General features: G+C 35.7%; 108 protein-coding genes (2 of these 108 cut by a window edge). 36 read left to right on the top strand and 72 right to left on the bottom strand.

Going from position 1 to position 115,343, the window contains the following annotated elements; all coding sequences use genetic code 11:
• Positions 1–975, bottom strand: partial view of a HAMP domain-containing sensor histidine kinase gene (locus PZ898_RS16370; protein WP_123278598.1) — the 5' portion only. Its footprint begins 570 nt before the window's first position; only the first 975 of its 1,545 coding nucleotides appear in the window; the start codon lies at positions 973–975; the stop codon falls past the left edge of the window.
• 201 nt (positions 976–1,176) lie between these two features.
• Here PZ898_RS16370 and PZ898_RS16375 point away from each other — a divergent pair, with 201 nt between their 5' ends.
• Positions 1,177–1,668 carry an SRPBCC domain-containing protein gene (locus tag PZ898_RS16375; RefSeq protein ID WP_062673266.1) on the top strand — a complete coding sequence of 164 codons (492 nt, stop codon included), beginning with the start codon at positions 1,177–1,179 and terminating at the stop codon, positions 1,666–1,668.
• Positions 1,669–1,808: 140 nt separating this feature from the next.
• Here the strand turns inward: PZ898_RS16375 and PZ898_RS16380 are convergent, their stop codons facing one another.
• From PZ898_RS16380 to PZ898_RS16400, 5 genes are all read right to left on the bottom strand, one after another.
• Positions 1,809–2,147 carry a hypothetical protein gene (locus PZ898_RS16380; RefSeq protein ID WP_120232485.1) on the bottom strand — a complete coding sequence of 113 codons (339 nt, stop codon included), beginning with the start codon at positions 2,145–2,147 and terminating at the stop codon, positions 1,809–1,811.
• A 41-nt stretch (positions 2,148–2,188) separates the two neighbouring features.
• Positions 2,189–2,386 (bottom strand): four helix bundle protein, encoded by a 198-nt coding sequence (locus tag PZ898_RS16385; RefSeq protein ID WP_277693779.1) that lies wholly within the window; start codon positions 2,384–2,386, stop codon positions 2,189–2,191.
• Between the two features lie 181 nt (positions 2,387–2,567).
• Positions 2,568–4,613 carry a S9 family peptidase gene (locus PZ898_RS16390; protein WP_277693780.1) on the bottom strand — a complete coding sequence of 682 codons (2,046 nt, stop codon included), beginning with the start codon at positions 4,611–4,613 and terminating at the stop codon, positions 2,568–2,570.
• A gap of 171 nt (positions 4,614–4,784) precedes the next feature.
• Positions 4,785–5,525, bottom strand: a complete 741-nt coding sequence (locus tag PZ898_RS16395) for a uroporphyrinogen-III synthase (RefSeq protein ID WP_034691594.1) — start codon at positions 5,523–5,525, stop codon at positions 4,785–4,787.
• A 12-nt stretch (positions 5,526–5,537) separates the two neighbouring features.
• A complete protein-coding gene (locus PZ898_RS16400) occupies positions 5,538–6,206 on the bottom strand; it encodes a DUF4271 domain-containing protein (RefSeq protein ID WP_051934165.1) in 669 nt (222 codons plus the stop codon).
• A gap of 242 nt (positions 6,207–6,448) precedes the next feature.
• On the opposite strand from PZ898_RS16400, the gene PZ898_RS16405 reads away from it, so the two are divergent.
• The 4 genes from PZ898_RS16405 to PZ898_RS16420 all read left to right on the top strand — a co-directional run bounded on the left by PZ898_RS16405 (position 6,449) and on the right by PZ898_RS16420 (position 9,855).
• Positions 6,449–7,165, top strand: a complete 717-nt coding sequence (locus PZ898_RS16405; RefSeq protein WP_277693781.1) for a polyprenol monophosphomannose synthase — start codon at positions 6,449–6,451, stop codon at positions 7,163–7,165.
• 5 nt (positions 7,166–7,170) lie between these two features.
• A complete protein-coding gene (locus PZ898_RS16410) occupies positions 7,171–7,539 on the top strand; it encodes a DUF4296 domain-containing protein (protein WP_277693782.1) in 369 nt (122 codons plus the stop codon).
• Between the two features lie 66 nt (positions 7,540–7,605).
• A complete protein-coding gene (gene tgt, locus PZ898_RS16415; RefSeq protein WP_277693783.1) occupies positions 7,606–8,736 on the top strand; it encodes a tRNA guanosine(34) transglycosylase Tgt in 1,131 nt (376 codons plus the stop codon).
• A gap of 6 nt (positions 8,737–8,742) precedes the next feature.
• Entirely contained in the window at positions 8,743–9,855 is a 1,113-nt protein-coding gene (locus PZ898_RS16420; RefSeq protein ID WP_034691587.1) for an LptF/LptG family permease, read from the top strand.
• On the opposite strand, the gene PZ898_RS16425 is transcribed toward PZ898_RS16420, so the two are convergent.
• The gene (locus PZ898_RS16425) at positions 9,849–10,562 is read right to left on the bottom strand and encodes a biotin--[acetyl-CoA-carboxylase] ligase (protein WP_062673279.1); all 714 of its coding nucleotides are present in this window, start codon (positions 10,560–10,562) and stop codon (positions 9,849–9,851) included. The two genes, PZ898_RS16420 and PZ898_RS16425, sit on opposite strands and share 7 nt — an antisense overlap.
• Positions 10,563–10,649: 87 nt before the next feature.
• Between PZ898_RS16425 and rsfS the strand changes: the two genes are divergently transcribed.
• The 9 genes from rsfS (at position 10,650) to PZ898_RS16470 (ending at position 19,643) form a co-directional block, all read left to right on the top strand.
• Positions 10,650–11,015 carry a ribosome silencing factor gene (gene rsfS / locus PZ898_RS16430; protein ID WP_047097448.1) on the top strand — a complete coding sequence of 122 codons (366 nt, stop codon included), beginning with the start codon at positions 10,650–10,652 and terminating at the stop codon, positions 11,013–11,015.
• Between the two features lie 21 nt (positions 11,016–11,036).
• Entirely contained in the window at positions 11,037–13,058 is a 2,022-nt protein-coding gene (gene ftsH, locus PZ898_RS16435; RefSeq protein ID WP_062673282.1) for an ATP-dependent zinc metalloprotease FtsH, read from the top strand.
• Between the two features lie 135 nt (positions 13,059–13,193).
• Complete coding sequence (locus PZ898_RS16440; protein WP_034691583.1) at positions 13,194–13,775, top strand: LUD domain-containing protein; 582 nt, start codon at positions 13,194–13,196, stop codon at positions 13,773–13,775.
• 24 nt (positions 13,776–13,799) lie between these two features.
• Positions 13,800–14,672: a phosphatidate cytidylyltransferase gene (locus PZ898_RS16445; RefSeq protein WP_062673285.1), complete on the top strand. Its 873-nt coding sequence runs from the start codon at positions 13,800–13,802 to the stop codon at positions 14,670–14,672.
• 4 nt (positions 14,673–14,676) lie between these two features.
• Positions 14,677–15,333 carry a phosphatidylserine decarboxylase family protein gene (locus PZ898_RS16450; protein WP_062673286.1) on the top strand — a complete coding sequence of 219 codons (657 nt, stop codon included), beginning with the start codon at positions 14,677–14,679 and terminating at the stop codon, positions 15,331–15,333.
• Between the two features lie 388 nt (positions 15,334–15,721).
• Positions 15,722–16,714 (top strand): hypothetical protein, encoded by a 993-nt coding sequence (locus PZ898_RS16455; protein ID WP_062673288.1) that lies wholly within the window; start codon positions 15,722–15,724, stop codon positions 16,712–16,714.
• 97 nt (positions 16,715–16,811) lie between these two features.
• Complete coding sequence (locus tag PZ898_RS16460; protein ID WP_120232491.1) at positions 16,812–17,225, top strand: transposase; 414 nt, start codon at positions 16,812–16,814, stop codon at positions 17,223–17,225.
• Position 17,226: 1 nt separating this feature from the next.
• Positions 17,227–17,547 carry a helix-turn-helix domain-containing protein gene (locus PZ898_RS16465; protein WP_123278593.1) on the top strand — a complete coding sequence of 107 codons (321 nt, stop codon included), beginning with the start codon at positions 17,227–17,229 and terminating at the stop codon, positions 17,545–17,547.
• Between the two features lie 293 nt (positions 17,548–17,840).
• Positions 17,841–19,643, top strand: a complete 1,803-nt coding sequence (locus tag PZ898_RS16470; RefSeq protein ID WP_120232493.1) for a hypothetical protein — start codon at positions 17,841–17,843, stop codon at positions 19,641–19,643.
• A gap of 49 nt (positions 19,644–19,692) precedes the next feature.
• Here PZ898_RS16470 and PZ898_RS16475 read toward each other — a convergent pair whose 3' ends face one another.
• The 4 genes from PZ898_RS16475 to PZ898_RS16490 all read right to left on the bottom strand — a co-directional run bounded on the left by PZ898_RS16475 (position 19,693) and on the right by PZ898_RS16490 (position 23,585).
• Positions 19,693–20,040 (bottom strand): DUF1801 domain-containing protein, encoded by a 348-nt coding sequence (locus tag PZ898_RS16475; protein WP_062673297.1) that lies wholly within the window; start codon positions 20,038–20,040, stop codon positions 19,693–19,695.
• Positions 20,041–20,058: 18 nt separating this feature from the next.
• Positions 20,059–21,897 carry an ABC transporter ATP-binding protein gene (locus PZ898_RS16480; protein WP_062673299.1) on the bottom strand — a complete coding sequence of 613 codons (1,839 nt, stop codon included), beginning with the start codon at positions 21,895–21,897 and terminating at the stop codon, positions 20,059–20,061.
• 235 nt (positions 21,898–22,132) lie between these two features.
• Positions 22,133–23,053 (bottom strand): M28 family peptidase, encoded by a 921-nt coding sequence (locus tag PZ898_RS16485; protein WP_276833004.1) that lies wholly within the window; start codon positions 23,051–23,053, stop codon positions 22,133–22,135.
• 142 nt (positions 23,054–23,195) lie between these two features.
• Entirely contained in the window at positions 23,196–23,585 is a 390-nt protein-coding gene (locus tag PZ898_RS16490; protein WP_062673303.1) for a DUF4293 family protein, read from the bottom strand.
• Positions 23,586–23,729: 144 nt separating this feature from the next.
• Between PZ898_RS16490 and rho the strand changes: the two genes are divergently transcribed.
• Positions 23,730–25,565 carry a transcription termination factor Rho gene (rho, locus tag PZ898_RS16495; protein WP_277693784.1) on the top strand — a complete coding sequence of 612 codons (1,836 nt, stop codon included), beginning with the start codon at positions 23,730–23,732 and terminating at the stop codon, positions 25,563–25,565.
• 195 nt (positions 25,566–25,760) lie between these two features.
• Positions 25,761–26,357, top strand: coding sequence for a superoxide dismutase (locus tag PZ898_RS16500; RefSeq protein WP_062673307.1), 597 nt, complete (start codon positions 25,761–25,763; stop codon positions 26,355–26,357).
• 133 nt (positions 26,358–26,490) lie between these two features.
• On the opposite strand, the gene PZ898_RS16505 is transcribed toward PZ898_RS16500, so the two are convergent.
• From PZ898_RS16505 to PZ898_RS16515, 3 genes are all read right to left on the bottom strand, one after another.
• Positions 26,491–27,258 carry a GLPGLI family protein gene (locus PZ898_RS16505; RefSeq protein ID WP_120232498.1) on the bottom strand — a complete coding sequence of 256 codons (768 nt, stop codon included), beginning with the start codon at positions 27,256–27,258 and terminating at the stop codon, positions 26,491–26,493.
• 570 nt (positions 27,259–27,828) lie between these two features.
• Positions 27,829–28,248, bottom strand: coding sequence for a DUF6146 family protein (locus PZ898_RS16510; protein WP_062673311.1), 420 nt, complete (start codon positions 28,246–28,248; stop codon positions 27,829–27,831).
• A gap of 51 nt (positions 28,249–28,299) precedes the next feature.
• Complete coding sequence (locus tag PZ898_RS16515; protein WP_277693785.1) at positions 28,300–29,490, bottom strand: endonuclease; 1,191 nt, start codon at positions 29,488–29,490, stop codon at positions 28,300–28,302.
• Between the two features lie 246 nt (positions 29,491–29,736).
• Between PZ898_RS16515 and PZ898_RS16520 the strand changes: the two genes are divergently transcribed.
• Positions 29,737–32,616 carry a carboxypeptidase-like regulatory domain-containing protein gene (locus PZ898_RS16520; RefSeq protein ID WP_277693786.1) on the top strand — a complete coding sequence of 960 codons (2,880 nt, stop codon included), beginning with the start codon at positions 29,737–29,739 and terminating at the stop codon, positions 32,614–32,616.
• A 25-nt stretch (positions 32,617–32,641) separates the two neighbouring features.
• Complete coding sequence (locus PZ898_RS16525; RefSeq protein ID WP_277693787.1) at positions 32,642–34,048, top strand: DUF5689 domain-containing protein; 1,407 nt, start codon at positions 32,642–32,644, stop codon at positions 34,046–34,048.
• A 93-nt stretch (positions 34,049–34,141) separates the two neighbouring features.
• On the opposite strand, the gene PZ898_RS16530 is transcribed toward PZ898_RS16525, so the two are convergent.
• From PZ898_RS16530 to PZ898_RS16555, 6 genes are all read right to left on the bottom strand, one after another.
• The gene (locus PZ898_RS16530) at positions 34,142–34,693 is read right to left on the bottom strand and encodes an inclusion body family protein (protein ID WP_034691547.1); all 552 of its coding nucleotides are present in this window, start codon (positions 34,691–34,693) and stop codon (positions 34,142–34,144) included.
• A 275-nt stretch (positions 34,694–34,968) separates the two neighbouring features.
• Entirely contained in the window at positions 34,969–35,439 is a 471-nt protein-coding gene (locus PZ898_RS16535) for a DUF6702 family protein (protein ID WP_226798727.1), read from the bottom strand.
• Between the two features lie 58 nt (positions 35,440–35,497).
• Complete coding sequence (locus PZ898_RS16540) at positions 35,498–36,250, bottom strand: TIGR00730 family Rossman fold protein (RefSeq protein WP_062673320.1); 753 nt, start codon at positions 36,248–36,250, stop codon at positions 35,498–35,500.
• 9 nt (positions 36,251–36,259) lie between these two features.
• Positions 36,260–36,973, bottom strand: a complete 714-nt coding sequence (locus PZ898_RS16545) for a nucleotidyltransferase family protein (RefSeq protein ID WP_062673322.1) — start codon at positions 36,971–36,973, stop codon at positions 36,260–36,262.
• 92 nt (positions 36,974–37,065) lie between these two features.
• Positions 37,066–37,473 (bottom strand): RNase adapter RapZ, encoded by a 408-nt coding sequence (locus tag PZ898_RS16550; protein ID WP_062673324.1) that lies wholly within the window; start codon positions 37,471–37,473, stop codon positions 37,066–37,068.
• A gap of 247 nt (positions 37,474–37,720) precedes the next feature.
• On the bottom strand, positions 37,721–38,746 hold the full coding sequence (locus tag PZ898_RS16555; protein WP_123278585.1) for a phosphotransferase: 1,026 nt from the start codon (positions 38,744–38,746) through the stop codon (positions 37,721–37,723).
• 229 nt (positions 38,747–38,975) lie between these two features.
• Here PZ898_RS16555 and xrtF point away from each other — a divergent pair, with 229 nt between their 5' ends.
• Together xrtF and PZ898_RS16565 are read left to right on the top strand one after the other, a co-directional pair.
• Complete coding sequence (xrtF, locus tag PZ898_RS16560) at positions 38,976–39,506, top strand: exosortase family protein XrtF (RefSeq protein ID WP_277693788.1); 531 nt, start codon at positions 38,976–38,978, stop codon at positions 39,504–39,506.
• Positions 39,493–39,930 carry an exosortase F system-associated protein gene (locus PZ898_RS16565; RefSeq protein ID WP_277693789.1) on the top strand — a complete coding sequence of 146 codons (438 nt, stop codon included), beginning with the start codon at positions 39,493–39,495 and terminating at the stop codon, positions 39,928–39,930. The genes xrtF and PZ898_RS16565 overlap by 14 nt, the downstream gene beginning before the upstream one ends.
• An 18-nt stretch (positions 39,931–39,948) precedes the next feature.
• On the opposite strand, the gene PZ898_RS16570 is transcribed toward PZ898_RS16565, so the two are convergent.
• The 19 genes from PZ898_RS16570 to PZ898_RS16660 form a co-directional block, all read right to left on the bottom strand.
• Positions 39,949–40,956, bottom strand: a complete 1,008-nt coding sequence (locus PZ898_RS16570; RefSeq protein WP_277693790.1) for a cation diffusion facilitator family transporter — start codon at positions 40,954–40,956, stop codon at positions 39,949–39,951.
• Positions 40,957–41,014: 58 nt separating this feature from the next.
• The gene (locus PZ898_RS16575; protein WP_062673335.1) at positions 41,015–42,007 is read right to left on the bottom strand and encodes an aspartate-semialdehyde dehydrogenase; all 993 of its coding nucleotides are present in this window, start codon (positions 42,005–42,007) and stop codon (positions 41,015–41,017) included.
• Positions 42,008–42,074: 67 nt separating this feature from the next.
• Positions 42,075–42,506, bottom strand: coding sequence for a hypothetical protein (locus PZ898_RS16580; RefSeq protein ID WP_034691532.1), 432 nt, complete (start codon positions 42,504–42,506; stop codon positions 42,075–42,077).
• Between the two features lie 86 nt (positions 42,507–42,592).
• A complete protein-coding gene (locus tag PZ898_RS16585) occupies positions 42,593–45,184 on the bottom strand; it encodes a TonB-dependent receptor plug domain-containing protein (protein WP_277693791.1) in 2,592 nt (863 codons plus the stop codon).
• A 208-nt stretch (positions 45,185–45,392) separates the two neighbouring features.
• Positions 45,393–46,253, bottom strand: a complete 861-nt coding sequence (gene nadC, locus PZ898_RS16590; protein WP_062673339.1) for a carboxylating nicotinate-nucleotide diphosphorylase — start codon at positions 46,251–46,253, stop codon at positions 45,393–45,395.
• Between the two features lie 12 nt (positions 46,254–46,265).
• Positions 46,266–47,837, bottom strand: a complete 1,572-nt coding sequence (nadB, locus tag PZ898_RS16595) for an L-aspartate oxidase (protein WP_062673341.1) — start codon at positions 47,835–47,837, stop codon at positions 46,266–46,268.
• A gap of 29 nt (positions 47,838–47,866) precedes the next feature.
• On the bottom strand, positions 47,867–48,493 hold the full coding sequence (locus PZ898_RS16600; RefSeq protein WP_034691525.1) for an NAD(P)H-dependent oxidoreductase: 627 nt from the start codon (positions 48,491–48,493) through the stop codon (positions 47,867–47,869).
• Positions 48,494–48,616: 123 nt separating this feature from the next.
• Positions 48,617–50,875, bottom strand: coding sequence for a T9SS type B sorting domain-containing protein (locus PZ898_RS16605; protein ID WP_062673343.1), 2,259 nt, complete (start codon positions 50,873–50,875; stop codon positions 48,617–48,619).
• Between the two features lie 155 nt (positions 50,876–51,030).
• Positions 51,031–53,289 carry a T9SS type B sorting domain-containing protein gene (locus tag PZ898_RS16610; RefSeq protein ID WP_277693792.1) on the bottom strand — a complete coding sequence of 753 codons (2,259 nt, stop codon included), beginning with the start codon at positions 53,287–53,289 and terminating at the stop codon, positions 51,031–51,033.
• 165 nt (positions 53,290–53,454) lie between these two features.
• Positions 53,455–53,931, bottom strand: coding sequence for a ribonuclease HI (gene rnhA, locus PZ898_RS16615; protein WP_062673348.1), 477 nt, complete (start codon positions 53,929–53,931; stop codon positions 53,455–53,457).
• 69 nt (positions 53,932–54,000) lie between these two features.
• Positions 54,001–55,590: a replicative DNA helicase gene (dnaB, locus tag PZ898_RS16620; RefSeq protein WP_062673350.1), complete on the bottom strand. Its 1,590-nt coding sequence runs from the start codon at positions 55,588–55,590 to the stop codon at positions 54,001–54,003.
• A 154-nt stretch (positions 55,591–55,744) separates the two neighbouring features.
• Complete coding sequence (locus PZ898_RS16625) at positions 55,745–57,892, bottom strand: T9SS type B sorting domain-containing protein (RefSeq protein ID WP_062673352.1); 2,148 nt, start codon at positions 57,890–57,892, stop codon at positions 55,745–55,747.
• Between the two features lie 99 nt (positions 57,893–57,991).
• Complete coding sequence (locus tag PZ898_RS16630; protein WP_277693793.1) at positions 57,992–60,064, bottom strand: T9SS type B sorting domain-containing protein; 2,073 nt, start codon at positions 60,062–60,064, stop codon at positions 57,992–57,994.
• Positions 60,065–60,231: 167 nt separating this feature from the next.
• A complete protein-coding gene (locus tag PZ898_RS16635; RefSeq protein ID WP_147367596.1) occupies positions 60,232–60,837 on the bottom strand; it encodes a tetratricopeptide repeat protein in 606 nt (201 codons plus the stop codon).
• A gap of 302 nt (positions 60,838–61,139) precedes the next feature.
• Complete coding sequence (locus tag PZ898_RS16640) at positions 61,140–62,375, bottom strand: MFS transporter (RefSeq protein WP_062673358.1); 1,236 nt, start codon at positions 62,373–62,375, stop codon at positions 61,140–61,142.
• 92 nt (positions 62,376–62,467) lie between these two features.
• The gene (locus tag PZ898_RS16645) at positions 62,468–62,830 is read right to left on the bottom strand and encodes a hypothetical protein (RefSeq protein WP_062673360.1); all 363 of its coding nucleotides are present in this window, start codon (positions 62,828–62,830) and stop codon (positions 62,468–62,470) included.
• A gap of 69 nt (positions 62,831–62,899) precedes the next feature.
• Positions 62,900–64,399, bottom strand: coding sequence for a GH3 auxin-responsive promoter family protein (locus PZ898_RS16650; protein ID WP_277693794.1), 1,500 nt, complete (start codon positions 64,397–64,399; stop codon positions 62,900–62,902).
• Positions 64,400–64,533: 134 nt separating this feature from the next.
• Positions 64,534–64,830 (bottom strand): hypothetical protein, encoded by a 297-nt coding sequence (locus PZ898_RS16655; RefSeq protein ID WP_277693795.1) that lies wholly within the window; start codon positions 64,828–64,830, stop codon positions 64,534–64,536.
• A gap of 181 nt (positions 64,831–65,011) precedes the next feature.
• Positions 65,012–65,407 (bottom strand): hypothetical protein, encoded by a 396-nt coding sequence (locus tag PZ898_RS16660; protein WP_062673364.1) that lies wholly within the window; start codon positions 65,405–65,407, stop codon positions 65,012–65,014.
• A gap of 250 nt (positions 65,408–65,657) precedes the next feature.
• On the opposite strand from PZ898_RS16660, the gene mfd reads away from it, so the two are divergent.
• The 7 genes from mfd (at position 65,658) to pth (ending at position 74,504) form a co-directional block, all read left to right on the top strand.
• Positions 65,658–69,026 (top strand): transcription-repair coupling factor, encoded by a 3,369-nt coding sequence (gene mfd / locus PZ898_RS16665; protein ID WP_277693796.1) that lies wholly within the window; start codon positions 65,658–65,660, stop codon positions 69,024–69,026.
• 372 nt (positions 69,027–69,398) lie between these two features.
• Positions 69,399–70,220, top strand: coding sequence for a hypothetical protein (locus PZ898_RS16670; protein WP_062673368.1), 822 nt, complete (start codon positions 69,399–69,401; stop codon positions 70,218–70,220).
• Positions 70,220–71,047 (top strand): hypothetical protein, encoded by an 828-nt coding sequence (locus PZ898_RS16675; RefSeq protein ID WP_062673370.1) that lies wholly within the window; start codon positions 70,220–70,222, stop codon positions 71,045–71,047. The genes PZ898_RS16670 and PZ898_RS16675 overlap by 1 nt, the downstream gene beginning before the upstream one ends.
• A gap of 8 nt (positions 71,048–71,055) precedes the next feature.
• A complete protein-coding gene (locus tag PZ898_RS16680) occupies positions 71,056–71,793 on the top strand; it encodes a hypothetical protein (protein WP_277693797.1) in 738 nt (245 codons plus the stop codon).
• 152 nt (positions 71,794–71,945) lie between these two features.
• Complete coding sequence (locus PZ898_RS16685; protein ID WP_277693798.1) at positions 71,946–72,821, top strand: hypothetical protein; 876 nt, start codon at positions 71,946–71,948, stop codon at positions 72,819–72,821.
• Positions 72,822–72,920: 99 nt separating this feature from the next.
• A complete protein-coding gene (locus tag PZ898_RS16690) occupies positions 72,921–73,853 on the top strand; it encodes a hypothetical protein (RefSeq protein WP_062673376.1) in 933 nt (310 codons plus the stop codon).
• An 87-nt stretch (positions 73,854–73,940) separates the two neighbouring features.
• Positions 73,941–74,504 (top strand): aminoacyl-tRNA hydrolase, encoded by a 564-nt coding sequence (pth, locus tag PZ898_RS16695; protein WP_062673378.1) that lies wholly within the window; start codon positions 73,941–73,943, stop codon positions 74,502–74,504.
• A gap of 96 nt (positions 74,505–74,600) precedes the next feature.
• Here pth and PZ898_RS16700 read toward each other — a convergent pair whose 3' ends face one another.
• The 5 genes from PZ898_RS16700 to PZ898_RS16720 all read right to left on the bottom strand — a co-directional run bounded on the left by PZ898_RS16700 (position 74,601) and on the right by PZ898_RS16720 (position 79,190).
• Positions 74,601–75,527, bottom strand: a complete 927-nt coding sequence (locus PZ898_RS16700) for a hypothetical protein (RefSeq protein ID WP_062673380.1) — start codon at positions 75,525–75,527, stop codon at positions 74,601–74,603.
• A 246-nt stretch (positions 75,528–75,773) separates the two neighbouring features.
• The gene (locus PZ898_RS16705; protein WP_034691487.1) at positions 75,774–76,409 is read right to left on the bottom strand and encodes a carbonic anhydrase; all 636 of its coding nucleotides are present in this window, start codon (positions 76,407–76,409) and stop codon (positions 75,774–75,776) included.
• A 51-nt stretch (positions 76,410–76,460) separates the two neighbouring features.
• The gene (locus PZ898_RS16710; RefSeq protein ID WP_062673382.1) at positions 76,461–78,053 is read right to left on the bottom strand and encodes a SulP family inorganic anion transporter; all 1,593 of its coding nucleotides are present in this window, start codon (positions 78,051–78,053) and stop codon (positions 76,461–76,463) included.
• Positions 78,054–78,200: 147 nt separating this feature from the next.
• Positions 78,201–78,500, bottom strand: coding sequence for a hypothetical protein (locus PZ898_RS16715; protein ID WP_062673384.1), 300 nt, complete (start codon positions 78,498–78,500; stop codon positions 78,201–78,203).
• Between the two features lie 21 nt (positions 78,501–78,521).
• Positions 78,522–79,190 (bottom strand): carbonic anhydrase, encoded by a 669-nt coding sequence (locus PZ898_RS16720; RefSeq protein ID WP_114819851.1) that lies wholly within the window; start codon positions 79,188–79,190, stop codon positions 78,522–78,524.
• Between the two features lie 377 nt (positions 79,191–79,567).
• Here PZ898_RS16720 and PZ898_RS16725 point away from each other — a divergent pair, with 377 nt between their 5' ends.
• Positions 79,568–80,701 carry a helix-turn-helix domain-containing protein gene (locus tag PZ898_RS16725; protein ID WP_277693799.1) on the top strand — a complete coding sequence of 378 codons (1,134 nt, stop codon included), beginning with the start codon at positions 79,568–79,570 and terminating at the stop codon, positions 80,699–80,701.
• A 120-nt stretch (positions 80,702–80,821) separates the two neighbouring features.
• Positions 80,822–81,427 (top strand): DUF2306 domain-containing protein, encoded by a 606-nt coding sequence (locus PZ898_RS16730; RefSeq protein WP_277693800.1) that lies wholly within the window; start codon positions 80,822–80,824, stop codon positions 81,425–81,427.
• An 11-nt stretch (positions 81,428–81,438) separates the two neighbouring features.
• On the opposite strand, the gene PZ898_RS16735 is transcribed toward PZ898_RS16730, so the two are convergent.
• From PZ898_RS16735 to PZ898_RS16750, 4 genes are all read right to left on the bottom strand, one after another.
• Positions 81,439–82,932 (bottom strand): phosphoethanolamine transferase, encoded by a 1,494-nt coding sequence (locus PZ898_RS16735; RefSeq protein WP_277693801.1) that lies wholly within the window; start codon positions 82,930–82,932, stop codon positions 81,439–81,441.
• Between the two features lie 504 nt (positions 82,933–83,436).
• Positions 83,437–83,991 carry a serine acetyltransferase gene (locus tag PZ898_RS16740; RefSeq protein ID WP_123278571.1) on the bottom strand — a complete coding sequence of 185 codons (555 nt, stop codon included), beginning with the start codon at positions 83,989–83,991 and terminating at the stop codon, positions 83,437–83,439.
• 11 nt (positions 83,992–84,002) lie between these two features.
• Positions 84,003–85,151, bottom strand: coding sequence for a glycosyltransferase (locus PZ898_RS16745; RefSeq protein WP_062673397.1), 1,149 nt, complete (start codon positions 85,149–85,151; stop codon positions 84,003–84,005).
• Positions 85,152–85,188: 37 nt separating this feature from the next.
• Positions 85,189–85,758, bottom strand: a complete 570-nt coding sequence (locus PZ898_RS16750) for an acyltransferase (protein ID WP_062673399.1) — start codon at positions 85,756–85,758, stop codon at positions 85,189–85,191.
• A gap of 53 nt (positions 85,759–85,811) precedes the next feature.
• Here PZ898_RS16750 and PZ898_RS16755 point away from each other — a divergent pair, with 53 nt between their 5' ends.
• From PZ898_RS16755 to PZ898_RS16765, 3 genes are read left to right on the top strand one after another with little or no spacing between them, the layout of a single operon-like run.
• Positions 85,812–86,783, top strand: a complete 972-nt coding sequence (locus PZ898_RS16755) for a ketoacyl-ACP synthase III (RefSeq protein WP_277693802.1) — start codon at positions 85,812–85,814, stop codon at positions 86,781–86,783.
• Between the two features lie 28 nt (positions 86,784–86,811).
• The gene (locus PZ898_RS16760; RefSeq protein ID WP_047380387.1) at positions 86,812–87,045 is read left to right on the top strand and encodes a phosphopantetheine-binding protein; all 234 of its coding nucleotides are present in this window, start codon (positions 86,812–86,814) and stop codon (positions 87,043–87,045) included.
• Positions 87,045–87,803, top strand: a complete 759-nt coding sequence (locus tag PZ898_RS16765) for an SDR family oxidoreductase (RefSeq protein WP_123278569.1) — start codon at positions 87,045–87,047, stop codon at positions 87,801–87,803. Before PZ898_RS16760 ends, PZ898_RS16765 begins: the two co-directional genes overlap by 1 nt.
• 1 nt (position 87,804) lies before the next feature.
• Here the strand turns inward: PZ898_RS16765 and PZ898_RS16770 are convergent, their stop codons facing one another.
• Genes PZ898_RS16770 through PZ898_RS16780 form a run of 3 tightly spaced genes read right to left on the bottom strand, consistent with a single transcriptional unit; the run spans position 87,805 to position 90,358 of the window.
• Entirely contained in the window at positions 87,805–88,959 is a 1,155-nt protein-coding gene (locus PZ898_RS16770) for a glycosyltransferase (RefSeq protein WP_062673403.1), read from the bottom strand.
• The gene (locus PZ898_RS16775; RefSeq protein WP_277693803.1) at positions 88,959–89,798 is read right to left on the bottom strand and encodes a glycosyltransferase; all 840 of its coding nucleotides are present in this window, start codon (positions 89,796–89,798) and stop codon (positions 88,959–88,961) included. Before PZ898_RS16775 ends, PZ898_RS16770 begins: the two co-directional genes overlap by 1 nt.
• On the bottom strand, positions 89,798–90,358 hold the full coding sequence (locus PZ898_RS16780; RefSeq protein WP_277693804.1) for an acyltransferase: 561 nt from the start codon (positions 90,356–90,358) through the stop codon (positions 89,798–89,800). The genes PZ898_RS16775 and PZ898_RS16780 overlap by 1 nt, the downstream gene beginning before the upstream one ends.
• 148 nt (positions 90,359–90,506) lie before the next feature.
• Here PZ898_RS16780 and PZ898_RS16785 point away from each other — a divergent pair, with 148 nt between their 5' ends.
• A complete protein-coding gene (locus PZ898_RS16785) occupies positions 90,507–91,541 on the top strand; it encodes an acyltransferase (protein ID WP_277693805.1) in 1,035 nt (344 codons plus the stop codon).
• Positions 91,542–91,586: 45 nt separating this feature from the next.
• Here PZ898_RS16785 and PZ898_RS16790 read toward each other — a convergent pair whose 3' ends face one another.
• From PZ898_RS16790 to PZ898_RS16895, 21 genes are all read right to left on the bottom strand, one after another.
• Positions 91,587–92,525 (bottom strand): glycosyltransferase family 2 protein, encoded by a 939-nt coding sequence (locus tag PZ898_RS16790; RefSeq protein ID WP_062673411.1) that lies wholly within the window; start codon positions 92,523–92,525, stop codon positions 91,587–91,589.
• Between the two features lie 10 nt (positions 92,526–92,535).
• Positions 92,536–93,534 carry an acyltransferase gene (locus PZ898_RS16795; protein ID WP_277693806.1) on the bottom strand — a complete coding sequence of 333 codons (999 nt, stop codon included), beginning with the start codon at positions 93,532–93,534 and terminating at the stop codon, positions 92,536–92,538.
• A gap of 32 nt (positions 93,535–93,566) precedes the next feature.
• Positions 93,567–94,325 (bottom strand): glycosyltransferase family 2 protein, encoded by a 759-nt coding sequence (locus tag PZ898_RS16800; protein ID WP_277693807.1) that lies wholly within the window; start codon positions 94,323–94,325, stop codon positions 93,567–93,569.
• Positions 94,326–94,467: 142 nt separating this feature from the next.
• Positions 94,468–95,541 carry a GDP-mannose 4,6-dehydratase gene (gene gmd / locus PZ898_RS16805; RefSeq protein ID WP_277695609.1) on the bottom strand — a complete coding sequence of 358 codons (1,074 nt, stop codon included), beginning with the start codon at positions 95,539–95,541 and terminating at the stop codon, positions 94,468–94,470.
• Positions 95,541–96,467 carry a GDP-L-fucose synthase gene (locus tag PZ898_RS16810; RefSeq protein ID WP_062673417.1) on the bottom strand — a complete coding sequence of 309 codons (927 nt, stop codon included), beginning with the start codon at positions 96,465–96,467 and terminating at the stop codon, positions 95,541–95,543. The genes gmd and PZ898_RS16810 overlap by 1 nt, the downstream gene beginning before the upstream one ends.
• Positions 96,451–97,482: a hypothetical protein gene (locus PZ898_RS16815; protein WP_123278564.1), complete on the bottom strand. Its 1,032-nt coding sequence runs from the start codon at positions 97,480–97,482 to the stop codon at positions 96,451–96,453. The genes PZ898_RS16810 and PZ898_RS16815 overlap by 17 nt, the downstream gene beginning before the upstream one ends.
• 122 nt (positions 97,483–97,604) lie before the next feature.
• On the bottom strand, positions 97,605–98,513 hold the full coding sequence (locus PZ898_RS16820) for a glycosyltransferase family 2 protein (protein WP_228432333.1): 909 nt from the start codon (positions 98,511–98,513) through the stop codon (positions 97,605–97,607).
• A 126-nt stretch (positions 98,514–98,639) separates the two neighbouring features.
• Positions 98,640–99,308 (bottom strand): NAD-dependent epimerase/dehydratase family protein, encoded by a 669-nt coding sequence (locus PZ898_RS16825; RefSeq protein WP_277693808.1) that lies wholly within the window; start codon positions 99,306–99,308, stop codon positions 98,640–98,642.
• Between the two features lie 66 nt (positions 99,309–99,374).
• Complete coding sequence (locus tag PZ898_RS16830) at positions 99,375–100,220, bottom strand: glycosyltransferase (RefSeq protein ID WP_277693809.1); 846 nt, start codon at positions 100,218–100,220, stop codon at positions 99,375–99,377.
• Entirely contained in the window at positions 100,213–101,337 is a 1,125-nt protein-coding gene (locus PZ898_RS16835; RefSeq protein ID WP_123278561.1) for a glycoside hydrolase family 99-like domain-containing protein, read from the bottom strand. Before PZ898_RS16835 ends, PZ898_RS16830 begins: the two co-directional genes overlap by 8 nt.
• Position 101,338: 1 nt before the next feature.
• Entirely contained in the window at positions 101,339–101,953 is a 615-nt protein-coding gene (locus PZ898_RS16840; protein ID WP_277693810.1) for a DapH/DapD/GlmU-related protein, read from the bottom strand.
• The gene (locus PZ898_RS16845; RefSeq protein WP_277693811.1) at positions 101,950–103,461 is read right to left on the bottom strand and encodes a hypothetical protein; all 1,512 of its coding nucleotides are present in this window, start codon (positions 103,459–103,461) and stop codon (positions 101,950–101,952) included. The genes PZ898_RS16840 and PZ898_RS16845 overlap by 4 nt, the downstream gene beginning before the upstream one ends.
• Positions 103,448–104,551, bottom strand: a complete 1,104-nt coding sequence (locus tag PZ898_RS16850; protein ID WP_062673435.1) for a DegT/DnrJ/EryC1/StrS family aminotransferase — start codon at positions 104,549–104,551, stop codon at positions 103,448–103,450. The genes PZ898_RS16845 and PZ898_RS16850 overlap by 14 nt, the downstream gene beginning before the upstream one ends.
• Before the next feature lie 3 nt (positions 104,552–104,554).
• Positions 104,555–105,487 (bottom strand): hypothetical protein, encoded by a 933-nt coding sequence (locus tag PZ898_RS16855; protein WP_062673437.1) that lies wholly within the window; start codon positions 105,485–105,487, stop codon positions 104,555–104,557.
• A gap of 1 nt (position 105,488) precedes the next feature.
• Entirely contained in the window at positions 105,489–106,355 is an 867-nt protein-coding gene (locus PZ898_RS24350) for a GNAT family N-acetyltransferase (protein ID WP_347176645.1), read from the bottom strand.
• Positions 106,345–106,746, bottom strand: coding sequence for an FdtA/QdtA family cupin domain-containing protein (locus PZ898_RS16870; protein WP_062673439.1), 402 nt, complete (start codon positions 106,744–106,746; stop codon positions 106,345–106,347). Before PZ898_RS16870 ends, PZ898_RS24350 begins: the two co-directional genes overlap by 11 nt.
• Complete coding sequence (locus tag PZ898_RS16875; protein WP_062673440.1) at positions 106,743–108,002, bottom strand: polysaccharide ABC transporter ATP-binding protein; 1,260 nt, start codon at positions 108,000–108,002, stop codon at positions 106,743–106,745. The genes PZ898_RS16870 and PZ898_RS16875 overlap by 4 nt, the downstream gene beginning before the upstream one ends.
• Positions 108,003–108,046: 44 nt before the next feature.
• On the bottom strand, positions 108,047–108,895 hold the full coding sequence (locus PZ898_RS16880; RefSeq protein WP_277693812.1) for an ABC transporter permease: 849 nt from the start codon (positions 108,893–108,895) through the stop codon (positions 108,047–108,049).
• A gap of 174 nt (positions 108,896–109,069) precedes the next feature.
• The gene (gene rfbA, locus PZ898_RS16885) at positions 109,070–109,933 is read right to left on the bottom strand and encodes a glucose-1-phosphate thymidylyltransferase RfbA (RefSeq protein ID WP_062673445.1); all 864 of its coding nucleotides are present in this window, start codon (positions 109,931–109,933) and stop codon (positions 109,070–109,072) included.
• Positions 109,934–110,060: 127 nt separating this feature from the next.
• Positions 110,061–111,140 carry a dTDP-glucose 4,6-dehydratase gene (gene rfbB / locus PZ898_RS16890; protein ID WP_123278556.1) on the bottom strand — a complete coding sequence of 360 codons (1,080 nt, stop codon included), beginning with the start codon at positions 111,138–111,140 and terminating at the stop codon, positions 110,061–110,063.
• Positions 111,141–111,144: 4 nt separating this feature from the next.
• Positions 111,145–112,458: a UDP-glucose/GDP-mannose dehydrogenase family protein gene (locus PZ898_RS16895; protein WP_062673448.1), complete on the bottom strand. Its 1,314-nt coding sequence runs from the start codon at positions 112,456–112,458 to the stop codon at positions 111,145–111,147.
• Between the two features lie 214 nt (positions 112,459–112,672).
• Between PZ898_RS16895 and rimP the strand changes: the two genes are divergently transcribed.
• The 3 genes from rimP to infB all read left to right on the top strand — a co-directional run.
• Positions 112,673–113,140 carry a ribosome assembly cofactor RimP gene (gene rimP / locus PZ898_RS16900; RefSeq protein WP_034691441.1) on the top strand — a complete coding sequence of 156 codons (468 nt, stop codon included), beginning with the start codon at positions 112,673–112,675 and terminating at the stop codon, positions 113,138–113,140.
• Between the two features lie 16 nt (positions 113,141–113,156).
• Positions 113,157–114,392 carry a transcription termination factor NusA gene (gene nusA, locus PZ898_RS16905; protein ID WP_002982960.1) on the top strand — a complete coding sequence of 412 codons (1,236 nt, stop codon included), beginning with the start codon at positions 113,157–113,159 and terminating at the stop codon, positions 114,390–114,392.
• 76 nt (positions 114,393–114,468) lie between these two features.
• On the top strand, positions 114,469–115,343 hold the 5' end (the start) of the coding sequence (gene infB / locus PZ898_RS16910) for a translation initiation factor IF-2 (protein ID WP_062673450.1). It continues 2,113 nt past the right edge of the window; the window shows 875 of its 2,988 coding nt (coding positions 1–875); it begins with the start codon at positions 114,469–114,471; its stop codon lies beyond the right edge, outside the window.

A 115,343-nucleotide genomic window follows, 5' to 3' on the forward strand; every position in this document is an offset into this window, starting at 1 on the left:
ATCCGGATTGGTGGCAATTTTGTCATTAGCCAAAGAATCCGTGGCTACAGAAATGGTTGCCAATGGTGTCTTAAACTCGTGAGACATGTTGTTGATGAAGTCTGTTTTCACTTCAGCAAGTTTTTTCTGCCTCATCATATAATTGATGGAAATAATATAAATTCCAAGAATGGTAAGTAGAGAAAGGAATGTTCCCAAAAGCATCGGCCAGTTATTCATCGCCAGGGAATATTCTTTTTTAGGAAATACCAGGGCAAGGCTGTATAATGTATTTTTCTTATCCGCAAAAAGAGGAAAGCTGTAGGTATTACTGTCCTTCTTTTCTTTATAAGCCTTATTGGCAATGCTTGTAAGCTTATTATTACGATCCAGAACTCCATATCCGAACTTGGCAGTGATACCTCTTATTTTCAGTTCTTTGGCAATAACGGAGTCAAGTGTTTTCGGATCTACTCTTTTAGTAATAGGAAGGTTGTTTCCATATACTTTCACAAACTCTTTCATGGAATAATCTCCCGTCTCAATCTCCTGATTGATATCTTGCGTTAAAAGTTCGCGATTGGTGGTATCTCTTTTTATTTTATAAGCAGCTTCGTCTGTATACAATGTAGTCAGCTTGATAGAATCTCCTTTTTGAGAAATAGGCAGCTGCGTTTTTTCAATGATATTTTTGGAATAAATAATCTGTCTTTGAGTCCCGGAGTCTTCTACTTGCTGAATGGTAGTTAAAGATGGCTGTTTGCTGTTCGCAAGAATATTTTTTCTGAAATCTTTATAATCCTGATTCAGGTATTTGTCAGCTTCAATCTCTTCAATACTTTTTGAAGTACTTTCCAAAACCGCATACACTTTATTTGAAAAATCCTGTTCCAGTACGCCGTAATAGCCTTTCAACCAATAAAATTGGAGCGTCACAAAGACAATCAGTGAGATTGTCATAAACACTGAAATTATTGGGATGAATTTGTTATTCATTATTTAATTATATAGGTTTTGGAAAAATGAATGTTAAAATTAATTGTTTTAAGAGTACCTAAACAAAAAACGAGCCAAAAAATTGTTTTTTTTTTCTTAAAAGAGTGTTTTTTAACAATTATTTATGAATTATCTTTTAGTTGTCATATGAAAAGTCCCTTTCAATAAATAAAGTGTTAACTTTATTAAAAATAAATATTTATGGAATCTAATATCATTTTCAACAAAGATTTTGATGCGTCCAGCACTTATGTCATGAAGATTTATAAGGCTGATGTTTCAACAGTGTGGAAGTATTTTACAGAAGCCGAATTACTGGATCAATGGTGGGGGCCTAAACCGTGGAAATGTGAAACGGTAAGTCAGGATTTCAAAGAAGGAGGGATCTGGATGTATACGATGGTAGGACCAAACGGAGAAAAAGGGCCTATGTATTCTCAGACTCAATATGGAGAAATTACAGAACACAGAAGTCTTGACTGGATGAGTGCTTTCTGTGATGAAAAAGGCAATGTCAATGAAGACTTCCCAAGGTCAAAATGGCTGATTGGCTTTACCGGAGTGGAGGAAGGAACTAAAGTAACCATCAATATCCATTACCATTCTCCTGAAGTGATGAAAAAGCTTATGGATATGGGATTTGAAGAAGGTTTTAAAATGGGGCTTAATCAATTGGAAGAATTGATTGGATAAGAATACGATACGCAACTTGATTCTTAATAAATAAAAAATTTCGGATCTTTCCCAAGGAAAGATCCGAAATTTTCTATTTAGAATAGAAAAGTTACACGGTGTTGATTAACTTCCTGCTTCCATCTTCAGGCTTCCTGCTTTTACAAAAGCTCTTCTTCCTGAAAGTACTGGATAATCGCCTTTTTCATAAGCAAAGTCTGCTCATTAGGTTTGAGTTCCGGAAGTTCTTCCACAGTTTCAAAGTGGGGCCATCCGTCTTCATAGTGGGTAAATTTATAATATCCAAAAGGCTCGAGCAATCTGCAGACTGCAATATGAATCAGGTTTACCTTGTCTTCTTTTGTATATTTTTGCTGGCCGCTTCCCAACTCCTGTAATCCTATCAGAAATAAAAGGGTTTCAATGGGTGGGTTCTTTTCAGTCTGGAAATTGTCTTCAAAGAATTGTTCTATTTTTTTCCAGTATTCAGCTTCGTTCATAATATATTTAAATGATAAATGATAGTTGATCAATGATAAAGTTAGTTCTTTAGCATTTTTCTATAGGAAGAAGTTACTTTCAGTATTTCTTCAGTCTTTATTTTTATATCTGCTATAATTTCTTTTTGAACATATTCCAGTTCCTCTAACATTTCAAGCCAAAACAAAGTTTCATCAGTTTCTTCAATCACGATAGATATTTTAGAAAACCGCTCAGCTTTTGATCTTGCTCTGCACATAGCTCTATAATTAGCAGCAATTAGCAACCATAGAAGTAGAAGACCGAAATATTTGTTTTCTGATCACAGAAAAGGCTTCATTATGTGAAGTTTAGAAAATTCTTTAATAATCATGATGGCTAGCTGCTTTGTTTTAAAAGCAAAAATTGTGTTATAATCTGAACTATCCATCATTTATCATTTATGAATTATCATTTATTTTCAACAGGAATGCATATTCTAATGCATCTTCTTTCAGAGATTCAAATCTTCCGCTTGCCCCTCCGTGTCCGGAGCTCATGTCGGTTTTGAAGACTAAAATATTATTATCTGTTTTTAATTCTCTCAGTTTTGCCGTCCATTTTGCAGGTTCCCAATACTGTACCTGAGAATCATGAAATCCTGTCGTGATCAGCATATGCGGATAATCTTTCGCTTCCACATTATCATAAGGAGAGTAGTCTTTCATATAATGGTAATATTCCTCGTCATTTGGATTTCCCCATTCATCATATTCTCCGGTTGTCAAAGGGATTGTATCATCCAGCATCGTTGTAACAACATCTACAAAAGGTACCTGTGCCACAATTCCGTTGAATAACTGAGGTTCATAATTTACCACAGCACCTACCAGCAGTCCGCCGGCACTTCCTCCCATCGCATACATGTGTTTTGATGAAGTATAATTTTCTCTGATCAGGTATTTTCCTGCGTCAATAAAATCAAAGAATGTATTTTTCTTAAACAACATCTTTCCGTCTTCATACCATTCTCTTCCCAGATATTCTCCACCACGGATGTGAGCAATAGCATAAATAAATCCTCTATCCAGCAAAGACAATCTTACATTGGAAAAGCTGGCATCAACAGTATGTCCGTAGCTTCCATATCCATATAAAAGAAGGGGAGTGTCAGGTGATTTCTTAGTGTCTTTATGATAAACCAGGGAAATAGGAACTTTTGTCTTTCCATCTCTTGAATCTGCCCAGATTCTCTCCGAAATATAATTTTCAGGAGCAAACTTTCCACCCAAAACTTCCTGTTGTTTCAGAAGTTTTGTCGTCTTTTCCTTCATGTTGTACTCATACGTGGAACTAGGCTGTGTAAGGGAAGTATATCCATAGCGTAAAATTTCCGTATCAAATTCCAGATTGATCCCGATATAAGCTGTATAAGTAGGATCTGAGAAAGGTAAGTAGTAAGATTCCTGTGTTTTCTCGTCAATGATTTTGATCTGAAGCAATCCTCTTTCTCTTTCCTCGAGAACCAGATAATCTTTAAAGATCTCAAAACCTTCCAGTAAAACTTCTGCACGGTGCGGAATCACATCGACCCAATTTTCCATGCTGCAGTTATCAATCTTTGTCTTTACAATCTTGAAATTGATCGCATCATCCGCATTGGTAATGATATAAAATTCATCTTCATAATGCTCTACTGAATATTCAAGATCCTCTATCCTTGGCTGGATCACCGTCCATTCTGCGAATACGTTGTCAGAAGGAATAAAACGATGTTCATCAGAAATAGTGCTTGAGCTTGCAATGAAAATATACTCTAATGATTTTGTCTTAAATACATTGACATCAAAAGTCTCATCCTCTTCATGAAAAATCAGAACATCTTCTGCTGAATCTGTTCCCAGCTTGTGTCTGTACACCTGAAATGCACGAAGACTTTTATCTTTCCTGATGTAAAATATATGTTGGTTATCATTTGCCCAAACAGCTTTTCCTGTCGTATTAGGAATAGTGTCCGGCAGGATTTCTCCGGTTTTTAAGTTTTTAAAATTTAGTGTATAAATTCTTCTTCCTACATCATCGGAAGAAAAAGAAGTCAGTTCGTTGCTGGGGCTTACGGCAACACTTCCTACTTCAAAAAACTCTTTACCTTCTGCCAGAATATTAACGTCGAGTACAATTTCCTCATCATTCTCAAGGCTTTTATACTTTCTGCAGAAGATAGGATATTCTTTGCCTTCTTCATAACGTACAATATACCAGTACTCATTAAAGAAATAAGGAAGAGACTCATCGTCCTTTTTGTAGCGGGCTTTCATCTCTTCGAAAAGCTCTTCCTGAAGGGCTTCCGTATCTTTCATGATGAATTCTTCGTAGGCATTTTCTTCCTCAATGTATTTGATCACTTCAGGGTTTTCCCTTTCGTTCAGCCAAAAGTAATTATCGGTTCTTATATCGCCGTGGGTTTCTAGTATTTTTTCAATTTTTTTTGCCTGTGGAGCTTTCATCCGGGGTATTTTATTTTTTTATTGAATAGAATGTTCTTATACTTTTTTCTTCTGAAAGTAAGTAATTTAAGCAGAAATCCTTTCAATATTAATTTTTGTTCAAATTTAGGTAAAAAAAAACCATCTTTCCTTTATTGAAAAGATGGTTCATTGTATTTTTATAATTAAAGACTATTTGTGAAGTGCTTTAATATACTTTTCAAGGGCCATTGTCATAGAAGGAGTTTCCTTCGTAGGTGCCATTAAATCTACTTTTAATCCTGCTTCTTCTGCAGCTGCCAAAGTCGTGTTTCCAAAAACTCCGATCTTTGTTTCATCCTGCTTGAAGTCAGGGAAATTTTGTTGTAGCGATTTTATTCCCTGCGGACTGAAGAAAATCAGCATGTCATAATCTTTGACATTGATATCTGTAAGGTCACTGCATACGGTACGGTACATAATTGCTCTTGTCCAGTCTACATTAGATGCATCCATGGTTTTTACAATATCCGGACTCAAAACATCTGAAGATGGCAACAGATATTTTTCAGTTGGGAATTTTTTGAAAAGAGGAAGCAGGTCTGAGAAGTTTTTCTCCCCAAAGCTGATTTTTCTTTTTCTGTACACAATATGCTTTTGAAGGTAGTTGGCAATTGCTTCCGACTGGCAGATGTATCTCATCGTATCCGGAACAGCAAAACGCAATTCCTCCGCGAGTCTGAAGTAATGGTCAATCGCATTTTTACTGGTAAAAATAATACCGGTATACTGCGTCAGATCTATTTTCTGTGTTCTGAGCTCTTTATTGTCAACCCCTTCGACGTGGATAAATGGACGGAAATCAATCTTTATTTTTTCCTTCTTCGCTATATCCAAATATGGAGAAGACTCACTAGGCGCTGGTTGAGAAACCAATATAGACTTTATTCTCATCATTGACTTTTATTAAAAAAATAACAACTTCCAAAGCAATAATAATGGTGCGATTTGGAGGGTGCAAATATACAAAAATTTATAATACCATTTCTCGGGAAGAATCTTGTTCTTGTGAAATAAATAGAAAAATACTTTGAAAATGAATACAAAAGCGAAGAAGCAGAAATAATATAAAAACATTTTATTTCTGTCTATCGGGAAGTAATAATGGGCTACACAAAGAATTATTAGCAAAAATGAAAGAATGAAATAAAATTTTGTGGAGGTAAAATAAAAAATAGTCCATTTTTTTCCGTCCCCTATACTTTGGTAAAATAGAAATCCTAATGTTGATTTTGTTAAATAAAAAAGCAGCACCGCCAGCAATGTATATCCAAATTTATTAAGCTGATATCCCAGAAGCTGAAGATCTGCAATATATTTCGGTACTATTGGAACGTACTGTGAAATTAATACAGACAGGGTAAGTGTCGTTACACAGGACGTGATAATCCAGCTGGGAAGGTTGTTGCTTGCATCAAAATATTTCTGAAGCAGAAAATCTTTGAGACTGGCATCCCTTTCTATGACGTTCATCATAAAAACATATAAAAATATACAGCCCACAAGGATAAAGATTACCCAATCATTATTTTCAGGTATTCTTACGTGATTGATGAAGTGTTGTGATGATGGCAAAATTTAAGTTTTTTTATTTATTATTTAACTTCAGAATGACACAGTCCGGCACAGGTTTTCCTGTCACCAGGTCCATGAACCTGCAGTTAAAATATTTGCTCTCATCGATTTTACGTATTGTTCAGATCTGTTGAATAAAAGTTTCTGTATCATCCGCTTAATCCCCGAGAAATATTTTTGCAAAATTATAGATTATTTTGTATAAAATAAAAAGGTTAAATAAACTATCTTTGCAAACTGAAATGAAAAAACTCGTCATCATCCCGACCTATAACGAAAAGGAAAATATTGAAAATATTATTTCCGCAGTTTTTGCATTGGAGGATGACTTTCATATCTTAGTAGTAGATGATTCTTCTCCTGACGGAACTGCAGAAATTGTAAAAGAACTGCAGAAGAAACATCCGCATTACCTGCACCTGTCCATAAGGCATGTAAAAGACGGATTGGGAAAGGCATATATCCACGGGTTTAAATGGGCCATCGAAAATAAATACGATTATATTTTTGAGATGGATGCCGATTTTTCCCACAATCCTAACGATCTGCCGAAGCTTTTTGAAGCATGTAAAAATGCAGATATGGCGATCGGTTCCCGTTACTCAAAAGGAGTGAATGTAGTGAACTGGCCTATGGGAAGAGTGCTGCTTTCTTATTTTGCATCCAAATATGTAAGGTTTGTATTAGGCCTTCCAATTCATGATACGACAGCGGGATTTGTCTGCTTTTCAAGAAAAGTATTGGAAGAAATAGGATTGGATAATGTGAAACTGAAGGGATATGGATTTCAGATTGAAATGAAATTCAGAGCATTTAAAAGAGGTTTCAGAATTGTAGAAGTTCCTATTATATTTACCAACAGAATTTTAGGAGAAAGCAAAATGAATGGTGGAATTATCCATGAAGCAGTTTTTGGGGTATTGAATTTAAAATGGAAATCAATCATCAACAGATTATGAAACTGATGAAAAAGTTAATCTTTATTTTCGTTTTGTTGGGCTTGTGTTCGTGCAGCGATTATATTGATAAGCCCAAAAATCTGGTCGATAAAGGTTTGATGGCTGAAATCATTGCCGATCTTGCCATCAACGATCAGGCTATTTTTGTATATCCTGACAAAAATATGGAAGCAGGAACCAGAGCTGTTTTGAAATCACATAAGGTAAAGCCTGATGATTTTGTAGATAGTTTCAAATACTATGTGATTAAAGAAGAAATGGATGGGATTACCAGTGATGCACAGGAAATATTGCTGAAAAAAGATCCCAAAGCAGATAAATATGTAAAGGAAAGACTGAAACAGAATGGTCCCGTAATGCCTGTAGTAAGGTAAATAAGGCTGGAAGTTTCTGTCACACAAAATCACTGGTCAAAACAGTGCATTTAAAAAAGTATAGAGATGAAATTTTTTAATATAGAAAAAACCTCTGAAGGAAAAGCAAGAGCAGGGGAAATTACCACAGATCACGGGAAGATTCAAACTCCTATTTTTATGCCTGTGGGAACTGTAGCAAGTGTAAAGACAGTTCATCAGAGAGAATTAAAAGAAGACATTAAAGCTCAGATTATTCTGGGAAATACTTATCACCTATACCTTCGTCCGGGCATGGAAACGATGCAGGATGCAGGTGGTTTACACAAATTCATGAACTGGGATCTTCCTATTCTTACCGATTCAGGAGGTTTTCAGGTATTTTCACTGGCAAGTAACAGAAAAATGACGGAAGAAGGTGCGAGATTCAAATCTCACATCGACGGAAGTTATCATATGTTCTCTCCGGAAAGATCAATGGAGATTCAAAGACAGATCGGAGCTGACATTTTCATGGCTTTTGATGAATGTACACCTTACCCTTGTGATTACAACCAGGCGAAATCATCGATGGAGCTTACCCACCGTTGGCTGAAAAGATGTATTGACTGGACTAACAATAATCCTGAATTATACGGACATCAACAAAGACTTTTCCCGATTGTTCAGGGATCTACTTATTCTGACCTTCGAAAAATTTCTGCAGAAGTAATTTCTGAAGCAGGAGCAGAAGGAAATGCTATCGGAGGACTTTCGGTAGGAGAGCCTGAGGAAGAAATGTACAGGATCACTGATGAAGTGACAGACATCCTTCCAAAAGAAAAACCTAGATACCTGATGGGAGTAGGAACTCCTTGGAATATTCTTGAGTCTATCGGGCTGGGAATTGATATGATGGATTGTGTAATGCCAACAAGAAATGCAAGGAATGCAATGCTTTTTACATGGCAAGGGGTGATGAACCTTAAAAATGAAAAATGGAAGCGCGATTTTTCGCCTTTGGATGAATTTGGGACCAGTTTTGTAGATCGTGAATATTCAAAAGCGTATCTTCGTCACTTGTTTGTATCTAAAGAATATCTGGCAAAACAGATTGCTTCGATTCATAATCTGGCATTCTACCTTGATTTAGTAAAAGTAGCCAGAGAACATATTATGGCAGGTGATTTCTATGAATGGAAAAACTCTGTAGTACCGGTTCTTAGACAAAGACTGTAAGAGAATATGCTTAAAATTGTAGACAGATATATCATTAAAAAATACCTTGGAACTTTCAGTTTCATGTTGGTATTATTGTCTATAGTCGTATTGGTAATCGATGTTCAGCAAAAGATTCCAAGGATAGAAAATGCTAAGGCTATTGACCCGAAACTGGATCTGACCTATTTTCTTATCCATTTTTATCCTTTCTGGATCATCAATCTTGTGGTGACTTTCCTTTCCATTCTGGTATTTATTTCGGTGATCTATTTTACCTCCAGAATGGCAAATAATACTGAAATTGTTGCTATTATCAGTAGTGGAGCCAGTTTTCACAGGTTTTCCAAGCCCTATCTGGTTACTTCCATTTTTATTGGATTGATCGCCCTTGTAGTGTACCATATGGTGCTGCCATGGGCCAATATCAAGAAAAATGAGCTGGAAGCCTATACTTATAATGCAGCCAATAAAGAAAAGATTTTAGGAACCGCTCCTGCTTCTTCACAGCTGAGTAAGACGGAATATATTTTCGTTGATTCTTGGAATAAAAGAGAAAAAAGAGGGTCGAGTTTTGTCTATCAGAAATATGATAAAGACAGAAAAATGACCTATGAGCTGAAGGCAAGCGAAGTATACTGGGATAAAGCTAAAAAACAGTTTGTTCTAAATAACTATCTGGAAAAAACAATCAATAAAGACAATACCGAAAAACTGGGTAACGGAATAGAATTAAGGAAAAATTACGGGCATTCTCCGGAAGAACTTTTCCCGAATGAGCTTTTGGGACAAAATAAAACCACTCCCGAACTTTTGAAATTCATTGAAAGAGAAAAAGAAAGAGGAAACAGTAACCTGAACTCTTATCTGAATGAACTTCATCAGAGAACTTCAATGCCTGTTTCAATTATTATTCTGACATTCCTGGCGCTTTCCCTGTCATCACAGAAGAAAAGAGGAGGATTGGGAGTTAATCTTGCAATAGGGATCTCATTAGCGTTTATTTTCGTATTTTCATTCGAAGCCTTAAAGGTGGTTTCGGAAAATAAAAGTTTATCTCCTGCTGTAGCCATGTGGCTGCCCAATATGGTGTTTTTACCGCTTACCCTTTATCTTTATATCAAGAGAGCCAATCAATAAAGGAGTTTTACTTCTTTGTGATAAAAGGAGTGCATTCCGTCTTCCAGTTCGATCCAGAGTTCACCTTTTTCGTCTGCATGTCGGATGATGCCATTTTGTCGCTCTTTTTCAATTTCAAAAACTGAGATCTGATCCTTTCTGAAAAGATTTTTATTAAATCCATCAAGAATTTCCTGATCTGAAGGTATGCTTTTAAGCCTTTCAGACAAATATTCATGAAGGTTGAATGCAAGTTCTTCCAGATCAAATCGGATCCCTGTCTGCGTCAGAAGTGATCCTGCATTGGATATTTCATCAAAACTTTCCTGAAGAATATTGATCCCGGCTCCGATAATGAAATAATTATTTTGATTAATTTTTTTCTTTTCTATTAAAATTCCAACGATTTTTTTACCTTTAAGGATAATATCATTCGGCCATTTGATTTTTACCTCAGAGTCAGACAATTTGGCAAGGAAATCCCGGATCACCATTGCGGTATAATAATTGAACATAAAGTCGGAGCACAGGATGTTCTGAGTATTCACTGCCAGCGTATAAGCCAGATTTTTTCCGGCGGTCTGAGTCCAGATATTTCCATACTGACCACGGCCTTTAGTTTGATTAAAAGTATGAAGCCCTATAAAATTTGAATCTCCGTAAAGTAAAAACTTTGATATTTCGTCATTAGTAGAAGAACATTCTTTCAGGTAGAAGAGTTGGCTCATTTAAGAAAACTTTAAGAGATTAAGAGGGTAAAAGTAAGGTTAAAGTAAAGAAAAAACAATAAATTTGCAGATTATAGTATTTTTTTAATGAATAAAACAGCAGAAAAACAAGCGTTAATAGATAAAATCGTTGAAGCTATCCAGGATGTAAAAGGAGAAGACATTATGATCTTCGATCTTTCAAACATCGAAAACTCCGTAGCAGAAACGTTCGTGATATGTAGTGGAAACTCAAATACACAGGTAGCTGCATTGGCAGGAAGTGTAGAGAAGAAAGTAAGAAACGAACTGCAGGACAGACCTTGGCACGTAGAAGGTACTGAGAATGCGATGTGGGTATTGGTGGATTACGTTTCAGTGGTGGTTCATATATTCCAGAAACAGGTACGTGAGTACTACGATATAGAAGAGCTTTGGGGTGACGCAGTCATTACCAGAATTGAAAATGAATAATAAAAATTTTAAAAAGTCTAAATGAATAATAAAGGATTCAACTGGTTCTTTCCTATTGCAATCGTAGCTCTTTTGCTATTCTTTGGCTCCAACTTCCTTGGAGGTGATGCAGCAAAATCTATTGATGAAGATGGTTTCTTTAGAGAAATGCAGGCGGGCAAAGTCCAGAATATAATTATATACAAAGACATAGAGAAAGCTGATGTTTTCCTAACAAAAGAAGCAAAATCGGCAATGGTTTCCAAAGCCGGAAAAGAAAACAACCCTCTTTCTGCCTTCGAAATGGCTCCAAAAGCAGATTTTTCTGTGAAATACGGAGATCTTCAACTTTTCCTTCAAAAATTTGAACAGGTCAAAGCCAGCAATCCGGTTATTAAAACAACCAAAGATTACGGTACAGGGAAGAGCGCATTAATGGATATCTTAATCCCTGCGCTGGTTTGGATTTCAATTTTAGGATTATTCTACTTCCTTCTTTTCAGAAAGATGGGCGGTGGCGGAGGTCCTGGTGGACAAATTTTCTCTATCGGAAAATCTAAAGCGAAGCTTTTCGACGAAAAAGAAAGAATTCAGGTAACATTCAAGGATGTTGCAGGATTGGAAGGTGCTAAAGAAGAAGTTCAGGAAGTAGTAGACTTCTTGAAAAACTCCGAGAAATATACAAAACTGGGAGGTAAAATTCCTAAAGGAGTTCTTTTAGTAGGGCCTCCGGGAACTGGTAAAACCCTATTGGCGAAAGCGGTTGCAGGGGAAGCTAAAGTTCCGTTTTTCTCACTTTCAGGTTCTGATTTCGTTGAAATGTTTGTTGGGGTAGGAGCTTCCAGAGTAAGAGACCTTTTTGCTCAGGCAAAAGCAAAATCTCCGGCCATTATCTTCATTGATGAGATTGATGCTATCGGACGTGCAAGAGGAAAAAATAATTTCTCCGGCGGAAACGACGAAAGAGAAAATACCTTGAACCAGCTTCTTACTGAAATGGATGGTTTCGGAACAGACACTAACGTTATCGTAATGGCAGCAACCAACAGAGCGGATATCCTTGATAAAGCTTTGATGAGAGCCGGACGTTTTGACCGATCTATTTATGTAGACCTTCCTGAGCTTCACGAAAGAAGACAGATCTTTGATGTTCACTTGAAAAAGATCAAACTTGATGATAATGTAGACAGAGAATTTCTTGCAAAACAGACTCCAGGATTCAGTGGAGCGGATATTGCCAACGTTTGTAACGAAGCAGCGCTTATCGCAGCAAGAAATAACCATACTTCCGTAACAAAACAGGATTTCCTTGATGCTGTAGACAGAATCATCGGTGGTCTTGAAAAGAAAAATAAAGCAATCAAACCTTCTGAAAAAAGAAGAGTGGCTTACCACGAAGCAGGTCACGCTACGATATCATGGTTGGTAGAACACGCATCTCCACTTTTAAAGGTGACGATCGTTCCCAGAGGACGTTCACTGGGAGCAGCATGGTACCTTCCTGAAGAAAGACAGCTTACCACAACTGAACAGATGTTGGATGAAATGTGTGCAACATTAGGAGGTAGAGCAGCAGAGCAGGTTATTTTCAATAACATTTCTACAGGAGCACTTTCTGACCTGGAAACAGTAACGAAGAGAGCTCAGGCTATGGTAACGATCTACGGATTAAGCCCGAATATCGGTAATATTTCTTACTATGACAGTTCAGGCCAGTCTGAGTATAATTTCGGAAAACCATATTCTGAAGAAACAGCTACTAAGATTGATGCAGAGATCAAATCCATCATCGAAAACCAATACGAGAGAGCAGTAAGAATTCTTGCTGATAATAAAGACAAGCTTGATGCTTTAGCCAGCAAACTGTTGGAAAAAGAGGTGATCTTCCGTGAAGACTTAGAAGAAATATTCGGAAAAAGAGCATGGGATCCTGAATTGACAGAGAAACCTGTAACCAATACTATTCCTGAAAAAGATCAGCCGGTAGTAGTGGAAACACCTCAGATCAAAGAAAAAGAAGAAGAAAGCGAAATACAGGCTCCAGAAAGCCCAACACAGCTTTAAGACTCTTAAAAAATAGAATTCATAAAAACCTGACGACTTCAAGTTGTCAGGTTTTTTCATATTTAAGGAGATATTTTGGATACTATTGTAATTAATTTTCTATTTTTGTATAAAGTTGACTAAAAATAGATTAAGTTGAATTTATTCAAGAGGATTGTAAGCAAACTTACCAACCAGCCTGAAGAAGAGGACAAACAGAGCCTGGAGAAGCTTGGGGATTCGCTGAAAAATGCGGATCTTGACTATAAGTTTGCGCAATTATTTACGCATTCGGGGGGATTTTTTAATTATTGTGCAGATGAAGCGGAGGCTCTACAAACTTTAAATCAAATTATCAAAATAGAAGGGATACATAATCTTTTTTGTTGGGATAAAGAACTTCAGAATTTTTTGAACGTTGTGAAGTCTTCGTATACTTCAGAATTACAGCCGTCTAATGACGCCGCATTCATCACCTGTGAATATCTGATTGCTTATGACGGCAGAATCATGCTTTCACATAATAATATTCTTCATTATCATTCTTCAAGGCTTCCCGATAGAATTATCATTATTGCCAATGTTTCTCAGATTGTAAACAACCTGAATGACGCTATGGGGAAAATAAAAAGAAACGGAAATATCAAGAACCTTACTTCCATAAGCGGAAGCCAATCGAAAATGGACAGTTCTTCCAATTCCAATACAAAACTGTTTTTATTGCTGCTTGAAGATTAAGCAACCACTTCTAAATTTTAAATTTTGGACAAAAATCTCATTCAAAGAACCCTGTCAGGTATCGTTTATGTAGCTATCATTATTCTTTGTTCTACTCCGCTGGGAGCACAGCTGCTGAACAATATTGCACCTGGTCTTATCAAGCAACAGTATCTCTATCATGGATTAATGAGTTTGCTGCTGGTTGTAGGAACCTGGGAGTGTGTCAAAATCATGAAGTTTGGAAACGGCTATGAAAAATGGGTGGTATATCCATTGGTCATTTTTATATTCTATATGTTCTCCAAAAGATATTTTAATCACGATTTCTTTTTTGATTTCAGGCTTAGTGAAATACTGGCACTGGTACTTATTGGGATTGCTGTGGTTACATTATTCAAATATCCCAACGAACTCTACTTCGACAGCGGAAAACTTATTTTTACCGTAATCTACGTAGCCCTGCCCTTCAGTTTTGCATTGGGGTTACCCAAATTCTCCAGTTATAGTGACAGTTTCTCTCTGGAGGTTCTGTTCCTGTTTATTCTGATCTGGAGCAGCGATACCTTTGCGTATCTGGTAGGAAAATTCTTCGGTAAACATAAAATGGCCCCTAAAATATCCCCTAAAAAAACTTGGGAAGGATATGCCGGAGGTGTTGTTTTAACATTGGTTTTATCCTACTTTATTGAACACTATCAGCCTGAGCTGAGAGGCAACTGGATGGTTGTAGGATTTTTGATTGCTGCCTTTGCTCCTTTAGGAGATCTGGTGGAGAGTCAATTGAAGAGAAACTTCGGTGTAAAGGACAGTGGAAACATCATTCCCGGGCATGGAGGAGTTTTAGACAGACTGGATAGTTTTATTATCTGCGTTCCTGTCGTATATTTGTACTTTATTTTAGAAAAATTTATTTAGTCTCATGAAATTACATAGAGAATCAAAAGGAACGATTACCGTTGCAACCCTGCTTTTTATTATTCTGGGTGCTTTAGCAATTTATTTCCTTGAAATATGGTCACTGGTGATCATTATGCCTTTGTTGGTTATTTACGGTTTAGTTTTCTGGTTCTTCAGAGTTCCGGATCGTAATATTCTTGATCACAAAGAAAATGTTATTGCTCCGGTTGACGGAAAAGTTGTAATGATCAAAGAAGTGGAAGAGGATGAATTTATAAAAGGAAAAGCCATCCAGGTTTCTATTTTTATGTCTCCACTCAATGTTCATATCTGCAGATACCCGGTGTCAGGAGAAGTGATTTACAAAAAATATCACCCGGGAAAATATCTGGTAGCATGGCATGAAAAGTCTTCTACAGAAAACGAAAGAACTACGGTAGCTATTCAGACGATGACTAATCATAAAGTAGTCTTCAGACAGATTGCCGGATATGTTGCGAGAAGAATCGTTTTCTATTGTAATGAAGGGGATAAAGCAAAGGCCGGGCATGAATTCGGATTTATTAAATTCGGTTCCAGAATGGATGTATTCCTGCCTTTAGACACAGAGATTATCTGTAAGATCGGAGATATTACAAAAGGAGGTGAGGATGTTATCGCCAAACTGAAAGAAAATTAAAATTATTACAATATAAATATATAAGAGGGCCATTGGGTCCTCTTTTTCATTTGATGGGTGCTACTGATAGGTGAGTTTAGCTACTCAAGAGTAGTATTGCGTATTGATATATAGGTTTTCTTTTTTAGAGAACAATAATTTTGCCGGCTTAAAAATAAGACACATTAATTAGGTAAGTTGATAACTGTTAATGTTTTTGTCATATGATTTTGCTTAGTTTCAATATTTCAATATTGGAATTTTAGTAAATTGTATAAAGAAAATCACTTAATTTTTTTAACATGAAATTATTAAAAGACACTTTGTATTTTATTTGATTAAGAATATAGAGGATTTTTTTTCTAGCTTTGTTCGAATCCCTATTTGTTCTTTATAAAACAACAATAAGATGATTTATAATTTTTTATTTAAAATGCTTAATGGCGAGTCAGACAAAATGGAAGCTAATGCTGACCGTAATTATCTGAATATTATTAACAGGTATCTGTTTTCATTGTTTTTCATATTCTTGTTTTATTCTGTTTTTATCATTGCTTTTTTTGGAGACATGCTGATTTCAATATTCCTTACTTCTATTACTTTTTTCTGGCTGCTTCTGATGGCTATAAAAGGTAAAACAAGAAGATTTAAAAAGATTTTGAAGCCTTTTATTATCCTTGTTTTTGTTTTACTGACTTTTATAGTAAGTTTTTTTTATATTTATACCTATAAGAGTGGCGGTGTAGAATATTTCTATTTTTGCCTCTTATTTGCAGTTCCATTTTTTCTCAATTATAAGAAGGATCCGTTTTGTATCATTTTTATTACTCTCATTATCAGCATTAACTTTATTGCATGCCTTTACTATGATTTTAATTTTCTTCCCAGAAGTAGATTTTTAGAAAAAGATGATTTTAAAACCTTAAAATTGTTAAATATCTTGTTTTCTATCGCCTATTTTTTCATGGATATTGTTTTTATCACTCAGAAAGATGCATTGATTCATGGACTGATTTCCGATAAAAAAGAAAAAGACTCTACCATTAAGGATCTTGTAAAAACGAATACAGAACTGATGAAGCATCAGATGCTCATCAATCATCTTTCAGAAGAAAATGTCCAGGAGATTTTAAGCCTGGCAGAAAATAATTCACCAATGTTCTTTGAAAAATTTCAGGTGTTTTTTCCTCATTTTATTCCTGAAATTTTAAGAATAAATCCTAATCTCATCCATTCTGAACTCTATTTCTGTGCATTGATGAAGCTGGATTTTGATACAAAAAAAATTGCACAGTGCACCAAAAACAGTATTCGGGCTGTGGAAAGTAAAAAGTACAGAATCCGGAAAAAATTAAATATTTCCTCGGAGATTAATATCAATAGCTTTCTTATAAAAATTTAAACAGAATTCTGATTTTTATTACTCGTACGTAGTGTTGAGTAGCTTCCGATGGTGTTTTTTGATTTTCTTATCAATATTTTTACTTAAAAGCATTGTGATGAATATTAAGAACATTCATATTGGAAACCTTATCCAGACAAAAGTGGAAGAGTGTCAGATTCCAATAGAAAGAATTTCCAGGTTTTTAAACAGGCCGGAAGACGAAGTAGAGAGGATGTATCATGCCAAAAGTATGGATACCGATGTTCTTCTGAAATGGTGTAAGCTTTTAAAATTCGATTTTTTTAGGTTCTATACAGGACATCTGATTTTATACTCGCCAGGTTCAAGAGTTGATAATACATTCCGGCATAAAGGAGAAACCATGGTTTTCAGAAAGAGTATCTATACACAGGAAGTGAAGGATTTTGTGCTGGAAAGAATAAATACAGGAAAAATGACGGCCAATGATGTGGTTGAAAGGTATAAAATACCCAGAACCACTTTATTTAAATGGATGAAAAAGATATAATATGATACCAGATTATAAGCAGATTTATACCGACATTCTTGAAGAAAAATTTCCAGAGAAATTACTGGATGCGGCTATAAAACTTAAGCTGGAAACATTGCAATCAGCTTTTGATATTCTGAAATTTAACCAGCTGATTTTTGGAGAGGCTGAATATACGGTTAGCCTTAATAATCAGAAGCTTCGGTCTTATGATCAGGAATCTATTCTTAGGATTCTCAGTTACCAAAAAAGAAATGGACTGACTAATCTTCAGGTGAGCCATCATTTTAAGATAAGCCGAAATACAATTGCCAGATGGAAAACCATTTTTAAATTATAAAAAGTATTGTATTCTGTTTAATCTAATCGATTTATTTTTTTTCTATTACATTAGAAAGAATTGATTTTATGCTGTTTTGAATTTGTTTTTAAATTTATGGTTGAGTTTTTTATAACTCAACTTTTTTATTTGTATTGAATGTGATGATAAGTTATTGGCATTTGTGAGTTTTACTACGCGTGAGTAGTATTGCGTAGCGGGAATTAATTTGTAATCGTCTGTGCTTGATAATTTTGTGGAAGTTAAATGTTCAGGTTAAAATTTTAATTATCAAACAACTATAACTTATTACAATGATGGAAACAAAATTTACAATGCCTTCAATCAAAGCCTTGTTCATCGCAATGCTCTTTGTTTTTGGAAAATCTTTTTCTCAAACCAATAATGGTGCAGTAGGGATTAATACTACAACCCCGAACGCTAATTCCGTTTTGGATGTTGTTTCAGGAAATAATAATAAAGGAGTCCTTATTCCTCGTTTAACTGAAGCACAGCGAAATGCAATTGTAATCAATCAATCCAATGATGATGGTCTGACGATTTACAACACCACAGAAGACTGTTTCAATTACTGGAGCCGTGCGGATAACGAATGGAAAAGTGTCTGCGGACAGATGGGAAAAGCTGTTTTTACCATAGATTGCTCCACGTCCAAAGCCATGGGTAGCTATGTAAAAGGAAAAGAGCTTACCAACTCAAATTATCTAAGCATTGCCGTGAATGTAACCAAACCGGGTAATTATACCATTTCAGGAACTACCACAAACGGATACAATTTTTATGGAACAGGTGTATTTTTAAATGCCGGAACACAAACCATACAGATTCCGGGACAGGGAACTCCCCAGAATATTCAGACGGATAATGTAGTTCTTGAAGCCAACGGAACTGAAGTAACTTGTACTCCAGCTATTTCTATTACGGTGCTAAGTCCTGCAGGTACATATACCATGAGCTGTGGTACTGCAACAGTAAATGGAGTATACAAAGTGGGGACAGCCCTAACAGCTTCGAATACAATTACCTTACCTGTGAATGTTTCAGCGTTGGGAAGTTACACGATTACTACCAATACCGTTGACGGAATTTCCTTCAGTGGTTCAGGTACATTTACGTCTACAGGAAATCAGAATATTACGTTAGGAGGAACAGGAACGCCAACCTCCACATCGGTGAAAACAATTACAATTACTTCTGACAGTCAGGGGGGAGTATCTACAACATGTTCTGTAAATGTAGTGGTTGTAATTCCTAAAAAAACAGTTCTCCATATCGGATTAGAAACAGCGTACGGTTATAGCGCCTATACCGGTCCCTCAAGAAGTCTGATGGATTCTCCCACAAATTTTGGTACTGCTGCTTCCAGTATTGTTAAATATGAAGGTTTTACCCATACTTCTTTGGGAAATTCCCCTTCATCAACTGCCCTTCAGACAGCGCTTAACAATAAGCCGGATATTGTTGTCATTGGCTACAACTACACACCTAATGCTACAGATGCAGGTTATATTGCTTCTTATCTTAATAAAAGAGGAGTTGTCATTGCTATGACGGATGATACGGGCACAGCACAGAATCTATTCAGAGGAATATTCTCTGATCCTACCATTTCAGCATCTTATGGAGGCGGTGCTGGATCTGTGTATGCTCTTACCAATAATGATGATCCTATCCTTAACGGGCCTTTTGGAGATGTAAGAGGGAAAAACTGGGGTGAAGATGCTTCTACCACAGTAAATATTTCAGGCCTGACAAGTGGATTTGTTCCATACAGTTATGCGCAGCCTATCAACAGCACAACTGCCAGAACAGGAATTTCAGGATTAAGAAATACAAGTTTAAACTTTGTATGGTTTGGGGATGGCGGCTTTCTAAGTAATGAAAATGCCAATGGAAATCAATATCCGAGTAATACAATAGAACCTTTTGTAGCACCAAGTACAGGAGGATATTTCCCAGTTCAGAAGTCTTCTTATGGCTATGCTGGAAACGGATATACAACTGGAGGAATGCAGGTTCAGAATTCAATCCTTTTTGCCAATATGATTGCCTGGGCAATAAAGCAGGCGGAATTTAACGGAATAAACACACAATGATAAAAGGTTTTTAAAGATGACTCCGGCACGATTATTCGTGCCGGAGTTTTTATTTTATATGTCTTTTAACTTCCTGTACAAGGTTTAATATGAATTCTACGGGAATATCGTCTTCCGTATCAATAAGAAGGATTTTAAACTTCTTTCTGCCGTCCTGGATCAGTTCTGGATAATCAAGTCTGTCACCATGATAAAAGCTCAGGTAGTGCTTTTTGTATTTTTTGCTGTAGTAGAAATAGCACAGCATTTTCTTTTTGTATTTGATAAACGGAAGACCGAAACTAAATGTTTCTGTAATGTTTTCCGGATCTGAAGCTAAGATCGTGTCACGTAAAAATAAAAGAGTACTTCTTTCAGGCTCTTCGATTCTGTAGAAATACTCTTGTATAGGGTTCATTTTAATTCAATTAAAAGATTAGTCGAAGTTTTGAAGTTCAACAAGTTTGTGATACATTCCTCTTTTTGCAATCAGGTCGTGGTGGGTTCCTTGTTCCACGATATCACCTTTTTCCATCACTACAATCCAATCTGCTTTCTGAATGGTGGAAAGACGGTGGGCAATGACTAAAGAAGTTCTGTTTTCCATCATTTTCTCCAGAGCATCCTGTACGAATCTTTCAGATTCCGTATCCAGTGCAGAGGTAGCTTCATCCAGAATCATGATAGGTGGGTTTTTCAATACTGCTCTGGCAATAGAAACCCTTTGTTTCTGACCACCGGAAAGTTTACCTCCGTCATCCCCGATATTGGAATCATATCCTTCAGGAAGTGTGTTGATAAATGCATCAGCATTGGCAATTTTAGCGGCTGCAATCACTTCTTCTCTGGTGGCATCAGGTTTACCCATCAGAATATTATTGTAAACCGAATCATTGAATAATACAGATTCCTGGGTTACCATTCCCAATAGCTTACGGTATTCCTGTAGCTTTAAATGTTTGATATCTGTTCCGTCAATCAGAATTTCTCCTTCCGAAACATCATAAAATCTTGCTAAAAGATTAGCAATAGTTGTTTTACCACTTCCACTTTGCCCAACAAGAGCAACAGTTTTTCCTTTTGGAATAGAAAGGGAGAAGTTTTTAAGAATCGTATGATCTTTATCATAATAAAAACCAATATTATTAAATTCGATAGAATGCTTTAATGTTGAGATAGAAACAGGATTGGGTACTTCGTCAATTTTCACATCAGCATCAAGAATAGCTAAAACTCTTTCAAGAGAAGCTTCACCCTTCTGAACATTCGAAATAGATTGAGATAAACTTTTCACAGGTGGTAAAATCTGGAAGAAAATACCCAGGAAAACCAAAAAATCTGCAGGTGAAATACTTTGTTCTACAATGATTTGCTTTCCACCGTACCAGGCGATAATCAAGAACGTCACCGATCCTAAAAATTCACTCATAGGAGAGGCCAGTTCTTTTTTTCTTCCTAAATTTATGGAGCTGTTGATCCATTTCTGCATAGACTGCATAAAACGGTTGTCCATTATTTTTTCTGCGCTGAAAATCTTAATTACCTTTGTAGATTTTAGTGTTTCATCTACGATTGAGAAAATATTCCCCATCTCATTTTGAGCCTGATGAGAATCTTTTTTCAGACTTTTTCCTATTAAAGCAATCATGGTTCCCATGACAGGCAATACTAAAAGAGAAAAAAGCGTCATCTCTGTACTTAAAAAGAAAAGCGTTACCAGTGTACTGATCAGCATGAAAGGTGCATTGATTAATTCAACTAAACTTCCTAAAATATTCCCTTCAACTTCACCCACATCATTGGACATACGAGACATCAGATCTCCCTTTCTGCTTTCTGTAAAAAAGGAAACAGGTAAAGCAAGAATCTTTCTGTACATTGCTCCACGAAGGTCTTTAGTAACCCCTACACGGTAATTGATCAATAAAAATGAACCTAAATATCTGAAAAGGTTTCTCAGTAAAAACATAAACGCTGTTACCACACAAAGCCACGCCAAAACGTTAAGTGCTCCATACTGGATTACTAAACTCTGAACATAGTAATTGGCATATTCTTTTGCGTAGGAGAAAAAATCTAAAATTTCTCCCGAATACACAGGTGGATGGCTGTATTTTTTAGCCTCAATGGTTCCGAAAAGCATTCCCAAAACAGGAAGAATAGTCCCTAAGGAAGCAATCTGAAATACAGAATACATAAGATTGAAAAACAAACTTCCGTAGATGTATTTTTGGTGGGGTCTTGCGAACTTTAGTATTTTAATATATTGGTTCATTCAATGAAAAAATTGGATAGCAAAATTACGTAAAATTAAAAGATAAGACGTTCTTAATCCTGTTTTACTTTACTGGATAAGTTTCAAAAAGTGTCTTTTTGTTACAACTCAGCACTATTAAGCATTATTTTTTTGCGTAAATAAGCCTGAACTTGGCTTAAGAACAGGAGATCGTAAGGTCTTGCTGTATAATAAAAAAAACTGCAGAAAGAGCAGTTTTTTATAATGATTTTACTTAAAATTTCACCTGATCATTGTACTTCGGAGCAAAATTTTTAGGACTCAGTTTGTCAAGTGTTTTTGCCAAATTATTGATGATCTGAGTCATATTATCAAAATCTACAACGTTGATGTCATCATTTTCATGGTGATAATGAGACGCTTTGGTCATATCAACAGTAGAAAATGAATGGGCAATGATTTTCTTTTTGACAAAGCTTACATTGTCTGAACGGTAGAATAGCTGCTGTTTTGCATAGGGATCAGCATTGATTTTTAATCCGTTTACTGCATTCTGATTGAAAAGCTCATCAAGATCTGAGAATCCGTCACCTGTCATATATAATGCATTTTTTCCCCATTGAGATTCTGTAGCAACCATTTCAAAATTGAAAAGAGCAGTCATTTTATTATAAATGTGATCCAGATTTTTATCTGTTGAAATCGCTCTTGAACCCAGCATTCCTTTTTCTTCTCCATTGAATGCCATGAACACCATAGAGAATTCCGGTTTTTTATTTTTAAAATAATCAGCAATACCTACCAGAGTAGTGATTCCACTGGCGTCATCATCTGCTCCGTTATAAATATTGTCTCCACTTTTATCACTGGTTCCGATATGATCAAAATGCCCTGAAAAACCCAGATACTGATCTGACTTTCCTTTTTTGATTCCGCAAACATTGTATACGGTCTTTCCATTGTAGTCAAAAGGCACCAGATACGATTTTCCGGTACAATATTCCAGATTATTTTCTTTGAAAAGTTTCGCGATATAATTAGCTGCATTTTCATTTTCCTGAGTTCCGATTTCACGGCCTTTCATTTCATCTGAAGCGAGAGTGGAAAGAACTGTTTTTACTCTTTCTTTGGAAACTTCCTGTGCAAAGGAAAATATTGAGAACAGGGATAAAGTAAGATACGTTAGCTTTTTCATTGTCTTTTGTTAAAATTATATGATCTGTCGTGTTTTTAATCAAAAAGTTGCAATGAATTTACATAAATTAATTTAAGAATGGATAACGAAAAAAAACAGCTCCTAAAAAGAAGCTGTTCTCACTCAAAAAATCGTTGTAAGGCTATCGAAGTCTGTCTACAGATTTTACGAGCCTCTCATCTTTACGGATGTAAATGTTTGCCATAAGCAGACAGATTACCGCAATCAATGGGAAAATCGGCTCAATACCCTTCTCAGGAATCTGAATTCCTCCGGATAAGTTTAGTAACCAGTACGCCAATACACCAATCAACAAAGCGTTTATAATGATGCTGATGGTATTCAGCAAAATTTGTCTTTTTCTGTTTTTGAAACTGAAAATACTTAATGCTCCAATAATAACAAGTACTATACAGCTTATATTAAGTAAAGGAATACTGTCTGAAATGACAACATCCTGTCCTGTTATAAAAAGGAAAACAGCAGCTAAAACTGCTAATAAAGTCCATATGGTTTGTATTCTCTGTAGCATTGAATATTAAATTCTTGGCAAAAATAATATAAATTTTGCACAATTCAAAAATAAGTGTAGATTTGCATTATACAATGTACTTGAAAACAAAAGTCACCGGACTTACTTTTCTTACTCACAATTAATTACATTTTTACATTAAATATGTTTAACATAGAAACGTTAAGGTCAAAATCCGTAACGGAACTGACTAAAATCTTAAAAGATTTGGGCGTTAAAGTTGCAAGAACCAGCAATGAAAATGACAAGATCTTTGCTATTCTTGACTTTCAGGCTTCTAACCCTAAAGTTGCAAAAGATTATTTCAACGCCACAGAAACCGCCAGTGTAAATACTGAAGAGGCTCCAGCAGAAAAACCTGCCAAAGCCTCGGCAAAAAAAGCTGCCCCGAAAAAAACAGCAGCCAAGCCAAAAGCACCAGCAAAAGCTCCGGTAGAAACTAAAACAGAGGAAATAGTAGAAGAAAAGGTAGCTGCTTCTGAAGACATAAAACCGGAAGAACCAAAAGCTGAAACCACTGTAGCAACAGTAACAGAAGAATCAGCAGCAACTGCTCAGGCAAAAAAGAAAAGAAAAAGAGTTTCTACCAATTCAGGAAATGCAGAAGTATCTCAGGAAAGAACTGAAACTCCAAAAAACACAGAACCTCAAGAGCCTGTTCAGGCCGAAGAAAAGCCTACTAATCCTCAACAACCACAGGCTAACAGACCCCAAAAAGGACACAACCATCCACAGAACAGTGGAAACCAACATAAAAATCAAAACCAACAACATCAGCATCAGCAGCATCAAAACCAAAATCAGAATCAAAACAGACATTCTGAAAAGGCAGAGGAGCAGAACGAGCATAAAAAAGAATTCAATTTCGATGGATTGGTAAGTATTGAAGGTGTTTTGGAAATCTTACCGGATAACTACGGATTTTTACGTTCCTCAGATTTCAGCTATATCTCTTCTCCGGATGATGTGTATGTATCTACAGCACAGATCAGGAATTATGGGTTAAAAACCGGAGATACAGTGAAAGGAATTGTAAGACTTCCAAAAGAAGGAGAGAAATACTTTTCATTGTTAAAACCTACAGAAGTAAACGGACGTGATCTTGCATTCATCAAAGACCGTGTAGCTTTTGAATATCTTACTCCGCTTTTCCCGGAAGAAAAATTCAATTTGGCAGGAAGCAATTCTACCATTTCTACCAGAATTGTAGATTTATTTGCACCTATTGGAAAAGGTCAGAGAGCAATGATCGTTGCACAGCCTAAAACAGGTAAGACGATGTTGCTGAAAGATATTGCTAATTCTATTGCAGCCAACCACCCGGAAGTATACATGATGGTTCTTCTGATTGATGAACGTCCGGAAGAGGTTACTGATATGGAAAGAAGCGTAAATGCAGAAGTAATTGCCTCTACATTTGATGAAGCAGCAGAAAAACATGTGAAAGTAGCCAACCTTGTTCTTGCAAAAGCACAAAGAATGGTAGAATGCGGACATGATGTAGTGATCTTACTGGATTCTATTACAAGATTAGCAAGAGCTTACAACACCGTAACGCCTGCATCTGGTAAAGTACTTTCCGGTGGAGTAGATGCCAATGCTCTTCACAAGCCAAAAAGATTCTTCGGTGCGGCAAGAAAAATTGAAGGAGGAGGATCTCTGACAATCATTGCGACTGCATTAATTGATACAGGATCTAAAATGGATGAAGTTATCTTTGAAGAATTCAAAGGTACGGGTAACATGGAACTTCAGCTGGACAGAAAAATTGCCAACAGAAGAATTTATCCTGCTATTGATCTTATTTCTTCCAGTACCCGTAGAGATGATCTGCTTCTGGATGAAGTAACTTCTCAGAGAATGTGGATCTTCAGAAAATATCTTTCTGAAATGAATCCTGTAGAAGCTATGGAATTTGTTAATAAAAACATCAAAGGAACTCTGAATAATGAGGAATTCCTGATGTCTATGAATAAATAAATTTAATTTAATATTGTTAAATAGAAAGCACGGATCATTGGGGTTCGTGCTTTTTATTAATATGATAAAAAAATTAAAACTTAATTCATTCTAAATCAATATATCAATGTTAAAGATTTATTAAAGTAATCCACAATCCTTGATAATACCTTAAATATTGGCTAATTTTGAAGTATAACATTAAAAATAAAGATTATGTCATTTGAATTACCAAAACTAGGATATGCATATGATGCATTAGAGCCAACGATCGATGCAAGAACTATGGAAATCCACCATACAAAACACCACCAGGCATATATTGACAATTTAAATAAAGCAATTGAAGGAACTGAACTAGCAGGAAAAACTATTGAAGAAATCTGCCAGACAGGAACTGACAAGCCAGCAGTAAGAAATAATGGAGGAGGTCACTTCAACCACACTCTATTCTGGGAAATTTTAACTCCTGGAGGAAGCAAAGAGCCTGTAGGAAATGTAAAGGCTGCTATCGAAAATTACGGAGGTCTTGATAAATTCAAAACTGATTTTTCTGAGGCTGCTAAAACAAGATTCGGTTCAGGATGGGCTTGGTTAGTTAAAAATGCTGACGGTTCTGTATCTGTTTCTTCTACACCCAACCAGGACAACCCATTAATGCCTGTAGCAGACGTTAAAGGAACTCCGGTTTTAGGATTAGACGTTTGGGAGCACGCTTATTATTTAAACTACCAAAACAGAAGACCTGACTATGTTTCTGCATTCTTTGATGTAGTAAACTGGGATAAAGTAGAGGAATTATTCAATAAATAATTTTCAGCTATTATAAAAATTAAAAGGAGACTGTCTCAAAAGGTAGACCAACACTCTGAGAATTTCTTAAATGACAAAATTTGTCACACAAGAGTCTGAGAGAAAGGTGCTTTTAGACAGTCTCCTTTTTCCTTTAATCTATGAATAGATTATCTTTTTTAAATTTTTCGTTAATAACTTTTGGGTCTGCTAATTGAACACTATTCCCCATATACATTTTAGCTTTTCCAGCAGGATCAGCGTAAAAATCGTTTCTTTCTTTAATGAAATTTGCTTTTGTTGTTTCAATAAAATTTTTTGGTAAGGTTATATTCAAACTTTGTTTCTTAACACCAACCAAACTAAATGTAAAATAATGGTTTAAATCATACACTTCAACAATCAGTCCTGGGAGTCCTTTAAATCGAAATGGTCCATCATGAGATGGTATGTCAGAAGTAAACCAAGCAGTAAACTTTCTGTTTTCGAGCATACAAACTGCTTTCTGACAATTAAATTCACCTATTTTCTTTTTCTCATTTTCTATTGCCCAGTGTATTGTTTCGGCGGGATATCCGTAAAACTTATTGACAATTTTATCAAGTACTTTGATTTTTTTGTCTATACTGTAAAATACCTCATGATTTACCCTTGCTTGAGGCATAGAAGCAAAGTTTATAGTGTAATTTCCTTTGTCAAAGTTGCTTTGTACGATTGAATCTCTACGCATTTTTGAGAAGCTTTTATAGATAGATTCTTTACCATCTGAAAGTAGTACCATCGTCTCTTCAAATTTCCGGTCTTTATCTAAGGAATCACGCATGAACGTGTACTTATAATAAAATACTGTACTTGATTTCACTTCTTGTGCTTGAATGAAAGTTGTTATGCTAATAATAAATAGTAGTAATAATTTTTTCATTTTTTACATAATTATAAAACTCAGATAGTTTATTTACTATCTGAGTTATTTTTTTGATTACTGATGACAGTTAATTTGTTCAACGGCTTCTGCATCGCTCATTAAACACTCGGTTCCCCATTCGCTACACCATGTTGTGTATGAATTAAGTCCGCAAGATGTTTGAATAAAAACTTGCATACATCCAAATGCTTTTACTTTGTTTTCCTTTTCCTCTTCTTTGATTTCTGTAACCTTGGAATAACGATTTTATGCCACTGTGCTTTTAGCATTTACTAATCCAGCAACTCCGAAAGCTGCTAATAAAATAATTTTTTTCATAATGAGTTTTTTTAAATTCATTACTAAAATATAAAATAAAATCAATTTGTTGTGAACTATTTTTTTATGTTAAGTTTCTGTTTATTAGTTGTTTTCGCATCGTTAAATTAAAAGGTTGTATTTTACTACGGAAATTCCAAATACTATTAAGAAAGACTTTTTATTGAGTATTTCAATGGAATTTAAACAGCATTTATATAAAAAAGGTTCAAAATTACTTTGAACCTTTTTATTGAGGATGTTTTAAATTTACCTTATTGCATCGCTTCCGGATAATCCATTCAATCTTAGCTTATACTTCCAGTTTACATAGGCGAAAACCTGGTATAATTTATATTCAAACTTGATTCCGTAATTTTCCTTAGGATCATAATCGATTCCGGATTCAATAATATTTCTGTATCTGCCGGAATGATAATAGCTGTTCCACTCATTGACCAAAAATGTGTTTTTTGTCTTCAGATAAGATTCTGTGTACTGGCTGATAGGTCTGGCAACAGCGCTCAGAAAATAATCGAATTGGGTATCGATAACCGTAAGGTCCCATTCTCCGTCTTCATTTTTAGAAGGCTTCATTTCATGTTGCTCTTTATCTTTCTTTGGTGTTTCCTGAGAAAAACAGCTGAAAGGTACCAATGCAATCATTACTAATAAAATAATACTTTTCATGATATAGGTATTTATATAAAAAAAGCACTCCAATAAGAGTGCCTAACTTTTTTATGGTTCTTTCTGAAGAACTACAAATGCAGGAAAGTGGTCACTGTAGCCTCCTGTAAACTGATCTCCATTCCATGATCTGAAAGGATATCCTTTGTAATTTCCTTCTTTATTGACAAGATAAGCTGGAGCGAAAATTTCTGCTTTGTACACAGAATATTCTTTAGTTACCTGATCTGAAATTACGTTTTTAGAAACAATAATCTGGTCAAACAGGTTGGGAGCATCCTGATAAGCCAAAGAAGCAACTCCTTTCTTATATAAAGGATACATCAGGTTAAGATAAGGAGTTTCCTCGCTTAAATCTTTTGGATTGGCCTGGGCTTTCAAATGGTTTTTTAAACTTGGGCTTACAGGATCGTCGTTAAAGTCACCCATAGCAAAAAGTTTGGTAGTAGGGTCTGCAGTCCTTACGCTGTCCATCTGCTGTTTTAATAAGGCAGCCGCAGCATTTCTTTTAGGTAAAGAAATTGCTTCACCACCTCTTCTTGAAGGCCAGTGGTTCATGAAAAATGCTACTTTTTCATTGTCCAGAAATCCTGTTACGACAAGGATATCTCTTGTGTATTCTCTTTTTCCGTTGTCACCGTAAATTACCAGTTCTTTTTTTAATGAATTGGTAGGGGTAAATCTTCTTTTCTGATAGATCAATGCCACATCAATTCCTCTATAGTCATAAGAGTTGTAATGAATAATTCCGTAGTCATATTTCTTTAAAGCAGGTTCGTTCACAAGGTCCTGGATGACCTGTCTGTTTTCAACCTCGATTAAGCCTACTACTGTCGGAGCTGTTTTGGTATATTGTGCTCCCATTTCAGAAATCACCTTTGCTTCGTTAGCCAGTTTTGCCTTATAAATTTTCGATCCATAGTTCTTAGCACTTTTAGGAGTAAATTCTTCAGAACCACTTTGAATTCTTACTGCTTTTTTCCCTTTTAATGCACCGTCACTCCAGGGTCCGTCGTATTTTTCTGCTTCCAGAAACTGAATAGAATCCATAGGGATACTTCTGTGGAAAGCAGGGTTTTTAATGTCTTTGGTTCCATCAATATAATCAGCTGAGCGGATAGTATCCCAAAGGTTTTCTACATTTAAGAAACCTATGGTTGCTACTTTTCTCAGTTTTCCTTGTTGTTGGGAGAATGCCACGATCGAAATAAACAGGGCAAACAGACTCGAAAATCTCTTCATCTCTTTGGAGTTTTATTATACTATTAATTACAAATTTACTTTTTTTTAACTTGCTGCGTTTTAAATATTTGTAAATTTAAAAGCAGTAATTTGAACCTCTCTTTTATAATGATTCTTAAAAGATTGCAATGTTAAGGAAAAATAACGTTAAAAAAGTTCTGAATTGCAAAATTTGATTAATTTTGTGCCCCCAACTTTTAAACTGTTGAAAATTAACAATAAAAGTATTAAAAAATAAATATACTCATGATTAAAAAATTATCATTGATCTCTTTATTTACTTTGCTGCCTGCGTCCTATTATTATGCGCAGACAACTGTGTTTGCGTATCTTAAGGATGCGGACGGCAAGCCTGTTGAGCAAGCAAGTGTGGATTTAAAAGGAGCAGGAAATGATGCAAAGGCAGACAAAATCGGATATTTCCAATTTAAAGATTTGATGCCTGGACATTATCAGATTATGGTTACAAAACCCAATTTTGAAACTAAAATTTTTGAATTTGACGTAACCAGTGATGAGAAAAGAAAAGATCTTGGAGTAATTACTCTTTATTCTGCACTGAATGGTGCTGATCAAGGGTTAGCTATCATAGAAGATTCTGGAGAAAGTGATGGCGGTGGTGCACAGCAAACGGCCACGGTAGGTTTATTACAATCTTCTCAGGATGTTTTCAACAGAATTGCAAGTTTTGATTTAGGCCCCTACTGGTTCCGTCCAAGAGGAATTGATAGCAGAACAGGTGAGAACATGATCAATGGGGTTTCTATGGCTGCAGCTGATAATGGAGATGTAGACTTCAGTACCTGGGGAGGGTTGAACGAAATTACCCGTTACCCGGAAATTGCAGCTAACCATGCCCCTTCAGAATATGCCTTCGGAGGAACTACCGGAGTATTTTATAAAAATACAAAAGCCAGCGAGTACAGAAAAGGGAGCCAGTTGACATACTCTCTGACCAACAGAAATTATACCAACAGATTATCCTACAGATTTTCATCCGGAATGAATAAGAACGGATGGGCATTTACAGGAATGATCGCAAGGAGATGGGCACAGGAAGGGATTCAGGATGGTACCGCTTATGATGCATACAGTGGATATGTCGGTATTGAGAAGAAATTCAGCGACAGCCATACCATGACCTTAAATGCCATTGGTTCTAAATATGCCAGAAGCTCTTCAAGTCCAAGTACTCAGGAAGTATATGACTTCAGAGGTGTTCATTACAACTCTTACTGGGGATGGCAAAACGGAGATAAAAGAAATGAAAGAGTGAAAAGAGGTTTCCAGCCGATGATCCAATTACAGGATTTCTGGAAAATCAATAAAAACTCTCAGTTATGGACGTCTGTTTCTTACCAGTTTGGGAAAGAATACAGTTCAAGATTGGATTGGTACAGAGCTAATAACCCGTCTCCAACTTATTACCGTAATCTGCCAAGCTATTGGTTAAACTATAAAGATCCGTCTCCGGAGCAGGCTGCCAACATCGGAATCACAAGAGACTGGTGGACCAATGATGACCAGTCACACACACAGATCAACTGGGATAATCTTTATAATGCCAACCGAAATGTAGAATACAATGCATTATTGGGAGGAAGAAGAGCCGCTTATTATCTTGTGGATGACGTAAAAGATGATAAAGTATGGAATGTATCTACCCACTATACTTATAACTTCACCGATACTTCCCGTTTTATTTTAAACTTATCTTACCAGAACTACAGATCTGAGCAGTACAGAGAAGTGAATGACCTATTAGGAGCTGATTTTGCCCTAAATATGGATCCATTTGCATCCAATACCACGGCAGGAAGTGTTTGGGGAAAATTCAATACAAGAGAAAGCGATACTGATGTTGCCAAAAGAGAAGGGGATAAAATCGGGTACAGCTATATCTTCAGAAGACAGGAATTCAAAATAAATCCTGCTTTCAAATTCTCCACCGGAAAATTTGATGTTTTTATTTCCGGATTATTTGGATATACATCAAACAGCAGAGAAGGATTATTCCAACACTACCTGTATGAGTCTTCTTACGGAAAAGGGGCAGACCAAAACTTTTGGAATGCTGGTGTTAAAGGACAGGTTACTTATAAAATCAATGGTAGAAACTTCCTGGTTTATAACGGAGCTTACTTCTCGCAGTCTCCTTTCCTGAATGATATTTACTTTAATACCAGAGTAAGTGGTGTTACCACTCCTGGTATCAAAAATGTTGTTGTTGATGCTAACGACCTGAGCTACGTAATCTCTACTCCGATTGTTAAACTTAGGCTGACAGGTTACCTTGTTAACACCCAAAACGAAACAAGTGTACAAAGATATTTTGCACAGGGAGTCAAACTAACAAACCTTACTGAAAGTGGTGATCAGGCTCCGGTTCAGGATGGAGCTTTCATTACGCAGGTACTGGCAGGTGCAAATAAAAGAAATATGGGAATTGAGCTTGGTGGACAAGTGAAAGTAACTCCTAACTTAACTGCCAGTGGGTTATTAAGCTTAGGACAATACACTTATACTAATAATCCTACAGTTTATTTTGCATCTGACGCTGTTGGAACGTTCAGAGAGCTTGACGGAAATGGAAATATCGTATCAAGATCTTATACCAACATGGGTGAGGCTACTCTTAAAAATTACAGACAAGGGGGTACTCCTCAGGAAGCATATACACTAGGTCTTCGTTACAGCAGCACTAAAAACTACTGGTGGGTAGGAGCAACTTGGAACTATTTTGGGCATTCATTCTTAGACCCGTCTCCGGTGACCAGAACAGACAGATTCTATACCAATCCTGGCACACCAGGAGTGCCTTATGACCAGGTAAATGATGAAGAACTAGCAAGAGTTCTTACGCCTACAAAGCTTCCTTCAGCATTCTTCTTCAATGTCAATGCAGGGAAGTCCTGGATGATTGGTAAGTATTATGTATTGGTGTCTGCATCGGTAAATAACATCCTTAACAACAGAAATTATATTACAGGAGGATTTGAACAGACCAGAAACGTTAACTATATTGATTACGCTAATGATTATGACAGTGGCAATATGGTATTTGCACCAAAGTATTGGTATAATCAGGGTAGATCTTATTTTGTTAATCTTCAATTCAGATTCTAAAAACTAAAATTAAAAATCGAAAACAATGAAAAATATATATTTTAAAGCGGCGATCTTTAGTGCTATTTCAATGCTGACATTCTCGTCTTGTGTAAAAACTGATGATTATGAATTACCGGAAATTAAATGTACCAACAAATTTGCAGCAGCTAATCACCCGTTAACTGATCTTGCTACCATTGCAAAAGCAAAACCAACTGAAGCTGATATCATTAAAGAAGATTACATTGTTGAAGCTTATGTTTCTTCAAGTGATGAATCAGGAAATATCTATAAAATGATGTTCCTTCAGGATAAACCTGAAAACCCAACGCAAGGGATTGAAATTGACATCGATGGTGGAAATCAGTATCTTGATTATCCTACCGGATCTTTAGTAAGAATCAATCTTAAAGGATTGATCGTTCAAGGTATTAATGGGAATATTAAAGTAGGTTCTTTTGATCCTAATTATCCTATCGGTAGAATCAACCCAAATAAACTATCCAATTACATGGCAAGAGTTTGTGACGGACAAAAGGCTGTTGTAACTGCAATAAAGCCATTAGAGTTTAATTCTATCGCTGATGCTCTTAAAAATGGTGCTCACATCAATCAGCTTGTAAAAATTAAAAATGTTCAGTTCGAAGATCCTGAATTGACAAAAACTTTTGCTGATGAATCAGGAACAGGAGACCGTTATATCACTGATAAAAAGGCTGGTAGATTAGATCTTCGTTTCAGTAACTATGCAACTTTTGCGAAATCGCCGATCTCTCCTAAATATGCAAAAAGTGGTGATATCGTTCTTCTACTAAGCCGTTTTACCAGCTCAAGTAATGCAACGGTTTTCACAGATCAGGCTTATATCAGAAATCTTGATGATATTAACTTCCCTAACGACAGATTCAATCCGGGTGAACCTGATGCTCCGTCTGCTTCTGCTGTAAACCTTTTCGCAGGTTCTGACTTTGAAAACTGGACATCTTTCTTATCAAGTGTAAATACTTTCGGTCTTAAGCCTTACGCTACACAAGGTGTTGGTCTTGGGTATAATGGTACAAATTCACTTCAGATAAAAGGTACTCCTACAGCTAACGATTATGTATTTACATCTGTGGCTACTACAGGAATCCCAGCGGTGCCAAAAAGAATTACAATGTATATCAAAGGTACCGCAACAGGGAAAAGTCTTTCTTTCAACGTATATAAAGCAGGTGGAGGCTTCTACGTATTCAACTTAGGAACATTCTCTACTGGTGCTACTTTAGGAGTAGAAAGTGCTAACTCTTACAACGGTTCTATCAATACAAATGGACAGTGGAGATTAGTTGAGCTTACCCTTACAGGAATTGCAGATATTAACACTACAGCCGGAAAAGATATGTTTGCGATTAAAACAGGAAATGGTGGTATATATGATGTTCAGATTGATAACATCAAAATTGAGTAATTCATTAGGATAAAATATATTCTAATCCACTTTATAAAAATCGGGCAGCTTTCAAGCTGCCCGATTTTTATTTATACGAGATTTTACTTGCGTTTATTTAACCGTAATTGTTGGATCCCAGTAAAAGTAACCGTACAGAATCTGTTTGTTACTGTCATTCGGATCTAAAATATAAAGTCCAAACTGTACATAGAAATTCTCTGTTCCTGTAGCTTTTACTTTGGAGTCTATACTCGCAAAAGTGATATCAGCGCTGGCGGCAGGAAGGCCATTTTGAGAATTCAAATTGGGTACGGCAGCCTTCTTTCTTTCCACAGAATTGTATATAAAGCTGTTAAAAACCTGATCGCCTGACCAGTACTTAATATTATAGATGATTACTGCATCATCGGAGTTTTGGTATATTGATGTTCCCCTGAAAGAAACAGTATCTCCGGCTCTTGCACTGAAATTCAGATCAGCTGTACCTTGTCCGGAAATAGCGTTGGCATTGGAAACAATCATATGTTGGCTGTTATGATCAATTCCGGTAGGATTATTAGGGTCTGTACTTGGATTTTTATACGTTCCTCTTACATAATCCGTGTCAATAACGATCAGGACATCAATTTCCTGACTGGATGATTTTAGTTCTATATCTTCCATGATATTTAGTTTTGTTTGGTGTTTTCTTACTCATTGGGCTTTTCAGATTCCGCCCCGTTATTAAAGTGATACGGCTTCACTGATTGAGTTGTAATTACAATACAAATGTACATGGCTGAAAATGAAAATATTAGAGTGGAAATGCTGAAATTTTTGATTACGTATTTGTACTTAATTAATCTCTTTTTAGTGACTTTTTAAAGCTTCAAAAAAATACCCTGAAAAGTTCAACTTTACAGGGCACCCATTTTATAATGGTTAAATCTAATTTTCGTTTAAAAAGAAACCTCATTCACTTCTTTTCCTCTTTGGAAGTTCATTGTTTTCTGGCTGCCTTTGTAGGCAATGTTTACCAGGTTGATCTGCTTAGGAAAAGCGCTTAAAAGGATCGTATTTTTAATCTTTAAGGTATTGATATCCGAAACACCTCCGGTTTCAAAATATACCCATACAGTTTCTCCACTGACCTGACTTCCTGTGAAGGTAATCGTTTTGGGAGACCCATTGACAAAAACATCAAAATTATTGTTCACATATTTTTTTACCTCTGCTTCAAATCCTGCCGTGTTAGGGTTGATTTTAATAGCATCAGAGATATGGCTTGTATTCATTTTTGTGGTAAACTTCAATGTCTTGCTTCCATCAATATAGTCAACTTTGGTCATTGAAGAGAAAAAGTCTACATACATAAAACTCATTAACACAAAAAATGTTAAAATTCCTGATATATATAAAAGTTTTTTCATCTTAATTAATAGATTTACAATCATACTTGCTAGTTATAAGTCACAAATAATATGCCAATTAGAAATTTACATTTACAGAATATTTATCATAAAAGGCTTTAATATGCGCTACAGCCTCATCAGCCGTATCTACCACACGATAAAGATCAAGATCATCTTCCGCAATCATTCCCTCTTTTAACAGAGTTGCTTTAAACCAATCCAGTAATCCACCCCAGAATTCACTTCCTACCAAAACAATGGGGAATTTTCCAATTTTGTTGGTTTGAATCAAGGTCATCGCTTCAGTCAGCTCATCCAGTGTTCCGAATCCTCCAGGCATTACTACGAAACCTTGAGAGTATTTTACAAACATCACTTTTCTCACGAAAAAGTAATCAAAGTTCATAGAATAAGATTTGTTGATGTAAGGATTGAAATGCTGTTCAAAAGGAAGATCAATATTAAGTCCTATAGATTTCCCTTTGGCATTAAAAGCTCCTTTATTTCCTGCTTCCATGATCCCCGGGCCGCCTCCGGTAATAATTCCGAAACCTAGTTTGGTGATCTTTTCAGCGATATCTACCGCCATTTCATAATATTTGTTCTCCGGCTTCAGTCGGGCAGAGCCAAATATAGAAACGCATGGACCAATTTTAGCCAGTTTTTCATAGCCGTCTACAAATTCAGCCATGACCTTGAAGACCATCCAGCTGTCTTTGGTGATTGTTTCGTCCCAGGTTTTCTGTCTGAAACTGTTATGCAGTTTTGTTTCGTTACTATCAAATTCTGGATTTACTAAACTTTCATCCCTGGTTCCATCAATTTCCATTGCAAAAATTTATTTAAAATGTTTTTCGGCTTCTATTATGGAGGATGGTCTTCCGACATCAATAAGAATACTGTCGTGTACAAAACCATGTATATGCTCGGTCTGCATCAGATCCAGATATTCTTCCATAACAGAGAATTTGCCTGTTCTTTTTATTTTTTCGAAGATGACAGGATTGATACAATGAATTCCGCTGAATGCAAGGGCTCTAAAACCTTTATTGAATTCTGCCAACCTTTGTTCACCAGTCTGTACATTCAGCCAGCCTCTCAAAACCATATCATCATTGAAAAGGAGTTTTCTCGAACTTTCTCTGTCCGAAACCGCTAAAGTAGCAAAATCTTTTATCTTTTTGTGGTATTCTACCAATGCATTGATGTTCAGGTCTGTTAGAATATCAGCGTTCAGGATTAAAAAATCTTCTCCATGATCTAGGAATTTTCTTGCAAATATCAAGCCGCCACCAGTTTCCAGAAGTTCATTGGTTTCATCAGAGATTTCAATCTTGCACCCGAAATTATTGTTTTTATTCAGGAAATCAACAATCTGTTCTCCAAAATGATGAATGTTGATAACAAAATCCTTTATTCCGAAACTTTTCAGGTAATTAATATTTCTTTCCAGAAGCGGAATTTCATTTACCTTGGCGAGTGCTTTTGGGTGATGATCTGTAAATGGCTTAAGCCTGGTACCTTTTCCAGCTGCGAAAATTAAAGCTTTCATTTTTTATAATTGATAAATGGTAATTGATGAATGATAATACTTTGTATCATCGATAAATGAAATTAAATCATTTATCAATGATCACTTATCATTTATTTATTCAGTTGCGGTTGTTCATCGTGGTGAAGAGTTACCTGAGTTCCTTCAGGATATTTTTCTCTGATAAATTCTGCAATTTTTATAGCGGAATATACTGATCTGTGCTGTCCGCCTGTACATCCGAAGTTGATTTGAAGATGTTCAAAGCCTCTTGCAAGATAATCGTCAATATTGATGGAAACCAGAGATTTTATAAGTTCTAAAAACTTTGGCATTTCTGTTTTGGTTTCCAGATATTCCTGAACTCCGATGTCATTTCCGGTCTGGATTTTATATTCTTCAATTCTTCCGGGATTTAAGATTCCACGGCAGTCAAAAGCGAAACCTCCGCCATTTCCGGAATTATCTTTGGGAATTCCTCCTTTTTTGTATGAAAAACTGTGTATCTCGATGTGTAGCATATTTTTTATTTTTAAACCATTAAGGCTTATTTAGTTTTTAAGATAAGTTAAGATTTTGATAAATCAAAATTTAGTCAGGAAGCTCTTTGAAAAATTCATTAATAAAGGGTTTCATTGACTTTGTAATATTGTTAGTGAAAAAATTAATAAGAAGACCTTGTGGCGTTTTAAGAACTTTCATGTCAGTTAGTAATTGCGCTTGGATTGGTAATACGTAATTCCTTTTTTGGTCATAACCTTAATATTCTTAATGGTTTAAATTTATTATTTCTTCAATTTTTTGCTTTGCCTTCTCCGATGTCAGTTGCTGAATTACTTTTTTCAGTTCCGGATAATTATTCATCTGTTCCCATGAGTCTGCAAATTGGGTAATATTTTGTATCCCTTTCTCAAGGCTGGCCATGAAATGCTGCTTTCTCTGAATCAATCCTCGGAATCCATAGGCTCCCAAAACCTGTAAAAATCTCATCATCTGAATAGGCATTACTGCATTTTTCAGTTGGATTCTTGTTTCAGGATCTTCAAACTGTTGAATATAATATTCGAGCATTTCCTGTTTGAAATTTTCCGGGAAATTAGCTTTAGCCTGAAAAAGAAAAGAGATGACATCATACATCAACGGGCCTTTCATAGCCGATTGGTAATCGATGAAAGAGATTTCATTCTTTTCATTCACCATAATATTTCTTGCCTGAAAATCGCGGATCATAATTCCTTTAGGTTCAAGGTTCTCAATGAGCACTGCAATTTTTTTAAATTCTTTAAGAAGAGTAGACTTGTTGTATTCAAGTTCCAGAAAATCGGCGACAAAGTTTTTAAAATAATAAAGATCATGAATCACAGGAAGCTCATCATAACTTTCATATTCAAAGGTTTTTGAAAAATCAATTTTCCCCTGAGTCTGTAGCTGCAATTGGTAAAGCTTTTGTAAAGTCTGCTGAACCAAAGATTTTATATTGGGCGATAATTGTTCTTTTGTAATCACCTCGGAAAGTGTTTGTTGCCCTAAAAATTCCTGGATATACATCTTCCTGTCATCTGAAACAGCGAGGATGGAAGGAGTATTAAGACTCAGGTCAGAGAATACTTCGGAATAGTAAAGAAAACTTTCATTTTCCGGAATATTTTCATTGTACGTGATAATGTATTTCTCAGTACCGGCAGTGGCCAGAAAATTTACCCTCGCAGAGCCGCTTTGAGCTAATGTGACGAATTCGGAAGATTTTTTACCTATATGGTTTTCAAAAAATCGTTTTGCGTTTTCAGAAGTCATAATATGGAAACAAATATACTAAATTAACATGAGTTGGAAATGATAGATTTAAGAAGTGATGGATGAAGATCAAAGAGTTATTATCATGGAGATGTAGAATTTTGGTTTTATTAATTGTTTTTGTGAAAAATTTTCAATGTAAGTCTGGTAATTATATGGTTTGAACTCTTGTTTTTAACTTTCTTTATTCAAATTCAGGATATTACACACTAATTTTTATCTTTGTAGTATGCTGAAAGACTTTAAACCTGTTTTGGGTATCTTATTGCGTTTTATTATTATTTATCTGGTGCTGCTCTTTGCCTATCAGTTCTATCTGAATAGTGGGAAAGACTCCGGATTGGATTCTTTTTCAAAGATGATAGCCAATCAGGTGACAGCTGTTCAGAATTTGATAGGTTACCCTACAGAACTTTATGACGATCTAAAGAACGAACAGGTTTGGTTTTATGTTAAACAGAATTATGTGACGAGAATGGTGGAGGGTTGTAATGCGATTTCTGTTATCATTTTATTTGTGTCTTTTGTTTTTGCTTTTTATAAAGGAACGAAAACTTTTGTTTTTGTGGGAGCGGGACTGGTATTATTGTATGTTATCAATCTTTTAAGAATTATAGGATTGAATATTGTCATGTCAGATCATAAAGAATACGGAAAGATGTTTCACGATTTTATTTTTCCTTCCATTATTTATGGAAGTGTGGTTGCCCTTTGGCTGATCTGGATTAAATTTTTTGCCTTAAAACATGAAAATTCTTAGCTGGTTTCTGGTTATCGCAGGTATATGCGGATTGATAGGGGTAAGAGCTTTGGAAGGTACTCTTTTTTATGACCCATTTTTAAACTACTTTCACGAAGCCAATAAACATATTGAGTTCCCTGCCTTTGAATGGGGAAAACTGATTGCAGGACATGTATTCAGGTTTATTTTAAATCTTCTTTTTTCCTGCGTGATTATTTACGGTTTATTCAAAAATAAGAACTGGACCATACAGGGAGCTGTAATGATGATTGTCGTTTTTGCTATTACATTCCCGATTTACCTGTACTGTATTCATAACAAATTTGAAATAGGATATCTTTTTTCTTTTTATATGAGAAGATTTGTCATCCAGCCTTTGATCATACTATTGATAGTACCGATGTTCTATTATAGGAAGAAGATGGGCGGTGAACAAGGCTAGAAAAGAGAATCCGAATTTTTATTCTCCCTCAACAATTGTGTGTTTATCAACACTCGTTACATTTTCCGGAGTCCATTCTACACGTTTAACGAATTTTTTTTCGCGGACAGGACATTCCTTGATCTGACAAACGGGACATGAAATTGGTTTACAGTCGTCCATATGGAAATTGAATTCAATATTGCGTTTTATATTTTTAGCAAGAAGGAGAATTACTTTTTCCATTTCATTGTGTGCATCGCGAAGGTCATAATACCAGGGAAGGGTAATATGCGCATCAATGTGAAGGGAAGCACCAAACTGCTGTATTTTCATATTGTGTACATCAATCCATTCTACATGTCTGTTGCCTTCAAGGATTTTAATCACCTGATTTAATATTTCAGGATCCTGTTCATCCATAATTCCGCTTAAAGATTTTCGGACGATTTTATAGCCTACAAATATGATATAAAGTCCAAAACTTAATGCTACTACAGAATCCAGCCAATAGATTTTGGTGAAATAAACAATGATTAAACTGGCCACTACGCCAAGGGTGGTAATGGTATCGGACTGAAGGTGTTTACCGGACGAAATAAGAACCAGAGAATTCTCTCTTTCCCCTTTTTTTATAGAGATATATCCCAGCAGGTAATTAACAACTGCAGTGGCTGCAATAATCCATATCCCAAGATCAATTTTACTGAGTGTTTTTCCTACAATAAGGCTGTGAATTCCTTCGTAGATAATCATAACACCGGCTATGGCAATCAAAGCTCCTTCAATTCCGGAAGTCACGAATTCTACTTTCCCATGGCCATATGGGTGATCATCATCTTTAGGTTTCGCTGCAAGATGAAGAGAATACAATCCCATAAATGCACTGATGACATTAACGATGCTTTCCATGGCATCAGAAAAAACAGCATCAGAATTAGTCAGTTTCCAGGCAATGATCTTTCCGATAAAAAGGATAATTCCAAATGCGGCAATAAGCTTTTGAAATCCTATTTTCTCTTTGTGGGTATTTTTCTGGGTATTCATATAAGTGTTTGATAAAAAAAAGAATCTCAATTCTGAGACTCTTTTTATTTTTGTTAGTTTATACTAAGTTGTTTGCTACCAGGTATTCTGCAATTTGTACAGCGTTTGTTGCTGCTCCTTTCCTCAGATTGTCTGCAACGATCCAGAGGTTGAGCGTTTTGGGCTGGGACAGATCCCTTCTGATCCTTCCAACGAAAACTTCATCTTTTCCTTCTGAATAAAGAGGCATCGGGTAGTGGTTGTTTTTTACATCATCCATTACGATTACTCCAGGAGTTTCAGATAAGATTTTTCTTACTTCGTCCAGTTCAAATTCATTTTCGAATTCGATGTTTACACTTTCGGAATGTCCTCCCTGAACCGGAACTCTTACAGCAGTTGCTGTTAAGTTAAAGGTATCGTCTCCTAAAATTTTCTTAGGTTCCTTCATCAGTTTGATCTCTTCTTTTGTGTAATCATCATCAGCAAATACATCACAGTGTGGCAATGCATTTTTGAAGATCTGATATGGATATACTTTTTCAGTAGTTTCATCTCCGCTGATTTCACCGTTTAACTGGTCTACAGCAGCTTTACCTGTTCCTGTTACAGACTGGTAAGTAGAAACGATTACTCTTTTTAAATCATATTTTTTGTTCAATGGCCCAAGAACCATTACCAATTGAATGGTAGAACAATTCGGATTTGCGATGATTTTATCTTCTTTTGTTAAAACATCAGCATTGATCTCAGGAACGACTAATTTTTTGTCAGGATCCATTCTCCATGCAGAAGAATTATCAATTACTGTTGTTCCTGCTTCTGCAAATAAAGGAGCGAATTCAAGAGAAGTAGATCCACCTGCAGAAAAAATAGCAATATCCGGTTTGGCAGCTATAGCGTCCTTCATGCTTACGATGGTAAATTCCTTCTGTTTATACTTCACCTTCTTGCCTACAGATCTTTCGGATGCTACCGGGATTAATTCTGTTACAGGGAAGTTTCTCTCCTCCAAAACTTTAAGCATAACTTGTCCAACCATTCCTGTTGAACCTACTACAGCTACTTTCATTGATTTAAATAAAAATTTAAGATTAAACTATTTATAAATTATAACGCATATAATTTTTTTGTCTGTTTTAAGCCCCGAAGACTCTTGTCCAAGGGAATGCAAATGCAAATAAACCTACTGCAATCAATCCCATAATTACTACTCCTAAAGAAATAGTATCATTGGATTTTACTTTTTTGTTGACAATAGTCATCAAAACTGCCGCAATAAGCATAGAGAATGGATGTTCAACATATTGGAATCTTAATGCTGCATTTTTCATTACTTCTCCCATGTTTAAACCTTTGCTGAAAGTGGTGATCAGCATAATGATCCCTAATAAAAACTGAACGTGGAAGAAAATCATCGTGAAAAGCGTTGTTTTCTTCAAAAATTTGTTCACTTTTCCACTGAAACCGAACATGGTAGCTAAAAGTGCAATGACAAATAATGTTACCAAAAGAATTTCAAGATACCCGAAACCTTTGTGGGCATTAAGTAAAATGTTGTAAAAATCCATAATCCTATTTTTTTGTACACAAAGATAACAAAAATCCCGGCTCAAAGCCGGGATTGATATTGAGAAAATCTAATATTATGATTTTATTAGAAGTTGAATGATAAGGTTGCTGCCCAAGTAGTTCCGAAACCGAAATAAGCACGGTTACCCGTTGCAATACCATTGTACATTCTACCAGCTTCTTCATAAGTTTTTCCTTTATCAGGATCATTGTTTGCTGTAATTTTATCCGTTCCAAATATACTTGTTGCAGAATCAGAAATATAAATTTTATCAAACAAGTTATAAACGTTAGCTCCGATTGTGAAGTACTGAGCTTCGTTTTGTAATCTGATTTTGTAAGAGAAACCTACATCAAATAAGTTGAAGTCAGGTAATTTCAATACTCCTCTGTCCTGAGCTGCAACATTGGTGAATGTTCCGGCGTCAATAGTAGAATAAAGTTTACCTACATATCTCCATGTTCCGAAAATATTAAGATCTTTTACTGGTTTTACAGTAAGTCCTAATGATGCAGTCATCTGAGGAATACTGTTGTTACTTGAACCTCCTACTTTTACTTTATCTAAGTATAGTTCGTTTCCTGCTGAACCTGCTAAAGTAACAGGATTATTATTATCGTCGAATGAAGCTACATTAGCATTTCCTTTATAATAGTAATCTCCCCAAGAGAACATCCCCTGAATTTCTAAGAAACGGTTTGGTTTGTAAACTCCATCGAATTCTACTCCCTGGTGAACTTCTGTAATACCATTGATTTCAGAATAACCTGTAGTCGTTGTACCATCAGCTAAAGTGAAAGTCTGGCTAGTTTTTCTCAACCATCTGTCTTTCCACTGTGTTCTGTACACGTTTACATTAGCAGTGAATTTTGCAGACCTGAACCCATAACCAACTTCTGCTGAAGAAATTTTCTCGTTCGTTAAATAAGGGTTAACAAGCTGTTGGTTACTTGGATAAACTGTGTTAAGGAATGGTTGCTTGCTATAATAACCTAAGTTAGCAAATACGTTATGCTGCTCATTAATGTTATAGTTAGCACCCCCTTTAATATTATATCCGAAAATATTTTTAAATCCTGTTTTCGTGTTGATGGTTTGACCTCTTAATGTGCTTCCGTCTACTACATAGTTATCAATTCTCTGGTAACCTTGATTAGATACGGAACCTTGTAAGAATGCAGATAGATTATTTTTAGTATATTCTACTTGTGCAAATCCACTGTACCAAATAACTTCTCCGTCATTGCTATACCCTACCTGATCTTCAGCTGGAGCTAATTTTCCTCCGAAAGGATTCCACGAAAGTTTTTTGTAATCATAAAGTGCATTTACTATTCTAGGTGTAGCGATGTTTTTGTTAGCCGCATCTTTATATCCTTTAGCTCCGTAAAGGTCTGTAAGCACCTGATAATGGTACCCGTAGTAGTATCTGTCGTCAGTACCGATTGAGAAATTCCAGTTATCATTAACTTTATGTTGGAAGTTTGCTAAAATACCATACCAGTTGTGTGAATTGATACTTGATCGACGAACAATTGTGCTTCCTGCACCTGCAGTATTTAAATTAACCGCTGCGTTAGCTGCAAAAAGAGCATCATAGTTAATGTGTCCTGAAGTATCTGTAAAGCTGGCATCATTGATACTTTTATTTCCTAGTCGTCCTAAATCACCTGTTCCACCACCTCTACCGTTAGACATGTATAAAACTGTACTTAATTTAGACTTTTCATTCATTGTCCAGTCCCAGTTTAACATCATCACCGGCTTAGAATAGTAGTTGGCTCTGTTTGCTAAAGCTACTTTATTTCCGTTGGCATCTGTGTAATAACCAAAATCTGAATTATATCTTCTATATGGAGTCCCGTCATGATCTGGGTTATAGTTAATATAGTTTTGGATAGTCGGTGCAAAAGTTCTTTGATCGTGCCACTGAGGTGCAGAAGTAATTGAGAACTGTAAGTTATGTTTTTTGTTGATTTCATAACCTAATGCAAAGAAATATGCATAAGATTCATAATCAGTATTTTCAATATAAGTACCTCCGGCTTGTCTGCTCATTAAGAATGATGCGGAAACACCATCCTTAGATTTTCCGGTATTATAAGCAAAAGATGTTTTTAAATAGTCATTGTTACCAACTCCTAATCTAATAACCCCACCTCTTTTCATGTCTGCGGACTTGGTAATGAAGTTCATTGTACCTCCTACAGAAGCAATCGCTAATTTAGATGATCCTAAACCTCTTTGAACCTGCAATGTACTTGTTACGTCAGATAATCCAGTCCAGTTTGAGAAATAAACAGTACCGCCCTCCATATCGTTTACAGGCATACCATTTACCATTACTGCAATGTTTCTGGACTCAAACCCACGCATAACAATTTGAGAGTCTCCGAAACCACCACCTCCTTTTGTAGCATATACAGAAGGTGTTGTGTTTAGTATTTCGACAAGTTCTTGGTTTCCTTGTCTTTCTAAAATCTGTGCAGCTTTAATAGTAGATACTGCAACAGGCGTTTTTCTATCTTTAGCGATATCTGTAACACCTCTTAAGATTACCTCCTCAATGTCCTTAGATTTAGTTTTCGTAGAATCCTGAACTTCTTGAGCGTAATAAACACTAGCTGTAGATAATGTAATAACCGCAGTTAGTATCGATTTGTTGATTAATTTCATAATCGTTAGTAATAATTAGATTTAATTTTCTGCAAAATTCGCAAAATAAAATTTAACTATTATTAACTCAATGTTAATTTTTAATAAGTCTTAATAATGTTAAAGTGTTAAAAATCAATATTATGGCTAAAAATTGAATTTTTGTATGAAAAAAGTCATGTTATTGAATTTTTAACAAAGTGGGAGTGTTTTTGTTAAAAATTCAACGCTATTTCACTGCTTTGAGACTCAGATCTATATTCTCAGCAGAGTGTGTAAGGGCTCCTACAGAGATATAGGTAACACCTGTGGATGCAATTTCTTTCAGCATATCGCGGGTAATTCCTCCCGAGGCTTCAGATTCACAAGAGCCATTGATCATTTTTACAGCCTCCTTCATTGTTTTTACATCCATATTATCGAGCATGATTCTGTCGACCTTTGCGTTAATGGCTTCCTGAACTTCTTCAAGGTTTCTGGTCTCAACCTCTATTTTTAACTTTTTCTTATTCTTTTTAACGTAATCTTTTGCCATTGCCACGGCATTGGTAATGCTTCCGTTGTAATCAATATGATTATCTTTCAGCATAATCATATCATAAAGACCATATCTGTGATTGGTTCCGCCGCCAATAGCTACCGCCCATTTTTCGCACATTCTGAAGTTGGGAGTTGTTTTTCTTGTATCTAAAAGTTTAGTTTTTGTACCTACTAATCTGGAATCCCATTCATGGGTAAGGGTGGCAATACCACTCATTCTCTGCATACAGTTAAGAACAAATCTTTCAGTAGAAAGGATGGATCTTGCACTTCCTGTAACAGTAAGGGCAACGTCTCCGAATTTACAGGGAGTTCCATCTTTAATGAAAACTTCCACTTTAAGATTTTTGTCAAATGTCTTGAAAATGATTTCTGCCAATTCAACACCTGCAAGAATACAGTCCTGTTTCACTAAAAGCTTAGCACTTTGTACAAGGTCCTGTGGAATAGTAGATAGGGTAGAGTGGTCTCCATCCTGAATATCTTCTTCAAGTGCGTTTTTTATGAATGTTTTTAATGCTTTATCTGTAACGTATGCTGGTCTTTTCATTATATTATGCTTTTAAGCTAAATCTTTATTATAAAACGCTCCTTTATTCTCTGTCATTTCCATAGACTGGGTAATGATGAGGTGCGCAACAGTTGTTAAGTTTCTTAATTCCGAAAGTTGTGGTGAAAGAATGGAATAGTGGTAGATTTCATCCACAGCGGCTGCAATTTCCTGGTGTTTTTGAAGTGCCATATTCAGACGTCTGTTACTTCTTACAATACCAACAAGATCACTCATCATTTCCTGAAGTTGTTTTCTCAGATAGCTGACGATAACCATTTCGTCCATGATCTTCATACCTTCTTCATTCCATTCCGGAACGGCTTTCAGATCATCAAAGTTGAAATTGTTTTCATTAAGAAGATCTACCGTTTTCATAGCTGCATTATGACCGAAAACCAAGCCTTCAAGAAGTGAGTTTGAAGCAAGCCTGTTGGCGCCATGAAGTCCTGAGTTGGTACATTCTCCTACTGCAAAAAGATTTCTGATGGAAGACTGTCCGTCCCTGTCTACTTCAATTCCACCCATCAGATAATGGCAGGCTGGAACGACAGGAATCAATTGAGTGAAAGGATCAATTCCTTCGTCTTTGCATTTTTTATAAATATTCGGGAAATGTTCTAAGAATTTTTCATGGTTCATTTCCTTGCAATCCAAGCCAACAAATTCGTCTCCGGTAATTTTCATTTCGGCATCGATGGCTCTTGCAACAATATCTCTTGAGGCCAATTCTTCACGTTCATCATATTTATGCATGAATTTTTCACCTCTTTTGGTTCTTAATTTTGCTCCATCTCCACGAACGGCTTCTGAAATTAAAAACAACATTCCATCCATTTTGCTGTAAAGAGCGGTTGGGTGGAACTGGTAATATTGCATATTGGAAACCTTTCCTTTGGCACGGGCAACGAAAGCAATTCCGTCTCCGGTTGCAATTGTAGGATTGGTAGTATTTTTATAAACATGTCCGGCACCTCCTGTAGCAACCAGTGTTATTTTAGAAGTAATTTTTTTGATGGTTTTGGATTTCTCATCCAGAATATAAGCCCCGTAGCAGTGGATGTCTCCTTCATTAAGTTCTTTTCCCGGAACGTGGTGCTGAGTAATGATGTCAATGACATAATGATGATCAAGAATTTCAATATTCGGGCTGTTATTGGCTGTTTCCAGCAAAGCTCTTTCGATTTCAAAACCTGTGATATCTTTATGATGGACGATTCTGTTTTCAGTATGACCGCCTTCTCTTCCTAAAGCGAATTTGCCGTTCTTCATATCGAACTGTGCTCCCCATTCTACAATTTCATTGAATCGTGCAGGAGCTTCTCTTACCACCATCTCTACGACATCACGTTTATTTTCTCCGTCACCGGCACGCATCGTGTCGTCAATATGTTTTTGAAAATTGTCATTTTGAAAATCTGTAACGACAGCGAGACCGCCTTGTGCATATTTGGTATTGCTTTCGTCTTCGTCAGACTTGGTTACAATAATGATTTTGGCATCAGGGTGCTGTTCAGAAACTTTAATGGCATAGGAAAGTCCGGAAATGCCGGAACCAATTACTAATACATCCGCTTTTATCATATGCTGGCTTTAGGTACAATCGTTTAAGATTAAATAAATTTAAACAATTTTTCGTTTGGTTTTCTTACTTTTTTCATGTGCTGGAAGTGATCTTCTTCAGAACGGTAACCTAAAGCGAGGGTAACAGTTACTTTTTCTGTTTCAGGGTCGGTATTCAGAATTTCTTCTATAAGATCCTGACGGAAGCCTTCCATCGGACAGGAATCTATATTTTCAATAGCGGCGGCATACATAAGATTGGCCAATACTATATAAGACTGTTTTTCTGCCCAGTTGAAAATTTCATCATGTGTTTTCTGGTTGATATGCTGATTAATGCTGTTTCTGAAAGGGTCCAGTGTTTCCATAGGAGTATTTCTTACTTCAGAAATATGATTAAAATACCCTCGGATATAGTTCTCTTCTATCACTTTTTTTGAAATAATAACAATAAGATGAGAACAGGTGGAAATCTGAGATGGATTATAAAAAGCAGGAATTAATTTCTGTTTCATCTCCTCACTTTCAACAACCACAATTTTATAAGGCTGAAGTCCCAGCGAACTGGCAGACAGCTTTCCTGACTCAAGAATGTTGTGAAGAGTTTCCTGAGGAATAATCTGATGATTGAATTTTTTTACAGAATATCTTCTGCTTAAAGCTTCCAAATAATTCATACGACAAATTTAAGAATTGAATATGAATAAAGAGTCTTTAAAATGAAATATCTCCTGCCTGTTCATACAAAAAAAATCACCCCGACCGGCGGGGTGATTCTTTTGATGTGGTGGAACGTGTAATTATTCTCTGTTTTTTACAACAATCCAGCCTGAGAATTTTATCGGAGTACTGTTTTTATTATTTTCATTCCATGAAACAGAATACCAATAGTTTCCTGTAGGGACTTTTTTATGTCCATTGGTAGTTCCTGCCCATTTGTAGCCATTGGTTTTATCGGCCTGGAACATTTTATAACCATATCTGTCGAAGATGGCAATTTCCAGATTTTGTTTATTGGCTAATGCGGAGTAATCAACAAAATCATTGATTCCATCATCATTAGGTGTAATTATATTAATAAGATTCGGTACTGTAATATTAACTTCAACAGGAACGCAATTGTAGGCATCTCTTACATATACTTTAGCTTCTCCTCTTGCAATATTGGTAAACACATTGGAATCCTGCCAGTTGATATTATCCATAGAATACTGGTAAGGAGGAGTTCCACCGTTAGCATATACTGTTACCGTACTTCCTGAAATGTCAACCGTGGTAATAACAGGATTGTCGGAAGGATATACTGTTACTTTTTGTGTGGCAATACAATCTCCGGTTTTCAGTTTAACCCAGTAAGTACCTACTCCTACATTCTTGATGGATTGTGTGGTTGCTCCTGTGCTCCATTCATAGCTTTTGAATCCGGCTCCCGCATCTAATGTTGTGGTGTTTTCAATACAAATTGTCTTGTCAAGTAAAGTTCTTGAATAAACAGGAGGTATTACAGTTAAAGTAACTTTAGCAATAGAATAGCATCCATTTCCATTAAAAACTTTAATATAAACAACTCCATTAGGAGCAATGTATGCTGCCGGAGTTGAGATGGCATTAGTTCCACTGATAGCATCTGTCAACGATGGATAATATTCTTTTGTCAGTCCGCCCTGGGAAACAACAGCTCCTGTAAGGTTAAAAGAAGCCATAGATGGATTGGTTTCAATGAAACATGATTTGAGTTCAACGTCATTAACAACTACTACAGGGTAAATATTCAGTGTAATTTTAGAAGTACTGACACAACCCTGAGGTGTGGTTACTTTTACATATATTGTTGCTGCAGCAGAAGCATAGGCTGAAGGATTTGTTATCTGGTTCGTACCGTTATTCAGGTCGTATAAAGTAGGATAGAATTCTTTGGTAACTCCGGCAACAGTTGTTACAGCAGCAGTATTGAGGTCAAAGGTTGCTGTTCCTGCATTGTTGTTATTACATCCGCTAAGAGTAGCATCTGTTGCTGCGAATGGCGTAGGGTTAAGCTGAATAACACCATCACCATTATCACAAAGAGTAGACGTAGGATCTTTTACCACCACCTTAATCGTTGTATTTCCGGAATACTGGAAACTTGTAGGATTGGCAATAGGAGTAGAACTTCCCAATACATAATAAGTGAAAATATAATTTCCGGGATTATTTACAAATTGAGAATTATAAGAAGTAAGGTCTACTGTACCATTTCCGGTAGCTGGATTTGTACAAACAAATGGAGTTATGGTATTGCTTAAAATAGGAACTTTATCTACATATACTTTAACGTCTTTAATAGAATGTCTTGCACTGGCACCTCCGGTTGCTGCAGAGAAACCAAAATATCCCTGTGACATTCCCACTGCTCCTCCGGAAGGAGCAAAAGACTGATCTACGATAAGAACTCCGTTTATTCTTACTTTGATAATCCAGTTTGTAGGGTTGGTAAGGTCTGTTTCGCCATTTACTTCAACGTGTCTGTAGGTGTCTCCTACAAACGGCTGGGTAGCAATAAGGTCCGGAGAGTGGAATGTGCTTCCCGGAGTGGTGTTGAACTCGATATTATTACCTGCTGTGTTATTGGTACCATAAAGAATGTGAACTTTACTCATCTGGCCTTCAGTGGTATTGTTGAAAATATCAAAACCAACCATGAGCCCTGAAGCATTGGCAGGAATTCCCAGACCTCCTCCTGATACAAATCCTGTTGGCGGATTGGCAAGATACCAGAAAGTAAAGCCGTCTCCTTTTCCAAACTGAGTGGTTCCGTTTCCGTCAATTCTGAAATCGAATTCCACTTTCCATTTATCACAATAGCTTAAGGTAATAGGAGTGGATAATTTTACAGCTCCATATCTGCTGGTTTGATCAGTGGTAAGTCTTACAAAGTCTCCGCTTACTATAGCGTCAGAGACCAGATCCCAGCCAGTCGTATTGACAGGATTTCCGGTAAGTTGATAGGTTTGCGAAAGAAATCTTCCCGGCAGGCATAATAAGATAGTCAGTAAAAAAATGAGTATATCTTTTTTCATAGTGGATGGATTATGATGTTATTGTTTTTTTGATATAAAATTGTTTTTGTGTTTACATTATTGATGATAAGCAGCGTCCGGCCTCAATCTGGTTGGGCAAATCCTGTTTTTTAATACCGAAACTACCCCAAATGAGGTAGTTTCTGATAGTATTTTTATTCTCTGTTTTTAACCAATACCCAGCCTGAGTATTTAGTTTCAGTATTGTCTTTGTTGTTTTCGTTCCATGAAATGGTGTACCAGTAAGTTCCTGTAAGAACTTTTTTACCGGAAGCAGTTCCGTCCCATGTAAAGTTTCTCATTTTTCCGGCTTCATACAATTTGTTGCCATATCTGTCGTAAACAATAAATATCAGATTTTTCTTGTAAGCCAGTGCTGAGTAATCAATGAAATCATTCACGTTGTCGCCGTTTGGAGTGATAGCATTAATCAGGTTAGGAACAGTAATCTGAACTTCAACAGGTGTGCAATTGTAAAAATCTTTTACATAAACTCTTACTTCGCCCCTTGCTAAACCTGTGAATATGTTGCCAGGCTGCCAGTTCATTCCATCCAGAGAAAACTGATACGGAGGAGTTCCGCCTGCTACATTTACTGTTATGGTGTTGTTGTCAATATCAATGCTGGAAATCACCGGATTTGCAGATGCTTTTACATTGACAGTCTGCGTACTGATACAGTTGCCGGTTTTCAATTTTACCCAATAACTACCAACGCCTACATCTTTGATAGATGAAGTTGTTGCTCCGGTGCTCCATTCATAGCCGTCAAATCCAGGTCCTGCATCCAGATCTGTTTTTTCTCCGATACAAATGATTTTGTCTTTCAGAACAGAAGAGGTTACAGGTGGTAATACAATAAGGTTGATTTTAGCAATATTAAAGCATCCGGTGGCGTCTGTCACTTTAGCGTACACTGCAGTACTTGTAGATAAATACTGGAGAGGATTCATAATTTCGTTGGTACCGTCTAAAGCATTGGCGATGGATGTGTAGTATTTTTTTGCAGTGCCTGCTCCTAAAGTAGTAACATCTGCGGTTGTCAAGTTAAAGATAGCACTCGTAATGTTATTTTCAATGAAACATGATCTTAGAGTAGCTTCTTTCACAGGGGTGTCCGGATAGAATGCAAGGGTAATTTTTGCTGAACCTGTACATCCCTGAGGAGTTGTTACTTTTACATAAACAGCTCCGGGAGCAGATAGGTAATTGTCAGGATTTTGAATTTCATTCGTATCGGCGTTGAGGTCTGCTAAAGTTTTATAATATTTTTTTGTAACTCCCGGAACATTGGTCACCGCTGCTGTATTCAGATTGAAAGCTGCTGTTCCTGCTTTGTTATTATTACATACCGTAATCGTTTTGTCTTCCGCTTTGAAAGGAGCAAGAACCAATAAAATTTTACCATCCGGGTTATCACAAAGTAGTCCTGCATTATCTTTAATAACAACTGTTACTGTTGAGTTAGAGTTGAATTGATAATTGGTGGGATTCGCAATAGGTGTGGAGCTTCCAAATGGATAATAGGTAAATGTATAATTGGAAGGATTGCTGACAAACTGTGAATTGAAAGAAGTAAGGTTTACTGATCCGTATCCGGTTGTAGGATTAGGACAGAATGACTGTGTTGCCGAATTCTGTAAAATAGGAACCTTTTCCGTATAAATTTTTACATTTTTAATGGAATGTCTGGATCTTGCACCTCCTGTAGAAGCTGAAAAACCAAAATATCCTACAGTCATTGCAGCAGCAGCACCTGAAGGCGCAAAAGACTGATTGCAAATTACATTACCGTCTATTGTTATTTTTATAATCCAGCTGGTAGGAGCTGCAGGATCTACCTGTGCCGTTACTTCAACGTGTTTAAAAGTTGTTCCCTGAAAAGGCTGTGTAGTATTCAGATCCGGAGAGTGGAAAGAACTTCCGGGAACATTGAAAAATTCGACGTTATTGCTGTCAGTGGTGTTTTGAACAAGTCCATAACCAACGTGTACCTTACTCATGGTAGCAGTGGTGGTATTGTTATAAGTGTCAAGTCCTACAACAAGTCCTACAGCATTTTGAGATACTCCAAGTCCTGAGCCTAATACACTGGCTACCGGTGGGTTGGCAAGGTACCAGAAGGCAATTCCATCTCCATTGGAGGTTTGGTTGGAATCCATCCTGAAATCAAATTCCACTCTCCATTTGTCGCAATATTTTAAATTAATGGGGTCATTCAGCCTGATAGAACCGGATTGGTTGTTGGTGTCCGGGGTCAGCTGAATAAAATCTGTGTTTACCTGAGTAGGGGAGACCATCGTCCATCCGGTAGTATTCACTGGATTTCCGATAAGCTGATAAGTTTGAGCGAAGGACTTTCCAGCTATACAGAGTAAGAAAACAGATAAATACAATAATAGATTTTTATTCATTTATAATGGGACTTAGATTAATATGTAAAGATATTAAATCCCAATTAAATAATATGTATTTAATGTTAATCTTGCTTAAATTTTAATAATATTTTAAAAAAATACTATAAATTATGATATAATGCTGAATATTGCAGTAGCTAATACGTATTTGTATTAATTAAATTAAAATAAGGAATTGTTATCTAAACTCTCAAAATAGGTATCAATTTCGAGATCTGAGGAACTGGCTGCTGCTACGGCTAATTTATCGCAAAGTTCGTTTTCAAAATGTCCGGCATGACCTTTTACCCAATGCATTTTCGGGTTGTGTTTGTTGTAGAGTTCAATGAATTTTTTCCAGAGATCAGGGTTTTTTACATTCTTCCAGCCTCTCTTGATCCATCCGGCAATCCAGTTTTGGTTGATGGCGTCAGATACATATTTACTGTCGGTATACACATGGATGTCATTTTCTGTAGATTTCAGTTTTTCCAATGCAGTGATGACCGCCAGAAGCTCCATTCTGTTGTTGGTGGTTTTTCTAAAACCTTTGGAAAATGTTTTCTGGTAATTTTTTTCAGGAACGCGCATAAGAATTCCATATCCGCCTTTTCCCGGGTTTCCGCTGCAAGCTCCGTCCGTATAAATTTCGATTCTCAAATCTGCTTTTTAATAATTGATGTATTGACTGTAAAATTAAACTGAATTGATCTGAATTTTAATCTTTGCTTAAAAAGGGAAGTCATCATCGTCATCAAAGTCATTCATGGAAGACCCTGAAAGTTTTGAACTATCCGGAAGATCAAATGCTGCTCCTGGCTGGATCGTTGTTTTGATCTTGTCAAATCCGCTTGGCTCTCCGAAGTTGGAAGGATATCCTCCTCCGGCACCACTGTCAAACGCTGCTTCAATATCACCGAATTTTGCAAAATGTTTCAGGAATGATAATCTTACATCTGCTGTAGCACCATTTCTGTGTTTTGCAATGATCAATTCGGCCTGGTTTTCTGTAGAAGTTTCCTGTCCTTCTTCGTCATTATCCCAAACCGTAATTTTATAATACTCCGGTCTGAAGATGAAAGATACGATATCTGCATCCTGCTCAATTGCTCCGGATTCCCTCAGGTCTGAAAGCTGAGGTCTTTTTCCAGGTCGGGCTTCCACACTTCTTGAAAGCTGTGACAGGGCAATGACCGGTACGTTAAGTTCTTTTGCAATTGCTTTTAATGAACGTGAAATCATGGAAATCTCCTGTTCACGGTTTCCAACTCCTTTTCCGCTGCTACTACCTGCGGTCATCAGCTGAAGGTAGTCGACCATGATAAGTCTTACTCCATGCTGCATTACCAGTCTTCGGCATTTTGCACGGAAGTCGAATATGGAAAGGGAAGGTGTTTCATCAATATATAAAGGAGCGTTCTCCAATTCAGATACATTGGAGAATAGTCTTTGCCATTCTTCATCATCCAGGGTTCCTTTTCTTAATTTTTCTGATGAGATTCTTGTTTCGGAAGCAATCATTCTGGTAATAAGCTGTACCGAGGCCATCTCGAGAGAGAACAGAGCCATAGGAATTTTGTGCCCTACTGCAATATTTCTTGCCATGGAAAGCAGGAATGCTGTTTTACCCATCGCGGGACGGGCTGCAATAATGATAAGGTCAGAATTCTGCCAACCACCGGTTTCCTTATCCACATCTCTGAATCCTGAAGGAACTCCGGAAAGTCCTTGTTTATCTTTTAAAGATTTAATGGTATCAATGGCTTGTTTTACCAATGAGTTGGCAGTATCGAATCCTTTCTTAATCGTTCCGTTGGTAATCTCGAAGAAAGACTGCTCTGCCTTGTCCAGAAGTTCAAAAACATCTGTCGATTCCTTGTAAGAAGAATCAATAACATTAGCAGAAACATTAATAAGACTTCTTAAAATATACTTTTCAAGAATAACACGTACGTGATATTCGATATGGGCAGATGAACTTACTCCCATTGTAAGATCAATGATGTAGTGATCACCACCTGCCTGACTCAGTTTGTCTTCTTTTTTTAAATCCTGAATAATCGTCATTAAGTCTACCGGGTGGTTGCCTTCATACAATTTTAAGATAGTAGAAAAGATGACCTGATGTCTGGGATCATAAAACACCTCCGGAGTAAGAAGGTCAATGGAATGGTCAAGACCTTTTTTGTCAATCAAAAAAGTTCCGATAACCAGTCTTTCAAAGTCCACTGCATTGGGAGGCATTTTTCCATCCGCAATAGACAATTCTTTTGCAAAGTTTCCGTGTGTCAGGGATGATAATGTTTCTTTCTGCGCCATGATGCAAAGATAGTTTATTTAAAAAATAATAGAAAAATAGTATTCAACAAATTATTAGCAGTCTTTCGTAAAATGCTGTAAACAGGAGGTTGGACTTGTTGATAAAAAAAATCACCTCAGTCTGAGGTGATTTTTCAAAAAGATGAAGTAAAACTTATTCTTTATTTTTTACCAATACCCATCCTGAATATTTGGTTTCGGTATTGTCTTTATTGTTTTCGTTCCACGAGATCGTGTACCAGTAAGTTCCGGTTAGGATTTTCTTACCAAATGCTGTTCCGTCCCAAGTGAAGTTATTCATTTTGTTAGCTTCATGAAGTTTGTTTCCATATCTGTCATATACAATGAAGATAAGGTTTTTCTTGTAAGCTAATGCTGAGTAATCAATAACATCATTTACATTATCTCCGTTCGGAGTAATCGCGTTGATAAGATTAGGGACAGTCACGGTTACCTGAATAGGCGTACAGTTATAAGTATCTTTTACATATATCGTATTTTCTCCTCTAGGAAGTCCTGTGAATACATTGGAGTCCTGCCAGTTAACACCATCAATAGAATATTTGTAAGGAGGAACTCCCCCTGAAGCTGTTACTGTGATGTTGTTGTTGGTAATCTCGATTCCTGAAACCACTGGCTGAAGGCTTGGATGTACACGTACTTCCTGAAGTGTGAAGCATTTTCCGGTCTGAAGTTTTACCCAATAAACCCCAACTCCTACGTTGTTGATAGATTGTGTAGTTTCACCCGTGCTCCATTCGTAGCTTACAAATCCAGGTCCAGCGTCTAAAGAGGTTTTGGCTTCAGCACAAATTGTCTTATCTTTTAATACCGCTGATTTTACCGGAGGCAATACAATCAGTTCTATTTTAGCAATTGAATAACACTGTTTGTCATTATTTACTCTTGCATATACTGTTTTGCTTTCTGAAAGATAGTTTAATGCTGCTATAATAGGGTTTGTCTGTGCTTTAGCATCAGCTACAGTTGTATAATATTTAATGGTAGTTCCGGTAGGTGTTGGAACAGCTACTCCGATGTCAGCCTTGGAAAGATCAAATGTTGAACGGGTAACGTCATTATCAATATAACAGTTTTGAAGTACAGCATCTTTCAGTACAACTGATGGGTAGAATAATAATCTGATAGTAGTAGTTGCGATACATCCGAAAGAAGAAATTACTTTTACATATACGGTTGATTCAGCAGAAACGTAGTTGGTAGGATCTGTAATTTCATTAATTTCAGCATTCATATCCGCAACCGTAGCATAATACTTAATGGTTGCTCCGGCTCCTCCAAATACATTGGCTGTTGTTAAGTTATATTTTGCAGTACCTGCTCCGTTGTTGTTACAGGAGTATAAAGTAGCCGAATTGGCAGAAATACCCACATTCACAAACTTGAACTTTCCGGTTATGAAACATCCGTTGATAGGGTTGCTCGGATTGGTAGGATCCTGATACACAATTCTGTAATAATATGTTGTAACTCCGTCTACAGTGGCTACCGTAAGTGGATTTTGTCCTGTAAGGGCATCGTTGGTTGTTTTGTGATAAGTAACCTTGAAGTTGGGGCTGTTACCATTAATAATTGCTGCAGATAATGTTGTAAAATCAAACTGGGTAGGCAGCGCACAAACCATTACCTGATTAGGATCATTAGGAGCTGCTCCCGGAATTCCAGGCGCGATAAATGGGTTAGGCGAAAGAACAGGATCGTTAAATGCAGAACTTAAGCTTGCTGTTCCTGTCCATTCTAAAGAAAAACCATTAACGGATCTACTGAAGTTGTCAATAACCAGATAATAAGTCTGGCCAACCAATACATCCATATAGGGACTCCATTTACCATTGTTCATACTGGATGTAACACCTGGTGGATTGGTAGGGAATACGGCTGGTGGAGCAAGAGTCAGATCGAGACCTGTATCTCCTGAAGTGCCGCTATAGTTACATCTTATGGGTTGTATGAAAACGTGATCCGCATTCTGTAACGAAGCACAGCCGTTAGCTGTTGGTCCGTAAACTGCAAAATCATAATCATCATCCTGATCGTTAGGTTTTATTGTAAATGCCAGTGTTCCTGGTGTGGATACTGTGAAAGTATACCAAACTGTATATCTTTCATTGGTGCTGAGGCAACCTCCGTTTTGGTTAAGTATTTCTATAATATTCCCCGGGCCTGAAGGGGTATATGAGATGTCAGAATTACCACAGATGGGAATTGCTGTGACACAGTCTGACTGTGAATAGGCCATTTGCGCTATCAATAAAATAAAAAGAAGTAATATTTTTTTCATTGTTAAAACTTTTTTGTTAAACAAACTTGAAATCAATAAATTTTTATCATTATTTGTAAAAGAAAAAGCCGCCAAAGCGGCTTTTTATATTGTGGTGTTTTATTCTCTGTTTTTTACAACAATCCAACCTGAAAACTTGAAAGGAGTGTTCTTCTTGTCATTCTCGTTCCATGTTACAGAATACCAGTAGGTACCTGTTGGTATGTTCTTGCCACCAATTTTACCATCCCATTTATAACCATTGGATTTGTCTCCCTGGTGGATTTTTGTTCCATATCTGTCAAAGATACTCAAAATAAGATTCTGTTTATCAGCCATAGCAGAATAATCTACTACATCATTCACACCATCCCCGTTTGGAGTAATCATATTGATAAGGTTAGGAACAACTACGTTCACTTCAATAGGTTCGCAGTCGTAAGCATCTTTTACATACACTTTGTAAGTTCCTCTTGCTACATTGGAGAATACATTAGAAGGTTGCCATAAAATCTTATCCATAGAATACTGATAATCCGGTGTTCCTCCAATAACATTGATTGTCAATGTAGTATTGTTAATGTCGATATTTGTTACAACTGGTTGCTCAGAAGGATAAACGGTTACCTTTTGAGTGGCAACACATTCACCTGTTTTCAATTTTACCCAGTAAACGCCTACTCCTACATCTTTAATAGACTGTGTTGTTGCTCCTGTGCTCCATTCATAGCTTTTGAATCCAGGTCCGGCATCTAAAGTGGTCGTGTCTTCCATGCAGATAATTTTGTCTTTCAGAACACTGGATGTTACTGGAGCAATTACAGTTAAACCAATTTTTACCACTACATAACATCCTCTGGTGTCGGATACTCTTACATATACCAAGCCGCTTGGTGCAATATAATTAGCATTTAAAATTTGGTTGGTTTCATCTATTGCGTCTGTTAGTGAAGGGAAGTATTTTTTAGTGATCCCTGCCTGTGGTGTAATTACAGCAGCATTATCCAAGTTGAATAAAGCTGTTGAAGGATTGGCTTCAATAAAGCATGATCTCAATTCAGCATCTTTTGCAATGATTTGCGGATAGAATTTAAGGGTAATTTCTGCAATATCACTACATCCAAATGCAGAAGTTACTTTTACATATATTTTACCTTCAGCAGAAACAAACTGATAGATGTTGGTGATCTCATTGATTGAGTTATTCAGATCATATAATGTGTAATAGTATTTTTTAGTTGCCGTTGGATCAGCAAAAACTGCAGCAGTGGTAAGATCATACGTTGCCGTACCTGCATTGTTGTTGTTACAGCTTGTCAGCGTTACATCGGTAGCGGTGATTGTACCATCTTTAAATTTAAATTTACCAGTCTGTCTACATTTATTAATAGGGCTGTTGGGGTTAGTCGGGTCAGTATAGTTGATACTGTAGAAATAAACTCCAACAGGAGTAACTGTTTGAGGTCCAACAAGAGGGTTGTTACCTGTTAAAGCATCATTCTGACTTGTGTGGTAGCTAATGTTGAAGTTAGGGTTACCATTAAGAATTCCTGCGGATAATGATGCGAAATCAAAAGTCGCCGGATTTGAACAGATCACTACTTCTCTTGGGTCAGCAGGATTAGCTCCTGGAATTCCCGGTGGGATAAATGGATGAGGCTGTATATTCGGATCAGTGAACGGAGAAGACAAAGTAGCTGTTCCACCCCATGATAATTTGAATCCGTTAGCTGTTTCTCTGTGGTTATTTACAATGATATAGTAAGTCTGACCAGGCAGTACATCCATGTATTTTACCCATTTATCTCCTGTTGCATCCTCACTAAGGTCAGTAGCGGTCATATTAAGACCTGTATTTCCACTTAGTCCGGAATAAGAACAACGTATAGGAGTTCCTAGGTTTCCGCAAGATTTGTTGGGTCCATATACTCCAAAGTCATAATCATCTCCCTGGTCGTTAGGGATGATTTCGAAAGTAAGGGTTCCTCCTGTAGCGATGGTAAAAGAATACCATACGGAGTACTTCTCGTTAGAAGTTAAACATCCACCTAGGTTTTCTGCAATGTCTCCATGCCCGCCTGGTGTATATGAAATGTCAGAGTTACCGCAGACTGCCATTGCAGTGCCACAATCTGATTGTGCAAATAAAATATGTGAAAATATGAGTAATAAAACAAGTAATGTTTTTTTCATGAGAATTAATTTTTAAAACAAATATTAAATGTGTTTAATTATTAAAAAATGCTGTTTTATCTGATACAAAATACTGTTTATCAAAATATTCAATGAATTTTCAGGTTTTCGTATTAAAAAAAACTGATCGTCCCAATTTACTCGGGAGATCATACATTTTTTTACTGTTAATTTGTTCCGATCAGCTGTTTTCCCCAAGTAGGTGAACTTGATGAGGCGTCTGACATTTCAAATTCTTTGGCTGCTTTTTGATAGAACTTTATAGCTTCTGTCTTGTTCCCTTGTTTTTCAGCTATTTCCGCTTTTAAAAAAGAAAGTCTTGGATTATTCTTTAAAGTTGTTTCCGCTTTAGCCATAAAGCCTGTAGCCGTTTTTAGTTCCTTTTGAGGATCTGCAGCTGTTTTTATTCTTATTTTCTGAAAATGAATAAGAGCAAGAAGAAGATTGACCTCTCCATTATTTTTTTCCGAAGCAAGAGCCTGCATTGCAAGTTTTCTGGCAGATTCATTAGGTTCTCCAAGAGGGCTGTTCGGACTATTCTTTAAAAGGAAATTGGTTTTAAGATACAATGCTGCTGCTGCATAGTAATTAGCCTGCCATTTTTCTGAAGTTTTAGCTTGTGAAAACTTAGAAAAAAGCATATCATAGTCATTTTCTGTTTTAGCATTATTGAATTGTAAAACAGATTGTTGTAAGGTTTGGTCTGAAAAGAATTGAGCATTCATCAGAGAACCTGTCATGAGAAAGCTCAAAATTAGTAAAAGTTTAGTCATAGGGGGATATTTTATGAAGCAAATATAAAAAATTATTAACGTTAAATTAAAGATTTTGAGATATATTTAATGAAAGTAACATATTGGTTTTAAATGTGGTATTTTATTCTGTTGATTAAATTATATGAAGATCGTAAAGATATATATAGTTTTGATGAATATTTCTGGTTTAATTCTTTTATAAATTTTAAAAAAACAGCTATAAAACAAAAATCAGAATAGAAAACGTTCTATTCTGATTTTAAGTATTTCGAATTCTTATTTTTTTGTATTAGATTTTAAATGATTTGATAAACAATAAGTTAATATTGCATCTTTCTCAATTTAGGATTGGTGCTTCCAACAACAAGGGCCACTAAAACGGTCATACAGCCTCCGAATACCACAGAGCGCACAACGCCCAGGAGTTTGGCCATAAGTCCACTTTCGAACTGTCCCATTTCATTGCTTGACATGATGAAAATTGAATTCACACTCAGAACACGACCTCTGATATGATCCGGTGTTTTTAACTGTACAATGGTGCCCCGGATAACCACGGAAATTCCATCCAGCATCCCGCTCATCACCAGGAACATAAAAGACAGCCAGTATAATTTTGAGAGTCCGAATCCAATAATGCATAGCCCGAATCCTGTAACCACAGCAAGAAGTATTTTTCCCTGATTTTTGCGAAGCGGAACAATAGATAAAATAGTAATAATACACATTGAACCAATGTCTGAAGCTGCATTCAGTAAACCGAAACCTTCAGCTCCTGAATTCAGGATGTCTGTTGCAAATACAGGGATCATAGCTACGGCTCCGCCAAAAAGTACTGCAAACATATCAAGACATAGAGCTCCCAGAATCTCCTTGGTCTTAAAAATATAAGAAATTCCTTCACGCATGCTTTCTACTACATTTACTGTTTCTTTTTTGTATTCTGAATGCTGTTTGTGCAGTTGCCAGAAAAATAATGAAGCAACAAATATGAGTGTTAAAATAGCAACGAGAGTCCATTTTACGCCGATAAATCCAATCAGAACACCTCCGATAGCATGTCCGCAAACAGAAGATATCAGGAAAGTAGCCTGGTTCAGCGTTACGGCATTCGGAAGATTTTCCTTCTTTACAATTTTAGGAATCATGGAAGGAACAATAGGACCGATAAAGGCTCTTGCTATCCCTGTGAAAAAGATAACACCATAAATATAATAGGTAATCTGATGACCCGTAAAGTGCATTTCCACATCAAGAAATGCGGGAATCAACAAAAGGCCAATCAGAAAAATATATGCATAATTACAAATGAGTAGCAGTCTCTTTTTTTCATTCATATCAATAACATGTCCTGCATACAGCGCGCAACTTACCGCAGGAATCACCTCTGAAAGTCCGATAAGGCCTATTGAAAAAGGATCTTTTGTTAATTGATATACCCACCATCCAAGTAAAGTGGCAAGCATTCTGAAAGCTAAAACAATAAAAAATCTCCCGGTGAGAAGATTTCTGAACTCAACATTTTGTAATGTTTGTAACGGGGTAAAGGAAATCATGAACAAAAATAGCCCTAAAAATTTATTTAGGGCTATCCATATGACAATTTTTAAAAGATATATTAAATATATCTCAAAAGATAAAATCTATTTTAGTCCGCTCTGGAAGAACTCAATACGATCGCTGCAACACCTGCTGCTCCAATAATCGTAGCTCCTGCGGCAATTCTTGCTTTTCTTCTGTCTTTCACAGCAGCTATATTGGATTTAGGAATAATCACTTCTGTACTATCTTTTTTACCGGCAGTTCCTACAATATTTTCCCCAACGACATTTCTGAATAAGATGGTCTGCTTCGGAGAGCCGTCTCTCATAGTTACTTTATATATTTTTCCGGCTTCAAGATTAGAGTAGTTGTTTTTTGAAATATCTTCGCTGTATTTTGTAGTAGCACAAGATGTAATAACAAATAAAGATGTTAGTAAAGACGATTTCAACAGTACAGATGCTTTCATTATTTTCTTTTAGTTTTTCAAATTTATAATTTTTTTCGAATATACGTTTTTGGAATTGAAAAAATATGATTAAAGTTTGTAAATTTCTAAGAGATTTGCAATCTTTCTGTCATTAGCCAATCTTGGAGTCTTGTTTTGACCTCCTAGTTTTCCCTGGGATTTCGCATATTCATGAAAGGCATTTTTTGCAAGCCTGGTGATTTGTAATTTCTGTAAAATATTTCCCGAAATCAAATCATCATAGTAAGTGTTTCTTGCCCGAAGCTGTTGATCCAATTCATCTCTGAATGCTTCTAAATGCTCAGGTTCTTTTTCAAATTCAATCAGCCATTCGTGATAAGGGAGTCCTTCAGCCGGATTTACCTGTGGAGCCAGATGGAATTCTGTAATCTGTGCAGGATGCTCTTCAAGAGTCGCTTTCATCGCTTCTTCTACCTCGAATGCTATCACATGTTCTCCAAATGCAGAGGTGAAATGTTTGGTTCTCCCGCTTACCAAAACCCTGTATGGGTCTTTGCTGATGAATCTTACAACGTCCCCAATAGAATAAGCCCATAACCCGGAATTGGTCGTAAGAATCAATGCATAATCTTTATTAAGTTCGATTTCTTTTAAAGTTAATCTTCTTGCTCCAGGCTTGCCATATTCTTCCAAAGGAATGAATTCGTAGAAAATTCCATGATTGGTCAATAGCAGTAGTCCTTCTTTGGTGTAATCATCCTGAAAAGCAAAAAAACCTTCAGAAGCAGGGAAAGTCTGAACAATGTCTACTTTGCCTCCCAATAACTCTTCCATTTTATCACGATAAGGTTCATAGTTGACACCTCCTGTTACAATAAGCTGAAGATTGGGGAACAGCTGTTTGATCTTTTTACCATGTTTTTCTGTCAGCTTCTCAAAATACATGATCAGCCATGGTGGAATTCCTGAGATCAGCGTCATATTTTCATGTTCCGTTTCCTCAATAATTTTATCTACTTTGGTTTCCCAGTCTTCCATAATATTGGTTTCCCAGCTCGGCAGACGGTTTTTCTGTAGATAATTAGGAATATGATGGGCTACAATACCGGAAAGCCTTCCTGTTTTTATCCCAAATACTTCTTCCAGTTCCGGGCTGCCCTGAAGGAAAATCATTTTTCCATTCACAAAATCAGCGTTATTCTTTTTACTGATATAATGAAATAAAGCACTTTGAGCTCCGGCAATCTGAAAAGGCATTCCTTCTTTGGAAATCGGAATATACTTAGAACCGGAAGTGGTTCCTGAAGTTTTTGCAAAATACTCTGGCGTTTCCGTCCATAGAATATTGGACTGTCCTTTTTTTACTCTTTCAATATAAGGTTTCAGATCTTCATAATCGGCCACAGGAACTCTGTCCTGAAATTCCTTTACAGAATGAATGTTTTCAAAATCATGTTCCCTCCCAAAAAGTGTTTTTTGAGCTGTTTTCACTAGAGAAAGCAGCAAGTCCTCCTGGTTTTTCTCAGCATTTTTTTTGAAATCCTCCGCTTTCTGAACATGTTTTTTTGCCCAGATCAGCGCTGCATTTTTCTTGAAGAAGTTTAACATGGGTCAAATTTATAAATAAGTAAAGAATCTGGAATCATTTTTACGAAGCTTCATATAAAAAAACCGATGGAACTTGTTCCACCGGCTTTTCGAAATTTGATTATGAAAATAACAACTATATGTTAATGTTATGCTTATTTGTTTGCCTTATACCTTTTGTCGGGAGTACCGTCTTTTTTCAGGTGTTTGTTTTCTTTATATCTCTTATCGGGAGTGCCGTCTTTTTTCATTTTGGCAGCCGGTTGTGCAGGCTTCGCTGCTTTTACATCCATTGCCGGTTTTGCAGCTTTTACTTCAGCTGGTTTAACAGTTTTTGCTGTAGTTGCTTTTACAGGCGGGTGCGCCGTAGCACCTGTAGCGGGAGCAGTCTGCTGAGCAGTGGCAAGTCCTAATCCAAGGATCAAAGACATTGCAGATAAGAATTTTTTCATAAGAATTATTGTTTGTTTTTTGTTGAATAAAGATATACAAAAAGCAGGCTAGAAAATTGAGATTTTTAAACTTAACTAAAGTTTATTACAGCTTAAAAAAAAATTAAAACACTTCATTTACAATGAAAAAGCCTGTCTTCAAAGATAAAGACAGGCTTGAATAATATATAAATAGACATGGCTAGCGCGTACAATTTGCTGTCCACGTTTTGCCATCCTTGACATACAGAATTTTTAAAACATTATTATCAATTCTGATATAAGAGGTTGCTGTAGAACCAATCATCACCAGAGTATGATCTCCTTCCTGATTAAACTCTATTCCGTTGAGATCCGGAATACTGTTGGAGAACGCGAAATTGTATTTGGTGCCGCTGGCAATCTTTGTTACAAATACACTTCCGTCATCTGTGCTGATGTTGGTAGAACCACCATCATTATAAGAAACCTTTCCTTTGTAGGTTCCTGCAAAAAATTCATTGTTTACAGGGTCATCATCTTTGCTACATGACGAAAAAGATAATGCTGTGAATACCAACAGCATCATAACTCCTAAGATTTTAATTGCTTTTTTCATAATATTATTCTTAATGTTTGGTTAGTCTGGAAATCCCAAACACTATGCCATGGGTGAGTAGTTGAATTTTTTTAACAGGTTATTAGATAAAATTGTAAAAAATTAAGATTTATGAGGCTAAGTCCTTCATTTCAAACCTTCAGACTTTCTCTTTTTCTAAGGAAGAGAAAAAATATCCGTACCTTTGTACATCATCAACGGTTTCGGAAAACTCCCGAAATCGCTTTTGTCGTTTATACCATTAGTATTTATGCAGTTAAAATCCATCAATGAAAAGTTCCTTCCAAACCTTATGCAGAAAGAGTTTGGGAAAGAAATTTTTACCCAGTTAGAAAACAGCCAGCATATAGCTGTAAAAGGAAGTGCAGGATCTTCAGTTTCTATTTTTGTGGCTGAGCTTTTTTTGGTTCAGAAGAAGAATATTCTTTATCTGGTAGATGATAAGGAAGATGCATTGTACGCCAATACAGAGATGGAAGATCTTCTAGGTAAGGATAAAGTGCTGTATTTTCCGGCCACCCATCTTGAACCTTATCAGGTGGAAAAGACTCAAAATGCCAACCTAGTGTTAAGGACTGAGGTTCTTAATAAAATTAATTCCGGAAGATCTCCAAAAGTGATTGTGGCTTATGCCGGTGCTTTATCTGAAAAGGTTTTGAAAAAAGAAGATTTTAAAGCAATTTCCCATCATATTAAAGTGGGAGATCAGCTGGATTTTGATTTTGTGGATGAACTGCTTAATCATTATCATTTCCAGCAGGCTGATTTCGTTTCCGAACCGGGAGAGTTTTCTGTGAGAGGAGGAATTGTAGACGTGTTTTCCTATTCACACGAAAAACCATATAGAATTACCTTCTTCGGTAATGAAGTGGAAAGTATTAAAACTTTTGATATCGAAACACAGCTTTCGGTAGATAAAGTAAAAGATTTCCAGTTGGTTTCCAATATGAATTTTTCTGTAACGGGAACAAGGGTATCTCTGTTGCAATTATTGCCTAAAGAAAGTTTTGTAGTTTCCAAAAACGGAATGGTGGGAATGCAGAAGATCAGAACATTCTACGAAAAGTCTTTGGAAAAATATGATACATTAAGTAAAGATATTGCCCACAGGACTCCGCAGGAACTTTTTATTTCTGATCAGGAGTTTCTGTTTGATTATAAAAAATTTAAAACAGTTGATTTTGGAGGAATAATTATTGAAGGATTGAAAGAAGTAACCGAAGTTAAAATGGAACAGCTTCCACAGCCTTCTTTTCATAAAAACTTTGAACTACTGATTGAAGATATTGAAGAAAAGCAGAATGGAGGATTTGATACCTGGATTTCTTTTTCAACAGAAAAACAGAAAGAAAGGCTGGAGTCTATCTTTGAAGAGCTTGAACATGAGCTTCCATTTAAAAGTTTTAAGTCTGAACTTCATGAAGGATTTGTAGATAATGGACACAAACTGCTGGTCTATACAGATCATCAGATCTTTGACCGTTATCAGAGATATAAAGCGAAAAATACTTTTGCAAAATCTGAGCAGCTTACCCTGAAAGACCTGATGTCTCTGAAAATAGGGGACTATATCGCTCACATTGACCATGGAATCGGGAAATTTATGGGATTGGTGAAAGTGAATAATGACGGAAAGATTCAGGAATGTTTCAAACTGACCTATAAAAACGGAGACTTATTATATGTAAGCATTCACTCTTTGCATAAGATTTCGAAATACAACGGTCCGGATGGAAGAGAGATCGTTTTGAGTAAACTTGGATCTCCAACATGGAAATCTTTAAAACAGAAAACCAAAGCGAAGGTTAAACAGATTGCTTTTGACCTTATTCAATTATATGCCCAGAGGAAAACGGCGAAAGGTTTTGCTTATACTCCAGATTCCTACCTGCAGAACGAGTTGGAGGCCAGCTTTATTTATGAAGATACTCCGGATCAGGAAAAAGCTACTGTAGATGTAAAGAGAGATATGGAAGCGGATACGGTAATGGACAGGCTTGTATGTGGTGACGTAGGTTTCGGTAAAACGGAAGTTGCAATCAGGGCTGCATTTAAAGCCGCTACAGATGGAAAGCAGGTTGCAGTATTAGTGCCTACAACCATTCTTGCTTTTCAGCATTACAGAAGTTTTAAAGAAAGGCTAAAAGATTTTCCGGTAAATGTTGCTTATGTCAACAGATTCAGAACAGCTAAGCAGAAATCAGAAACTTTAGAGGCTTTAAAGAACGGAAAAGTAGATATTATCATTGGAACGCATCAATTGGTAAGCAGTTCGGTGAAGTTTAAAGATCTTGGTTTATTGATTATTGATGAAGAGCATAAATTCGGGGTTTCAGTAAAGGATAAATTGAAAACCTTGAAGAATAATGTGGATACCCTGACGCTTACGGCGACTCCTATTCCGAGGACGTTACAATTCTCGTTAATGGCTGCAAGGGATTTATCCGTTATCAAAACGCCACCGCCGAACAGACAGCCTGTAGATACGCAGTTAATCGGATTCAATGAAGAAACACTTCGTGATGCGGTTTCTTATGAGCTTCAAAGAGACGGTCAGGTATATTTTATCAATAACAGAATTGAAAACCTGAAGGATATTGCGGGGCTTATTCAGAGGCTGGTTCCGGATGCGAGAGTAATTACAGGACATGGGCAGATGGAAGGAAAACAGCTTGAAAAAAATGTACTGGATTTTATGGAAGGGAAATACGACGTTCTTGTGTCTACTACCATTGTAGAAAGTGGGGTAGATGTTCCGAATGCCAATACTATTTTTATCAATGATGCGCATCGGTTTGGGATGGCGGATCTGCACCAGATGAGAGGAAGGGTAGGGCGAAGCAACAGAAAAGCATTCTGTTATCTGATCACTCCTCCTTATGACATGATGACCTCCGATGCCAGAAAACGTCTGGAAGCTATTGAACAGTTTTCAGATCTGGGAAGCGGTTTCCAGATTGCGATGAAAGATCTGGAAATCCGGGGTGCCGGCGATCTTCTGGGTGCTGAACAAAGTGGGTTTATCAATGAAATGGGGTTTGAAACGTATCAGAAACTAATGCAGGAAGCTTTAGAAGAACTTAAAGATGATGCTGATTTTGAAAGCCTTTTTGAAAATGAAGAAGACAGACAAAAACTTTTCAAATCTGTAAAGGATGTTAATATTGATACGGATTTAGAGCTGATGTTGCCGGATTCGTATATTTCGAACACAGAAGAAAGGTTGTTGCTCTACCAGAAAATTGCTGAAATCACTAATGAAGCAGATCTTCATCAGTTTGAGCTGGAGCTGATTGACCGTTTCGGAGCATTGCCGAAAGAAGCTGTCAATCTTTTGAAGAGTGTTTCTTTGAAGTGGCTTGCTTCTGATATAGGTTTTGAAAAGATTGTTATGAAAAACGGAGTGTTTTTAGGGTACTTCCCAGGGAATCCTCAGGATAAGTTTTACCAGACAGACAGATTCCGACATATTATTAATTATTTGACCCGAAATCCGACTGAAGCCCAGCTTAAGGAGAAGTCAGGAAAAGAAGGTAATCAGTTGATGATGAGAAAAGAAAGAGTGAAAAATGTAGATGAAGTCAATCTATTGTTGAAAGCAATTATCGAACATGACTAAATTTATTTTTCCTTTACTGGAAATAGCATCATAATATTATTAGAAACGTGTAAAAAGATTAATTTTTACACGTTTTTTTTTGTGATTGTTATCATGTTTTTCTTTTGTAATATTCCTATTGAAGAGAATTAAGGCTGTTTTTGAGGGGGTGAAATCACTTTCCAATGATAAAAAAAATCCTGTAAATCCCCGTACAGTAAGGGTTTGAGATGTTGTCTTGCTGTTTTTATACATGGAAAGTAGAGTTATGTAGTAATAATTCTACTTTTTAGTATTATTAATTCTATGTTCTAATGTGTTTATTTCTATAGGTTTATAGATGTATAACTGGAATTTTTTGGACTTCGTTGCTTAACTTTGCAGTCCTTAATTATGAAAACAATTATACATTGCTGCGTGGCTGGACTTTTTTCGTTCTACGCTAACGCACAGGTGGGAATAGGTACTGCAAAACCCAAATCTGTTCTTGATGTGAACGGAAAAACCACCTTAAGAAAAGAACTTAGAGTAGGCGGTAGTTCAACTCAGGCTGGAGATGCCGGGTTGAATGGCCAGGTTTTGGTTTCTCAGGGTGAGGGTTTGCCTCCTGTGTGGAAATCTTTGAATGTTTCCTTTATGGAAGAGGGACAGTATAAGCTGATTAATTCTTATCTGTCATCGGATCAAACGGGTATTAATTCACTTACGGATGGTATCGCTGGTGATGGTGTCTACACCAACAATGTTGGAGATAACATTAATGATATCACAAAAGGCAACTGGAAAAAAATAGGCGGACTCGACAATACTTTTACCATCAAAAATGGAAAGAACAGACTTACCTATCAGTTCCAGACAGGTATTGAAATGAAAGCAGCTTCTTCTACAACAATACAGAATGTAAGATTTGCTTGTGGCGTTTTCAGAAACGGTGCATTGGTAGCGGTACGTCCGGATAGAATTGCTTCCAACAACAACAGTGGAAAAGCGGGTCTTCAGGATTATATCTTTACTCTTAATTATACGGAGCAGAACGTTCCTGTAGGGGTTCATAATATTGAAATTGCATGCAGAAAGATTGATACATCAAGTTCTACTTCACAATTTACAATTGGACGAAATGTAGAAGCCTCCAATGGTGCTTCCAGTGCTTTTACATTGGAATCTACGATGAAAATGGATGTTATCGAATACGTGAGTTATAAAAACAACTAATGATGAAAAAACTATTATCAACGCTGCTTCTTAGCATAGGTCTTTTGGCAACGGCTCAGGTAGGAATAAAAACAGAAGCCCCAAAAGCAACACTTGATGTAAACGGAGACGTTAATTTCAGAAATAAAATTGCTGTCCAGAATGCTACTGATAATTCATTATTTCAAGGAAATAATGATCAGCTGTTAGTTTCGCAGGGAGAAGGCTTTGCTCCTATCTGGAAATCACTCCGTATTCCTGAATACGAACCCAATAAATTTTACCTTATATACAATAATTCCTTTTCAGATAAAGTTGGTATTACTTTCTCTTCTTCAGAAAACTCTTCGGTAAGCATGGACTCAAGAGGAGGTACTTTTACGAAGGGAAAGCAGTATAGTACACTTACAAATTTTAAGAAAATAAACGGACTTTCACAAACCATCACCGTTTACAGTACACAAAGTAAGGCTTATTTTCAGTTTGAAACTGTGGTACAGGCAGATTTTGGGGGAGCAGGAAGTACAGACAATTCCATAGATTATGCATGCGGTATCTTTGTGGATGATAAACTGGTCAACCTGAGACAGAGAAACCTAAAGGCTATCACCACTTCATATCCTTTCCTTACTCATACCCAGATCGGAATTGTAGATAATCTTTCCCAGGGAAATCATTCGGTTTACGTTGCCTGTACAAGACTGGGTTCTTATGGTGCTTCGGGTGCAGGAAATACCCTTACTATAGGTACTAATGTGTATAGCAATATCAATAGCTTTATATCACAGTCTTCTCTTAAAGTTGACGTATATGAAGTTCCGGAAGTATTTAATACCATTATAAACTAAGACGGATTATGAAAAAAATATTATTTGTAACATCATTTTTATTAGCTGTTGCAACAAACGCCCAAGTGGGTATTAATGCTCCTAATCCGACTAACATGCTGGATGTAAACGGAGATCTTAATATCAGAAAAGAATTAAGAACAGGAGGAACTGATGTATTAAAAGGGTCTGCCGGAGCGGCTGGTGATATATTTCACAATAATACTGATTTAGGTGCCAACGACTGGAAAGCCATTAAAATTGCAGATGGACAGGGTAGTATGTCTGTGTTTTCCATCAATACAGTTTCTGATAAAGTTGGAGTGAGTTTTTCTGGAAGTAGCGGGGCAACCAACCCTTATACTGACGGGGAAGCCCTGACTGGAGGCTGGACTGTAATTCCTGGAACTGTGGATACATTCTCCGTAACCAATGGTACGAATAAGGCTACCTTCTCATTTCAGACGACGATTCAGAAAACAGGAACAAATTCTGCGAGTTTTGCCTGTGGAGTTTTTGTTGATAACGCCCTTAGAGCAGTGAGAACAGATGTGTTATTGGGAGACAGCGGTGCTTATAAGATTTTTAATCTTAATGCTACTCTTACTAATCTTACTCCTAAGAATCAGTATTCTGTTAAAGTAGCCTGTATAAAAAGAGCTATTTCCGGAACAACTCTTGGGATAGGAAGAGCTGTTGATACTGCCTTTCTCAACAGCGATATGTCACAGTCTGTTTTGACAACATCCATATTACAACCTTATTAATTTTCATCATCATACAATAATAGGAAATCTAAAAACGTTATGTTTTTAGATTTTTTTTGTTTATTAACTCTATTTCTTGTGAATTTGTTCGGATAAAGTAAAGTGTATTATCGAAAATTGAATTATATTTGGACAAGCTAAAAAAATTCTATATGGTAAAAAACTATTTTTTTAAAATATTTGCCGGTATTGCTTTTCTTGGGCTGCTGACAGCATGTAATACAACCTCAGATCCCACAGAATCCATCCCGAATCCTGATGAAGGAACTCCTCCTAAAAAGATTTTAACGAAGGTTAGCTCGAATAATGTTTCTCAGGAAGAATATGTTACAACAGCGGTAACCGGAGATCTGCAGACCGCAGTATCTAAAGATGAATCTTTTACAGGAAGTGCTTACTATACGGGAACAGTAACATATACCAACAAAAATATCACAAAAATTAAATATGTAAGTTCAGCAGCATCCAGCCTTACTTATGAATTTAATATTGTTCCTGACGCTACAGGTAAAAAGATTTATAATGCTACTTCTACAGCAACGGGGGCAACTCCATCTGTTTCTGTTGTAAGCGACTATACATTTACCTATGATCCGGTTAACAGCAGACTTACTAAAATTCTTGAGAAGAGAAAAGAAGGAGGAATCAGTGCCTATAACAAATTTATTGATTATTCTTTTGTATATAATGGAGAAAATCTGATTCAGGTTGTTCGCTCCAAAGGTCTGTTGGATATCAACGGAAACCCGAATATGAGTACAGCAGTAATAAGCAAGTTTAGTTTTCAGAACTATGACGCTCAGAAAAGCCCGTATTATACACTGCCGTCCGTGTATTTCATCACACGAAGTCTGATCGATCCTGCTCAATTCTATAAAATATCTCCGAACAATCCTACTTCTATGTTTATAGAATTGCCATCACCAGCTACTCCTGTTAATACCTCTCAAAGTTATTCTTATGATAATCAAGGGTATGTAGTTGTTGAAAAAAATCAGAATGTAACTTTTACCTATAAAAACTTATAGAAGAAATATAGTTATTAATCTTACCAGAATATAAATAATAATATAATTTTTAGGCAAAAAAAAATTATATTTGTCAAAAAAATAATCAATTACAAGGAAATGAAGCAAATTTTCTATTTTATTTTACTCATCGCAGGTTTTTCCTCAATACATTCCTGCAAGGATATGCTGGATGAGGATGGAAATCCATTATTGGATCTTAACAATACAGGAGGCTTAAGCGGCCCCAGAGCATTATACAGAGAAATTACAGATAAAGATACTATCGCAGAATATCAGTACAGCGGACTTCTTGTGACTAAAGTTATCACAGACAGTGCTTCCATCACTGATATTATGTACAGTGGTGATAAAATCAGTCAGATTAATTTTAACGGTTTCCTTGATCTTGACGGAAACGGAAAACTAGATAAAGACAGTGTATCATACACTCAATTGTTCACTTATGCAAACAATAACAAACTGCAGCTGATTTCTGAAAACCGTTCAACCTTCAGAAGAACTCCGCCTGTAATACCTGGAGGACCTGTAGGACCACAGACATTATTGAAAAAAGAGAAAACTGCTTATCAGGTTAAATACAGTACTGCTACAGGAAAACTGGATTCAATTATTATGAGAAACGGACCGGATGTTCCGGGAGCTCCGCTTAACTTCACAGATTATTCTAAAACAGGTTATACTTATGTAGGAGACAATGTATCTAAAGTAGTAAGATACTACGGAACAATGACTGGTGGATCGTTTGGTGCTGTTACAGGAAAATATAGCTACGAATATTATGCCTATGATGAGCAGGTAAGCCCATTCACATTGCTGCCACACGTATATAAAATTTCAAGATTATTATCTACGATAATCAATGATAAAGAAAGTCTTATCTTATCTCCAAACAACCCTAAGAGATGGTCTGTAACAGATCTTACGCCACCGATTCCAACACCGATTGTGAAGAGTACCAATTACGTTTACGATCCTCAGACTTACATGACAAAAGGATATGGCGTTAATTACATCTATAAACCACAATAGAAGAATTTTTTTAACAATATTCAAACTCAATCTTTCTTAAGATTGAGTTTTTTATTTTTTATACCTTAATTTTGCAAAAAATTTCTGATGAAATATTTAATTGTCGGGCTTGGTAACAAAGGCTCTGAATATGAAAATACACGACATAATATAGGATTTAAAGTAGCTGAGAAAATAGCGGAAACCCTTGAAGTATCATTCAATACCTCCAACTTTGGCTGGCTGGCAGAAGGAAAGCACAAAGGCAGAAAAGTTTTTGTTCTGAAACCGGATACTTATATGAATCTTTCCGGTAATGCAGTGAAGTACTGGATGCAGAAAGAAAATATTCCTTTGGAAAATGTACTGATCATTACCGATGATCTGGCTTTGCCTTTTGGGACTTTAAGAATGAAAGGAAAAGGATCTGATGCCGGACATAATGGGCTTAAAAATATTAATGAAGTATTGCAGACTCAAAATTATGCAAGGCTGCGCTTCGGAATCTCTGCAGATTTTACGGCAGGAAGACAGGTAGATTATGTTTTAGGAACATGGAATGACGAAGAATCAGAAAAGCTTCAAGAGAGAATTGAAACCTTTTCTAAGGCTAGTCTTTCATTCGTATTTGCGGGATTGAATAACACAATGTCTGCATTTAACGGAAAATAATTCCAGAAAGTGATAAAAGAGAACTGAAATTAGAGTATAGCTTATAAAATTGAATGACTGGCTTGTTTGTAAGGCAGTCATTTGTTTATATGTTTTTTAAAATTTTTCTGCTGGTTTTATAATTAATTTATCTTCTTTCCTGATAAATAATACCCACATCCAAGGAATGAATGATAATAAAAAAGATACAATACTATTCTGCATAAATATTTCATTTGCTGAAGGGTTGTTTTGAAACTCAAATATCGCTTGATTAATGGTGAGCCCTTGTTTTACCAATAAAGCAATTACAGTAATAACATTGGCTATAAATATGCTTACAATATTTGTGAAGAAGATAATATATCTTGTCAGTTTTCCACGAAATCCTTTGAAATAATCATAGCCTAAAAAACCAAGAAGAGCAATAACAAATGCCATTCCTGAGGAAATTTCTCCTAAATATACAGCAAGTATGACCCAAAGTATAATGGCAGGAATTGAAAAAACAATGGCTCCTAAAAATCCTGTCAGATAATTTTTCTCTTTTGAAATTCTTGTCTTTTCTATTTCATAGAATTTATCATCTGTCTGTTGAAAACAATGATCACAAAGGAGTATACCAGTATGGTTAAGGTCGTAATAGCGAATACTTTCATTTGTTTCACAGCTATGACAATGGTTTTGCTCCGGCACATTGAGTTTTTTTAACAAACCAACCACAAAGTCAAACAAAGCATAAACAGTGCTGATTTTAGTAGGCATTATATTTTCTGTGAATTTGAAAAAAATAGTATTTTCTCTAATTTCAAAGAGGGTAAATCTTAATTTTTTTCTGTTTCCCGTTAACTCTGTTTTGATTTGTTGTCTTTGTTCCTCTGTTAAATTCCCAGTTGTTACTGAAACATATTTGTATTGAGGAGTATGTATTATACTTGCGTCTGAAACATTGAAAAAATAGCCTTTGTAAAGTCCGAATACCTTATGGCTTGTTTTATGCCATCCAAGGTCTCTGGCTATTTTTTTTGCTTTGGGAAAAATCATACTTTTTTGACTTGGTAGTCATGGTTTATTGAGGTGTTTTCTCGAGAGCACGAATATATAATTATTTTTAGATAATTAAAACAAACCCTTTTAAAAATGAAATATATTGCGGTTTAACCTAGTTTATTGATAAAATAGGTTTATAATTATCTTATTTTATGATGATATATAATAAAACATAAATGCCACCGGATTCCGATGGCATTTTGTGTAAATTATAATTGAATTTTAAAGAGTTTTTACTTCTTATAACCAAGTTACTGCACCTGTTTCAACATCATAGTTGGCTCCAACGATTTTAATTTTACCCTCAGCTTCAAGGTTTTTAAGTGTTGAACTTTGCTTGCGGATATCTTCAATCGCACTTTTTACGTTTTGATGATTAAGCCTTTCAAGAAGTGAGCTGTTTTTTGATGAACGTTCTTCATTCTCTTCAATGATCTCATTGATGATAGGGTTGAAGTGATTGATCAGGTGGTTCAGGTTATCCATTCCCAGTCCTTCAATTTGTGCAGCGTCAAGACCTCCTTTTAAAGCCCCGCACTTGGTGTGTCCTAAGACTACAATAAGCTTAGAACCCGCAACATTACAACCGAATTCCATAGATCCCAGAATATCCTGGTTCACAAAGTTACCGGCAATTCTGATACTGAAAACATCTCCTAATCCCTGATCAAAGATAAGTTCTGCAGAAGTACGGCTGTCTATACAGCTTAAAACTACTGCAAAAGGCCATTGTCCTTCACGTGTTGCATTCACTTGCTCAAGAAGGTCTCTGTTTGCCTTAAGGTTGTTTACAAATCTCTGATTTCCTTCTTTTAAGAATTCTAATGCTTTCTCAGGAGTAATAGTTGACTGTGTTTCGTATGTATGTGCTTTCATATTTTTATTGTTTTCGAATTTAAAGTTAAAAAAATTAATTAATTATTGGGATTACATGGCTCTTTTGTGAGTAACCAAAATGTGCGAATCCTCACTTCTCTCGTAATCTCTGTATGAAGTTTTAAAGCCTATCAGTTCTACATTGATGTCTTGTTCCTTTGCACGGATATTGGCAAAATCCTGAATCATTTCCAGTACATCGGTTGCAATGTAGGAAGTGCTCTTCGCATCAATAATAACTGTAGAGTTGGGTTTTATATTTTTAAGTGTTTTTTTGATGGCTGCCTTATTTAAAAATGATACTTCTTCAGCAAGTTTAATATTGATCCCATCTGCATCATCCAGTCTTTCTCTGCTTAAATAATAAGCTCTTTTCATATTTCCTTGCAGAATATAGAAAACGGAGATCATAAGACCAATTCCTACGCCTTTTAACAGGTCTGTTGCCACTACTGCTACAACAGTTGCCACAAATGGAATAAACTGGAATTTTCCTAAATGCCAGAAATGTTTGAATGTTGCCGGCTTTGCCAATTTATACCCTACTAGGATTAATACCGCAGCTAATGTTGCCAATGGAATTAAATTTAAAATAACAGGAATAGAAAGTACACAAATTAATAGGAATACCCCGTGGATAATAGTAGACATTTTAGAGGTTGCTCCCGCATTAGCATTGGCAGAACTTCTTACTACCACGGAAGTCATGGGAAGACCACCTATAAAAGAACTTACAAGGTTTCCGATTCCCTGAGCCTTAAGCTCAAGATTGGTATCTGTAATTCTTCTTTGTCTGTCTAATCGGTCCGAAGCCTCAATACAAAGTAAAGTTTCAATAGATGCTACAATGGCAATTGTTGCTCCTACGATCCATACTTTTGGATTAGTGAAACCATTAAAATCCGGAGTGGTGATCAGATTTTTAAAATCATCAAAAGACTGTGGAACCGGTAAAGAAACCAAATGTTGAGTTTCGATAGCCAGAGAACTTCCGGACATCTTAAAGAGCTGATTTAAAAGAATACTTACAATTACGGCAACCAATGCACCCGGAAGCATTTTCATCCTTTTCAGTACATGGATTTTGTCCCATGCGATAAGGATCGCTACAGAAATTAAAGTAATAACAATGGCACCCGGATGGATCGCTCCAAATAGTTCAGTAAAATATCCGAAGTTCAGACCATTATCAAAAATAGATTCATGACCTTCATAATCTTTGTCAAATCCTAACGCATGTGGAATCTGTTTTAAAATAATAATGATTCCTATGGCAGCCAGCATTCCTTCAATGACGTTATTCGGGAAATAGTTGGAAATACTTCCGGCTCTTACAAACCCTAAAACCAATTGAATAAGTCCAGCAATAATCCCTGCGCAAAGGAAAAGCTCAAAGGCGCCAAGATCTGTTATTGCTGTTAAAACGATAGCTGTCAGACCTGCAGCAGGCCCTGAAACTGAAATATTTGAATTACTGATGATTCCTACTACCAGGCCGCCAACGATACCGGAAATAATACCGGATAATGGAGGAGCACCTGATGCTAAAGCAATTCCTAAACACAACGGAAGTGCTACTAAAAATACCACGAGTCCTGAAGGAAAATTTTCCTTGATTCCTCCTATTAATGATGTCTTTTTCATAATGTGAAGCTGTAAAGTATAACCGGCTTATTTGTTTTAAATAAGTCAATTATAAAAAGTTGAGAAAAAATAATTTTTAAAGTACATGTGTATCCGATATCACAAAATGATATGGAAATGGTATCAAAAAAATCTAACTATAGGAGTTTACGCTTCCGGAGGAGGGGAAAATATAGTAAGTAAAGGAGAAAGATGAAAAGAATCATCAATCAGAACAAAAGACACACCCTGAACATCTGTTTCTGAAAACTTCAGATAATCGAATACATCTAAAGGTTTCGGAATGGTCTTTTCGTAAACAATGAATGAGGATGGGTGAGAATGAGGCTCTTCTTCATTGATTATTATATTCGTTCTCGCAATATCCCAGCCCGCAACAGCAGCAATGCTTGGCAGCGCTGTAAAATTCAGAAAAAACGTTAATACAATAATACTCCAGAATTTCATTTTACATTCTTTTTAGAAAAACTATTTAGTCTTTCTGCTCATCACCCAATCCGAACCTGTAAGATTATAGATCTTTTGGATGTCTTTTAAGATTTTCTCAAAATCAATCTCCAGATCAATGATTTTACCTGTTCTAAGGTCAAATACCCAGCCGTGAACAATAGGATACTCTTCTAAAATGTATCTTTCCTGTACACAGGCCATTTTGATTACGTTGATGCACTGCTCCTGAACATTAAGTTCTACAAGTCTGTCATAACGCTTGTTTTCGTCCTGAATAGAATCCAGTTCTGCCTGATGTAATCTGTAAACATCACGGATGGTTCTCAACCATGGATTCAATAATCCCAGATCCTGAGGAGTCATCGCTGCTTTTACACCGCCACAGTTGTAATGGCCACAGACAATAATGTGTTTCACTTTCAGATGTTCTACAGCGTATTGAATAACTGCTGTGGAACTCATATCTAAAGTATTAACAACATTGGCAATGTTTCTGTAAACAAATACCTCTCCAGGTTTGGCTCCCATCAACTCTTCTGCGGTAGCTCTGCTATCTGAACATCCTATATAAAGATAATCCGGATGCTGAGTTTTAGCAAGTTCATGGAAGAAATTTGGATCTTCAGCTACTTTGGATTCTACCCATTTTTTATTGTTTTCGAAAATAACCTTGTACGATTGTGACATAATTTTAAAATGTATAATTATTTATTTCGTTTAAATTATTTCCAAAATCAATAGACTAAATCAATAATTATGCAAAAATATACTTTTTGTTAAATAATAAATCACTTTTAACAAAGTTTAATATTAAAATATGCTTAAAATCATATCTAATATTCCGATATGCTTTATCTTACAGCTATTGGGATCTATAAGGAAATCCAAACGTTTAAAAAACCAGGATAAAATTACGAAGTATAAATTAAAATTTATGGTTTGTGAATTAAAATATTCTTAATTATTTAGGTAGCCTCCATTGTTTCTTTTGAAATACTTAATAAAAAGACTTTGTGTATGCTAAAAAATGAATAATTTAAAGCTCTTATTAATTCCTCTATCTGATGCCTGATTTTGGTCTGCAATCTTTACCATCGGTATTCTATCTGGCAGGAGTCTTTATCGCCTGTTTCTCTTCATTTCTGATTGTTGGAAAACGTAAAAAGATAACAGCTGATTATGTTCTGGCAGCCTGGTTTCTGGTGATAGGAATACATCTTATCTTATTTATTCTATTTTTTTCCGGAGGCTATATAAAGTTTCCTTATTTTCTGGGCTATGAAGTTATTTTTCCCTTTATTCATGGCCCAATGTTATATATTTATGTTCTCTGTGTTACAGGAAAAGCACCGGGAAAAAAGACCTGGCTGCTACATTTTGTTCCTGTTCTGATTGTCTTTTTCATGCTATTTAAACTATTGATGTTGTCACCATGGGAAAGACTTGCCATTTATCAAAGCGGAGGCAAACAATATCAATTAATAAGCAATGTTATCAAATACATGATGATATTATCAGGAGTATTATATATTGCATTAAGTTTTTTTGCTGTCAGAAAATATACGCAAGAGATTTCTGACCAATATTCAAATACAGAGAAGATAAATCTCAGCTGGCTCTATTATCTTATTGCTGGATTAGCTTTGATATGGGTTGCAGTGATCATTAGAAATGATATACTTATTTTTTTTATAGTTGTTCTGTTTATCGTAGCTGCTGCATATTTTGGCATCAGTCGTGTTGGAATTCTGAACTTGCCTGTAGCAGAAGGTATAGTAAATGAAAAAGAAACAAACGAAGAAACGGTAAAATATCAGAAGAATTCTCCCGGAGAAGATGTTATCATGGCTGTTTACGAAAAGCTTGTGAAGAAGATGGAGAAAGAAAAATTATATAAAGATCCCGAACTGAATCTGAATTATACTGCTGCCTTACTGGAGGTTCATCCTAATATCCTTTCTCAGGCAATTAATTCTATTGAAAATAAAAATTTTTATGATTATATCAATCGTCAGAGGATTGAAGAGTTTAAAAGGATTGCAGTACTTCCTGACAACGGAAAGTATACTATTCTTTCACTAGCTTTTGAGAGTGGCTTTAATTCTAAAACGTCATTTAACCGTAATTTTAAAAAATATATGAACTGCTCACCCAGAGAATTTCTAAAAAGCCAAAGCATAGAGATTAATATGGAATGATTTGCTGGTGAATTGGGCAAGAGGTTTATTTATAGTGATTTATAAACATGTTCCACCTTTCATTTTGGAACAATTGGACCTTTTATAATCCTCATTTTTACAGAAAAATAATCGGGTATTATGAAAAAAATATTATTTGTGATGATGGGAGTATTGGCATTACTGATCGGAGCTTATCCTCTTATTTATGCCTTCGTTGAATCTAAATATACTTTTCTGGGTTCGAAATCTCCTGAATTACTCCACAGTATAATCTGGAAAACAGCATTTTTCATCCATATTACTTTCGGAGGGCTGGCTCTTTTTGTAGGCTGGCGTCAGTTTGGTCGTTCATTTCGGACTCAATACATGAGAATCCACCGGAATATCGGAATGTTTTATGTAGTTGCCGTGACACTAAGTTCTGTTTCAGCTATTTATATGGGATTTTATGCCAATGGAGGGCTGGTTTCAGCGATGGGGTTTATCTGTTTAGGATTGATCTGGTTACTAACAACTCTTGCTGCCTTAGCAGAAATAAGGAAAGGAAATATTATCAGACATCAGCAACTGATGACTTATAGTTACGCCTGTACCTTTGCTGCAGTAACATTGAGATTATGGCTTCCCTTACTAAAAAATATTACAGGAGATCCCATGCTGTCTTATCTTGTCGTAGCATGGCTGTGCTGGATTCCAAATTTGTTAGTTGCTTATTTTATCAATAAAAAAACAGTTGCAATATAAGAAAATAGGCTTTACTCTGGCAGTGTGTTATACTCCATACTTTTCATTTCCAGGTTCAGGTATTTATTTCCTTCATTCTTATAATGTAGGGGCGTTTCAAGACCCATATATTTCATAATCAGAGGGTAGATATAAGTGGTTTGGGTCTGCTTGGTTTCATGTCCTGTAATTCTATAGTTGGCAGGTACTTTATCTCCAAACCAAACAAAAAACGGTACCTGAGTAGATTCCTTAGAGTCTACATGCAATAATTTGTCACCTTGTATCTTAAGCCCATGATCTGAAGCATAGATGACTACGGAATTGGTATTTTTCAGCGTACTGAATATATTTTTGAAAACGTAGTCCGTGTATTTGATAGAGCTGTCATAGCAATTCAGATCACCGGAGTTCCAGTTAGAAGGAAGTCTGTTGCATGGATTAGGGTGACTTCCCATAATATGAAGAACTACAAATTTATCTTCCTTCTTCTGAATAACTTTTTGAAGCTCAGGAACAATTACTTCATCATAGCCGTTTACCCACTTTTTATTTTTAGACATGGAAGCGATGGCTGTAATTCCTCTTGCGCTTGCCTGTGTACTCAGCCAGAAAGAATTGTATCCGCTTTGATTCGCCATATTGATGATATTATAGGATAGTTTATCATAACGATATCTGAATTCATCAGGATGGATACTGGACAACATCAGCGGGACACTCAGGTTGGTGATGCCGGCAGGAGAAATAGCATGGTCAAAAATCATCATATTTCCTGCCTGCTCATCCGTGTAAGGAGTTGTTTTCTTGTTATAGCCATATAATGACATGTTCTGCTTTCTCTCAGACTCTCCAATGATGAGAATTACATTTTCTATTCCTGGCTGTATTTTTTTGATATTAAAAACCGGAACATTCTTTTTTATTGCGTTGATATCTCTCTGTATATTCAAAGCGGTATTGAAATCAGATAAATGATAATATACATTCTTAATCATCCTGCCTCCTCCTTTATTACTTATATAGGTATGTTTAAGGTGATATCCGAATGGTAAAACAAGCCACAGTAATGCTATAATGATAAATTTAGCATTAACCTTAACTATATTTTTTTTAAGATAATCCACCGAGTACATTACCATTCCCAGAAAAACGAAAAACAAAATGCCCGGAAGAATAAACATATAAGACATGCTCATCGCTTCATCCGGATTAGATTCCAGAATACTGATAGCCATTCCTACATTAAATCCGGAATGATAAATAAGAAAACAGGATACCGATATCAGAAAGTTAATGCTTAATAATAAACAGAGAATGACAGCAATTACAGACGTATACTTATTCTTAAAAAGCAATGCATTAAATACCAGAAACGAACAAAACATAATTCCATACTCAAAAATATTCCGGATACTGTCCATTTTTTCAGCTCCGAAAAGATTATCAAAGATGTAAGGGAATGAGATCAAAAAACCTGTCAGGTATATTATAATGAGAAGAATGGGAACTATCTTTTTGAACATGGGTGTATATATGTTTCTGTGCAGTTAAAATAAATTTTTATATCATCTTCTTTAAAGTTTTTCTGAATACGAGCCTGCGGAATATCAGAATCATGGAGTGCATGAAAAGAATTAATATCAGATAATAATTCTTATATATTGCAGGTATTGTCAACTCAAAAAGAAACTTTTGAAGTTAAGTTGTTACAGTTTGTAGCGGTCGTTTTTCCGTATTATAGAGTTGACTGTATAGGTAGGAATGGAGAGAATTGAATTTGCATTTTTTTCATCAAAAATTATTTTTTTAATTAGTAATAAACTGGAGTTGTGTTTTTAATATTAAGCGATTTTTTTCAAAACAAGTTGTATCGAAGGATAGATGTCATCCGGATAATAAAATGGGATATTTTACATGAAATTGGATGATGGTGTATCCGTTTTATAATCAAACAATACAATTTTTTCAAATGTACACGAAATTACCGATAAATACAAGTAGAATTTTTATGATAACTATTGGAGTTCCTATACTTTACGGTTGATATAATCCATCGTAGCATTGGCGGTAGGGATAATTTTAGCAGGGTTGCCTATGACAATAGAATTGGAAGGAACATCAAAATTGACATAAGAATTGGGAACAATCAGTACATTATTTCCAATAGTGATTCCTCCTACAATAACGGCATTGGTACCAATCCATACTTCATCACCAATAACCGGATATCCTTCATTTTTTCCACGGTTTTGTTGTCCTATCGTAACGCCATGGGCGATGTTGCAGTTTTTTCCGATCACTGTTTTAGGATTGATCACAAGGCTTCCAAAATGCCCCAAATAAAAACCTTCACCAATCTGGGTCTCAGGATAAATCTGAAAACCATATTTGATCTGATAATGTCTCAGGACAATCCTCCAGAAAGTATTCAGAAGAGGGGTTTTCTGATACTTCTGTGCTTTTCTCAGAATGTAAACAAAGTGGAGATTGGGATTGATGCACTTTTTCCATATCTGAAAAGTGGAAAGCCATTTTCCGCTTTCCCGGTAAAAGTCTTTTTGAATGATTGAATAATCAGCCATCGTCAATATTTTTATACTTCGTCAATTATTTTCTGAAGATGTTCCACAGATTTTTCCAGAACAAACGGAAGCTCGGTTTCCGAAATTCGTTTTTTGTATTCTTCAGTGATATCTTTATCAATAAGAAACTTTTTCATTCCATCATAAATCCCTTCTTCGGAATTGGCAGTGATATTGCCCAGTTTTCCATCCTGCAGAAGATCCCTGATGCCAGAAATATCCGTTGCAGAAATAGGTTTATTGAGGATAAGTGCTTCAGCAATGATGGTGGGAAATCCTTCATGTCGTGAAGACATAATATAGAAATCCGCCTTTTTCATATAAGGGTAAGGATTACTGCTGAAACCAAGCATTTTTGCAGTATTCTGAAGACCAAGTTTATTGAGCTGATCCTGAATATTATTAAAATCATACCCGTCACCAATGATCAAAAGCTGATGTTTCAACCCTTCATCAATAAGTTTTTTATGCACATTAAGTAATCTGTCGTATCCTTTCTGAGGGTATACGGTTCCTACGGTTACAAAAGTGGGAAGATCATTGTTGAAAGGATAGTCATTTACTTCACTGTCTGCCTTTCTTAATGTATCATCTTTGTCAATCGGATTGAAAATTTTAATCACAGATGCTTTTTCAGCTTCGTTTTTAGCCAAATCATGCATTCCTTCCTGAAGTTTATTGGAGATGACCAGAATTCTATCAAACCTGAAAAACTGTCTGATCACTTCCGGAGTGTATTCTTTTAAATTGAAAATATCATTCTGTACCCAGATAATCTTTTTCGAATCTTTTTGAGGGCTGGAGAGAATTTCCTGATGCATCGCATGGATGGCAGCAATCTCTACATCATATTTTTTATTCTTTAAAATAAATTTATAGAGAAGGGAAGGGAACCAAAGAAACATTTTCTGATAAAGAACCCTGTAGGCTTTCACAGGAATGTCCTGCAGCCTGTTGGTGGTAATCATTTCTCCTTTCGTCAAATAGTACAGTGTTACCCATGACGGAACTTCTTTAATGTATAATCCTGAATAGAGATTTACCAGAAGATCAACTTCATACTTATCGGCAGGCAGATTCTTCAAAAAGTTGATTAATACTTTCTCAGCACCACCATGACGCAATGAACCTATACGAATGAGGAGTTTTTTCTTTTTCAATTTGTTTTTTTCTATTTTATGATTTTACAAGATAAATTTATTTAATTTTTCTTGCTTTTTTATACTTGTGAGGAAGATTTTCTTTGATATAGGCATCCAGTTTTTTTCTGTCTTTCTCCAGTTCACGGGGATATTCCGGGTTATTTTTAAGAACAATATCACCATAATCTTCAATCGTGCATAAGAATTGGGCCGGGTTTCCAATAAAAACTGTGTTATCCGGCATCGATTGTGACAACACAGAGTTCGCCCCTAAAATACAGTTGTTTCCAATCTGGACATCCTGCATAATCACACAATTAAGCCCGATGGTGCAGTTGTTTCCTATTTTTATTCTTCCCAGTATTCTTGCATCTTCATACCCAGGAAGTTTTCTGAGCAGAGTAGTTGTTCCACCGTGGTTGACAAACCGTACATCTCCAGCGATGTTCACATTATCGCCAATTTCGATAAGGTACGGTTCAGTTCCGAAATACACTTTATCGGGCATATTAAAGTTTTTTCCTACTTTCATCCCTCTATATTTAGCCACTTCAAGACTGCCTCTGTTCAAAAAAGTATGATAGAGGGAGTCTATTTTTAATAGGATTCTGAATATAAAAATCATCACAAGTGTAAATTTGTTTTCGTTACTTTTGCAAAGAAAGAGAATTTATTAATATGATGAAAATTTCAAAAATAGAATATTATCTGCCTCAGCAGGTACTAACTAATGAGGACCTTGAAAAGCAGTTCCCTGAATGGAGCTCCGAACGTATCCAGGAGAAAGTAGGTATTTCCCAACGCCACATTTCTTCTGACAGCGAAACCGTACTGGATATGGCTGTGCAATCTTCAGAAAAAATTTTCGAGAACTATGACAGGAACAAAGTAGATTTTATTTTATTCTGTACCCAGAGTCCGGAGTATTTCCTTCCTACAACGGCCTGTATTTTGCAGGACAGATTGGGGCTTAGGAAAAATATCGGAGCTATAGATTTTAACCTTGGCTGTTCAGGATTCGTATATGGGTTAGCTTTTGCAAAAGGATTGATTGCCGGTGGAATTGCAAAGAGTATTCTTTTGGTTACTTCAGAAACGTATACCAAGCATATTCATCCTGATGATAAAGGAAACCGAAGTATATTTGGTGATGCCTCCGCCTCTGCTATTATTGAAAAATCTGAAGGTAACGATTATCAGTTCTGCCTGGGAACAGACGGAAGCGGTGCAGAAAATCTTATGGTGAAAAAAGGAGCTTTTAAAAAAGACTTCGAACTGAATCCGGAACACGAATTCGGCCCCGAAAATATTTATATGAATGGCCCTGAAATTTTTAATTTTACGATTGAAAATATTCCGGGACTGGTAAAAGAAACATTGGAAGTTAACAGTATGACCATGGATGATATCGATCATTTTGTTTTTCACCAGGCCAATTCCTTTATGCTGAATTATTTAAGAAAGAAAACAAAAATACCCGCAGAAAAGTTTTATATTGACATGGAAAAAACCGGGAATACTGTTTCTGCAACAATTCCTATTGCTCTTAAAAATATGATGGATAAAGGAATGCTGAAACAAGGAGATAAGGTTTTAATGGCAGGATTTGGAGTTGGATATTCATGGGGAGCCACCATAATGGAAATTTAAAGAAAACAAACATTTAAAATTATAAAATATGAAAACATCCGTTTTTTTAGAAAAACTACAGGAGGAATTAGAAGAAGATGAAACATTGACTACTGAAACGAACCTGAAATCTTTAGAAAGCTATGATTCTATCAGTTTACTTTCTGTTATTGCGTTTGTAGACGAAAATTTCAGCAAAAAAATTGATACCAAGCATTTTAAAGATATTGAAACTGTTTCAGATCTGATGAATGTTATTGGAAAAGAAAATTTTGAAGATTAATGGATGCTTTCTCATTAAAAAATAAAATTATTCTCATTACAGGCGCTTCTTCCGGAATCGGGAGAAGCTGTTCTGTAGAATGCAGCAAAAGCGGTGCTGATCTGATTCTTGTAGGAAGAAACCAGGAAGAACTGATGAAAACCGTTTCTATGCTCAATCCGGAAACAAAAGTTGAAATTATCACTGAAGATATTACTCAATCTGAAAATCTTGAAGCAATTATTGCAGATAAAGTTTCAATTTTAGGTAAAATATCAGGATTTATACACTGTGCCGGTATCGAAAAAACGTTACCATTAAAAAAACACAATGCTCAGCTATATCAGGACATATTTGCTGTCAATGTCATTGCAGGACTTGAAATTGCAAAAATTTTATCTTTAAAAAAATACAAAGACGAAAACTCCAGTTTTGTATTTATTTCTTCTGTGGCAGGGATGATAGGAGAGGCAGGGAAGGCCGCTTATTCTGCCAGCAAAGGCGCTGTAATTTCCGGAGCCCGTTCTTTGGCTATGGAGCTTTCAAGAAGTAATATTAGGGTCAACAGTATAAGTCCGGCAATGGTCAATACTCCGATTTTAGAGAAAATGTTTGAAAATATCGGAGAAGAAGCTTCATCAGAAATTATAAAAAAGCATCCGCTTGGAATAGGTGAACCTAAAGATGTAGCGAATGCCTGTATTTTTCTGTTGTCTGATGCCTCAAGATGGGTCACAGGCAGCAACCTTGTGATAGACGGAGGATATTCAGCACAGTAACTTACTTTTTGTGTAGAGTTTCTATAATATTTTCTACGCTGTCAAATATTTTCTTATTGTCAAACTGACTTTCAATTGTTTTAAGGTTCTCTCTGATGTGGAGAACAAGGTCGGGATCGGTAAGGAATGTTTTCATGGCTGAATACATTTCATCTACTTCATAACTGATGAGGTATCCTGTCTCACGGTCTTTGATCATCAATCCTACATCTCCTACTTCTGTTGCTATAATAGGTTTCTGAAGAATTAAAGCTTCAGCAATGACCAATGGCCATGCTTCAGATTCCGAAGGCAGAACAAAATAATCCGCTTTTTTGATATAAGGATAAGGATTCATTTGGTTGCCAACCAGGATAAATGTTTTTTCAACATTATTTTTAGCTACCTGTGCCTTGAGGTTATTCATTTCATCACCCTCACCAATAACAATGATGCTGTGATGAAACCCGTCATTGATGAGCTTCGTATGAGCGTCAATAAGTTTATGATATCCTTTTCTAGAATGAAGTCTTCCTATAGATGCGAAAACAGGCCCTTCAGGAAAATTTTCAAGCTTTCCTTCTGCCTTACGCTTAATTTCTTCGATAGGAATAGGATTGATGATCACACTTTCAGGAGGATAATTTAGATTAGGATAATGCTGGTGCATCATATCTTTGATCTTGTGTGAACAGTACACCATGTGGTCAAATTGCGGAAAGCTCTTTAAAATGTTTGGTACTAAAGGCTGAAATTTCGGAACATTAATTTCAGAGTGAAACCATCCTATTTTTTTTGAATTCTTATTGGTTGAGTTCAGAATGGCATCATAGTCTCTGTAATCCATCCCGATCTCAATATCAAAAGTATCATTGATAAGACGGTCTGCAATGGCCGGAGTATTTTTCAGTTTTCTCAGCTTTATTCTTCTTTTAACAAGCTGAAGTTTCTGTAAAATAGAATTGTTGGAAAAATCTTCTTTTCCGTCAGTAAGGTATATTTTTCTGATGTGCTTCGGAAGTTCATCACGCAGTTTTCCCTGGTTGAGGGTGAGGCATACCGTCATTTCAAATTTGTCAGGATTAAGATTGTTGAGAAGTCCCAGTAATACTTTTTCCACGCCTCCCATTTCCATGGAACGGTGCCTGAACAAAATTTTTATTTTTTTTTCTAACATTATCCGAAGATTGATTGTAACGTAATTTTTATTTTTTTCTTAATACGGAAAGGCAGCTGATGCTGATACTGAAGCAGACCGAATATTTCATCTGCACCGGTATAATGTTCAGGAACTTTCTTTCCATTGATAGAGCTGAGCCCTCTTCGTTTCATGGTATTAAAAATCACCTGGGCAAAATATTCGTGGGATTTCTTTTTATTGTCATTCTGTGAAATTCCGCCTTGATGCGTTCTGTAAAGATAGTTCGTTTCATTAATAAACTGAACGTTCCCCTTTTCATACATTTTAAGATATAAATCCTGATCTTCCCCTATTTTCAGATTAGGGTTCATTTTTTCTGTCTGTTCATAAACTGCTTTTCTGAAGGTTACAAAATGAGCAATCTGAATCGGGAAATTGAAAAAATAAGGATCTCCACTCGGTACCTGCATCGCAGATCTGAATGGAGCTATTGGATTCAGGTCCTGGTCACATGTCATAAACCTTGAATAGGTAAGTACTGTATTTTTTTTAGTCTGAAAAATCTCCATACATTTTTGAATGGCGGTTGGAGCAATGGCATCATCAGGATCCAGAAAACCACAGATTTCACCTTCGGCCATTTCAATCAGCTTACTTTTTGTTACACCTACACCGGAATTTTTTTCATTTTCAAAAAACCTGAATCTTTTGTCATCTGAAATCATTTCCCGGATTATTTTCTTCTCGTTTTCAGAAGAAGCATCATCTAAAATTACCGCTTCCCAGTCTGTATATGTTTGTTGAAGTATACTTTCAAAACAGTCTTTAAAAAAAATGGCATTGTTATAGTGTGCAATAAGAATAGAAAACTTCATTATTGTTCCTTGAATATTAAATCTTGATGATTAATTACAGTCGTATTTGATGGAATGTCTTTGTAAATAGTACATCCGGCTCCAATAATACAGTTATCTCCGATGGTAACTCCTTTTAAGACGGTTACATTACTTCCGAGCCAACAGTTACTACCGATCTTGATAGGAGCGGTGGTGAACTCAGATGAGAACAGCTTAAATTCCGGATGAGTCTGATAAGCATGATTGTGGTCGTAAAGCTTAACATTTTCCCCAAACAAAGTGTTGTCACCTATTGAAATGCTGTCAAGACAATTGATGGAACAAAAATTATTCATAAAAAAATGATCTCCGATTTCTAAAACGGCATTCTGCTGCACAAGAATATGTACATAATTTCTGAAACTCATGGAATTCCCGAGTGTAATATTTTTTAAATTGTCGTGCAGAACAAAATGATTACTGATCCCAAGCTTTATCCCTTTAAAAGAAACATTAGGGTGTTTTTTGAGACGAGAAATCTGGCTTTTCCGTTGAATTTTTGCTAAAATTTCATCAAGCATACCTGGATTTATTTTCACATTTGTAGTTTACAAATATAATTTGTTTTAAATAATTATAATAATAAATCTTATTTTTGTGCCTTAAAAATTAATACTTTATACCAAATAAAACAACTTTTCAGGTTGAGGTTGCTGAGTTTTGATAAAGTAAATCATTTGGTGTTCTGTGAAAATAAGTCAGATTACATTTACCCGATTTGTTGCCGCAATGGCAATTGTTATTTCTCATTTCAATAAAGATCTGTTCTTATACAAGATAGATTATATTTCCAATCTTTTTTTAAGGGCTAATGTAGGAGTAAGCTATTTTTTTATTCTTTCGGGGTTTATCATGATTATTGCTTATCACAGGAAAGATAAAATTGATTACCTGGAATTTTACAAAAACAGGTTTGCCAGGATCTATCCGCTTTATATGCTCGGACTTTTGCTCTATTTTATGACAAGATATGAGATGTTCGATTGGTATAAACTGATCTTATATGGTTTGGGTATCCAGAGCTGGATTCCGGGTGAGGCGATGATCCTGAATTTTCCGGGGTGGTCTATTTCCGTAGAGTTCTTCTTTTACCTGCTTTTTCCGTTTTTATATAATTATTTTTATGCAAGGAAAAACAAAATGATCTGGGTGTTTGCCATTGGTCTCTGGCTGATTACACAGGTGTTTTCTAATCTTTATCCGGTGTATGGAGCTTATGAAGGACCTCATACGAAAAGCCATGATTTTCTTTACTATTTCCCTTTCTGGCATCTGAATGAATTCCTGATTGGAAATCTTGCAGGAATATATTTTGTGCAAAATTACAGGCAGAAAAATTATGATTACCACGTTATCGCAGTCTTTTTTCTGATTCTTCTGTCACTGATGTTTGTCCCGCTATTCTATCATAATGGTTTGATGGCTTTACTCTTTGTACCTGCCATTCTTTTGATTTCGGCAAATAACGGGAAAGTAAGCAGGATATTTTCATTAAAGCCGCTGGAGTATCTGGGGGAAATTAGTTATGGAATATACATCACTCATATTCCCGTGCTTTACCTTGTAAGGGAATTTTTACAATGGCAGAAGTGTACGCTCAGCATTGATATGGTATTTTTGATTTACATTATCGTTATGCTGTTGAGTTCCGCGGTCTTTTACCAGTTAATAGAAAAGCCAATGCGAAACCTGTTAAGAAAGATTGATTTTTCAAAGCGTTAGTTTTCAAATAATTTTTTTTAACTAAATATTTAGTTAAATGTAGTGTCAGAACAAGTCATTTCTGAAATTGATATTGTACAGCCCTGAACGGATGCTTTTATAATCCGTAAACAAATACTTTGTGATCATCCCCCATTTTTTCAGAAGGGGAGCATTAGCAATCTGAAAGCTTCTGTAAACACGTTTGATATGAAGTTTAATATCTTCAGGAATGGTATTTTCATTTTCTGCCCACTGGTTCACTTCCTTCCATAATACAACGCGGGTTGAAGCCGGTTTTACTTCTCTGGAATCTACTTTGGTAATTCTGTTGTTCTCATGAACTCCTCTCACCGCTACAGCTTTGTCAAGAATTCCCGGATACAGATTCAGATAGTAGGAGAGTCGGAATAAAAATTCGGTGTCCTGATGAAGCTTTAAATGGGTTTTGAAAAAATACTCCATATTTTGTAGAGAACTTTTACGGATCGTCAGGGCATCAATACTGAAAAGTCCAAAAGTTCCTCTCATATTCAGTTGGCCCGGGAATACATCTTTAGGAGGATGTTCTTTATACACTGTAGTGAGGCGGTCTCCAAAAACCTTATAATACTGTTCTCTGGCTTTTTCAGAATAATAATGAACTCCTATAGCCCCATAAACTCCATCTACCTCGTGATTGAGAAAAAGCTTTTTTTCGGCATCAAAACGGTTAGGAAGATAGTAATCATCTGCATCAAGGAAAGCAATGAAATCTCCTTCTGCCTTTTCCATTCCTAAATTTCTGCTGGCACCTGCTCCATGGTTTCCTTTATCAGGATGCTGATAAAGTTTTACCCTGTCATATTTTTCAGCGAGTTCCCGGCAAACCTGCAGGGCATTGTCCGGAGACTTGTCTTCTACCAGTACCACTTCATATACCTCTTCGAACTGAAGCGCGGAATCTACAGCCTGAGCGACATATTTTTCAGCATTGTAAACGGGAATGATGACTGAAATTTTCATTTTTTTCGGATTATGCTTTTAATTTAATTTTTAAATAATGGGTAACCCTTTTCTCTACAAAATAGTACAGAAGAGAGGCTACAATAATAACTAAAACAATTTTAAGAAGAAAAAAAGCAATGTTTAGATAACCTTCAACTTTGAATCTTTTTAAAACAATTTCTACAAAAGGATGTGATAGGTATAATGAATAGGAAATATCTCCCAGAAATATTAAAAATTTGTTTCCTTCAAAATGGAAAATATAATCAAAAGTCAGGAAAGAAAAAACAAACGTGGAGATAATTGCCAGTTTTACCCAATCATTGCCAATAGGAATGATGCTGAGTAAAACGAGTATAAATGAGGTTATTCCTAATACAGAAACTATTGCTGCCCATTTCTTTGGAACTGTATATTGGTTCAGTAAGAGAGCAAAGAGAATTCCTACAACAAAATAAAGATTGAGAGAATGGGTTACCATTTTCAGATATGGACTGTCAAAATGTACACAATATCCCAACATAGTTGTCAGAATGAAAAATCCTACGATGAAATAATACCTTTTTTCTTTAAAAAATAATGATAGCCCGAATATGAGATAAAAAAACATCTCAAAATTTAAAGACCAACCCAGGAAAAGCACGGGAAATTCCTTCTTTGTGGGAAGGAATAACAATGAATGGATAAGCTCATAAAGTCCTGCGCCATGAAAATAGAGGAAAAAACTGCCTCCGGGTATCATTATAGCAAAGGTCAAAAGATAATATAAGGGGACAATTCTGATCACCCTTCTTTTGTAAAATAAAGTGATCTGCTGAAAAGAATCTCTACTGAAATTTATTCTTTGCGTTGTGAAAGCCATGATAAATCCACTGATAATAAAAAACACGGGAACACCGATACTTCCTTTATTAAAAAGAATATCACCAAGATTCAGCCCGGGTAAGTTTATCGTTTCACGGAAATGAAAGCAGCATACCAATAATGCTGAAATTCCTCTTAAAATCTGGATATTATTAAGCTTCATAACAGATGAAAACCTATCTTTTAAGAATTTTTTTAAAGGTATTTATAGTTTTTAAATAGGCCTATTTGATATAAAAATTTTAATAACCTTGATTTTTTCAATTTGTCTATTTTGTCTAAAGAGTTCTTTGCGCTGAAATATAAATTAATTTTATCGATTAATTCTTCCGTCTGGAATTCAGAAAAATGAAAATTTTCTACAAGTGTTTTTCTTCTTTCTTCTTTTCTTAAAGACTGTGATTTGGGATCGGAGCTGATACCATCCTTATAAAAGCGGGATATAGATTGTTCAATAGGTCTATAAGTACAATTGTATTTGAAAATAGAAATTAAAAACCATTTCCAATCTGAACAAATTCTCAAATTTTCATCATAGAGACCTACTTTTTCAAAAGCACTTCTTTTTATAAATGTACTGGGATGCCAAATTGTTTCTTCAATTAAATCTAAAAATGAAATATTTTCTTTAGTAGGCCTAAGAACATCTTGATTTTCATCATCTACAATTAAATTACCGGAGATAATATCATCTGTGTGCAGTAATGGAGTTACTTTTTCTATAACTGATTCATTTAGCAGTTCGTCTCCACTGTTCAGAAAAAGAAGATATTCTCCAGTCGCTTTTGCAATTCCTTTGTTCATCGCATGATAAATCCCTTTATCAGGTTCACTTACCCAATAGTTTATTTTGGATTGATTACTTTCTATAAGTTCTTTGCTTCCGTCAGAACTTCCACCATCAATTACTATATATTGAAAATCTTTACCGGTTTGCCGAAATACACTATCCAAAGTTTTTTGTAAACCATTTCGGTTGTTGAAGTTTATCGTTATGATTGTAATGGATTTATTGAGCATATTTTTGAATGTTTTTTGTAAAATCTGTTTGTTATTGTGAAATAAAGGATTCTATATTGAATATGATTTTTTTAAATTATATTGTTTTTAAATCACATTCAATCATTTCTTTGCAAAGAGATTTTACGGTGTATTGTGGTTGCCAGCCGAGAATAGTTTTTGCTTTTGTAGGGTCACCAATCAGCAGGTCGACTTCTGTTGGACGATAATAATTAGGATCAACTTTTACAACTGTTTTACCTAATGGGAGTTGATAATTCGGGTTATTACAGCGTAATACCTTGGCAATTTCATTTTCCTGACTTCCTTCAAAAACCAGTTCTATTCCTACTTCTTCAAAAGCCATAATGAGAAAATCTCTTACCATGGTAGTTTCTCCTGTTGCTAAAACGAAATCGTCAGGTTTCTCCTGCTGCAACATTCTCCACATTCCTTCCACATAATCTTTAGCATGTCCCCAATCTCTTTGAGCATTTAAATTCCCCAGATATAAGCAATCCTGTTTGTTTTTTGCTATGTTAGCTACTGCCATAGTTATTTTTCTGGTAACAAAAGTTTCCCCTCTTCTGGGAGATTCATGATTAAATAAAATACCATTGCAGGCATACATTCCATAGGCCTCCCTGTAATTTTTTGTTATCCAAAAACCATAAATTTTTGCTGCACCATAGGGAGAACGTGGATAGAAAGGAGAGTTTTCATCATAAAAACCCTTTTCATTTTTATTGAATGGCATCCCGCCGTATAATTCCGAGGTAGAAGCCTGATAAATTTTCGTCTTATGGGTTAATCCTAAAATCCTGATTGCTTCTAATAAACGCAGTGTACCTAACCCATCTACGTTTGCAACATATTCGGGCATATCAAAACTTACTTTCACATGGCTCATGGCACCAAGATTATAGATTTCGTCCGGTTGTACCTCTTGTATGATTCTGATGATATTGGTAGAGTCTGTAAGATCTCCGTAATGTAATTTGAAATGCACGTTATTTTCATGCTGATCCAAATACAGATGATCAATTCTTTGAGTGTTAAAAGAGGAAGCTCTTCGTTTTACGCCATGAACTTCATAGCCTTTTTCTAATAGGAGTTCTGCCAGATAAGAACCATCTTGTCCTGTGATTCCTGTAATAAGTGCTTTTTTCATCATTTGTTTAAAAATTTTTCTTGATAAACTTGTTTTATTCCATCTTCCAGAGATATATCAGGAGACCAACCCATAGAATTAATTTTAGAGGAATCCATTAGCTTTCTGGGAGTACCATTGGGTTTCTCTGTATCCCAAACTATATTTCCTTCATATTGGGCAATATCTTTAATCTGCTTGGCCAGTTCTGATATAGAGATTTCCCTGGATGAACCTATATTCAGGTGACCGCTTTCATTGTAATTATTCATCAAAAATACACATGCTTTTGCAAGGTCATCTACATGTAAAAATTCTCTAAAAGGGCTTCCATCTCCCCACAAAACCACTTCCTTTACATTGTTTTGTTTGGCTTCAAAAAACTTTCTGAGCATAGCCGGCAAAACATGAGAATTATTTAGGTCATAGTTATCATTAGGCCCATAAAGATTAGTTGGCATTGCGGAAATGAAGTTACAATTATATTGATCCCTGTATGCATCACACATTTTTATTCCTGCAATTTTTGCTATGGCATAAGGTTCATTGGTTTGTTCTAAAAATCCACTTAATAGGTATTCCTCTTTTAAAGGTTGAGGTGCAAGCTTGGGGTATATACAACTGGAGCCTAAAAAAAGTAATTTCGTTACTCCATGTAAATAACTCTGATGAATTACATTAGACTCAATCATAAGGTTATCGTAAAGAAAATCAGCTCGGTACGTGTTGTTGGCGTGGATTCCTCCTACTTTGGCTGCAGCAAGAAAGACATATTCTGGCTTTTCGGTCTCAAAAAATGTTTGTACACTTTTTTGATCTGTAAGGTCTAATTCACTGGAAGTTTTGGTAATAATATTATTAAAACCGTTCGAAGTTAAGTTTCTTAAAATGGCACTTCCTACCATACCTCGGTGTCCGGCAATATATATTTTAGAGTTTGGGTTCATAATTGTAGTTGTAACGAATTTTATAATAAATTATTTTTAATAAATTATTGAAGCTTGATTTCAAAATTTCAGGAAAAGATTTATTTTTTTTAGGTAAACTATTTTTTAAAATTACATATTTACAATCTATTTTTGAGATTCTTTCAATATCGTTTTCAATGATTTTTTGATGATAATTTTGATATAGCTTTTTCAAGGAATCTGAATTTTCCAAAGAATATCTGTCATAGTATTTTGCTAAGGTTTCGGGATTTTTATATTTAAAATTTGAAAAATGATAAAATACCAGAGGAGAATTATCCGGCATGCGGTATTTATTGTCTTCTGTAGCTACCAATCCTATTCTTTCATGCAGATTCCATGGAGCGGCATTATACCCCATTTTACTGAGAATTTTTACATTTTTGAAGAAAACAGGGGAAAAATTCATCCAGATCTGATCTACAAATAACCCTTTTTCCGGTTGATTATAGCAAAGAGATAACAATCTTTCTTCCCACCAATCAAGAAGTTTTTTGGCATTTTCAGAATTGCCTCTTAATCCTATAAATCCCAGATTATATATACCAAAATTAAGAAAAGTGTTTTCTACAGGTTTATAGCCATCTAAAGGAATAGAACTCAGAATATGAGGGGTGAGCAAGATATCTGCGTTATCTTCAAATTCTGCATTCAGGATTGATAACTGATCAAATATTTCAATATCCGGATCGAAGTAATATATAAATTCCGTATTGGGATTTTTTGCTAATAAGTACTTGAAAAATGATGCTTTTACAGAGGTGTTAAATTCTATAATGTCATATTTCATCCATAATTCATCAAAATTCTTTATTCCAATATCTTTCATTTCTACAATTTCACATTGGAAAGAATCATAATCTATTTCGCTAGATTTTTCATCGCATAATCCTATTACAAATTTGAAGTTTTCACCATATTTATTAATAGAATTTTTTAAAACTTTAGCTTGTGCTAAATAGTTATTGGAGCAGATTGTGAAAGCTATATTCATAGGATTTTGGAAGTAAAAGTTGTTGAAATGTCTTTGTATATTGTAAAAAATAATTTACTTTCTGGAGTTTGATATTTTTCTATTTTTAATCTTTATTATTTTGTAAGACTTCTGAAATGAATTTATTTCCTAAGCTTCGATATTAAACGAAATAATTTTTTAGATAAATCTAATAGCCCCAGATCTTCAGTCATTTTTTTTAAAGCCAAAAGGAGTTTAAAAGTTTTTGATTCTTTTAAATTTCTTATTTCAATGGTTAATTCATTCACTTTGTTATAGTTAATGTCTAAGTGTTTTAAAAGTAATTTATTGAAGTCAGAGTTGGAAATCACTTTTTCAGCTTCATTATAGAAAAGCATCTGATATAAAATCATATGTTTCCTGTCCCGTGACATACTCGTTGCATGCTTCCTATACAAAGCCAGAGGAGCATTTAAAAAAATGAAATCGATGTTTTTTTGTGCAATTTGAATCCACAAAAGCCAATCTTCTTTCGCTTTTAGATTTTCATTAAAACGAATAGTTTCAAAAATAGACTTTGGAAACAAACCACAATGAATGGGAATTGTAAATGTGAAGTCCCATTGATACAGGATAGATTCAAAATTCAGTAAATCCTGAGATAGCTTGCAAAAGGGAGGCAATAACTCTTGCTTATTAGAATCGTCAAATAAACAAAAATTTGACACTATTATTGCTTCTTTGTCTTGTATCAGATTGAATGAATCTGAAAACTTGGTCTGAGCTAAGATATCATCTGCATCTAAAAACTGAATATAATCTCCGGTTGTGACTTCCAGAGCAGCATTTCTTGCAGAAGATAAACCTCCGTTTTCTTTGTGAAGATATTTAAAACGGCTATCTTTTTTTACCCATTTATCGGCTGTCTCTGCTGTATTATCAGGAGATCCGTCATCAACAATGATACATTCCCAATTTTCATAGGTCTGATCCTGAATAGACTGTAGGGATTCATCCAGAAAACGTGCTTGATTATAACAGGGGACAATGACAGATATTTTGGGATTCATTTTCATTTTTAATCAATTATTTTTTACAATGTGTTTTTTTAGATATATAGTGGTCACTATCTTTTTTGATAATGATTTCTGACACTTGGTACAAGGTACAAAATTATTTTTTCAGGAATAATCATGTTATAAGTAGGTTGAGTATAGCTTTTTCAAGTATTCCGTTGGAGATATTCCTGTAAAAAAGCTTTCAGTAAGTTCATCGAATTCAATAGTATAAAACGAACCTTCATCACTATCATCATACACAGCCTCTTTACCGAGATGACTCTCGAGCTGGCACAGTATTTCTGACAATGAATACTGATAAGGATAAGCAAGATTGATGATCGTATTGTTAAGGTCCATCATATTACTTCCTACAAAAGAGCCAATATCATCTATTCCGATCAGGATTCTTCCTGCATTTCGATGAAGAGTAAATCTTTTTTCCGAGATAACAGCATTACTTAGGAAATTGATCAGTGTATTGGGATTACCGCCAAATCCCACTGCATTTCCTACCCGGAAGATAATATAGCTGACACAGTTTTCTGCAATGATCTTTTCTGCATTAAGTTTATGCTTTACATACGGACTTTCCGCTTTGGAGGGATCATAAACACTGCAGGTAGAAAAATAAATAAGTTTTTTATGTGGATGTTCCTCAATACAGGAATGGAGAAGGCGTATTTCTCTTTCGAATGCTGAGGAATCCTTTTCAAGAGAATTGGAAACTCCCGATGCGAAAAAGATAACCTCATCTTTGTCATAAAATCTTACGGCATTTGCCAGCATTCCGTTACCAATAATCATATGCTTCTTGTATACTTAAGATGTTAGTTGTATCTCTTTTAAATCTTTCATGGTGATCAATAGATTTTAGAGCTTTTTAAAGATTTTAAATAACCCAATTTTATTTCCCAGTTTTGCCCATCTTGAATTTTTTACATGGTTTAATTGGTTGAGTACCTGTTCATATTTATTTTTCGGAACATAGCTTTGAAGAAAAAGATCTTCAACACTAATGTTTCTTCTTTCTGCCATTTTTATCAGCGCTACCCAATGCCAGAACAGTGCTTTCTCAGCATTTTTAGTCGTAGAAATACCACTATCATGGATTCTGTATAAGTATAGATCTTCATCAATATATTTTACAGGAGCTGTTTCGCACATTTTCATGTACCAGTCTTTATCTTCAGCAATTTTTAGAAACGGATCAATGCCGGAAGTCTTTTCGTATATCTTTTTCTTAAAAGTAGCAAAATGTGAAATCTCACCGTTAAAATTATAGTAAGAGTAATTCAGCTCAGTAATCTGTTTCCCTTTATGGACCGATTTAGGATTAAGATGCTCATCGCAAAATACAAAATTGGAATATACCATACCCACTTCGGGATATTCAGAATATGCCTTTAAAATAACTTCCAAAGCATGAGTCGTTAACCCATCATCAGGATCTAGAAAACCACATATTTCAGATTCAGCAAGTTCTATTAATCTTCTTTTTGTATAACCGATTCCCTTGTTTTGGTCATTCTGATTGATTTTAAACCGGGAATCATCACCTATGATTTTTTTTATGACTTCAAGAGAATCATCAGTAGAGCCATCATCCAAAATTACCGCTTCCCAGTCTGTTTCTGTCTGAGCAACTAAGCTTTGGTAGCATTTTAAAAAAAAATGACCATTATTATAGTTGGCGATAAGTACACTGAATTTACTCATTTCGACTGTGTTTGTTCAAGATTTTTTTTAATGCATTCAAATACCCAAAACCGTGTTTTCTATCTGGTTCCAGGATGTTCCCTTCTGCCCATTCGTTCCAGGATTTTATAATTAAAAACTGTTCCGGATAATCCTTTTTATCTTCAAGATATCCTATAGCCTTTTCTACTTGCTGTTCAAACAGTTCCGGGGAATTGTTAGCCAAAATGATTCCTCTGTAGCCGCTTCTTGGAGTATTATCCCAATTGGGCAGGATACATGGATAGGTAGGAATATTGCTTTCTTCAAACTTTAAGTCGTTTACTACTGCCTTAGCATCCTGAATGTTAACTTTAGGCTGTTCTTTTTTCTTAATTCCTATTAATCCTTTTATCCTGTTTTTATAATATTGAGAGTGAGAAATATATTCTTTCTTCGCAATATGAGGTATCCAGGCCTTTTGAAATGCATTGGAGATCTTACTGTCATATCCCATAGATTTAAAATCCAGGTCATCACGGAGCTTATTGGATGCCATGATGTATAGATCATCAAATCCGTTTTTCCTGGCGAGCTCTCTGAATTTTGTAATATAGTGGGGATCCCCGTCATTTAAATGATTCGGATCATAGATAATGAAAAGAGGCTTTTTGTCTACTTTGATATATCTTTCATCTTTGAAGAAAGGCAGAAGATATTCGAAATGGGCAATTAAGTCTTGTTCATTAGGATAGATTTGTTCAGCAAGTATTTTTTCTGATAACCCATGCCATATTCCTGACCATGTTTCGTTGGCCCAGCAGAAACAAAAAGGGAAATCCGGTTTTCCTGATTGTAATACATCATTTGCCACGCGTTCCAGCAATTGTTTGCCGTTGCCAAACCAGTAGTGATAATAGATAAATCCATGTACTCCATAGTCTTTTGCCATCTGAGCCTGCTGTTCTCTTACTTCAGGAACACGCAGGTCATAATACCCCAGATCTCCAGGATATATAGGTTGTTCGTGTCCTTCAAATAGAGGCTTGGCTTTTCCTACATTGGTCCATTCTGTAAATCCTTTTCCCCACCATTCGTCATTTTCAGGAACGGGGTGATATTGAGGGAGATAAAATGCTAGAGGTTTTATTTTTTTCATTTCAGTTTTCTAATGTTTTTATTAATCTGGCGGGAATTCCTGCAATAACTGAATTTTTAGGGAAACTCTTATTCACTACAGAGTTGGCTCCTATGATACAGTTCTCACCAATGGTAACTCCCGGAAGGATGCATACACCTTCGCCAATCCATACGTTATCCTCAATAATTACCGGCCCTTTGGAGTATAGTGGCCTCATTGCAGGGACATGTTCCAGATCTTCAATACTTACATTTCCGTGGGAATGATCAGAAATGTATATTCTGCTGGCCATAAGTACATTATTTCCTATAATAATCTTATTGATAGCACCAATGTGGATATCGGAATTACAAATGACGTCATCTCCAATTATGATCTCAGGAGTAAAACTCTCCCCCTGAAAATGATCCCATGCTTCCAACCTGAGATGAAACAGGGAACTGAAGTTTTTACCTATGGAGATATATTTAGGATTTTCTATACAATGTTCTTCCGGCAAATTAGAATTCGTTCCAAAGTTTTTAAAACTTTTCCTAGCCCACTCATTAATTTTATTTTGAGTATGGGTTTTATAAGCATTCGAATTCAGAACATCGAACAAAAAATTAACAATATATTTTTTTAAAAAATTCATATTTTCCCTGTTAATTGATAATACAATGTTTTTAAAAATAGTATTTTGTTTTCTTTAAAAACTTTTTTATAATATCTTAATTTATAATCCTGAAACATTCTAAATCTTTCACCACTCGTTAAAAATTTATTAATGGTATTTTCAAAGACAGGATTATATAAGTTTTCAGCTTCAATCATTAAGCTATTAAATGTTTGATAAGATTCAAGTACATCATACTTCTTTTCCAAAAATGACATTGGGTTTTCTCCATTAAATATTTTTTCTAAATTCTCAGAAAATTCTTTTTCAGTAATCATCAGATTATTATAAAGTGATTTTGGAGTATTTTTTTTGTATTCAATGGAAAATTCCTTTACTAATGTATCTAAATTGTCAAAGCTTTTAAATCTATCAGATTTGTAAAATAAATCTTTTATATCACTTACCAAGTTTTTGGGATGTACATAAGCAAAAACAGGTAATCCTGAAGCAACAGCAATTTGTGTCATTAAGGCACCTATATAGGGAAAAGTAGAAATATAATAATCTACGTTTTTCATAATTTCATATAAATCATAACGGTCGCCAATTAAGAATATTCTGTTGTTTAATTTATGATCATCAATAAATTTATTAATGGATGTACCATTACCACTCCCAGCAAATACAAAAATTAAATTATCATCTAATTGTAAAATCTTATGTATTGTTTCAAGAAATTCTAAATTATTTCCCAGAATTTTATAAAATGTACTCCCAGAAAATAGTATTTTTTTGTTTTTAGTATCAAAATCAAAACCTTGAAATGGAGTTTCCGACAAAATAGGATAATATGGTAATATTTTGTTTTTATGACTAGGAATCTTTCTTAATTGCTCAGATAAATTTTGTCCAAATGAACGAAATTCAATATTTATATCTGTAATGTCCACCCCAAGCCAAAATGCATGATCCGTTAAATTTATTTGGTATCTTATAATTCCTTGTATTTTATAGAAAGCGATATAAGCAATAGTATCCCAAGGAACTAAATGCATTAAAATATGTTTTGGTTTTTCTGCTAAAATAATATTAATGAGACTTTTACATAGTTCTATTCTGTCGTTTCCTTCCAAATAATAAATTTCTTTATTATTATAATGCTCAATTTCTGCTAGAATTGCTTCATTTTTATAATGCCTGTTTTTACTTTCAAAGACAAGAATGATTCGCTTATTAAGTCTTAATAATGCCCTTAGATATTGCTGGGTTAAGCCTCTGTTATCATAACCAAAGTAATCATAGAATAAAACAACATCTTCGTTAGGGACTATCTTTTCTGATTTAAAAAGAGAGTTAGAAATTTGTTTCAATGAGTTTTCTAATTCTTCATCATATAGGGTGTCATCAAACGCATAATTGTATTTTAGATGTGCTGATAACTCTATTAATCGTAAAGCGAAGTCATAATTTTTTTTGTTTATGGTTTGTTTTAAATTCTTTTTCAGAATTTTATCAATATGAATAAGCTTTTTATTTGAAATCATTTAATTCTGAGATTATTTTTTCTATATCTTCGTTTGTCATTACAGGGCTTATGGGTAGGCTTAAAACTTCTTCATGAATCTTTTCACTAATGGGAAATGAAAGATGGTTCCATTCTTTATAAGCTTCCTGTTGATGAGGTGGTATAGGATAGTGTATAATTGTTTGTATACCTTTATTGCTTAGGTAATCTTGAAGGGCTTGTCTTTTTTTACTTCTTATAACAAAGACGTGCCATACATGTTCTTTTTCATTTTCAGGGTATTCGGGAAGTATAATCTCAGGGTTTGTGATGCTATTTATAAAATGTTTAGCAATAGTTCTTCTGATTTTGTTTTCAGTATCAATGTATTTTAATTTTATATCTAATACTGCAGCCTGAATTTCATCGAGCCTGGAATTTAGGCCTTTGTAAATATTGACATATTTTTGATTAGAACCGTAATTTGCTAAAGTTCTGATGGCTTTAGCAAGATCATCATTATTGGTAGTAATGGCTCCTGCATCTCCTAATGCACCTAGATTCTTTCCTGGATAAAAACTGAAGCCTGCGGAATCTCCGAGATTACCTGATTTTAAACCTTGCCATTCAGCCCCAATTGCTTGAGCATTGTCTTCAATGATTTTTAAGTTATGTCTTTCTGCCGTTTTCTTCAGTTCTTCAGAGAAAACCACTCTTCCCTGTAAGTGTACGATAAGAATTCCTTTTGTTTTAGGGGTAATTTTTTCTTCTATTTTACTAATATCAATATTGTAAGTATTAATATCAGGTTCTACTAGTACTGGAATTAATTTGTTATCCGAAATTGCAAGAATTGAGGCAATATATGTATTTGATGGAACAATTATTTCATCTCCCGGGCTCATAAATCCTAGTTCAATATAAGCACGGAGTATTAAACGCAGTGCATCCAGTCCATTAGCAACTCCAATAGCGTGTTTAGAGCCTATATAATTTGACAGGTTTTTTTCAAAACTAGACAATTCAGTTCCCATGAGATACCATCCAGAACGAAAAACTTCCAAAATTTTAGTTTCAATTTCTTCTTGGTACTGTAAATTGATTTTTTGTAAATCAAGAAATTTAATCATAATTTAAAGTTTTATAGAGTAAAAATCTAATGTGATCCCTCTTGCTCCCATGTTTTCTTTTTGCTGGATCAATCCTTCGTTTAATATTTTTCCTTGGTTTTCTGTTGAAATTCCGAAACTATAATATTTTTTGTTTTGAAATTCACTTATAAGAAAATAGTTTATAAAATCTAATGCCCCTATTTTTCTTCCTTCTTGTGATGCTGCCATATATTGTGTGTGAACGACATTTCCAAAATCAAAAATAACAATCCCTGCTAAAAGAAAATTATCTTTTCTTGCTTCAAATAGTCTGATGTTTTCAGGAAATTTTTTATTTAATAATTTGATTTCTTCTTCAGTATGTACAGGTTTTGTATCAAATTTTTTAAGAACATCTGAAAGTAAAGTCCAATATTCCTTAAAATTTTTATTTTCACTTATAGTGACTTCATTTCCTTCACATTTTCTCACTAATTGTCTTTTTGTTTCAGAGAAACGAATAGGGGATGAAAGATCAATTACAGATGATATATCTCTTCGGAAAAGTTTAGCTTGGTTACGAAAAAGAGCATATAAGTCTTCTTCTGAAGGATATTTGTGAAAAATATGAGGAACGGCTTTATAAATTATTTCATTAAAAGAATATTCTTGATAATATTTTTTTATTTCCTCAAAAATATTCAAAACTTCACTAGCCTTTACATGATAGGAGAGAATCAATGATCCAAAGGTAAGACCTCCATGAGAAATAATTTCTTTTCCTGATTCATTGGCTGGAAATACTGCTACAACTTTATTGTTTTTTAAAATAAACAGAGAATGATCTTTGAAGCGATCAGAATGATAATCCATAAAGTCTCTGTCATAAAAGAAAAGTCCATTTTTACTTTCTTTTATAAACAGATTCCAGTCAGTATAATCTTTTTGCGTATATTTTTTTATTTCAAAATTCATGTTATAGCCTTAAGGACATGGTTATATAGGAGTCTGAATTATCAGATATTGAAAAACCTGCTTTTTCATAAGCTTTTACAGCTCTGGTATTTCCAGGAATAACATTTAAATATAAACTTTCTAAATTCAACTGGTCTTTGGCAACTTTAAAAATAAGTTTAAATAAATCAGCGCTTAAACCCTTTCCCCAATATTCTTTTTCCCCGATGTAAACAAAATACTCTGCGGTTTTATTGGTGAGATCAATTTTTTTTAAGCCAACTACACCAATGATTTTATGATTATGCTTGATACCTTTAACCCAATACGTTTTATTGTTTTCTAAACCTGCAAACCATTTTTGCTGATCTTCTTTTGAGAAATCAGGTGTATTGGTAAGATATTTTATTTCCGGGTCATTTAACCAATTCCATGATTTTTCTAGAATATTTTTTGTATAATCAACTAATTGGAGTTTATTAAAATTCAAAAAATCTTCATAATTTCGGATATAATCATTTTCGTTATAAGTATGAGATGCAAGGACCAAACAAATTGCTCCTGAAGAAAAATTAATTTCAGAAGCCCATATCCCAGGAGGAATATGTAATCCTAAATCAGGACGATTCAAAAATACCTGTCTTTTGAACTTGCCATCATCCAGAGAAACTTCAAAACTGCCACTTGCTGCAATCAGAAATTGATGACATTCTTTATGTGAATGAGCACCTCTGCTTTCTCCTCCTGCAATATCATAAAGGTAGAAAATTCTTTTAACATTGAATGGAAATGCGGCGTTATTTTCAACTACTGTAAGGTTGCCTTCATCAAAACTGATTTTACCTAAATCAATAACATTACAGTCAAATACAGAAATATTATTTTTCATCAGCCAGTATTTTAAATTCTTCAAAATCTCTTATATAATCATTTTCATTGTACTGTCTATCAGAGACAATGAGTGCTAATGAATTGGTAGAAAAATTTTCTAATCTTCGCCAAAACATTCTGGGAATATATAATCCGTAATAGGACCTGTTTAAAGAAAACCTTTGTTCTTCTTTTCCATCATGGATTACAATATCAAAACTTCCTGAAAGGGCAATAATAAATTCTTGCTGTTCTTTGAAAGCATGGCTTCCTCTTACTTCTCCTCCAGGGACATCATATATCCAATATGTTCTTTGTATCTCAAAAGGAAGTTGATTAGGATATTCAAAAAAGGATAAGTTCCCTCTTTTATCATATATTTTTGGGAGTTCTATTATTTGTGGGATCATGGTGTTTGTACTTTGTATTCAAAAAATGGTCTGGTAACTCCTGGGTAAATGTGCATCATTGTTCCCACTTTTACATTTTCTACTTCAAATCCAATAAATTCATCAATTCCGTATAAAAGTATTTTTTGATCCTTCCCGAAGTAAAGTTTAAAATAGTAGTTTCCAGCATTCAAAAGCCCTGCAGGAATATCAAATTCTACAGTATATTCGCCTATTTTTGAATTGTTATTTTCGGAAACACATTTTCCAACATGGAAAATCACCAATTCTTCATAATTTTTTAGTTCAAAAGTTGTGTCAAGAGTGATATCCGGACAGAAATTATGAAAAACAAGTTTTACATGAGCTCCAGAATCAATATCTAATAAATCTCCATTAATAGGAGTTACTGAAAATTCTTTTATTCTGATATTTTCGTTACCTATAGCTTCGTTCAGATTACCATTATATTGGTAAGAGCTTTCTCTTGCGCTGCTTTTTTGATATTCTATGATCGTATTGAGAATGTCGCCTTGATAGCCAATTTGTCCTTGATTCAAAAGAATTCCTTTTGTGCAAAGCTCTTTAATAGCTGTCATATTATGGCTGACAAAAAGTATGGTTCGGCCTTCTCCTCTCGTTACATCATTCATTTTACCAAGACACTTTTTCTGAAATTCTGCATCTCCTACTGCGAGTACTTCATCTACAATAAGAATTTCAGATTCTAAATGGGCGGCTACAGCAAAAGCAAGGCGAACGTACATCCCCGAAGAATATCTCTTCACAGGAGTGTCTATATATCTTTCAACACCTGAGAAATCTACAATTTCATCAAATTTTCTTTTGATTTCCTTGCGGGTCATACCTAAAATGGCTCCATTAAGAAAGACATTCTCTCTTCCTGTCATTTCAGGGTGGAATCCTGTTCCTACCTCAAGCAGAGATGCTATTCTTCCGTTTGTAAATATTCTTCCTGTTGTAGGTTTTGTAACTTTACTTAAAACCTTAAGCAGAGTTGATTTTCCAGCACCGTTTCTGCCGATAATTCCAACAGCGTCTCCTTGTTCGATTTCAAAATTAATATCACGAAGAGACCACACATAGTCGGATAATCCTTTTGTTGTTCTATCATTGGCTTCACCAATTTTCAGATAAGGATCTTCTTTTCCTCTTACTTTATGCCAAAACCTGTTAAGGTCATGAGATAGAGTCCCTGTCCCGACTTGTCCTAGACGATATTGTTTGGATATATTTTCTGCTTTTAAAGACAGCATATTCTTAAATGATTTAAATTAATAAAAAAGTTTACCAACAAAGGTTATACGGTATCCATAAAGGTTTTTTCAACCTTGTTGAAAACAACAATTCCTATCACTAAAAGGATAAGAATAATAACAGTACTCATTCCCAGCATGGTGGGAGAAAAGTCTCCAACGCCTATCCAAGCATATTTAAAACATTCAAAAATACCGGTTAAAGGATTATAATAAGCCAGGTTTTTAAAAAATCCCGGTAATGAGGAAACAGGATAAATAACCGGAGTTGCATACATATATAAACTTACACCAAAGCCCAGTAGCATTGCAAGATCTTTATACTTTGTAGTCAGTGAAGAAAAGATCATCCCAACTCCCAAGGCAAAAAGTGCCATTAAGAATATTAGGAAAGGAGTTGCAAGAATCCAGATATTAGGATGAACTTCTCCTTTACTATAATAATATGCCCAGGCAAGAATGAATAAAATAAGCTGTACTCCAAACCGCATCAGATTAGAGATAACAATGGATAACGGAGTAACCAGTCTTGGAAAATAGACTTTTCCGAAGATGCCGGCATTCCCGGTAAAAGTAGAGGAGGTGGCCAGTAATGAGGAAGAAAAGTAATTCCAAAGAGTAACACCAGCCAGATAAAAAAGGAGCGGTGGAGCTCCATCTGTAGGTAATTTGGCAATTCTTCCAAAAATAACCAGATAGACAATGGTCGTTAAAATGGGATTGATAAAAAACCAGATCGGCCCTAAAATAGTCTGCTTAAAGCTGGATACAAAATCTCTTTTTACAAACATATAAACAAGATCTTTGTATCTCCAGACTTCCTTTAGCTTCAAGTCAAATAACGAATGATCGGCATCAATCGTTTCTGTCCACTTTTGTTGTGGTTCATTCATCTGTGTAAGTTTTTGCAAATTTATAATAATTAATTATTACCGTGTATATTAGTTTATAAATTTTCATAGTCAATAAAACTAAAAATCAACAACTAATATATTGATATTTGTCGGTATGAACAAAAACTATTGGCCATAAAGCCAATAGTCTATGAATTTTATAAATTATATTTGTTATTTTCCGATAAGTTGTTTCAGGTATTCGCCGTATCCACTTTTGCCATATTTGGTAGCCGTTTCAAGCAGTTTTTCTTCACCAATGAATTTATTTCTGAAGGCAATTTCTTCTATACAGCCAATTTTAAACCCTTGTCTTTTTTCGATGACACTTACAAATTCTGAAGCGTCGTGAAGAGAATCAAAAGTTCCTGTATCCAGCCATGCCGTTCCTCTGTTCAGAACAGCTACCTCAAGCTTTCCATTGCTTAAATAAACATTGTTGATATCTGTGATTTCCAGCTCACCTCTTGCTGAAGGTTTAATATTTTTAGCGATTTCCACTACATTGTTATCGTAAAAATAAAGACCTGGAACGGCATAGTTTGACTTAGGGTTTAAAGGCTTTTCTTCAATAGAAACCGCTTTCAGGTTTTTGTCGAATTCCACTACACCATATCTTTCCGGATCTGCTACGTGGTAGGCAAAAACAACTCCTCCTTCAGGATTGGTTTTGTTTTTCAGTAAGGTTCCCATTTCAGAACCATAGAAGATATTATCTCCCAATACCAGCGCTGCAGGGTCGTTACCAATAAATTGCTCGCCCAGAATAAAAGCTTGTGCTAAACCGTCCGGGCTTGGCTGTACAACATATTCTATATTACAGCCGATTTGCGAACCGTCGCCTAAAAGTTTGATGAAACCTGCCTGGTCGTGTGGAGTTGTGATGATCAGAATATCTTTGATTCCTGCTAAAAGAAGTGTGGAAAGCGGATAGTAGATCATGGGTTTGTCGTAAACAGGCATCAGCTGCTTGCTTACGGCAATAGTTAGAGGGTAAAGTCTTGTTCCGGAGCCTCCGGCTAATATTATTCCTTTCATGTTTTGGTGCGTATTACGCTATTTCTTTTGTGTTATAAATCGATTTATTTTGCTATTGCTGGTGTGTTATAAAAGACTGAAATGAATGATGTCAGATTCTATACCTGTTCCTTTAATAGCTGGAGATTTAGCTGTATTGCTTGCTGTAGTAATCCTGATAATTTCCTGAAGTCACATTTTCAAGCCATTCTTTATTTTCAAGATACCAGTCGATGGTTTTTGCTAATCCTTCTTCAAAGGTAACTGAAGGTTTCCAGCCTAAATCTTTATTCAGTTTTGTTGCATCAATAGCGTAACGTTTGTCGTGACCCGGTCTGTCTTTTACAAAAGTGATCAGTTTTTCTGAATAGCCTTCCGGTCTTTCCAACTTGGCATCCATTTGTTTGATCAGTTCTTTGACAAGATCAATATTCTGCCACTCGTTGAATCCTCCGATATTGTAAGTCTCACCGGTTTTTGCTTCTTTAAATATCTGATGAATCGCCTTGGCATGGTCAATGACAAACAACCAGTCTCTGGTATATTTTCCATCACCGTAAATAGGAAGCGGTTTCTCGTTGATGATATTCGAAATACAAAGGGGAATGAGCTTTTCAGGGAAATGATTCGGGCCGTAGTTGTTGGAACAGTTCGAAACGATGAAAGGCATTCCATAAGTATTTCCGTAAGCTCTTACCAAATGGTCAGAAGCTGCTTTGGATGCTGAATACGGAGATTGAGGGTCGTAGGATGTCGTTTCTAAAAAGAATCCTGTTTCGCCTAAACTTCCATATACTTCGTCGGTAGAAATATGATAGAAAAGATTATTTCTTTTTTCATCCGGGAATCTGCCGTGGGTATGATCGGGATTTAACGTCCAGAACTCTTTACAAAGATTCAGAAGATTAGCGGTCCCGTTTACATTCGTGTTGATAAATGCCATTGGATCTGTAATACTTCTGTCTACATGACTTTCTGCTGCTAAATGTACAACCGCATCCGGATTGTATTTTTCGAAAACTCTTCTAAGTTCTTCCGGTTTTGTAATATCTGCTTTTTCGAAAACATAATTAGGTTCATTTTCAATGTCCTTTAAGTTTTCCAGATTTCCGGCGTATGTAAGAGCATCAAGGTTGATGATTGTAGTATCCGGATTGTTTTTTACAAATTCTCTTACAACATGGGAACCGATAAACCCGGCACCTCCTGTAATGATAATGTTTTTCATTGATTTATTTTGAGATGGTCTTTCTTCCTATACTTTTATAATAAAATCCGTTTTGCTCAGGGACTTCCAATGGATACATATTTCTGCCGTCAAAAATGACTTTGTTTTTCATTTTTTTAGCCATCAGTTCAAAATTAGGGTTTTTGAATTCAGGCCATTCTGTAGCAATAAATAGTGCGTCCACATCTTCCAGTGCATCATACATTCCTTTGGCGTATTGTATTTTGTTGCCAAGAAGTTTTTGAACATTGCTTTCTGCAACAGCATCATATGCTACAATTTCCGCGCCTTTCTCCAATAAAAGTGCAATATTGTCTAAAGATGAAGCTTCTCTGATGTCATCTGTATTTGCTTTAAAGGCAAGTCCCCACATGGCGATTTTCTTCCCTTCAATATTTCCTCCGAAGTATTTTTCAATTTCAGATACTAAAATAACTTTCTGGGTGGTATTTACATTTTCGGTAGCTTCCAGGATCTGGAAATTAAAATCTTCCTGTTTCCCGGATTTTATAAGTGCTTTTACGTCTTTAGGGAAGCAGCTTCCTCCATATCCGATTCCAGGGAATAAAAATCTGTGCCCGATTCTGTCATCACTACCCATTCCCAGTCTTACCTTATCCACATCTGCACCTACCTTTTCACAATAGTTGGCAATTTCATTCATGAAGGTAATTTTTACTGCTAAAAATGAATTCGCTGCATATTTGGTAAGTTCCGAAGACTTCTCATCCATAAAAATGATGGGAATTCCGGTATTGGTAAAAGGCTGATATATTTTAGACATAATATCTTTAGCTTTTTCTGAGCTTGCCCCTACAACGACTCTTGAGGGATTCATAGAGTCTTCAACAGCAAATCCTTCTCTCAGGAATTCGGGATTTGAAACTACATCAAAAGGAATGTCTGTTTTAGACGAAATTGTTTCTCTTACTCTGTCTGCAGTTCCTACGGGAACAGTACTTTTATTGACAATGACTTTGTATTCAGTCATCATCTCGCCAATATTATCGGCTACCTGAAGTACATAAGACAAATCTGCAGAACCGTCTTCTCCCGGAGGAGTAGGCAATGCCAGATATATAACTTCGCTTTTGTCTAAAGCTTCTTTAAGATTGGTAGTGAAAAATAATCTTTCGGACTGGATGTTTCTTAAAAACATTTCTTCAAGGTTCGGCTCATAGATGGGAACAATGCCGTTTTTCATACCTTCTACTTTTTTTTCATCAATATCAACACAGTATACTGAATTGCCAAGTTCTGCCAGAGTAGTTCCTGTAACCAAACCTACATAACCTGTTCCTACAATCGTTATATTCAAAATATCTGTTTTAAAATTCTAAAGACAAAAGTAATAAAAATCCTGTGACATACTCTTTTAATTTATTGTAAATGAATCTTACGCTATTTGCTTGATACTTAAGATAATTTTGCATTTTTAGAAAAAAAGCTTATATTTGCAATGGATTTACGGAAAAAATGGGAAGGCTTCGGAAGAAAGCCTTTTTTCGTACTGTAAATCAAGATAAAAATATATGGAGTTTAGAAAAAGAATTGAAGAATTATTAAATGAATTCCTTGAGACCAGAAAAGATCTGTTTCTTATTGATCTTAAAATTTCTGCAGGGGATGATATTACAGTGATTTTGGATGGTGATAACGGAGTTTCTTTGCAGGACTGCCTTGATGCAAGCCGTGCGATTGAATTTAATATGGATCGTGAAGAGCATGACTTCAGCCTTCAGGTGATGTCTGCAGGACTGAGCGAGCCATTATCCACACCAAGACAGTTCAGTAAAAACATTGGAAGAGAAATTGAGGTGATGCTGGAGGATTCTTCTAAAATTGAAGGAGAATTGTCAAAAGTAGACGATGAGAAGATCACACTTGTTCTACGTTACCGAAAGCCGAAAGATATCGGAAAAGGAAAAGTAGATGTGGAGGAGGAGAAAGAAATTTCTTATCCTGAGATCAAAAAAGCATTAGTAGTAATTAAATTTTAAAAAGAAAAAAGAATAGATGGATAATATAGCGTTGATTGAATCCTTTGGTGATTTTAAAGACGAAAAAGGGATCAGTAAGATTGATCTTATGGCAATTATTGAAGATTCACTGAAAACTCTTTTAAGAAAGAGATTTGATTCAGATGATCATTTTGATGTGATTGTAAACCCGGATAAAGGAGATTTTCAGATATTTTTGAATAAAACAATTGTAGAGGACGAAATGTCTGAAGATGATGATTTGGAGATAGAAATTTCTGAAGCAAAGAAGATTGACCCTACCTTCGAAGTAGGTGAGGACTTTACAATGGAAATTCCTGTTGCACAATTGGGAAGAAGAAATATTCTTACCCTTAAGCAAATCCTTGCTACAAAACTTCAGGAACACAATAATGCAATGCTGTACGAACAGTTTAGAGATAAAATTGGTGAAATCGTTGTAGGGGAAATCCACCACATCCGTCATAAGCACGTGATTTTGCTGGATGATGAAGGAAATGAATTTATTTTACCAAAAGAAAACCAGATCCCATCCGATTTCTTTAAAAAGGGTGAGAATATCAGAGCTATTGTTGAGACAGTAGATTTTAAAGGTTCTAAACCACAGATTATTATTTCCAGAACTGCACCTAAATTCCTTGAGAAGTTATTAGAGCTGGAAATTCCTGAAATCCAGGACGGAACAATTATCCTTAAAAAGGTAGTGAGAATTCCTGGTGAAAAGGCGAAGATTGCAGTAGATGCTTATGATGACAGAATTGATCCGGTAGGAGCTTGTGTTGGAGTGAAAGGATCCAGAATTCATGGCGTTGTGAGAGAGTTGAGAAATGAAAACATCGATGTTATTCAGTGGTCTAAAAACCCTGAGATTTTGGTGAAGAGAGCATTAGGAAACGTTACTATTAACAAAATTGAAATCAATGAAGAGACCAATTATGCATTGGTATATACTCCAGTTGAGGAAATTTCTAAAGTGATCGGAAAACAAGGTCAGAATATCAGACTGGCTTCTTGGTTGACAGGATATGAGATTGATGTATACAGAGAGTCCAGCGAGGATGATGATGTTGAATTGAAAGAATTTAACGATGATATCGAGCAATGGATTTTGGATGAGTTTAAGAAAGTAGGACTTACGACTGCAAAATCAGTATTGGATAAAGAAACTGAAAGTCTTTTAAATATGGTAGACCTTGAAGAAGAAACCATCGAAGAGGTTAAACGTATTCTGAGAGAAGAATTTGAAGATTAAGATTTTAAATAAATTTTAATAAACAGTAAAAAAGAAATACTTTAATTTTAAAAATTAAAAACAGTAAATAATATAAATGCCAAAAATTAGATTAAATAAAGCGGTTAAGGAATTCAACATTTCGATGTCCAGATTAGTAGAGTTTTTACAGTCAAGGGGTTTCGAGGTTGAAAGCAATCCTAACGCTCAATTGGAAGAAGCGGCATATTCTGCATTGGAGGCTGAGTTTGCTAAAGACGGCGAACAAAGAAAGGCTTCCCATGAGGTGGTGATCACAAAAGTTCCGGAAGAAAAACTGGAAATTGAAGAAAAGAAAACCCCTGAAGTGATAAGAGCTAAAGCAAATAAACCAGAAACTAGAATTTTAGGTAAAATAGATTTGGAACCTAAGAAGCCTGAAGCTGAAGAGATTCCTGCAGCTCCTGCAGTTCCTGTGGCTCCTGTTGCGACACCGGTTGAAGAAAAGAAAGAAGAAATCGTGAAAGAAGAACAACCGGAAGTTAAAGCAGCGCCTGAAAAACAGGAATTTAAAGTTTTGGATAAAATTGATTTGTCTCAAATAGAATCTAGAAACAGACCTGTGAAAAAAGACAAACCAAAAATGGAGGAGAAAAAAGAAGAAGTTAAACCTGTGGAAACAGTAAAGGAAACTCCAAAACCAGCGGTTGTAGAGGAGAAAAAAGTAGAAACTCCAAAAGTTGAAGCTGAACCTGAATCTCAGGAACCACAAAAAATTGAGACAGTATATCAGAAACTTGACGGTCCTAAGATCGTTGGGGAAAAGATTGACTTAACTCAGTTTGCACCAAAACCAGGTGCTGGAGCAAAAAAGAAAAGAAAGAGAATTGAAAAACCTGGAGGCCAGAATAACCAACAAGGTCAGGGGAATAATCAAAACTCAGGAAATAACAACAACCAAGGTGGACAAGGCCAAGGAAACCGTCAGCATAA

The sequence above is a fragment of the Chryseobacterium sp. WX genome (genome assembly GCF_029542485.1).
Classification (GTDB): domain Bacteria; phylum Bacteroidota; class Bacteroidia; order Flavobacteriales; family Weeksellaceae; genus Chryseobacterium; species Chryseobacterium cucumeris.

Coding starts and splice junctions, on each gene's coding strand:
- PZ898_RS16375 (WP_062673266.1), top strand. CDS start 1,177: ATGGAATCTAATATCATTTTCAACAAAGATTTTGATGCGTCCAGCACT.
- PZ898_RS16380 (WP_120232485.1), bottom strand. CDS start 2,147: ATGAACGAAGCTGAATACTGGAAAAAAATAGAACAATTCTTTGAAGAC.
- PZ898_RS16385 (WP_277693779.1), bottom strand. CDS start 2,386: ATGTGCAGAGCAAGATCAAAAGCTGAGCGGTTTTCTAAAATATCTATC.
- PZ898_RS16390 (WP_277693780.1), bottom strand. CDS start 4,613: ATGAAAGCTCCACAGGCAAAAAAAATTGAAAAAATACTAGAAACCCAC.
- PZ898_RS16395 (WP_034691594.1), bottom strand. CDS start 5,525: ATGAGAATAAAGTCTATATTGGTTTCTCAACCAGCGCCTAGTGAGTCT.
- PZ898_RS16405 (WP_277693781.1), top strand. CDS start 6,449: ATGAAAAAACTCGTCATCATCCCGACCTATAACGAAAAGGAAAATATT.
- PZ898_RS16410 (WP_277693782.1), top strand. CDS start 7,171: ATGAAAAAGTTAATCTTTATTTTCGTTTTGTTGGGCTTGTGTTCGTGC.
- tgt (WP_277693783.1), top strand. CDS start 7,606: ATGAAATTTTTTAATATAGAAAAAACCTCTGAAGGAAAAGCAAGAGCA.
- PZ898_RS16420 (WP_034691587.1), top strand. CDS start 8,743: ATGCTTAAAATTGTAGACAGATATATCATTAAAAAATACCTTGGAACT.
- PZ898_RS16425 (WP_062673279.1), bottom strand. CDS start 10,562: ATGAGCCAACTCTTCTACCTGAAAGAATGTTCTTCTACTAATGACGAA.
- rsfS (WP_047097448.1), top strand. CDS start 10,650: ATGAATAAAACAGCAGAAAAACAAGCGTTAATAGATAAAATCGTTGAA.
- ftsH (WP_062673282.1), top strand. CDS start 11,037: ATGAATAATAAAGGATTCAACTGGTTCTTTCCTATTGCAATCGTAGCT.
- PZ898_RS16450 (WP_062673286.1), top strand. CDS start 14,677: ATGAAATTACATAGAGAATCAAAAGGAACGATTACCGTTGCAACCCTG.
- PZ898_RS16455 (WP_062673288.1), top strand. CDS start 15,722: ATGATTTATAATTTTTTATTTAAAATGCTTAATGGCGAGTCAGACAAA.
- PZ898_RS16460 (WP_120232491.1), top strand. CDS start 16,812: ATGAATATTAAGAACATTCATATTGGAAACCTTATCCAGACAAAAGTG.
- PZ898_RS16465 (WP_123278593.1), top strand. CDS start 17,227: ATGATACCAGATTATAAGCAGATTTATACCGACATTCTTGAAGAAAAA.
- PZ898_RS16470 (WP_120232493.1), top strand. CDS start 17,841: ATGATGGAAACAAAATTTACAATGCCTTCAATCAAAGCCTTGTTCATC.
- PZ898_RS16475 (WP_062673297.1), bottom strand. CDS start 20,040: ATGAACCCTATACAAGAGTATTTCTACAGAATCGAAGAGCCTGAAAGA.
- PZ898_RS16480 (WP_062673299.1), bottom strand. CDS start 21,897: ATGAACCAATATATTAAAATACTAAAGTTCGCAAGACCCCACCAAAAA.
- PZ898_RS16485 (WP_276833004.1), bottom strand. CDS start 23,053: ATGAAAAAGCTAACGTATCTTACTTTATCCCTGTTCTCAATATTTTCC.
- PZ898_RS16490 (WP_062673303.1), bottom strand. CDS start 23,585: ATGCTACAGAGAATACAAACCATATGGACTTTATTAGCAGTTTTAGCT.
- rho (WP_277693784.1), top strand. CDS start 23,730: ATGTTTAACATAGAAACGTTAAGGTCAAAATCCGTAACGGAACTGACT.
- PZ898_RS16500 (WP_062673307.1), top strand. CDS start 25,761: ATGTCATTTGAATTACCAAAACTAGGATATGCATATGATGCATTAGAG.
- PZ898_RS16505 (WP_120232498.1), bottom strand. CDS start 27,258: ATGAAAAAATTATTACTACTATTTATTATTAGCATAACAACTTTCATT.
- PZ898_RS16510 (WP_062673311.1), bottom strand. CDS start 28,248: ATGAAAAGTATTATTTTATTAGTAATGATTGCATTGGTACCTTTCAGC.
- PZ898_RS16515 (WP_277693785.1), bottom strand. CDS start 29,490: ATGAAGAGATTTTCGAGTCTGTTTGCCCTGTTTATTTCGATCGTGGCA.
- PZ898_RS16520 (WP_277693786.1), top strand. CDS start 29,737: ATGATTAAAAAATTATCATTGATCTCTTTATTTACTTTGCTGCCTGCG.
- PZ898_RS16525 (WP_277693787.1), top strand. CDS start 32,642: ATGAAAAATATATATTTTAAAGCGGCGATCTTTAGTGCTATTTCAATG.
- PZ898_RS16530 (WP_034691547.1), bottom strand. CDS start 34,693: ATGGAAGATATAGAACTAAAATCATCCAGTCAGGAAATTGATGTCCTG.
- PZ898_RS16535 (WP_226798727.1), bottom strand. CDS start 35,439: ATGAAAAAACTTTTATATATATCAGGAATTTTAACATTTTTTGTGTTA.
- PZ898_RS16540 (WP_062673320.1), bottom strand. CDS start 36,250: ATGGAAATTGATGGAACCAGGGATGAAAGTTTAGTAAATCCAGAATTT.
- PZ898_RS16545 (WP_062673322.1), bottom strand. CDS start 36,973: ATGAAAGCTTTAATTTTCGCAGCTGGAAAAGGTACCAGGCTTAAGCCA.
- PZ898_RS16550 (WP_062673324.1), bottom strand. CDS start 37,473: ATGCTACACATCGAGATACACAGTTTTTCATACAAAAAAGGAGGAATT.
- PZ898_RS16555 (WP_123278585.1), bottom strand. CDS start 38,746: ATGACTTCTGAAAACGCAAAACGATTTTTTGAAAACCATATAGGTAAA.
- xrtF (WP_277693788.1), top strand. CDS start 38,976: ATGCTGAAAGACTTTAAACCTGTTTTGGGTATCTTATTGCGTTTTATT.
- PZ898_RS16565 (WP_277693789.1), top strand. CDS start 39,493: ATGAAAATTCTTAGCTGGTTTCTGGTTATCGCAGGTATATGCGGATTG.
- PZ898_RS16570 (WP_277693790.1), bottom strand. CDS start 40,956: ATGAATACCCAGAAAAATACCCACAAAGAGAAAATAGGATTTCAAAAG.
- PZ898_RS16575 (WP_062673335.1), bottom strand. CDS start 42,007: ATGAAAGTAGCTGTAGTAGGTTCAACAGGAATGGTTGGACAAGTTATG.
- PZ898_RS16580 (WP_034691532.1), bottom strand. CDS start 42,506: ATGGATTTTTACAACATTTTACTTAATGCCCACAAAGGTTTCGGGTAT.
- PZ898_RS16585 (WP_277693791.1), bottom strand. CDS start 45,184: ATGAAATTAATCAACAAATCGATACTAACTGCGGTTATTACATTATCT.
- nadC (WP_062673339.1), bottom strand. CDS start 46,253: ATGAAAAGACCAGCATACGTTACAGATAAAGCATTAAAAACATTCATA.
- nadB (WP_062673341.1), bottom strand. CDS start 47,837: ATGATAAAAGCGGATGTATTAGTAATTGGTTCCGGCATTTCCGGACTT.
- PZ898_RS16600 (WP_034691525.1), bottom strand. CDS start 48,493: ATGAATTATTTGGAAGCTTTAAGCAGAAGATATTCTGTAAAAAAATTC.
- PZ898_RS16605 (WP_062673343.1), bottom strand. CDS start 50,875: ATGAAAAAAGATATACTCATTTTTTTACTGACTATCTTATTATGCCTG.
- PZ898_RS16610 (WP_277693792.1), bottom strand. CDS start 53,289: ATGAATAAAAATCTATTATTGTATTTATCTGTTTTCTTACTCTGTATA.
- dnaB (WP_062673350.1), bottom strand. CDS start 55,590: ATGGCGCAGAAAGAAACATTATCATCCCTGACACACGGAAACTTTGCA.
- PZ898_RS16625 (WP_062673352.1), bottom strand. CDS start 57,892: ATGAAAAAAATATTACTTCTTTTTATTTTATTGATAGCGCAAATGGCC.
- PZ898_RS16630 (WP_277693793.1), bottom strand. CDS start 60,064: ATGAAAAAAACATTACTTGTTTTATTACTCATATTTTCACATATTTTA.
- PZ898_RS16635 (WP_147367596.1), bottom strand. CDS start 60,837: ATGACTAAACTTTTACTAATTTTGAGCTTTCTCATGACAGGTTCTCTG.
- PZ898_RS16640 (WP_062673358.1), bottom strand. CDS start 62,375: ATGATTTCCTTTACCCCGTTACAAACATTACAAAATGTTGAGTTCAGA.
- PZ898_RS16645 (WP_062673360.1), bottom strand. CDS start 62,830: ATGAAAGCATCTGTACTGTTGAAATCGTCTTTACTAACATCTTTATTT.
- PZ898_RS16650 (WP_277693794.1), bottom strand. CDS start 64,399: ATGTTAAACTTCTTCAAGAAAAATGCAGCGCTGATCTGGGCAAAAAAA.
- PZ898_RS16655 (WP_277693795.1), bottom strand. CDS start 64,830: ATGAAAAAATTCTTATCTGCAATGTCTTTGATCCTTGGATTAGGACTT.
- PZ898_RS16660 (WP_062673364.1), bottom strand. CDS start 65,407: ATGAAAAAAGCAATTAAAATCTTAGGAGTTATGATGCTGTTGGTATTC.
- mfd (WP_277693796.1), top strand. CDS start 65,658: ATGCAGTTAAAATCCATCAATGAAAAGTTCCTTCCAAACCTTATGCAG.
- PZ898_RS16670 (WP_062673368.1), top strand. CDS start 69,399: ATGAAAACAATTATACATTGCTGCGTGGCTGGACTTTTTTCGTTCTAC.
- PZ898_RS16675 (WP_062673370.1), top strand. CDS start 70,220: ATGATGAAAAAACTATTATCAACGCTGCTTCTTAGCATAGGTCTTTTG.
- PZ898_RS16680 (WP_277693797.1), top strand. CDS start 71,056: ATGAAAAAAATATTATTTGTAACATCATTTTTATTAGCTGTTGCAACA.
- PZ898_RS16685 (WP_277693798.1), top strand. CDS start 71,946: ATGGTAAAAAACTATTTTTTTAAAATATTTGCCGGTATTGCTTTTCTT.
- PZ898_RS16690 (WP_062673376.1), top strand. CDS start 72,921: ATGAAGCAAATTTTCTATTTTATTTTACTCATCGCAGGTTTTTCCTCA.
- pth (WP_062673378.1), top strand. CDS start 73,941: ATGAAATATTTAATTGTCGGGCTTGGTAACAAAGGCTCTGAATATGAA.
- PZ898_RS16700 (WP_062673380.1), bottom strand. CDS start 75,527: ATGATTTTTCCCAAAGCAAAAAAAATAGCCAGAGACCTTGGATGGCAT.
- PZ898_RS16705 (WP_034691487.1), bottom strand. CDS start 76,409: ATGAAAGCACATACATACGAAACACAGTCAACTATTACTCCTGAGAAA.
- PZ898_RS16710 (WP_062673382.1), bottom strand. CDS start 78,053: ATGAAAAAGACATCATTAATAGGAGGAATCAAGGAAAATTTTCCTTCA.
- PZ898_RS16715 (WP_062673384.1), bottom strand. CDS start 78,500: ATGAAATTCTGGAGTATTATTGTATTAACGTTTTTTCTGAATTTTACA.
- PZ898_RS16720 (WP_114819851.1), bottom strand. CDS start 79,190: ATGTCACAATCGTACAAGGTTATTTTCGAAAACAATAAAAAATGGGTA.
- PZ898_RS16725 (WP_277693799.1), top strand. CDS start 79,568: ATGCCTGATTTTGGTCTGCAATCTTTACCATCGGTATTCTATCTGGCA.
- PZ898_RS16730 (WP_277693800.1), top strand. CDS start 80,822: ATGAAAAAAATATTATTTGTGATGATGGGAGTATTGGCATTACTGATC.
- PZ898_RS16735 (WP_277693801.1), bottom strand. CDS start 82,932: ATGTTCAAAAAGATAGTTCCCATTCTTCTCATTATAATATACCTGACA.
- PZ898_RS16740 (WP_123278571.1), bottom strand. CDS start 83,991: ATGGCTGATTATTCAATCATTCAAAAAGACTTTTACCGGGAAAGCGGA.
- PZ898_RS16750 (WP_062673399.1), bottom strand. CDS start 85,758: ATGATTTTTATATTCAGAATCCTATTAAAAATAGACTCCCTCTATCAT.
- PZ898_RS16755 (WP_277693802.1), top strand. CDS start 85,812: ATGATGAAAATTTCAAAAATAGAATATTATCTGCCTCAGCAGGTACTA.
- PZ898_RS16760 (WP_047380387.1), top strand. CDS start 86,812: ATGAAAACATCCGTTTTTTTAGAAAAACTACAGGAGGAATTAGAAGAA.
- PZ898_RS16765 (WP_123278569.1), top strand. CDS start 87,045: ATGGATGCTTTCTCATTAAAAAATAAAATTATTCTCATTACAGGCGCT.
- PZ898_RS16770 (WP_062673403.1), bottom strand. CDS start 88,959: ATGTTAGAAAAAAAAATAAAAATTTTGTTCAGGCACCGTTCCATGGAA.
- PZ898_RS16775 (WP_277693803.1), bottom strand. CDS start 89,798: ATGAAGTTTTCTATTCTTATTGCACACTATAACAATGCCATTTTTTTT.
- PZ898_RS16790 (WP_062673411.1), bottom strand. CDS start 92,525: ATGAAAATTTCAGTCATCATTCCCGTTTACAATGCTGAAAAATATGTC.
- PZ898_RS16795 (WP_277693806.1), bottom strand. CDS start 93,534: ATGAAGCTTAATAATATCCAGATTTTAAGAGGAATTTCAGCATTATTG.
- gmd (WP_277695609.1), bottom strand. CDS start 95,541: ATGAAAAAAGCACTTATTACAGGAATCACAGGACAAGATGGTTCTTAT.
- PZ898_RS16810 (WP_062673417.1), bottom strand. CDS start 96,467: ATGAACCCAAACTCTAAAATATATATTGCCGGACACCGAGGTATGGTA.
- PZ898_RS16815 (WP_123278564.1), bottom strand. CDS start 97,482: ATGAATATAGCTTTCACAATCTGCTCCAATAACTATTTAGCACAAGCT.
- PZ898_RS16820 (WP_228432333.1), bottom strand. CDS start 98,513: ATGAATCCCAAAATATCTGTCATTGTCCCCTGTTATAATCAAGCACGT.
- PZ898_RS16825 (WP_277693808.1), bottom strand. CDS start 99,308: ATGATTATTGGTAACGGAATGCTGGCAAATGCCGTAAGATTTTATGAC.
- PZ898_RS16830 (WP_277693809.1), bottom strand. CDS start 100,220: ATGAGTAAATTCAGTGTACTTATCGCCAACTATAATAATGGTCATTTT.
- PZ898_RS16835 (WP_123278561.1), bottom strand. CDS start 101,337: ATGAAAAAAATAAAACCTCTAGCATTTTATCTCCCTCAATATCACCCC.
- PZ898_RS16840 (WP_277693810.1), bottom strand. CDS start 101,953: ATGAATTTTTTAAAAAAATATATTGTTAATTTTTTGTTCGATGTTCTG.
- PZ898_RS16845 (WP_277693811.1), bottom strand. CDS start 103,461: ATGATTTCAAATAAAAAGCTTATTCATATTGATAAAATTCTGAAAAAG.
- PZ898_RS16850 (WP_062673435.1), bottom strand. CDS start 104,551: ATGATTAAATTTCTTGATTTACAAAAAATCAATTTACAGTACCAAGAA.
- PZ898_RS16855 (WP_062673437.1), bottom strand. CDS start 105,487: ATGAATTTTGAAATAAAAAAATATACGCAAAAAGATTATACTGACTGG.
- PZ898_RS24350 (WP_347176645.1), bottom strand. CDS start 106,355: ATGAAAAATAATATTTCTGTATTTGACTGTAATGTTATTGATTTAGGT.
- PZ898_RS16870 (WP_062673439.1), bottom strand. CDS start 106,746: ATGATCCCACAAATAATAGAACTCCCAAAAATATATGATAAAAGAGGG.
- PZ898_RS16875 (WP_062673440.1), bottom strand. CDS start 108,002: ATGCTGTCTTTAAAAGCAGAAAATATATCCAAACAATATCGTCTAGGA.
- PZ898_RS16880 (WP_277693812.1), bottom strand. CDS start 108,895: ATGAATGAACCACAACAAAAGTGGACAGAAACGATTGATGCCGATCAT.
- rfbA (WP_062673445.1), bottom strand. CDS start 109,933: ATGAAAGGAATAATATTAGCCGGAGGCTCCGGAACAAGACTTTACCCT.
- rfbB (WP_123278556.1), bottom strand. CDS start 111,140: ATGAAAAACATTATCATTACAGGAGGTGCCGGGTTTATCGGTTCCCAT.
- rimP (WP_034691441.1), top strand. CDS start 112,673: ATGGAGTTTAGAAAAAGAATTGAAGAATTATTAAATGAATTCCTTGAG.
- nusA (WP_002982960.1), top strand. CDS start 113,157: ATGGATAATATAGCGTTGATTGAATCCTTTGGTGATTTTAAAGACGAA.